Origin of the sequence: Moorella sp. E308F (assembly GCF_006538365.1) — a bacterium.
GTDB lineage: Bacteria > Bacillota > DSM-521 > Neomoorellales > Neomoorellaceae > Neomoorella.
On record NZ_BJKN01000002.1, the window covers coordinates 877,787 to 993,129 of the forward strand.

At 53.7% G+C, this 115,343-nt stretch carries 120 protein-coding genes, 3 pseudogenes and 1 riboswitch (1 of these 124 cut by a window edge); of the genes and pseudogenes, 6 read left to right on the plus strand and 117 right to left on the minus strand.

What is annotated here, in order from left to right; all coding sequences use genetic code 11:
• Positions 1 to 71: 71 nt before the first annotated feature.
• From E308F_RS10890 to E308F_RS10910, 5 genes are all read right to left on the minus strand, one after another.
• Positions 72 to 467 (minus strand): secondary thiamine-phosphate synthase enzyme YjbQ, encoded by a 396-nt coding sequence (locus E308F_RS10890; protein ID WP_141264920.1) that lies wholly within the window; start codon positions 465 to 467, stop codon positions 72 to 74.
• A 91-nt stretch (positions 468 to 558) separates the two neighbouring features.
• Positions 559 to 1,239: a helix-turn-helix transcriptional regulator gene (locus E308F_RS10895; RefSeq protein ID WP_141264921.1), complete on the minus strand. Its 681-nt coding sequence runs from the start codon at positions 1,237 to 1,239 to the stop codon at positions 559 to 561.
• 235 nt (positions 1,240 to 1,474) lie between these two features.
• On the minus strand, positions 1,475 to 2,689 hold the full coding sequence (locus E308F_RS10900; protein ID WP_141264922.1) for a dicarboxylate/amino acid:cation symporter: 1,215 nt from the start codon (positions 2,687 to 2,689) through the stop codon (positions 1,475 to 1,477).
• 311 nt (positions 2,690 to 3,000) lie between these two features.
• Positions 3,001 to 4,200: a threonine synthase gene (locus tag E308F_RS10905; protein WP_141264923.1), complete on the minus strand. Its 1,200-nt coding sequence runs from the start codon at positions 4,198 to 4,200 to the stop codon at positions 3,001 to 3,003.
• Between the two features lie 78 nt (positions 4,201 to 4,278).
• Positions 4,279 to 4,686: a RidA family protein gene (locus E308F_RS10910; protein WP_141264924.1), complete on the minus strand. Its 408-nt coding sequence runs from the start codon at positions 4,684 to 4,686 to the stop codon at positions 4,279 to 4,281.
• A gap of 257 nt (positions 4,687 to 4,943) precedes the next feature.
• Between E308F_RS10910 and E308F_RS10915 the strand changes: the two genes are divergently transcribed.
• Both E308F_RS10915 and E308F_RS10920 read left to right on the plus strand, forming a co-directional pair.
• Positions 4,944 to 5,222, plus strand: a complete 279-nt coding sequence (locus tag E308F_RS10915) for a UxaA family hydrolase (protein WP_253256478.1) — start codon at positions 4,944 to 4,946, stop codon at positions 5,220 to 5,222.
• A gap of 2 nt (positions 5,223 to 5,224) precedes the next feature.
• Positions 5,225 to 6,385, plus strand: coding sequence for a UxaA family hydrolase (locus tag E308F_RS10920; protein ID WP_141264926.1), 1,161 nt, complete (start codon positions 5,225 to 5,227; stop codon positions 6,383 to 6,385).
• A gap of 111 nt (positions 6,386 to 6,496) precedes the next feature.
• On the opposite strand, the gene sigF is transcribed toward E308F_RS10920, so the two are convergent.
• The 17 genes from sigF to E308F_RS11005 all read right to left on the minus strand — a co-directional run bounded on the left by sigF (position 6,497) and on the right by E308F_RS11005 (position 21,925).
• The gene (gene sigF / locus E308F_RS10925) at positions 6,497 to 7,288 is read right to left on the minus strand and encodes an RNA polymerase sporulation sigma factor SigF (protein ID WP_172613724.1); all 792 of its coding nucleotides are present in this window, start codon (positions 7,286 to 7,288) and stop codon (positions 6,497 to 6,499) included.
• 33 nt (positions 7,289 to 7,321) lie between these two features.
• Complete coding sequence (gene spoIIAB, locus E308F_RS10930) at positions 7,322 to 7,768, minus strand: anti-sigma F factor (RefSeq protein ID WP_141264928.1); 447 nt, start codon at positions 7,766 to 7,768, stop codon at positions 7,322 to 7,324.
• Complete coding sequence (locus tag E308F_RS10935) at positions 7,768 to 8,106, minus strand: STAS domain-containing protein (protein WP_141264929.1); 339 nt, start codon at positions 8,104 to 8,106, stop codon at positions 7,768 to 7,770. The genes spoIIAB and E308F_RS10935 overlap by 1 nt, the downstream gene beginning before the upstream one ends.
• A gap of 80 nt (positions 8,107 to 8,186) precedes the next feature.
• Complete coding sequence (locus tag E308F_RS10940) at positions 8,187 to 9,422, minus strand: D-alanyl-D-alanine carboxypeptidase family protein (protein WP_141264930.1); 1,236 nt, start codon at positions 9,420 to 9,422, stop codon at positions 8,187 to 8,189.
• 72 nt (positions 9,423 to 9,494) lie between these two features.
• The gene (locus E308F_RS10945; protein WP_172613723.1) at positions 9,495 to 10,655 is read right to left on the minus strand and encodes a phosphopentomutase; all 1,161 of its coding nucleotides are present in this window, start codon (positions 10,653 to 10,655) and stop codon (positions 9,495 to 9,497) included.
• Positions 10,656 to 10,687: 32 nt separating this feature from the next.
• The gene (gene xerD, locus E308F_RS10950; protein ID WP_141264932.1) at positions 10,688 to 11,575 is read right to left on the minus strand and encodes a site-specific tyrosine recombinase XerD; all 888 of its coding nucleotides are present in this window, start codon (positions 11,573 to 11,575) and stop codon (positions 10,688 to 10,690) included.
• A gap of 121 nt (positions 11,576 to 11,696) precedes the next feature.
• Complete coding sequence (locus E308F_RS10955; protein WP_141264933.1) at positions 11,697 to 11,939, minus strand: hypothetical protein; 243 nt, start codon at positions 11,937 to 11,939, stop codon at positions 11,697 to 11,699.
• 19 nt (positions 11,940 to 11,958) lie between these two features.
• Complete coding sequence (spoIIM, locus tag E308F_RS10960) at positions 11,959 to 12,573, minus strand: stage II sporulation protein M (protein WP_141264934.1); 615 nt, start codon at positions 12,571 to 12,573, stop codon at positions 11,959 to 11,961.
• Between the two features lie 65 nt (positions 12,574 to 12,638).
• Entirely contained in the window at positions 12,639 to 13,175 is a 537-nt protein-coding gene (locus tag E308F_RS10965) for an NUDIX domain-containing protein (RefSeq protein ID WP_141264935.1), read from the minus strand.
• Between the two features lie 67 nt (positions 13,176 to 13,242).
• Positions 13,243 to 14,016, minus strand: coding sequence for a sporulation transcription factor Spo0A (gene spo0A, locus E308F_RS10970; protein ID WP_141264936.1), 774 nt, complete (start codon positions 14,014 to 14,016; stop codon positions 13,243 to 13,245).
• Between the two features lie 106 nt (positions 14,017 to 14,122).
• Positions 14,123 to 15,442 (minus strand): SpoIVB peptidase, encoded by a 1,320-nt coding sequence (gene spoIVB / locus E308F_RS10975; RefSeq protein WP_141264937.1) that lies wholly within the window; start codon positions 15,440 to 15,442, stop codon positions 14,123 to 14,125.
• A gap of 158 nt (positions 15,443 to 15,600) precedes the next feature.
• On the minus strand, positions 15,601 to 17,301 hold the full coding sequence (gene recN, locus E308F_RS10980; RefSeq protein WP_216364518.1) for a DNA repair protein RecN: 1,701 nt from the start codon (positions 17,299 to 17,301) through the stop codon (positions 15,601 to 15,603).
• Positions 17,282 to 17,740 carry an arginine repressor gene (argR, locus tag E308F_RS10985; protein WP_141264939.1) on the minus strand — a complete coding sequence of 153 codons (459 nt, stop codon included), beginning with the start codon at positions 17,738 to 17,740 and terminating at the stop codon, positions 17,282 to 17,284. The genes recN and argR overlap by 20 nt, the downstream gene beginning before the upstream one ends.
• Positions 17,637 to 18,596, minus strand: a complete 960-nt coding sequence (locus tag E308F_RS10990) for an NAD(+)/NADH kinase (RefSeq protein ID WP_141264940.1) — start codon at positions 18,594 to 18,596, stop codon at positions 17,637 to 17,639. Before E308F_RS10990 ends, argR begins: the two co-directional genes overlap by 104 nt.
• A 20-nt stretch (positions 18,597 to 18,616) precedes the next feature.
• Positions 18,617 to 19,426, minus strand: coding sequence for a TlyA family RNA methyltransferase (locus tag E308F_RS10995; protein ID WP_141264941.1), 810 nt, complete (start codon positions 19,424 to 19,426; stop codon positions 18,617 to 18,619).
• Positions 19,419 to 21,341, minus strand: a complete 1,923-nt coding sequence (gene dxs, locus E308F_RS11000; protein ID WP_141264942.1) for a 1-deoxy-D-xylulose-5-phosphate synthase — start codon at positions 21,339 to 21,341, stop codon at positions 19,419 to 19,421. Before dxs ends, E308F_RS10995 begins: the two co-directional genes overlap by 8 nt.
• Positions 21,338 to 21,925 (minus strand): CNNM domain-containing protein, encoded by a 588-nt coding sequence (locus E308F_RS11005; RefSeq protein WP_141264943.1) that lies wholly within the window; start codon positions 21,923 to 21,925, stop codon positions 21,338 to 21,340. Before E308F_RS11005 ends, dxs begins: the two co-directional genes overlap by 4 nt.
• On the opposite strand from E308F_RS11005, the gene E308F_RS15895 reads away from it, so the two are divergent.
• Positions 21,913 to 22,065, plus strand: coding sequence for a hypothetical protein (locus E308F_RS15895; protein ID WP_172613903.1), 153 nt, complete (start codon positions 21,913 to 21,915; stop codon positions 22,063 to 22,065). The genes E308F_RS11005 and E308F_RS15895 overlap by 13 nt on opposite strands.
• 685 nt (positions 22,066 to 22,750) lie before the next feature.
• On the opposite strand, the gene E308F_RS11010 is transcribed toward E308F_RS15895, so the two are convergent.
• The 6 genes from E308F_RS11010 to E308F_RS11035 form a co-directional block, all read right to left on the minus strand.
• The gene (locus E308F_RS11010) at positions 22,751 to 23,599 is read right to left on the minus strand and encodes a polyprenyl synthetase family protein (RefSeq protein WP_172613595.1); all 849 of its coding nucleotides are present in this window, start codon (positions 23,597 to 23,599) and stop codon (positions 22,751 to 22,753) included.
• A 25-nt stretch (positions 23,600 to 23,624) separates the two neighbouring features.
• Positions 23,625 to 23,876 carry an exodeoxyribonuclease VII small subunit gene (xseB, locus tag E308F_RS11015; RefSeq protein ID WP_141264945.1) on the minus strand — a complete coding sequence of 84 codons (252 nt, stop codon included), beginning with the start codon at positions 23,874 to 23,876 and terminating at the stop codon, positions 23,625 to 23,627.
• 25 nt (positions 23,877 to 23,901) lie between these two features.
• Positions 23,902 to 25,113 (minus strand): exodeoxyribonuclease VII large subunit, encoded by a 1,212-nt coding sequence (xseA, locus tag E308F_RS11020; protein WP_141264946.1) that lies wholly within the window; start codon positions 25,111 to 25,113, stop codon positions 23,902 to 23,904.
• Positions 25,113 to 25,955, minus strand: coding sequence for a bifunctional methylenetetrahydrofolate dehydrogenase/methenyltetrahydrofolate cyclohydrolase FolD (folD, locus tag E308F_RS11025; protein WP_141264947.1), 843 nt, complete (start codon positions 25,953 to 25,955; stop codon positions 25,113 to 25,115). Before folD ends, xseA begins: the two co-directional genes overlap by 1 nt.
• Positions 25,956 to 26,315: 360 nt before the next feature.
• A complete protein-coding gene (gltA, locus tag E308F_RS11030; protein ID WP_141264948.1) occupies positions 26,316 to 27,707 on the minus strand; it encodes an NADPH-dependent glutamate synthase in 1,392 nt (463 codons plus the stop codon).
• Positions 27,698 to 28,537: a sulfide/dihydroorotate dehydrogenase-like FAD/NAD-binding protein gene (locus tag E308F_RS11035; RefSeq protein WP_141264949.1), complete on the minus strand. Its 840-nt coding sequence runs from the start codon at positions 28,535 to 28,537 to the stop codon at positions 27,698 to 27,700. Before E308F_RS11035 ends, gltA begins: the two co-directional genes overlap by 10 nt.
• A gap of 152 nt (positions 28,538 to 28,689) precedes the next feature.
• Between E308F_RS11035 and E308F_RS11040 the strand changes: the two genes are divergently transcribed.
• Positions 28,690 to 29,862 carry an MFS transporter gene (locus tag E308F_RS11040; RefSeq protein ID WP_141264950.1) on the plus strand — a complete coding sequence of 391 codons (1,173 nt, stop codon included), beginning with the start codon at positions 28,690 to 28,692 and terminating at the stop codon, positions 29,860 to 29,862.
• On the opposite strand, the gene E308F_RS11045 is transcribed toward E308F_RS11040, so the two are convergent.
• From E308F_RS11045 to E308F_RS11100, 12 genes are all read right to left on the minus strand, one after another.
• Positions 29,789 to 30,814: an O-sialoglycoprotein endopeptidase gene (locus E308F_RS11045; protein WP_141264951.1), complete on the minus strand. Its 1,026-nt coding sequence runs from the start codon at positions 30,812 to 30,814 to the stop codon at positions 29,789 to 29,791. The genes E308F_RS11040 and E308F_RS11045 overlap by 74 nt on opposite strands.
• A gap of 3 nt (positions 30,815 to 30,817) precedes the next feature.
• Positions 30,818 to 31,222, minus strand: coding sequence for a transcription antitermination factor NusB (gene nusB / locus E308F_RS11050; RefSeq protein WP_141264952.1), 405 nt, complete (start codon positions 31,220 to 31,222; stop codon positions 30,818 to 30,820).
• 16 nt (positions 31,223 to 31,238) lie between these two features.
• A complete protein-coding gene (locus E308F_RS11055) occupies positions 31,239 to 31,466 on the minus strand; it encodes a DUF2273 domain-containing protein (RefSeq protein ID WP_253256477.1) in 228 nt (75 codons plus the stop codon).
• A 13-nt stretch (positions 31,467 to 31,479) separates the two neighbouring features.
• Positions 31,480 to 32,016 carry an alkaline shock response membrane anchor protein AmaP gene (gene amaP, locus E308F_RS11060; protein WP_253260470.1) on the minus strand — a complete coding sequence of 179 codons (537 nt, stop codon included), beginning with the start codon at positions 32,014 to 32,016 and terminating at the stop codon, positions 31,480 to 31,482.
• Positions 32,017 to 32,034: 18 nt separating this feature from the next.
• Positions 32,035 to 32,448 carry an Asp23/Gls24 family envelope stress response protein gene (locus tag E308F_RS11065; RefSeq protein ID WP_141264954.1) on the minus strand — a complete coding sequence of 138 codons (414 nt, stop codon included), beginning with the start codon at positions 32,446 to 32,448 and terminating at the stop codon, positions 32,035 to 32,037.
• A 147-nt stretch (positions 32,449 to 32,595) separates the two neighbouring features.
• The gene (accC, locus tag E308F_RS11070) at positions 32,596 to 33,942 is read right to left on the minus strand and encodes an acetyl-CoA carboxylase biotin carboxylase subunit (protein WP_141264955.1); all 1,347 of its coding nucleotides are present in this window, start codon (positions 33,940 to 33,942) and stop codon (positions 32,596 to 32,598) included.
• Positions 33,943 to 34,013: 71 nt separating this feature from the next.
• Complete coding sequence (accB, locus tag E308F_RS11075) at positions 34,014 to 35,909, minus strand: acetyl-CoA carboxylase biotin carboxyl carrier protein (protein WP_141264956.1); 1,896 nt, start codon at positions 35,907 to 35,909, stop codon at positions 34,014 to 34,016.
• 396 nt (positions 35,910 to 36,305) lie between these two features.
• On the minus strand, positions 36,306 to 37,916 hold the full coding sequence (locus tag E308F_RS11080; protein ID WP_141264957.1) for a GGDEF domain-containing response regulator: 1,611 nt from the start codon (positions 37,914 to 37,916) through the stop codon (positions 36,306 to 36,308).
• 189 nt (positions 37,917 to 38,105) lie between these two features.
• Complete coding sequence (locus E308F_RS11085) at positions 38,106 to 40,358, minus strand: HD domain-containing phosphohydrolase (RefSeq protein WP_141264958.1); 2,253 nt, start codon at positions 40,356 to 40,358, stop codon at positions 38,106 to 38,108.
• 450 nt (positions 40,359 to 40,808) lie between these two features.
• Positions 40,809 to 40,949 carry a hypothetical protein gene (locus E308F_RS15900; protein WP_172613904.1) on the minus strand — a complete coding sequence of 47 codons (141 nt, stop codon included), beginning with the start codon at positions 40,947 to 40,949 and terminating at the stop codon, positions 40,809 to 40,811.
• A gap of 80 nt (positions 40,950 to 41,029) precedes the next feature.
• Positions 41,030 to 41,842 (minus strand): GGDEF domain-containing response regulator, encoded by an 813-nt coding sequence (locus tag E308F_RS11095; RefSeq protein ID WP_172613905.1) that lies wholly within the window; start codon positions 41,840 to 41,842, stop codon positions 41,030 to 41,032.
• A 382-nt stretch (positions 41,843 to 42,224) separates the two neighbouring features.
• Entirely contained in the window at positions 42,225 to 43,076 is an 852-nt protein-coding gene (locus E308F_RS11100; protein ID WP_172613906.1) for an NlpC/P60 family protein, read from the minus strand.
• Positions 43,077 to 43,294: 218 nt separating this feature from the next.
• Between E308F_RS11100 and E308F_RS11105 the strand changes: the two genes are divergently transcribed.
• A complete protein-coding gene (locus E308F_RS11105; protein WP_141264960.1) occupies positions 43,295 to 43,672 on the plus strand; it encodes a cyclophilin-like fold protein in 378 nt (125 codons plus the stop codon).
• Between the two features lie 412 nt (positions 43,673 to 44,084).
• On the opposite strand, the pseudogene E308F_RS11110 reads toward E308F_RS11105, so the two are convergent.
• From E308F_RS11110 to E308F_RS11435, 69 genes and pseudogenes are all read right to left on the minus strand, one after another.
• Positions 44,085 to 45,017 (minus strand): annotated as a pseudogene (locus E308F_RS11110) (UxaA family hydrolase); the annotation flags it as partial.
• An 18-nt stretch (positions 45,018 to 45,035) separates the two neighbouring features.
• The gene (locus tag E308F_RS11115; RefSeq protein ID WP_141264962.1) at positions 45,036 to 45,647 is read right to left on the minus strand and encodes a SpoIIIAH-like family protein; all 612 of its coding nucleotides are present in this window, start codon (positions 45,645 to 45,647) and stop codon (positions 45,036 to 45,038) included.
• A gap of 50 nt (positions 45,648 to 45,697) precedes the next feature.
• Positions 45,698 to 46,321 (minus strand): hypothetical protein, encoded by a 624-nt coding sequence (locus E308F_RS11120; RefSeq protein ID WP_141264963.1) that lies wholly within the window; start codon positions 46,319 to 46,321, stop codon positions 45,698 to 45,700.
• A 32-nt stretch (positions 46,322 to 46,353) separates the two neighbouring features.
• Complete coding sequence (locus E308F_RS11125) at positions 46,354 to 47,049, minus strand: stage III sporulation protein AF (RefSeq protein WP_141264964.1); 696 nt, start codon at positions 47,047 to 47,049, stop codon at positions 46,354 to 46,356.
• Positions 47,050 to 47,057: 8 nt separating this feature from the next.
• Complete coding sequence (gene spoIIIAE / locus E308F_RS11130; protein ID WP_141264965.1) at positions 47,058 to 48,299, minus strand: stage III sporulation protein AE; 1,242 nt, start codon at positions 48,297 to 48,299, stop codon at positions 47,058 to 47,060.
• A 78-nt stretch (positions 48,300 to 48,377) separates the two neighbouring features.
• Entirely contained in the window at positions 48,378 to 48,767 is a 390-nt protein-coding gene (gene spoIIIAD / locus E308F_RS11135) for a stage III sporulation protein AD (protein ID WP_141264966.1), read from the minus strand.
• 15 nt (positions 48,768 to 48,782) lie between these two features.
• Complete coding sequence (gene spoIIIAC, locus E308F_RS11140) at positions 48,783 to 48,989, minus strand: stage III sporulation protein AC (protein ID WP_141264967.1); 207 nt, start codon at positions 48,987 to 48,989, stop codon at positions 48,783 to 48,785.
• Between the two features lie 20 nt (positions 48,990 to 49,009).
• On the minus strand, positions 49,010 to 49,528 hold the full coding sequence (locus E308F_RS11145; protein ID WP_141264968.1) for a stage III sporulation protein AB: 519 nt from the start codon (positions 49,526 to 49,528) through the stop codon (positions 49,010 to 49,012).
• The gene (spoIIIAA, locus tag E308F_RS11150) at positions 49,522 to 50,574 is read right to left on the minus strand and encodes a stage III sporulation protein AA (RefSeq protein ID WP_141264969.1); all 1,053 of its coding nucleotides are present in this window, start codon (positions 50,572 to 50,574) and stop codon (positions 49,522 to 49,524) included. The genes E308F_RS11145 and spoIIIAA overlap by 7 nt, the downstream gene beginning before the upstream one ends.
• Before the next feature lie 117 nt (positions 50,575 to 50,691).
• Entirely contained in the window at positions 50,692 to 51,174 is a 483-nt protein-coding gene (locus E308F_RS11155) for a CD1247 N-terminal domain-containing protein (RefSeq protein ID WP_141264970.1), read from the minus strand.
• Positions 51,175 to 51,232: 58 nt separating this feature from the next.
• Positions 51,233 to 51,790 carry an elongation factor P gene (efp, locus tag E308F_RS11160; protein WP_141264971.1) on the minus strand — a complete coding sequence of 186 codons (558 nt, stop codon included), beginning with the start codon at positions 51,788 to 51,790 and terminating at the stop codon, positions 51,233 to 51,235.
• Between the two features lie 195 nt (positions 51,791 to 51,985).
• Positions 51,986 to 53,065 (minus strand): M24 family metallopeptidase, encoded by a 1,080-nt coding sequence (locus E308F_RS11165; RefSeq protein ID WP_141264972.1) that lies wholly within the window; start codon positions 53,063 to 53,065, stop codon positions 51,986 to 51,988.
• A gap of 14 nt (positions 53,066 to 53,079) precedes the next feature.
• Positions 53,080 to 53,538, minus strand: a complete 459-nt coding sequence (gene aroQ / locus E308F_RS11170; protein ID WP_141264973.1) for a type II 3-dehydroquinate dehydratase — start codon at positions 53,536 to 53,538, stop codon at positions 53,080 to 53,082.
• 44 nt (positions 53,539 to 53,582) lie between these two features.
• Positions 53,583 to 54,935 carry a TldD/PmbA family protein gene (locus E308F_RS11175; RefSeq protein WP_141264974.1) on the minus strand — a complete coding sequence of 451 codons (1,353 nt, stop codon included), beginning with the start codon at positions 54,933 to 54,935 and terminating at the stop codon, positions 53,583 to 53,585.
• Positions 54,935 to 56,338: a TldD/PmbA family protein gene (locus tag E308F_RS11180; protein WP_141264975.1), complete on the minus strand. Its 1,404-nt coding sequence runs from the start codon at positions 56,336 to 56,338 to the stop codon at positions 54,935 to 54,937. The genes E308F_RS11175 and E308F_RS11180 overlap by 1 nt, the downstream gene beginning before the upstream one ends.
• Before the next feature lie 62 nt (positions 56,339 to 56,400).
• On the minus strand, positions 56,401 to 57,741 hold the full coding sequence (locus tag E308F_RS11185) for an NPCBM/NEW2 domain-containing protein (RefSeq protein WP_141264976.1): 1,341 nt from the start codon (positions 57,739 to 57,741) through the stop codon (positions 56,401 to 56,403).
• Positions 57,738 to 58,367 (minus strand): PilN domain-containing protein, encoded by a 630-nt coding sequence (locus tag E308F_RS11190; protein WP_172613907.1) that lies wholly within the window; start codon positions 58,365 to 58,367, stop codon positions 57,738 to 57,740. Before E308F_RS11190 ends, E308F_RS11185 begins: the two co-directional genes overlap by 4 nt.
• Positions 58,368 to 58,369: 2 nt before the next feature.
• Entirely contained in the window at positions 58,370 to 59,275 is a 906-nt protein-coding gene (pilM, locus tag E308F_RS11195) for a type IV pilus biogenesis protein PilM (RefSeq protein WP_141264978.1), read from the minus strand.
• Between the two features lie 83 nt (positions 59,276 to 59,358).
• A complete protein-coding gene (locus E308F_RS11200; protein WP_141264979.1) occupies positions 59,359 to 60,789 on the minus strand; it encodes a hypothetical protein in 1,431 nt (476 codons plus the stop codon).
• 55 nt (positions 60,790 to 60,844) lie between these two features.
• Complete coding sequence (locus tag E308F_RS11205) at positions 60,845 to 61,351, minus strand: hypothetical protein (protein ID WP_141264980.1); 507 nt, start codon at positions 61,349 to 61,351, stop codon at positions 60,845 to 60,847.
• Entirely contained in the window at positions 61,348 to 61,746 is a 399-nt protein-coding gene (locus tag E308F_RS11210) for a prepilin-type N-terminal cleavage/methylation domain-containing protein (protein ID WP_141264981.1), read from the minus strand. Before E308F_RS11210 ends, E308F_RS11205 begins: the two co-directional genes overlap by 4 nt.
• Entirely contained in the window at positions 61,743 to 62,252 is a 510-nt protein-coding gene (locus tag E308F_RS11215; protein WP_172613908.1) for a type II secretion system protein, read from the minus strand. The genes E308F_RS11210 and E308F_RS11215 overlap by 4 nt, the downstream gene beginning before the upstream one ends.
• 31 nt (positions 62,253 to 62,283) lie before the next feature.
• A complete protein-coding gene (locus tag E308F_RS11220; RefSeq protein WP_172613909.1) occupies positions 62,284 to 63,036 on the minus strand; it encodes a prepilin peptidase in 753 nt (250 codons plus the stop codon).
• A gap of 79 nt (positions 63,037 to 63,115) precedes the next feature.
• Complete coding sequence (locus E308F_RS11225) at positions 63,116 to 63,703, minus strand: type II secretion system protein (protein ID WP_141265261.1); 588 nt, start codon at positions 63,701 to 63,703, stop codon at positions 63,116 to 63,118.
• Between the two features lie 169 nt (positions 63,704 to 63,872).
• Positions 63,873 to 64,397 (minus strand): prepilin-type N-terminal cleavage/methylation domain-containing protein, encoded by a 525-nt coding sequence (locus tag E308F_RS11230; RefSeq protein ID WP_141265262.1) that lies wholly within the window; start codon positions 64,395 to 64,397, stop codon positions 63,873 to 63,875.
• A 245-nt stretch (positions 64,398 to 64,642) separates the two neighbouring features.
• On the minus strand, positions 64,643 to 65,851 hold the full coding sequence (locus E308F_RS11235) for a type II secretion system F family protein (protein ID WP_141264982.1): 1,209 nt from the start codon (positions 65,849 to 65,851) through the stop codon (positions 64,643 to 64,645).
• A 55-nt stretch (positions 65,852 to 65,906) separates the two neighbouring features.
• Positions 65,907 to 65,989: riboswitch (cyclic di-GMP riboswitch) on the minus strand.
• 55 nt (positions 65,990 to 66,044) lie between these two features.
• Positions 66,045 to 67,064: a type IV pilus twitching motility protein PilT gene (locus E308F_RS11240; protein ID WP_141264983.1), complete on the minus strand. Its 1,020-nt coding sequence runs from the start codon at positions 67,062 to 67,064 to the stop codon at positions 66,045 to 66,047.
• Positions 67,065 to 67,231: 167 nt separating this feature from the next.
• Positions 67,232 to 68,887 carry a GspE/PulE family protein gene (locus E308F_RS11245; RefSeq protein WP_141264984.1) on the minus strand — a complete coding sequence of 552 codons (1,656 nt, stop codon included), beginning with the start codon at positions 68,885 to 68,887 and terminating at the stop codon, positions 67,232 to 67,234.
• A gap of 63 nt (positions 68,888 to 68,950) precedes the next feature.
• Positions 68,951 to 70,024, minus strand: coding sequence for a 3-dehydroquinate synthase (gene aroB, locus E308F_RS11250; RefSeq protein ID WP_141264985.1), 1,074 nt, complete (start codon positions 70,022 to 70,024; stop codon positions 68,951 to 68,953).
• Positions 70,003 to 70,524, minus strand: a complete 522-nt coding sequence (locus tag E308F_RS11255) for a shikimate kinase (RefSeq protein ID WP_141264986.1) — start codon at positions 70,522 to 70,524, stop codon at positions 70,003 to 70,005. Before E308F_RS11255 ends, aroB begins: the two co-directional genes overlap by 22 nt.
• A gap of 85 nt (positions 70,525 to 70,609) precedes the next feature.
• Positions 70,610 to 71,761, minus strand: coding sequence for a chorismate synthase (gene aroC / locus E308F_RS11260; protein ID WP_141264987.1), 1,152 nt, complete (start codon positions 71,759 to 71,761; stop codon positions 70,610 to 70,612).
• 182 nt (positions 71,762 to 71,943) lie between these two features.
• Complete coding sequence (locus E308F_RS11265; RefSeq protein ID WP_141264988.1) at positions 71,944 to 72,813, minus strand: shikimate dehydrogenase; 870 nt, start codon at positions 72,811 to 72,813, stop codon at positions 71,944 to 71,946.
• Positions 72,814 to 72,877: 64 nt separating this feature from the next.
• Positions 72,878 to 73,387 (minus strand): YqeG family HAD IIIA-type phosphatase, encoded by a 510-nt coding sequence (locus E308F_RS11270; RefSeq protein WP_141264989.1) that lies wholly within the window; start codon positions 73,385 to 73,387, stop codon positions 72,878 to 72,880.
• A 140-nt stretch (positions 73,388 to 73,527) separates the two neighbouring features.
• Positions 73,528 to 74,709 (minus strand): class I SAM-dependent rRNA methyltransferase, encoded by a 1,182-nt coding sequence (locus E308F_RS11275; protein WP_141264990.1) that lies wholly within the window; start codon positions 74,707 to 74,709, stop codon positions 73,528 to 73,530.
• A gap of 166 nt (positions 74,710 to 74,875) precedes the next feature.
• The gene (gene sigK / locus E308F_RS11280; RefSeq protein WP_141264991.1) at positions 74,876 to 75,583 is read right to left on the minus strand and encodes an RNA polymerase sporulation sigma factor SigK; all 708 of its coding nucleotides are present in this window, start codon (positions 75,581 to 75,583) and stop codon (positions 74,876 to 74,878) included.
• A gap of 89 nt (positions 75,584 to 75,672) precedes the next feature.
• Entirely contained in the window at positions 75,673 to 76,446 is a 774-nt protein-coding gene (locus E308F_RS11285; protein ID WP_141264992.1) for an IclR family transcriptional regulator, read from the minus strand.
• Positions 76,433 to 76,624, minus strand: coding sequence for a hypothetical protein (locus tag E308F_RS15905; RefSeq protein WP_172613910.1), 192 nt, complete (start codon positions 76,622 to 76,624; stop codon positions 76,433 to 76,435). Before E308F_RS15905 ends, E308F_RS11285 begins: the two co-directional genes overlap by 14 nt.
• 48 nt (positions 76,625 to 76,672) lie before the next feature.
• Entirely contained in the window at positions 76,673 to 77,341 is a 669-nt protein-coding gene (locus tag E308F_RS11290) for a sensor histidine kinase (RefSeq protein ID WP_172613911.1), read from the minus strand.
• Entirely contained in the window at positions 77,334 to 77,537 is a 204-nt protein-coding gene (locus E308F_RS15910; RefSeq protein ID WP_172613912.1) for a hypothetical protein, read from the minus strand. The genes E308F_RS11290 and E308F_RS15910 overlap by 8 nt, the downstream gene beginning before the upstream one ends.
• Before the next feature lie 130 nt (positions 77,538 to 77,667).
• Entirely contained in the window at positions 77,668 to 78,057 is a 390-nt protein-coding gene (locus tag E308F_RS11295) for a type II toxin-antitoxin system VapC family toxin (RefSeq protein WP_141264993.1), read from the minus strand.
• Positions 78,047 to 78,283, minus strand: coding sequence for a hypothetical protein (locus tag E308F_RS11300; RefSeq protein WP_172613913.1), 237 nt, complete (start codon positions 78,281 to 78,283; stop codon positions 78,047 to 78,049). The genes E308F_RS11295 and E308F_RS11300 overlap by 11 nt, the downstream gene beginning before the upstream one ends.
• A 207-nt stretch (positions 78,284 to 78,490) precedes the next feature.
• Positions 78,491 to 78,583 (minus strand): annotated as a pseudogene (locus tag E308F_RS16575) (transposase); the annotation flags it as partial.
• Positions 78,584 to 78,656: 73 nt separating this feature from the next.
• A pseudogene (locus tag E308F_RS17000) lies at positions 78,657 to 78,758 on the minus strand (IclR family transcriptional regulator); the annotation flags it as partial.
• Between the two features lie 257 nt (positions 78,759 to 79,015).
• Positions 79,016 to 80,104, minus strand: a complete 1,089-nt coding sequence (gene uxuA, locus E308F_RS11315) for a mannonate dehydratase (RefSeq protein WP_141264995.1) — start codon at positions 80,102 to 80,104, stop codon at positions 79,016 to 79,018.
• Positions 80,105 to 80,127: 23 nt separating this feature from the next.
• Complete coding sequence (locus tag E308F_RS11320) at positions 80,128 to 81,744, minus strand: mannitol dehydrogenase family protein (RefSeq protein WP_141264996.1); 1,617 nt, start codon at positions 81,742 to 81,744, stop codon at positions 80,128 to 80,130.
• 47 nt (positions 81,745 to 81,791) lie between these two features.
• Positions 81,792 to 83,042, minus strand: a complete 1,251-nt coding sequence (locus E308F_RS11325; protein WP_141264997.1) for a glucuronate isomerase — start codon at positions 83,040 to 83,042, stop codon at positions 81,792 to 81,794.
• 39 nt (positions 83,043 to 83,081) lie between these two features.
• Positions 83,082 to 83,429, minus strand: a complete 348-nt coding sequence (locus E308F_RS11330; RefSeq protein ID WP_307722590.1) for an SDR family NAD(P)-dependent oxidoreductase — start codon at positions 83,427 to 83,429, stop codon at positions 83,082 to 83,084.
• A 468-nt stretch (positions 83,430 to 83,897) separates the two neighbouring features.
• Positions 83,898 to 84,041, minus strand: coding sequence for a hypothetical protein (locus E308F_RS15915; protein WP_172613914.1), 144 nt, complete (start codon positions 84,039 to 84,041; stop codon positions 83,898 to 83,900).
• A gap of 112 nt (positions 84,042 to 84,153) precedes the next feature.
• Positions 84,154 to 85,161 carry a uroporphyrinogen decarboxylase family protein gene (locus tag E308F_RS11335; RefSeq protein WP_141264998.1) on the minus strand — a complete coding sequence of 336 codons (1,008 nt, stop codon included), beginning with the start codon at positions 85,159 to 85,161 and terminating at the stop codon, positions 84,154 to 84,156.
• 39 nt (positions 85,162 to 85,200) lie between these two features.
• Complete coding sequence (locus E308F_RS11340) at positions 85,201 to 86,871, minus strand: hypothetical protein (RefSeq protein ID WP_141264999.1); 1,671 nt, start codon at positions 86,869 to 86,871, stop codon at positions 85,201 to 85,203.
• A gap of 271 nt (positions 86,872 to 87,142) precedes the next feature.
• Positions 87,143 to 88,165, minus strand: a complete 1,023-nt coding sequence (locus E308F_RS11345; protein ID WP_253260473.1) for a Bug family tripartite tricarboxylate transporter substrate binding protein — start codon at positions 88,163 to 88,165, stop codon at positions 87,143 to 87,145.
• Between the two features lie 172 nt (positions 88,166 to 88,337).
• Positions 88,338 to 89,876 (minus strand): tripartite tricarboxylate transporter permease, encoded by a 1,539-nt coding sequence (locus E308F_RS11350; RefSeq protein ID WP_141265001.1) that lies wholly within the window; start codon positions 89,874 to 89,876, stop codon positions 88,338 to 88,340.
• Between the two features lie 30 nt (positions 89,877 to 89,906).
• Complete coding sequence (locus E308F_RS11355; RefSeq protein ID WP_141265002.1) at positions 89,907 to 90,347, minus strand: tripartite tricarboxylate transporter TctB family protein; 441 nt, start codon at positions 90,345 to 90,347, stop codon at positions 89,907 to 89,909.
• A 32-nt stretch (positions 90,348 to 90,379) separates the two neighbouring features.
• Positions 90,380 to 90,679 carry a transposase gene (locus tag E308F_RS11360; RefSeq protein WP_141265003.1) on the minus strand — a complete coding sequence of 100 codons (300 nt, stop codon included), beginning with the start codon at positions 90,677 to 90,679 and terminating at the stop codon, positions 90,380 to 90,382.
• Positions 90,680 to 90,857: 178 nt separating this feature from the next.
• A complete protein-coding gene (locus E308F_RS11365) occupies positions 90,858 to 92,093 on the minus strand; it encodes an ROK family transcriptional regulator (RefSeq protein WP_141265004.1) in 1,236 nt (411 codons plus the stop codon).
• 617 nt (positions 92,094 to 92,710) lie between these two features.
• A complete protein-coding gene (locus E308F_RS11370) occupies positions 92,711 to 94,060 on the minus strand; it encodes an NADH:flavin oxidoreductase (RefSeq protein ID WP_141265005.1) in 1,350 nt (449 codons plus the stop codon).
• Positions 94,061 to 94,232: 172 nt separating this feature from the next.
• Positions 94,233 to 96,056 (minus strand): FAD-binding protein, encoded by a 1,824-nt coding sequence (locus tag E308F_RS11375; RefSeq protein WP_141265006.1) that lies wholly within the window; start codon positions 96,054 to 96,056, stop codon positions 94,233 to 94,235.
• 32 nt (positions 96,057 to 96,088) lie between these two features.
• Complete coding sequence (locus tag E308F_RS11380) at positions 96,089 to 97,177, minus strand: zinc-binding dehydrogenase (RefSeq protein WP_141265007.1); 1,089 nt, start codon at positions 97,175 to 97,177, stop codon at positions 96,089 to 96,091.
• Entirely contained in the window at positions 97,174 to 98,187 is a 1,014-nt protein-coding gene (locus E308F_RS11385; RefSeq protein WP_172613584.1) for a uroporphyrinogen decarboxylase family protein, read from the minus strand. Before E308F_RS11385 ends, E308F_RS11380 begins: the two co-directional genes overlap by 4 nt.
• 15 nt (positions 98,188 to 98,202) lie before the next feature.
• Positions 98,203 to 98,937: an ABC transporter ATP-binding protein gene (locus E308F_RS11390; protein ID WP_141265009.1), complete on the minus strand. Its 735-nt coding sequence runs from the start codon at positions 98,935 to 98,937 to the stop codon at positions 98,203 to 98,205.
• 1 nt (position 98,938) lies between these two features.
• The gene (locus tag E308F_RS11395) at positions 98,939 to 99,703 is read right to left on the minus strand and encodes an ABC transporter ATP-binding protein (RefSeq protein WP_141265010.1); all 765 of its coding nucleotides are present in this window, start codon (positions 99,701 to 99,703) and stop codon (positions 98,939 to 98,941) included.
• Positions 99,700 to 100,569, minus strand: coding sequence for a branched-chain amino acid ABC transporter permease (locus E308F_RS11400; protein WP_172613915.1), 870 nt, complete (start codon positions 100,567 to 100,569; stop codon positions 99,700 to 99,702). The genes E308F_RS11395 and E308F_RS11400 overlap by 4 nt, the downstream gene beginning before the upstream one ends.
• A gap of 13 nt (positions 100,570 to 100,582) precedes the next feature.
• Positions 100,583 to 101,455, minus strand: a complete 873-nt coding sequence (locus tag E308F_RS11405; RefSeq protein WP_141265012.1) for a branched-chain amino acid ABC transporter permease — start codon at positions 101,453 to 101,455, stop codon at positions 100,583 to 100,585.
• Between the two features lie 81 nt (positions 101,456 to 101,536).
• Positions 101,537 to 102,745, minus strand: a complete 1,209-nt coding sequence (locus E308F_RS11410; RefSeq protein ID WP_172613582.1) for an ABC transporter substrate-binding protein — start codon at positions 102,743 to 102,745, stop codon at positions 101,537 to 101,539.
• 143 nt (positions 102,746 to 102,888) lie between these two features.
• The gene (locus E308F_RS11415) at positions 102,889 to 103,917 is read right to left on the minus strand and encodes a LacI family DNA-binding transcriptional regulator (protein ID WP_141265014.1); all 1,029 of its coding nucleotides are present in this window, start codon (positions 103,915 to 103,917) and stop codon (positions 102,889 to 102,891) included.
• Between the two features lie 167 nt (positions 103,918 to 104,084).
• Positions 104,085 to 104,459, minus strand: coding sequence for a DUF5615 family PIN-like protein (locus E308F_RS11420; protein ID WP_141265015.1), 375 nt, complete (start codon positions 104,457 to 104,459; stop codon positions 104,085 to 104,087).
• Positions 104,456 to 104,686, minus strand: coding sequence for a DUF433 domain-containing protein (locus E308F_RS11425; protein WP_141265016.1), 231 nt, complete (start codon positions 104,684 to 104,686; stop codon positions 104,456 to 104,458). Before E308F_RS11425 ends, E308F_RS11420 begins: the two co-directional genes overlap by 4 nt.
• Positions 104,687 to 104,809: 123 nt before the next feature.
• Positions 104,810 to 105,802 carry a PfkB family carbohydrate kinase gene (locus E308F_RS11430; RefSeq protein WP_373995621.1) on the minus strand — a complete coding sequence of 331 codons (993 nt, stop codon included), beginning with the start codon at positions 105,800 to 105,802 and terminating at the stop codon, positions 104,810 to 104,812.
• Positions 105,803 to 105,908: 106 nt separating this feature from the next.
• Entirely contained in the window at positions 105,909 to 106,553 is a 645-nt protein-coding gene (locus E308F_RS11435; RefSeq protein ID WP_141265018.1) for a bifunctional 4-hydroxy-2-oxoglutarate aldolase/2-dehydro-3-deoxy-phosphogluconate aldolase, read from the minus strand.
• Between the two features lie 164 nt (positions 106,554 to 106,717).
• Here E308F_RS11435 and E308F_RS11440 point away from each other — a divergent pair, with 164 nt between their 5' ends.
• Positions 106,718 to 107,536: a patatin-like phospholipase family protein gene (locus tag E308F_RS11440; protein WP_141265019.1), complete on the plus strand. Its 819-nt coding sequence runs from the start codon at positions 106,718 to 106,720 to the stop codon at positions 107,534 to 107,536.
• Positions 107,537 to 107,577: 41 nt separating this feature from the next.
• Here E308F_RS11440 and clcA read toward each other — a convergent pair whose 3' ends face one another.
• From clcA to E308F_RS11475, 8 genes are all read right to left on the minus strand, one after another.
• The gene (gene clcA, locus E308F_RS11445; RefSeq protein ID WP_141265020.1) at positions 107,578 to 109,185 is read right to left on the minus strand and encodes a H(+)/Cl(-) exchange transporter ClcA; all 1,608 of its coding nucleotides are present in this window, start codon (positions 109,183 to 109,185) and stop codon (positions 107,578 to 107,580) included.
• 89 nt (positions 109,186 to 109,274) lie between these two features.
• The gene (locus E308F_RS11450) at positions 109,275 to 110,216 is read right to left on the minus strand and encodes an NAD-dependent epimerase/dehydratase family protein (RefSeq protein WP_141265021.1); all 942 of its coding nucleotides are present in this window, start codon (positions 110,214 to 110,216) and stop codon (positions 109,275 to 109,277) included.
• Between the two features lie 91 nt (positions 110,217 to 110,307).
• Entirely contained in the window at positions 110,308 to 110,496 is a 189-nt protein-coding gene (locus tag E308F_RS11455) for a hypothetical protein (protein WP_141265022.1), read from the minus strand.
• 14 nt (positions 110,497 to 110,510) lie between these two features.
• On the minus strand, positions 110,511 to 112,115 hold the full coding sequence (locus tag E308F_RS11460) for an L-lactate permease (protein ID WP_141304990.1): 1,605 nt from the start codon (positions 112,113 to 112,115) through the stop codon (positions 110,511 to 110,513).
• Positions 112,116 to 112,182: 67 nt separating this feature from the next.
• Positions 112,183 to 112,386 carry a hypothetical protein gene (locus E308F_RS16225; protein WP_216364522.1) on the minus strand — a complete coding sequence of 68 codons (204 nt, stop codon included), beginning with the start codon at positions 112,384 to 112,386 and terminating at the stop codon, positions 112,183 to 112,185.
• 14 nt (positions 112,387 to 112,400) lie between these two features.
• Complete coding sequence (locus E308F_RS11465; RefSeq protein WP_141265024.1) at positions 112,401 to 113,345, minus strand: oxalate oxidoreductase subunit beta; 945 nt, start codon at positions 113,343 to 113,345, stop codon at positions 112,401 to 112,403.
• A gap of 29 nt (positions 113,346 to 113,374) precedes the next feature.
• Positions 113,375 to 114,562, minus strand: a complete 1,188-nt coding sequence (locus tag E308F_RS11470; protein ID WP_141265025.1) for an oxalate oxidoreductase subunit alpha — start codon at positions 114,560 to 114,562, stop codon at positions 113,375 to 113,377.
• A 21-nt stretch (positions 114,563 to 114,583) separates the two neighbouring features.
• Positions 114,584 to 115,343, minus strand: partial view of an oxalate oxidoreductase subunit delta gene (locus E308F_RS11475; RefSeq protein WP_141265026.1) — the 3' portion only. The gene runs 188 nt beyond the window's last position; 760 of the gene's 948 nt are visible here — the last part of the coding sequence; its start codon lies beyond the right edge, outside the window — the gene reads right to left on this strand; it ends in the stop codon at positions 114,584 to 114,586.

A 115,343-nucleotide genomic window follows, 5' to 3' on the forward strand; every position in this document is an offset into this window, starting at 1 on the left:
TTCCTACTATTATCTTGCGTTACAGGTATATTATACCATCGGCCTTCCGAAATGTCGAGCAGTCTTTATCGCTATCCCTGCCATACCTTGATATGCACCTTGCGCCGGCGGGGACCGTCGAATTCGCAGAAATAAATGCCCTGCCAGGTACCGAGCACCAGGTTGCCGTTATGGACAATCACCATCTGGCTGCTGCCCATGAGGGAGGTTTTGATGTGAGCCGGCGAGTTGCCTTCGCCGTGGCGGTAACCTCCCGCCGGAACAATTCTGGCCAGAGCCGCCAGGATATCGGCCGCCACATCCGGGTCGGCATTTTCATTTATAGTAACGCCTGCCGTCGTGTGGGGGACGTAGACCAGGCAAAGGCCTTCCTTTACACCCGCCTCCTGTACTGCTCTAGCTGCCAGGTGGGTAATATCAACCATGGCCTCTTTGCTTGGCGTCTGGAGATCAAAGGTAAAAAGCATCCTGTCCTGCCTCCCCAAAATTGCCGCCAACTTTGTCCGGCTTTTTCTTAAGGGCCAAGTTTCCAGCCTGCTCCCCTATCTTCTGATAACTCTATAGTACGGCCCTCCGGTTGCCTTTAAGGGCCCGGGCTTCCTCCAGGTAATTATAAATGGTATATTTTGAAACTGCCAGGGCCTGGGCTACCACATCCACCGCCCCCTTGACCAGGAAAATACCCCGGTCATCAAGCATTTCCACGGCCTTAACCTTTTCTTCCTTGGTCATGACCGGTACCGGTTTGCCCAGTTCCTGCAGGACGTTTTCCACTACGTTGTCAACCACTTCGTTAATGTCCCGGGCAAACTGCTCCTGGGTACGTTCAAAACCTGCTTCCGCCAGGTCCTTTAGCTGGCAAAAGTCTTCTAAAATATTTTTTGCCAGCTGGAACTCAGTAAGATCAAAGTTAATACACAGGCAACCAATGATCTTGCCGCTGTTATCACGGATAAAAATGGTGGAGGATTTCAAGACCTTACCGTCCTTGGTCCGGTTAAGATAGCCGATTAAATCCTCGGTGGCGTCACCGTAACGTTGCAGAGCTTCTAACACCAGATTGGTAACCGGGGCGCCGATTTCTCTATTAGTCACCGATCCGGCTTTGAAAATAAGGGAACTGGACGGCTCGCTGAGATCATGAAGAACAACTTCACAATTTTTACCGAAGGTTGCTGCTATGCCCCTGGCTACGGGCTTCATCGCCTCCAGGGCCGGGTGAATTTGGTCGCTTGCCATGGTTAACCCCCTTGTTAACCTTTATGGTTAGTATTATACAAAAAAATACCTTATTTGTTGAGCTGTTCAAGGAAAATGACTAAGAAACGATTTAAAGCAGGTGTATTAGTCCTTTACCCTTCAGAAAGCAGAATTAACAGTTCAACTAACCCGGTGTTTAAAAAGAAAGGCCAGCTTAGCCGGCCCTAACAAATAAAACAAATAAATTATTCGTGTAAAAATTATTTTACTATTTCTACATTGATACCTTTGTTTCCGGTTTTACCAGTTCTCCTTCGGATTGAGCTACTACTAAGGCACCGGTTGCATCCCCTAAAATATTTAATGGCGTCCTGGCCATGTCTAAAATACGGTCAACGCCTGCTACCAGGGCAATACCTTCAATAGGCAAACCTACAGACTGAAAGACCATGGTCATGACAATCAGAGCAGCGCCAGGCACTCCTACGGAACCAACGGAAGCTAGAATAGCCATGAGGATTATAGTTAGCTGCTGGTTGAGGCCCAGGTGCATGCCAAACACTTCTGAGATAAAGATGGAAGCAATTCCCAGGTAAATACTTGCTCCATCCATATTAATGGTATTTCCTAGCGGGATAGTAAAACTACTGATTGACTTAGGTACACCTAATCTTTCTACCGCTCGCATATTCAGAGGTAAAGCAGCAGCACTTGAACAGGTTGTAAATGCCACAAGAAGTGGTTCAGCTACACCCCGGAAGAAAGTCACTGGCCGCAATTTGCCGACTATAGTAATAAACGGTGTATAGACAATCACAATATGGAGCAGGGCTACCAGGTACATTACGATTATCAATTTTAGCAGTGGTAATAAGACGCCTATGCCGTGTACGCCAACGGTTACAGCAATCAAAGCAAAGACACCAAAAGGAGCATATTCCATAACATAGCCAGTTACTTTTATCATGGTGTTCATAACAATATCAAAGAAATTAAGTACTGGCTGGCCGACCTCACCAAGTGAACTTAAAGCGAAGCCAAATATAATGGCAAAAAAGATCATTGGAAGCAATTCACCTTTGGCCATGGCCTCAATGGGGTTAATCGGAACAATATTGAGCAAGGTTTGGACCATCGAAGGTGGAGTTACTTCTTTAACTTTTAATCCCTCTGTACTTAAGGTAACACCCAGGCCCGGGTGTACCACATTAGCCACGATTAAGCCAAGTGTTACAGCAACGGCAGTAGTAAAAAAATAATATCCTATGATTTTAATTGCCACCCGGCCAAATTTGGCGGCATCGCTCATCCCCGCTGCCCCGGCAATTAAAGATGATACTACCAGGGGGACAACAACCATCCGGATTAAACGAATAAAAAGGTCACCAAAGGGCTGTAACACCTTGGCATTCCACCCGGTAAACTGGAATATTAATCCGGCTACAATACCAAGGATAAAGCCAATAGCTAGCTTTTGCGGTAGTTTCACAACACTCTCCCCTTGTCTTTTTTTAATTTTTGCTGGTGTGGTTTTAAAAGCTTAACATGAGATAACAATCGCGTTTGTCTATAATTCACCACCTCTTCTCTCAATATTGCACCAGATTAAAGCTTGAAGGTTTTTAACCGCCAATATGTGAATACGATCACTATTAACGCTAGCAAGAGTTGTTTAGATAATTCTATCATAGCTTCAGGTCCCATACCGCCAAATATACCCAGGATTTTCGCCATGTTCAGACATCTTCCTGAAAAATTTAGTGTTGGATTCTATATAAATAGAATCCAACCACCCTTTACCTAAATTTCCGCCTCTTTCTCCAGTACCGGCAGGTCTAGCTCTACCATCTCCGGGTATTTCAGACCGCTACCGGTGTTTAGAACGACCACCTTTTCATCGGGCTTCAGGAAACCGCTTGTCAGCAATTTTTGCGCCCCGGCGACGGCAGCGGCGCCCTCGGGGCAAATAAACATGCCCTCTGTCCTGGCGACAAGTTTTACCGCTGCCAGAATCTCGTCGTCACTAACACTTACCGCCGTACCGCCGCTTTCGTAAACCGCCTCTAGTACCAAAAAATCACCTAAAGCCTTGGGCACCCGGATCCCGCCGGCAATAGTCTGCGCACCATGGAAAAACTCCGATTCTTTTTTGCCTTCCTGGAAAGCCTTAACAATGGGAGAACACCCTTCGGCCTGGACGGAAATCATCTTGGGTAAGGGCCCTTTAATCCAGCCAATATCCTGGAGTTCTTGCAGGGCTTTCCAGATGCCGATGATACCCACCCCGCCGCCGGTAGGATAGAGGACGGCATCGGGTAGCTCCCAGTTAAATTGCTCGGCAATTTCCAGGCCCATGGTCTTCTTGCCTTCAATGCGGTAGGGCTCTTTTAGAGTTGAAGCATCAAACCAGCCGTATTTTTTCACCCCCTGTGCGATGATTTTCCCGGCATCGGAGATTAAACCTTTAACCAAATAAGTCCGGGCACCGCTGACCACACACTCTTTTTTAGCCAGATCAGGAGCATCAACAGGCATGGCAATAATCATTTCCATCCCCGCCTTGGCCCCATAGGAAGACCAGGCACCACCGGCATTGCCGGCTGTAGGCATGGCAATGGCTTTAATTCCTAATTCCTTAGCTTTAGAAACGCCTAGGGCTGCACCCCGGGCCTTAAAAGTCCCGGTTGGATTTAAGCCCTCATCTTTGATATAAAGGTGCTTAAATCCAAGCTCCCTTCCCAGGTTGTTGGCAGTAAAGATAGGAGTAAAACCTTCTCCCAGGGAAACGATATTTTCTTCCCGCTCCAAAGGCAAAAACTCCCAGTAACGCCAGAGATCGGCCCGCCGGCTTTTTAAGTCCTCTTTTTTAACAGCCTGCCCCAGGCGTTCCAGATCATAACGCACCAGCAGTGGAGAACCACACTGGCAGAGATTATGAATCTCTGTTGCTGTATAAGTACTGTGGCACCTCGGACACTCCAAGCAACGGACAAAACTCATCCTCTCTTCCTCCTCGAACGTCGCCTTGAGCTAAATGTACCTATAGCTAAATAATATTCCTCCTAGCGCTATTCTTGTTTACTCTAGTGTTTGCTTATCTCCGGCAACAACCGCGACTGCCTCAATCTCCACAAGTACATTTTTGGGTAACCGAGCCACTTCCACGCAGGAACGCGCCGGGGGTTCTTTGGCAAAATAACGGCTGTAAACTTCATTGATGACACCAAAATCATTCATATCCTTAATGTACAGTGTTATTTTAACAACGTCATCCAGGCTGGCTCCTGCAGCAGACAGCACGGCCTGCAAATTGGCCATCACCCTGGCCGTCTGCTCGGCCACCCCACCTTCCACAACCTGGCCGTTGGCCGGGTCAATGGGAATTTGACCGGAAGTAAAAATAATATTGCCAACTTTAATAGCCTGGGAATAAGGACCAATAGCTGCCGGTGCCCCATCAGTTGCAATAACATTTTTGAGCGACAACTAAACATCATCCTTTCAAGTTTGCCTAATATATCCTTTGGTTGGTAATTATTATTCGCCATTACTATAAATTTTCCTGCTGCATCTTACAATTTTTTTGTAATACTTGCTTGTTTTTTATGGGGATCTACTATTAAATTTTGCCTTGACACTATTAACAGAAGGTTGTACAATAAATGTGGTCCTACCACAGACCTCATACTTTATGCCTTCCAGATGAGTCCTTTTCTTACATTTCCGGAGAGGGGGAACCTGAAGTGGAAAAATTTTTTGTCCATGACAAGCGGGATACCGTTGGTGTGGCCGTGGCCGATATCCAGGCCGGCGAGACGGTTAGCGGATGGGTGATGGAAGACAACTCCATCATTACCGTAAAGGCCTTGAGCGACATCAAACTCGGCCACAAGATTGCCCTTAAGGACATCGCCAATGGTGAAACGGTAATCAAGTACGGCGAACCAATCGGCAAAACCGTAGCCCCCATTGCCAAAGGCGAACATGTCCACGTCCATAATTTAAAAACTGCGAGGTGGTAAAAATGACCGGGACCAAATTCATGGGCTACCGCCGGGAAAACGGTAGCGTCGGCGTCCGCAACCGGGTAGTTATTCTTCCCTTAGATGACCTTTCCAATGCTGCCGCCGAAGGTGTAGCCAAACTCATTGACGGCACCATCGCCCTGCCCCACCCCTATGGCCGCCTCCAATTCGGCGAAGACCTGGAACTCTTCTTCCGCACCTTAATCGGCACCGGCTCCAACCCCAATGTGGCGGCCTGCATCGTCATCGGAATTGAACCCAACTGGACCAACCGCGTGGTGGAAGGCATCGCCAAAACCGGGAAACCCGTGGCCGGCTTTGCCATTGAGCGCTACGGCGACCTGAAGGTCATTGAAATGGCTTCCCGCAAGGCTATCGAATTTGTCCAGTATGCTACCGAATTGCAAAAAGAGGAATGCGATATCTCCGAACTGGTCGTCAGCATCAAGTGCGGCGAGTCCGACACCACCTCTGGATTAGCCTCCAATCCTTCCATAGGTAACGCTGTCGATCGCCTGATCGATATGGGTGCCACCGTCCTCTTCGGCGAGACTTCCGAGCTTACCGGTGGCGAGCACCTGGTAGCCGCCCGTTGCGCCACCCCGGAGATCCGGGAACAGTTCATGCAGAGCTTTAAATCCTACAGCGACTTTATTATTTCCCAGGGCGTCGATCTCTGCGGCTCCCAGCCTACAGAAGGCAATATCGCCGGCGGCCTGACTACCATCGAAGAAAAGGCCCTCGGTAACATCCAGAAAATCGGCAAGCGGGCCCTGATCCAGGGTGTCCTCCAGCCCGCCGAAGCCCCCAAAGGTAAGGGTTTGTGGTACATGGAGACCTCTTCTGCCGGCGCTGAAGCCGTGACCCTTTTTGCTGCCGGCGGCTCGGTCCTGCACTTCTTCACCACCGGCCAAGGCAACATTGTCGGCAATCCCATCATCCCGGTAATCAAGATATCGGCCAACCCGGTAACGGTCAGTACCATGAGCGAGCACATTGACGTCGACCTGACAGGCCTGCTGCGCCGGGAAATGGACCTGGACGGTGCCGGCACCGCCATCCTGGATATGTTTATCCGTACCCTGAACGGCCGTTATACCTGCGCCGAGGCCCTGAACCACAAGGAATTTATCCTCACCAAACTTTACCGCAGCGCTTAATATTATAGTATCCTTACCTGACGGCCGATGGCCGGCGGTATCATGGTAAAAATAATAATTGGGAGACGAAAAGCGATTGGCATTCGCTCCAGTCTCCCACTTTTTTATGTTTCACCCATTTTCTTTATCTGCCGGCGACGCCCCTTTGTTTCCCTCCGCCTGCAACAGTTCCCTGACTTTTTGCAAGGCCTGGCGCTCGATGCGGGAAATCTGCACTTGCGACAATCCCATACGGGCTGCCACTTCGGCCTGGGTTTTATCCTGGAAAAAACGCATGACCAGGACCCGCCGGTGTTTCTCCGGAATCTTTCGCAGCACTTCTTTTATAGCAATTTTATCCAGCCATGCTGTCTCTTCCCCTTCCTCTGTAGCCAGTTGGTCCAAAACGTAAATTGGATCGCCGTCATCCTGGTAAATGGTATCGTGGATGGACCCCGGCATCTGTACGGCTTCCAGGGCGGCTACTATTTCCTCCCGGGAAAGATCCATAGCTTCGGCTATTTCGCTAATAGATGGTTCCCGGCCCAGTTTTTTGGCCATTTCCTCACGGGTACGGTTGACCTTGAAAGCTGTCTCCTTTAGAGAACGACTTACTTTAACGGTGCTATCATCGCGCAAAAACCGTCTGATTTCCCCTAAAATCATAGGAACGGCATAGGTGGAAAACCGCACCTGGTAGCTCAGGTCGAATTTGTCAATGGCTTTGATCAGGCCAATGGTGCCGATCTGGAACAGGTCCTCCAGCTCATAGTTGCGATGTTCAAAGCGCTGGACCAGGTTGAAAACCAGCTTGAGGTTGCAATTAATCAACCGCTCCCGGGCTTCTTTATCCCCCGCCTTGGCCCGGCGTAACAGCTCTTCTGTTTCAGCCTCAGACAGGAGGGGAAAGCGGGGCAGGTTCATTTCCGACAAGCGCACTTTAAATCGCCACCCCGGTTACTTTCCAGCCTCTCCTTTGAAGGCTTTAAACATCTTCACCCGCGTCCCCCGGTTGACCTCCGAGGTCACTTCCAGGTCATCCATGAAGGATTGCATAAAGGCGAAGCCCAGCCCCATCCTTTCGGGATCAGTGGAGTAGGCCGGTTGCATGGCCGTGGCCACATCGGGAATACCGCAGCCTTTATCCTCCACGGTAATTACCAGCCCCGCTGCCGTGCGCTCCACGGCCACCCGTACTATACCCCGGGGTTCTCCTCGATAACCGTGGATGATGGCATTGGACACCGCTTCGGAAACCGCAACTTTAATCTCTTCCAGTTCATTCAAGGTCATATCTACCTGGGCGGCAAAGGTGGCAACCGCCACCCTGGCCAGCCCGACATTTTCCGGCAGGCTTAAAAACTCAAGGGCCATGCTGTTTTTAACTTGCGCCTCACCAGCCATCAGTCAACCCCTCCCGCAGTTTCTGGCCCATCGGGATGGATGGTCATAATTTTACTAAGGCCGGATATTTCCAGCAACCGCCTTACCTGGGGCTGGGGCCGGCAAATGACCACCCTGCCTCCCTGCTTCTTTAAATCCCGGTAACGGCCCAGGATTACCCCCAGCCCTGAACTATCCATAAAGGTAACTCCTTCCAGATCCAGCAGCAATACTTCTGGGCGGGCGTGATCCAGGCTGGCTTCCAGTTCCCGGCGCAAAGCGTCGGCGCTTTCCAGGTCAACTTCTCCCTTGACCCGCGCCCAGAGTTCTTTACCTTCCATGCTAAAAAATACCTGCAAAGGAAAAACCCCCTCGTTACGATCTCCGAAGGGGTTAATTCGCTCTTCACCGGCTTTCTTCCTGCTAAATAATGGTAAAATTATTGTCGAATGGTGAAAACGGCCCGGATTGCCCTGGTAATCTCCTGGCCCAGGGATGCCCTGGCTACCCCTTCGCCGGTCACCAGGTCGACGTGGTCGATCTCTTTACCATCCCTGAAGACCGTCACCTGGCCGACCTTCTGACCCTCATTAACGGGAGCATTTAAAAGCGGCGGTAAATCTACCCTGGCAGTTACCTTTTCGGCCTTGCCCCGGATGCGGCTAACCCGCGCCCCAACTTTAGCCGTGGTGACGGCTTTGACCTGTTCCACTCGGCCCTTGCCTACCGGTACGGTGGCTACTACCTGGCCGGGGCCATAGAGCTGCTGGAAGGCCCACTGTTTATAGGCCCAGTTATAAAGCTTCATGGAATCGGTGAAATTGCCCCGGGGGGTTTCCACGCCCATAACTACGGCGATTAAACGCAGGCCATCCCTTTCGACCGTTGATACCAGGTTCAAGCCGGCGGCATCGGTAAAGCCGGTTTTAAAGCCGTCGGTACCCGGGTACCAGTAAAGCATTTTATTTGTATTGTCCAGGATGGACAATGGTTCCCGGCGGAAGGTGTAACGTTTGATAGAGGTCCACTCCCTGATTTTGGGGTACTTCAAGGCATAACGGGCAATAACAGCCATATCGTAGGCGGAAGTATAGTTTTGCTCATCATGGAGGCCATGGCAGTTGGCAAAATGAGTATTTTTCAAGCCCAGTTCTTTGGCCTTAGCATTCATCATGGCCACAAAGGCTTCCTCCGAGCCGGCCAGGTGTTCGGCCACGGCCACTGCCGCGTCGTTGGCCGAAGCCACGGCGATGGCAATGAGCATCTGCTCAAGGGGGAAAGTCTCCCCCGCAGCCAGGAAGACTTCCGAACCGCCAAAACTTTCAGCCCGCTCGCTGGTCTGCACCGGTTCATCCAACCTGGCCTGGCCATTGGCCACCATGTCCATGGCTACTATCATAGTCATCAGCTTGGTCATGCTGGCCGGGTAGTAACGGGCATGGGCATTCTTCTCCCAGAGGACCTCCCCCGTCTGGGGGTCCATAAGGATGGCCCCTTTGGCGTTCAGGGTCAGGCTTGCTGCTGCTTGGTTGCCTGCAGCAGCCTGCGCCGGTTGTGCATCCGCCGGCAGGGCCCCGGCCGCGTCTGTTGGCCCCGAACTTGCAGCCAGCAGTAACCCTGGAAGCAAGCACAGTCCCAGGATGACCGCCAGTAGTAGAACTCCTGTTTTACGCACCCCACCGCCCTCCTCGCCAGGCTTGTTCTCTTTTAACTTATATTAGCGAGAGGGGGAAAATATGAGCATTTATTACATCAATATAGAAGCAAAACTCTCCCCGGCCAGGTTATAGGGGACATCCAAAAGATCGGCAACAGTAGCCCCCAGGTCGGCAAAGGTAGGGCGCACGCCAATATTTACTGGCCTGATTTGCCTCCCACAAACCAGAAGGGGGACATACTCCCGGGAGTGATCGGTGCTGGGGGTGGTGGGGTCGCAACCGTGGTCGGCGGTAAGCACCAGGACATCATTCTCGTTTAACGCCTCGAGCAACTCCGGCAGGCGCCGGTCAAAGGCCTCCAGGGCGGCAGCATAGCCGGCCACGTCGTTGCGGTGGCCATAGCGCATATCAAAATCCACCAGGTTGGTGAAGATAAGGCCGCGGCCGCCTTCTCGCATAAAGTTACACGTCTGATCGACGCCGTCCATATTATCATGGGTATGAATCCAGCGGCTGATGCCCCGGCCGGCAAAGATATCTTTTATTTTACCGACCGCCATGACCTGGAGGCCGGCGCTTATGACGGCATCCAGCAGTGTAGGCCGGGGCGGCTCCAGGGAAAAATCCTGGCGCCGGTCCGTACGAATGAAATGCCCCGGTTCCCCGACAAAGGGCCGGGCAATTACCCGGCCTACCGCGTGTTCACCCGTCAGCAGTTGCCGGGCAATTTTACAGTAACGGTAGAGTTCCTGGACGGGGATAACGTCTTCATGGGCTGCTATCTGGAAGACACTGTCGGCCGAGGTGTAAACAATGGGGTAACCGGTGCGCATATGTTCGACGCCCAATTCCTCAATAATAACCGTACCGGAGGCCGGTTTGTTGCCCAGGACCTTGCGGCCGATGGCCTTTTCAAAGGGCTCGATGATCTCTGGGGGGAAGCCGTGGGGATAAAGAGGGAAGGGACGCTCTAAAATCAGGCCGGCCAGCTCCCAGTGACCGCTGGTAGTATCCTTACCGGCCGTCCGGGAAGCCATTTTTCCATAGGCGGCTGCAGGTGCGGCTACCGGGGCAATGCCCTTGAGGGGAATAATATTGCCCAGTCCCAGCCGGGCCATATTCGGCAGGTGCAGGTCCACCGTAGCGGCGATATTCCCCAGGGTATTGCTGCCCTCGTCGCCAAATTTTCCGGCATCTGGCAGTTCACCTACACCAACGCTGTCGAGAACGATGATTATAACGCGATCGATGGCCATTGCAGCTATTGCCTCCATAAATGTTCTCACGCCCGCGGGTGGGTCCGGTCGTACACCTCGCGAATCTTTTTCCTGGTAAGATGGGTGTAAATCTGGGTTGTACCAATATCGGCATGGCCCAAAAGCTCCTGGACTGAACGCAGGTCAGCGCCATTTTCCAGCAGGTGGGTGGCAAAGGAATGGCGCAAGGTATGGGGCGTAATTTCCTTTTTCAAGTTGGCCGCCCGGGCATATCCTTTAAGAATTTTCCAGCAGCCCTGGCGGGAAAGGCGCCGACCGTGCTGGTTGACAAAAAGGGCCGGCTCCATCTTCTTTTTGATTAGTTTCCCCCGCCCGTTCTCCAAGTATGTCCGCACGTGAAAACAGGCCACCTGGCCCATGGGAACCACCCTTTCCCGCGACCCCTTGCCCAGGCAGCGGATAAATTCCCCCTCCAGGTTGACCTGGTCCACATTGAGGGCCACCAGTTCCGAGACCCGCAGGCCTGTGGCATAAAGCAATTCCAGCATGGCCTTATCCCTTAAACCCGCAGGCGTATCCGGGCGCGGCTGGCTGAGGAGCCTCTCAACTTCATCCACTGTCAATACCTGGGGTAGTTTTTTTATTTGCCGCGGGGATTCCAAGTTGGCCGTAGGATCGCTATCCACCAGGCGTTCCCTTAATAAAAAGTGGTAAAAGGATTTTAAGGCAGCCAGGTGCTGGGAAATCGTCGCCGGTGACCGGCCTTCCTGCTGCAATTTCACCAGGTAGGCTACCAGTAAGCCATGATTAACCTCGCGCAAAGATTTTACCTTGCTATTTTCCAGGTACTGCAAAAATTGTTGCAGGTCACTGTTATAGGAAGCCAGGGTATTTTCCGCCAGTCCCCTTTCTACCACCAGATAGTAAAGGAATTCATCCACCAGCTCACGCACGGCGCACCACCATTCCCCTTAAGTTTACCAGATTATTTCCACATGTACAGGTAAAAGTCCTCCATCGTCACCAAAAAAAGCCATAAAAAACCCGCCTGCTAAAGGCGGATCTTTCTACCACTTATTCACCCCGGTAAAAGCTCCTTAATTTCTCTAATAATCCCTCCAGGTGGGCTGCTTCCCCTGCCGCTGGGGCAGCAGCCGGCTGATCCTGCTGCCGGACGGCAGCCGGGGTGTTGCTTTGCCCTGCCAGGTTGGACCGGCCACTGCCTACCATCTGGCCCAGCAAGACAGCGGCCACCAGTATAGCTGCCAGCAGCCAGACAAGCTTTTGCCGCCATTTACTAATGGTAACAACAATCATCCCCTATCCCTCCAAACTTTTAAAAATAATTGAGTACCACCCTGACAAAAACCGGCGCGAGATATGCCTCCACCAGGCCCCCGCCCGCTACCAGCAGCGTGACCAGCAGCATAAAAATGGAATAGTTTAAAAATCGCGGTAAAATGCCCCTTTCATTAAAGCTTCGCCCGTGCATTAAACTGGTAGAAAAGGAAATGCCCAGCATAGCCGCCACAAATAAGGCCGGAATCTGGATAAGGTTAGGTGGCATGATGGCCATCAGCGACAGGGCCACACCATGGATGGCTTTCTGCTGCACCAAAAAACCGACAGTGAAACCAAGGATAAAGCCCTTTAAGAAGACAACGACAATAATCAAAGGTATGCCAATTACCGTTAAGCCCAAAAACCATACCAGACCGATCTCTTTAAGGGCATTGATAATGGCCTGTTGAACGACTTTATACCCGCTTATATCGCTGCTGTTAAATTGCTGCAAGAGGTTATCCAGGTAGGCGGCCAGCTGGAGCACCTGCTGTTCCTCGAGGAAGTAAAGGGTAACTGTTCCGGCAATAATTCCTCCCAGGAAAAAGAAAAATATGACCAGATATAAGCCCAGGTTGTCCCTGATGTGCCTGGCAAGGGCCCTTTCCACCTCATTCCCTCCCCGGCCGCTCAGTCAAATATCATCCCCTAGATAGTTATGCCGCCTGGGGATATTTATGCCTGCAAAGTACGGGCGGCGGCCAGCAAACCGGCAATACTCTTGGCATCCTGGATAGTACCCTTAAAGATCTCGGCCACGGCGGCAGCCAGAGGTAGCCGTACCACTTCCAGAAATTCATCGGCATCAGCTTCTTCCCGGTGAGGTTCGAGGCCGGTGGCCATAAAAAGGTACATGATTTCATTGGAAAAGCCCGGTGTTGAATAGAAGGTTAAAAGCAGCTGCCATTCGGCAGCTTGGAGGCCTACTTCCTCCGCCAGCTCTCTCCGGGCGCAATTTACCGGTTCTTCCCCGGCATCAAGTTTGCCGGCGGGGATCTCCAGTGTTATCCGGCCAATAGGGTAACGGTACTGGCGAACAAGATAAACGTTTTTTTCTTTATCGAGAGCGATAATTGCTACAGCGCCCGGGTGTTCAACAACTTCGCGGCTGGCTTCATTGCCATCGGGTAGCCGCACCCGGTCCCGGCGCAAATTCAATATACGTCCTTCATAAATGCGCTCAGAACTCAGCAGCACTTCGGTAAGATCCATATTTCGTTCTCCCTCCAAAAAAAGATAAGAAACTGGCATTACGCCAGTTCCCCTGACCTCCCGTATATCAGTTTGTCTTGGCGCCTATTCTTAGTTTATCTGCTATCATGGCAATAAATTCCGAGTTGGTCGGTTTGCCCCGTTCTACGTTAATAGTATAACCAAAGAACTTATTCATCATCTCCACGTTGCCTCGGTCCCAGGCCAGCTCGATGGCATGGCGGATGGCGCGTTCTACCCGGCTGGGCGTGGTCATAAATTTCCTCGCCACCAGGGGGTAAAGCTCTTTTGTCACCGCGCCCAAGAGGCTCACGTCGTCGATTACCATCAGGATGGCTTCACGTAAGTATTGATAACCCTTAATGTGAGCCGGGACCCCCATCTGATGGATAATCTTGGTTACTTCAACATCCATATTGCGACCGCTGCGATTTAACTGGGCCGGTGGCGCGGGCAAGGAGTATCCGTTGGCCAGTTGCCGTAAACGGTTGCCCAGCACTTCCAGGTCAAAGGGTTTAAGTATGTAATAATCAGCCCCCAGCTCCATGGAACGCAAGGTCGTGCTCTCCTGGCCCAAAGCCGTAAGGATTACTATTTTCGGCCGCGGTTCGTAGTTTAAATCATTGAGCCGTTCCAGGACACCGATACCGTCAAGATGCGGCATAATAATATCTAGAATTACAACGTCCGGCTCTTGCTCCTGGATAAGCTGCAGGGTTTCATGGCCATTATGGGCTATCCCTGACAAAACAAAATCCTGCTGCCTGTTAAAAAATTCCTCAAGTACTTCACAAAATTCCCGATTATCATCGGCGATTAATACCTTTATGGGGTCTTTCATTGTATTTCATCCCGCCTCCTAAAGACCCGTGTCATTTTAGTCGAGATAGTTTTCGACGCCGATAAGGGATAATCCTTCCAATCGCATAAAGAGGCAAAACTTTTGGTTATCCAACATCATTTTCCATTATATGTAATTTCCCAGGGGATTCGACGACAGTTCCCCTGGTCGGTGAGACAAGATCTGTTTCCTGCAGCATCCATTCGGCCAGCACTCCATACCCCCTGGTAGGATCGTTAATAAACACATGGGTCACAGCTCCCACCAGTTGCCCATCCTGGATAATGGGACTGCCGCTCATACCCTGGATAATTCCCCCTGTTAAGGCCAGTAGCCGGGGATCGGTTATCCGTAAAATAAGCCCTCTACCACTGGCTCGCTGGTGGAGCATTACCCGTTCAATTTCCACCTGAAACCTTTCTACCTTCTCTCCCTCAACTACTGTTAAGATTTCGGCGGGTCCCGGGCGCACCGTCTCCGCCAGGGCAACCGGCAAAGGTGAGGTAAAATAGCCCGGAATATTACCCGTTATTGTCCCAAATATGCCAACTGTGGTATTTTTCTTGATTATGCCGCTAAAACTGCTGTTTTCCAGAAAAACACCTATTTTTTCCCCGGGCTGGCCCCGTCTCCCCTGATGGATCCCCTGGATGGCGGCCGCGACAATCCGGCCACCGCTGATATTCATTCCCGTCTGGCCGTCACCGGTAACGATATGCCCTAAAGCGCCGAAGACACTCTTGTCCCGGTCATAAAAGGTTAACGTCCCCACACCGGCGGTACTGTCCCGGACAAAGATGCCGATCCGGTAACGCCCCGTCTCCCGGCAGTACAGGGGCTGGATATTTAAGCTAAACAAATGCTCATCCCTTCTGACCGTTAGCCTTAAAGAGCGCTTGGCACGGCCGGCAGCATCGATCAAGGATGCCACTTCCTGATCACTGCTAACCTTCTGGCCATCAATGGCTACGATGGTATCACCCGTTTCCAGGCCGGCCTGCCGCGCCGGGTAAAGCTTGTTGCCCTGGTTGTCCGTTACGGCTGCCTGGCCCACGACCATTACCCCTTCTGTTTTGAGCAGGACGCCAATGGCCTGGCCGCCTGGAAAAACACTGACCGGCTGGACCATCTGCACGGTAATATTTTTTAAGGGAATAAGACCAAATAATTTTAATTGGAGCTGCCACCAGCCCGGGCGACCCTGGCTGGCCGTACTGATTTCATCCAGGCTGTTAACCTGCACTTCTACCTGCCGGGCCAGGCCCGGCGGTAGTTCCCAGTTTAGCTTAAAAGGCGCCGCCGTTGACAGGCGCAGCATCTGGGGCAGACTAAAAAACCCGCGTACCGGCGGGAGCATTCCTCCATACAATAACAATGCCGCCAGCACCAGGCCGAAAACCTGGCGCCCCAGGCGTTTCAAGGGCACCACCCCCATTCAGGGATTTTATTTTTGCTTTCTAAACATAAAATAACCTCAGGCCGTCGCTTTTATGCTGTTAAAAACGTCCTGAGGAGGAGATATAGCCTGCATTAGGAAGCGTTCAGGTGCTAATTTATGATTTTTAAATGTCAATAACATAAATTTCAATTTTTGGCCTGCGACTGTTCTAAAAGGGCGGCCGCATGCTCCCTGGCAATCGGGCTTGTTTCCCCGGATAACAACCGGGCCAGTTCTTCCACCCTGGCCTCACCCGTTAATTTTTCAACTCTGGTAAAGGTACGCCCACCCTGGACAACCTTACTAACCCGGTAATGCTGCCCGGCAACACCGGCCAGTTGCGCCGAGTGAGTAATGCAGAGAACCTGGTGGCGCCGGCCAATGGCCGCCAAAGTTCTGGCCACCGCGCGGGCGGCAGCACCGCCCACCCCGGCATCAATTTCGTCAAAAATCAAAGTTGGCACTGCATCAACATCAGCTAAGATACTCTTGCAGGCCAGCATTACCCGCGCCATTTCCCCGCCTGAGGCAATCTGAGCCAGGGGACGGCTCCCTTCCCCGGGGTTGGGTTGGAAGAGAAAAGTTACCGTATCCATCCCTGCGGGTCCCGGCAGGGACGCTTCCGTGCAGGCTATTGTTACCCGGGCCGCAGGCATGGCCAGGTCATGCAATACAGCGGTTATCTCCGCAGCCAATTTTTGCGCTGCCTTCAAGCGCTGCCGGCGTAACCGCAGGGCTGCTTCCCGGTACTTGGTTTCAGCGGCAGCTATTTCTTTTTCCATGGCCGCCACTCTGGCTGCCCTTTGCTCCAGGCCCTCCAAAGCTGTTGCCGTCTCCGCCTGATAGCGCAGGATGGCCGGAATATCGTTCCCGTATTTACGCTTTAAGTTTTTAATCAATTCCAAGCGTTCCTCAATTTCTTTTAATCTTTGCGGGTTATAGTCCAGCTCTTCCCCGTAACGGCGGATACCGCGGGCTACCTCTTCCACCTGGGCGGCGGCAGCTTCCAGTAAATTTTGCCAGGGTTTAAGGCCAGCATCGATGCCAGCCATGGTATCCAGAATTGCCGCTGCCTGGCTGATGCGGTCATAGGCCGCCCTGCCTTCTTCCCCAAAAAGGGCAGCGTAAACTGCAACAGCCCCTTCAGCCAGCCTGGCCGCATTATTTAGGATCTCCCGTTCCCGGAGTAATTCTTCATCTTCACCCGGTCTTAAATTAGCGGCAGATATTTCCTTTAGCTGGTAAGTTAACAGGTCACGCTGCCGTTCCCTTGCCGCCGCGTCGCCACCGAGTTCTTCTAGCTCATTTTGTAAATTCTGCCATTTTGTGTAAAGTTCTTTAACTTGCGCCCTCAGTTCCATTAAACCCGCCACACCGTCAAGCAGGTCCGTCTGAGAGGCGGGCCTGAGAATTGACTGGTAAGCGTGCTGGCCGTGGATATCGACCAGCATCTGGCCAATTCTCTGGTACATACTTAAAGTGAGACTGCGGCCGTTAACGCGGCAGCTATGCCGGCCGCTGCGGCTGATTTCCCGGCTGAGCAAAAGGGTCCCGTCGGCCTCAACTGGGACACCAAATTCGGCCAGGACTTCTTCCAGTCCAGGTATGCCGGCGGTCTGAAAAAGCCCGCGCACCAGGGCCCGTTCGGCACCGGAACGGATATACTCCGCTGAAGCCCGCGCCCCCACCAGAAGCCCCACGGCATCGACAATGATGGACTTTCCGGCGCCGGTTTCGCCAGTGAGGACCGTTAGCCCGGGTTCCAGGTCCAGCTGCAGGGATTCGATCAGGGCAAAATTTTCGATTTGCAGTTCCTGGAGCATGGCCTCACCCTTCCCTGAGCTCATCAAAGCGCTTTAAAACCGCAGCCACGGCTTCTTTGGGTTTAACAATGACCAGGATGGTATCATCCCCGGCTACCGTTCCTATAATCTCCGGCCAGGCCACGTTATCCAGGCAGGAGGCAACGGCATGGGCCGTCCCCGGCAGGGTGCGGATTAAAATCAAGTTTTCACTGTCGTCTACCTTAACCACAGAATCTTGAAAGAGGCGCTGCAAGCGGCCATAGACGTTGACCGGGGGCTGTCCCGGCGGTGCGGCGTAGCGATAGAGATTCTCCCCCGCCGGCACTTTAACCAGGCCCAGTTCTTTAATATCTCTGGAAACGGTAGCCTGAGTCACCTTAAGCCCGTGCTTGTTGAGTTCCCGGGCCAGCTGTTCCTGGGTAGTTACCGGGGTCCTGGCTATGATTTCCAGAATCAGCTGCTGGCGCCTGGCTTTCGTCATACTGCCGGCTCCCCCCTTCCCGCAATTTCTCCCGTACCAGGCTGTAAAAGGTGTTATTTTTTAAACGTATCAGGCGCGTAGGTACTTCCGCTCGCGTCACGGTAACGACGTCCCCGTTCTCCAGGCGCCATCCCTGCTGGCCGTCAACAGTTAGCATGACTTCCGCTCCCTGGGCATGGACATGGACCCTGATCTGCTGTTCCGCCGGTACAACCAGGGGCCGGCTATAAAGGGTATGGGGACAGATGGGCGTTAATATCATCACCTGCAGCTGCGGTGATACCAGGGGGCCGCCGGCCGACAGGGAATAAGCCGTTGAACCCGTAGGTGAGGAGATAATGAGGCCGTCAGCCGGATAAGTGTCCAGGTAGGCCGGGCCGATATAAACCTCCAGGCGGAGCATGCGGGAAAAAGCGCCCTTGGTAATTACAACATCATTTAAGGCCTGGCAGTGGAGGGCCTGGTCCGGTCGCCTGACGGCACCCTGGAGCATCATCCGCTCTTCCAGGCGGTAACCACCGGCCAGGAGCTTATCAAGGGCGGGATAAAGTTCAGCCAGCTCAATTTCTGTTAAAAAACCCAGGTGACCCAGGTTGACGCCGAGAATGGGCGTAGCGGCACCGGCAACTATTCGCGCCGCCCGCAGGAGGGTGCCGTCACCACCTAGAGCTAAAAGGCAATCGGCACCTGCCAGCTCTTTTTCCGGCACGCCCTTTTCCGGGCAGCCCAGGGCGGCAGCTTTGCTGGTGGATACCAGTACCCTCACACCGCGGTCTTCCAGGTAGGCCATGATTTCCAGGGCTACTTCCTTTACCCTCGGCTTATCCAGGTTGGCCACCATACCAATCTGCTGCAATTGACTCCCTCACTTCAAACCTAATGCACTTCCTGATGGGCTGCAGCTACTACCTGTTCAATCAGGTGCTGCCAGTCTGCTGGTGCCAGGCCCTGGCCTTTTAAACCCAGCCAGAGGAGGAATTCCAGGTTACCTTCCGGGCCGCTGATGGGTGACCAGGTCAACCCATATATTTTTAAACCCAACCCGGTTACCGCGTTCATTACTTCTTTTAAAACCTCCATGTGGACGACTGGGTCGCGCACAACCCCTTTTTTACCGACCCGGCCCGGGCCGGCTTCAAACTGGGGCTTGACCAAGGCAATAATCTCCCCCTCCGGTTTAAGGCAGCGGCGGACGGCCGGCAGGACTTTCGCCAGGGAAATGAAGGCTACATCTATAGTGGCCACATCAACCGGCTCCCCCAGCTTATCCCGTTCCAGGTAACGGGCGTTGGTTCTTTCCAGGACAATTACCCGCGGATCCTGGCGTAGCGACCAGGCCAGCTGGCCGTAACCGACATCAACGGCATAGACCCGGGCGGCGCCGTGTTTAAGGGCACAGTCGGTAAAGCCTCCGGTGGACGCGCCCACGTCCAGGATTACTTTATGGTGCAAATCAATATTAAAAACCTTTAAGGCCTTCTCCAGCTTTAAGCCGCCGCGGCTGACGTAAGGCAGGGGCCGGCCGGTAAGGCGTATCGCCGCATCAACCGGGACCCTCTCCCCGGGCTTGTCTACCGGGATATTGTTGACCAGCACCTCACCAGCCATAATAGCTGCCCGTGCCTGCTGGCGGCTGCCAAACAGTCCCCGCTGTATCAGCAGGACGTCCAGTCGTTGCCTAGCCACCGGAAATCTCCCTGGTACCCAATTTACGCCTGGTAAACATCGACTCTCCCTCCAACACCTGCTGGACGGCCTTGACGATCCCCGCCGGCGTCAAACCTAAGTGTTCCCGTAACACGGCCGCTTTACCCTGGGGGACAAACTGGTCCTTGATCCCCAGGCATTGCACCCTCGTCCTCACCATATCTCTGGCAGCCAGCAATTCCAGGACGGCGCTGCCAAAACCGCCGGCCAGGACGTGTTCCTCAACCGTCACCAGGCAGCCGGTTTTACCGGCCCAGCTGAGAATTAAATCCGCATCCAGGGGTTTAACAAAGCGCGGGTTGATGACTGCCGCTTCAATACCCCGGGCGGCCAGTTCTTCCGCTGCGGCAAGGGCGGCGTAAACCAGGGGCCCGAGGGCCAGGATGGCTACATCCCTGCCCTGACGCAGGACCTCCCCCTTGCCGATAGGCAGGGGCTGGGCTACACCGGTTAACGGTACACCCACGCCGGCACCCCGTGGATAACGTAAGGCTGCCGGGCCGTGGTGCTGGATAGCTGTAACTAGCATGTGCCGCAGCTCCTGCTCGTCTTTGGGAGCCATGATTACCATACTCGGGATACTGCGTAGCAGGGCCAGGTCAAAGAGGCCCTGGTGAGTTTCTCCATCTTCGCCCACCAGACCGGCCCGGTCAATGGCCAGGACTACCGGTAGTTCCATTAAAGCAATGTCATGGATTACCTGGTCTATGGCCCGTTGCAAAAAGGTAGAGTAAATGGCCACTACCGGTTTTAATCCCGCAGCCGCCAGGCCGGCGGCCATGGTCAGGGCATGTTGCTCGGCAATGCCGACATCAAAAAAGCGTCTGGGGAAGCGCCGGGCAAAAGGAATGAGCCCGGTACCGTCGGGCATGGCCGCCGTTATGGCTACCAGGCGGTTGTTTTTCTCCCCCTGGCGTACCAGCTCAGCGCCAAAGACGGAGGTAAAAGTCGGCGGTCCCCCGGTAGTTACAGGTTCACCTGTTTCCGGGTCGAAGGGGCCAACGCCATGGAAGCGGCCGGGATGGGTCTCAGCAGGATGATAACCTTTGCCTTTGGTGGTAATCACATGGACCAGGACCGGCCCACGGGTAACCCGGGCGCGTTGCAGTACTTCTTTAAGCCGGGTTATGCTGTGGCCTTCGATGGGACCCAGGTACGTGAAGCCCAGTTCCTCAAAAAGCATTCCCGGAACAACCAGGTATTTAAAGCTATCTTTAATCCGGTCAATTATCTTTAAAACCCGGGGACCAAAATGGGGCAGGCGGTTGAGGAGGTTTTCCAGCTCTTCCTTGCCCCGGGAATACATGGGATCCGTCCGCAGGCGAGAAAGGTAGGCTGCCATGCCCCCTACAGGGCTGGAGATAGACATTTCATTATCATTCAGCACCACAATCAGGCTGGTTTTCAGATGACCGGCATGATTCATGGCCTCAAAGGCCATACCGCCCGTCAGGGCACCATCGCCAATAACCGCTACTACCTGGTAATCCTCACCCTTTAAATCCCTGGCCAGGGCAAAGCCTAAGGCAGCGGAAATAGAGGTGCTGCTATGACCAGTATCAAAAGCATCATAGGGGCTTTCGGCTCGCTTGGGAAAGCCGCTCAAGCCCCCGAACTGGCGTAAAGTGCTGAACTGGGAACGCCGGCCGGTAAGCATCTTGTGCACATAGCACTGGTGGCCCACGTCCCAGATGATTTTATCCCGGGGTAAGTCGAAAACGCTGTGCAGGGCTAGAGTCAGCTCTACTACCCCCAGGTTGGGCGCCAGGTGGCCGCCAGTGCGGGCCACCGTCCGGACCAGTTCCCTGCGTATTTCCGCGGCCAGCATCTCGAGTTCCACGTTATTCAACTTTTTCACATCAGCCGGTTCGTTAATTTTATCCAGCAGGTTCATGGCCGCCGTCCTTTCTGGGGTACATAGTTAAAGGGGCGCCACCCGGTTAATTTTTCCACGCCGTACAACAGCCGGCCTACAAAAAATATTATATCATTGGCCTGGCGCAGGGCAAATCCCTTGCCCAGGGCTTTACCCCCCACAGTCACAGCCGAAATAATGGCCGTCATAATAGTACTGACCAGCAGGTCTTCCGCTCCATGCTGTCCTGCCAGGCGCAAGATAATTACCGCCCCAACCGCACCGCTCAAGGTGCTGCAGACATCCCCCACCACGTCGGTGGCGAAGCTGGCCACCCGTTCGGCGTTGCGCAGTAAACCCAGGGCCTGGCGGGCGCCGGGGATCTTTTTGGCCGCCCGGGCATGCAGGGGTACTTCACTGGCCGCCGCCGTGGCTACGCCAACAATATCAAAGGCAATACCCGCCACGATAATTAACAGCAACAGGGTAAAGGTTAAAATTATTGAAGTTATTCTACCCAGAAACACCTGGGAACCATAGCCTACAGCCAGGGCTATAAAAAAAGTTCCTCCGCCCATAGTCAGGGCATTTTTCCAGGAGGAACGACCTTGTGATCTGGCCAAATGTGTTTTCTGCCTCCATGAAGGATAAGGATTATGTAATCCTGGTGGGTGGCAGCTGGCCGGATAAATGTTATGGCTTAGGTCCAGTAGGTTTTCCCGGCACCCTACCACGCGTCGCCGCAATGGCGGTTTCCCTTTAAAGGGTGCCCTGCGCCGTCGCCGGAGGCAGGACTGGATTACCACTTAGCGCATACTTTAATCCCCGGCCAGCCTTACCGGTGGTAAACAGTCTAGGAGTTTTCCTCGACAAGCCCCGCCATCTTCTAGCCTCTTTTGCAGTAGTGGTTTCCGCTATAGTCAAGAGGTCTTCGGCGAAGACCTTGACAGGCGCTTAACACCCGCATCCACCACTACCGCTCAAGGCAGGCTACGCTGCAGCCAGCACCCTCCGTACCGACTGCAGGTTTCTACCCCAGGCCATAGTAGTTGTTCCTGCCGCAGGAACTTTCCCACGCACCTGGGTCTCCACGGAGGGAGGGTCCACGCCTACATGCCATTGTAGATCGCCCCCCCTCCTTAACTCCCAGTACCAACCCCCGACTGGGCGTCGACAGCCAGCACCAGGAACTTCATCGGTGTGCCCTTGACGGATTTTTAGGCCCGTCTTCAAAGATGGTGGTCTTGACTAGAATACTGCGCCACCCACCAATAGGCTAAGCAAAAATTTTTCTGCTGGTAGGATGTATTATAAGGTATTTGTCCTTAAACAGCAAGCACCACGGCCAGAAGCCCCCGGTGGCCTTAAGCCGTCTATAGTGCTGGCCGGCAGCCAGCACCGGTATGCCTTTCCTCCCTTTCGCGGACACCTTTATGCTTGGCGTATGACTATCCCTGTCGGTTAAGAACGTAACCGGCGAGGAGGAATAAAGGTTCGGCAGCCGGCCCCAGCGAACGGGCTAAACTTTGCGCCTCGGTACAGAGTTCGCCGGCTATCTCCCGTGCCTTCTCTAGACCTAAGCAGGCCGGGTAGGTTGCCTTGCCCCGGGCTGCATCCATCCCGCCTTTTTTACCCATGCGAGTAAAATCGCCCTCAATATCGAGAATGTCGTCGGTTATCTGGAAGGCCAGTCCCAGGTTTTCGCCATAGCGCGTTAATATCGCCAGCTGCTCCTCTCCGGCGCCACTTAAAATGCCGCCCAGGCGCAGGCAGGCGCGGATGAGGCTACCAGTCTTGTGGGTGTGGATGTAATTAACTGTTTCCAAGGTCGCCGGCCGGCCCTCGGCCTCCATGTCCACCACCTGACCGCCAATCATCCCCTGGCTGCCGGCGGCGGCGGCCAGCTCGCCGATGGCCTGGAGAACTTTCACCGCCGGGATGCCGTCGGGCACCTGGCTCAAAACGGCAAAGGCCTGGGTGAGGAGGGCATCCCCGGCCAGCAAGGCAATGGCCTCACCGAAAACTTTATGGCAGGTGGGCCGGCCGCGGCGAAAATCGTCATTATCCATGGCCGGCAGGTCATCGTGGATGAGGGAATAGGTATGGATAAGCTCCACCGCGCAGGCGGCCGGCAGCAGTGGTTCCGGGGGGCCGCCTACAGCCTCACCCGCAGCCAAAACCAGGATAGGCCTTAGCCTCTTCCCCCCGGCGAAAAGACTGTAGCGCATGGCCTGGTGAACGGCCGGGGGATAATTATCTGCCGGCGGCAGGCTCTTTTCCAGGGCTTCCTGGACCATTTGTTGGCGGGAAGCTAGATAACTTTCAAGCTCCGTAACCCCCACCCCCGGATATAGAGATTTCCTTTAGTACAACTTCGCCTTCCTGGACCAGAAGGGCCTGGAGTTTACCCTCGACTTCCTGCAGGCGCTGCCGGCACAGGCGTACCAGCCTGATCCCTTCCTGGTAATAGGCCAGGGAATCTTCCAGGGTCAGGCCTTCTCCTTCCAGAGCCCGGACGATACCCTCCAGTTTCTGCAAAGCCTCTTCGAATTTAAGCTGTTCGCCTTCAGGCATGCTTTGGTTCCTCCCAAACGATACATTAGCCACCGTCCACATCCTCTACCTGGCACTGGAGGCGACCCTGGCTTAAGACTACTTCCACCCTTTCCCCAGGAGCCACCTCCAGGCTGTGCCGGATGGGGGGGCCACCGCCGGGACGACGGCAGATGGCATAGCCGCGGCTCAAGATGGTCAAGGGGCTGGCGGCCTCCAGGCGGGACGTTAACAGTTGCAGGGCCTGTTCCCTGGCCCCGGCATGGCGCTGCCAGGCAGCCAGCAGGCGCTGTTCCAGCCCGTCCAGGTATTGCTGGCGATAATACAGTTCCTGCTGGGGCCGGGCCATGCCCCGGCTTTTAACCAGGCGTTCAAGCCTTGCTTGCGCCATCTGCAGGCGGTGCTCCATTCCCCGCCGGGCACGGGTAGCCAGGATATTCAGGCGCTCTTCCAGCTCTTTTTTTACCGGGACGGCCAGCTCGGCGGCCGCCGAAGGGGTTGGTGCCCGTCGGTCGGCTACCCGGTCGGCCAGGGTGAGGTCCGTCTCGTGCCCAACGGCAGCAATAACCGGCACCGGGCAGCCATAGATGGCCCGAGCGACGATTTCGGTATTGAAGGCACTCAAGTCCTCCGCCGAGCCGCCGCCGCGGCCGATGATAATCACGTCTACCCCGCCCAGTTTGCCCAAAAGTTCCAGGGCCCGGGCCAATTCAAAGGGAGCAGTATCCCCCTGAACGGTAGCAGGGGCCAGCACCAGGTCAATACCGGGAAAGCGCCGCCGGCTGACGGTAACCATATCCCGCAGGGCGGCACCGCTCGGTGAGGTCACCAGGCCCACCCGGCGCGGCAGGAGGGGCAAGGGACGTTTGCGTTCGGCGGCAAAAAGGCCTTCCCTTTCCAGGCGGGCCGCCAGCTCCTGAAGGGCAAGAGTAGCCATACCCATTCCGGCCGGATAGATTTCGGCCACATAAAGCTGGTAGACGCCGTCCCGGGGATAAATGGCTATGTGACCCCTGGCTATTACCTCCAAACCGTCCTGGAGCGACAAACTCAAGCTCCGGCTGCGGCCTTGGAACATAACACAGCGCAAAGCAGCCACCTGGTCCTTCAAGGTAAAATAGAGGTGACCCGATACCGGGCGGCGCAAGTTGGAGATCTCCCCCTTGACCCAGACGTTGGCCAGGCGGCCGTCATTGCCTATCAGGCGCTGCAAATAGGCGGTGAGTTCCCTCACCGCCAGAACCCGCTGCCCGGACACTAGCGCCGGGCCGCCTCGACTGTATTTTTCAGCAGCATGGCAATGGTCATGGGACCAACTCCCCCGGGCACAGGGGTAATCCAGCTGGCTTTTTGCGCGGCGCTCTCAAAGTGGACATCCCCTACCAGCTTTTTCTCGCCTACGCGGTTGATGCCTACATCGATGACTACCGCGCCCTCCTTGATCATGTCGCCGGTGATCATCTCCGGCTTGCCTACGGCAGCCACCAGGATGTCGGCCTGGCGGCATTCCTCGGCCAGGTTTCTGGTGCGGGAGTGGCAGATGGTTACCGTGGCGTGACGGGCTAAAAGCATCATGGCCATGGGTTTGCCGACGATATTGCTGCGGCCAACGACGACTGCTTTTTTACCTTTGGGATCAATCCCGGCCTTATCCAGGAGGACCATGCAGCCATGGGGCGTGCAGGGATAAAAGCACTTGTCGCCAATAACCAGGTTGCCGACGTTGGCCGGGCTGAAACCGTCGACATCCTTTTCCAGGGCGATGGTGTCGATGACGGTTTTTTCGTCAATATGATCGGGCAGTGGAAGCTGAACCAGGATGCCGTGGAGGCGCGGATCATTATTGAGCTGTTTGATTAAGTCCAGGAGCTGGGGTTGGGTGGTTTCCGCCGGCAGGCGGTGGACTTCCGAGTAGATGCCGACTTCTTCGCAGGCGCGGTGCTTGTTGCGGACATACACCTGGGAAGCCGGGTCGTCGCCGACCAGGACGACGGCCAAACCGGGAGTAATCCCCTGCTCTTTCAACCTGGCTACTTCCTGCTTGACTTCTTCCCGTACTGCGGCGGCAATCTGCTTGCCGTCCAAGATTTGGGCTGGCATGGCACTAGACCTCCTTAAAATACTCACTCCCAGGCTGGCATTGTCGCGCTCGCTCCCTGGCCCTTGTGGAGCGCCCAGCACTCAATTCGTTTGTAATAGGTGTCTCTTCGCGAACAAAACCTTTGCGAGTTGAGTGCTGGGTCAGCCTCTAGCTCGGGCGGAGTTCCCGGCCTATTCGGCATCCTTGCCTTTAGAATCCGGCCGCAGGCCTCGCTGTCCTCGGCCCCGCTTATCATCCCTCGGCTTCGCCCGGGCCGCTTCGCCACTCGGTAAAAGCTCGCTCGCTTCCGACAAATGCCAGCCCGGCATTTTATGCCCTCTGGTGGCGGCTCACCACCATGGGTGCCTCCTCCGAAAAACTCATTTCTCCCGCAAATACTTGTCTATGGCCCGAGCGGCGGCTTTGCCGGCTCCCATGGCCAGGATTACCGTTGCCGCCCCGGTGACGATGTCGCCGCCGGCAAAGACGCCCTTCCTCGAAGTGGCGCCGGTAGCCTCGTCGGCGGCGATAGTACCTTTGCGGGTAAGTTCCAGGCCCGGCGTGGTCCTTAAGACCAGAGGGTTGGGGCCCTGGCCGATAGCCATAACCACTGTATCTACTTCCACGTCATACTCAGAACCCGGGATGGGCACCGGCCGCCGGCGGCCGGAGGCATCCGGCTCGCCCAGTTCAAAGCGCTGGCAGGTCATGCCCTTCACCACACCCCGGTCGTCACCGTAGATTTTCACCGGGCTGGTAAGAAGGTGGAACTTGACCCCTTCTTCTTCGGCGTGCTCTACTTCTTCCTTGCGGGCCGGCATTTCGGCTGCCGAGCGGCGGTAAACAATATAAGATTCTTCTGCTCCCAGCCGCAGGGCAGTACGGGCCGCATCCATGGCCACGTTGCCGGCGCCGATAACAGCCACTCGCCTGCCCACCTTGATGGGGGTGGCATAGCGGGGGAATAGATAGGCCTTCATCAGGTTGGTCCGGGTGAGGAATTCATTGGCCGAGTAAACGCCTAGAAGGTTTTCCCCGGGTATCCCCATGAAGTGGGGCAACCCGGCCCCAGTGCCGATAAAGACGGCATCGTAGCCGCTGGCGAGGAGTTCGTCCACGGTGGTAACCTTGCCGACCACGGCATTGGTCCGGATTTCTACTCCAAGCCGGCGGATGGAGTCGATTTCCTGCTGGACGATCTTTTTCGGCAGGCGGAATTCAGGAATGCCATACATCAGTACGCCCCCGGGCACATGGAGGGCTTCAAAGACCGTTACCTGGTGTCCCATCCGGGCCAGGTCGGCCGCGGCGGTCAAACCGGCGGGACCGGAACCGATTACTGCTACCTTAAAGCCAGTGGCCGGGGCCTTGCGTACGGCTGCTGCCTCGCCCTTAGCCATCTGGTAATCAGCGACAAAACGTTCCAGGCGGCCGATGGCTACCGGCTCATGCTTCTTGCCCACGGTACAGTATTTTTCGCACTGGTTTTCCTGGGGACAGACTCGCCCGCAAATGGCCGGCAGGTTGTTTTTTTCTTTGATTTTGGCAATAGCCCCGTCAAAATCTTTTTCCTTTATCAAGCTGATAAAAGCGGGTATGTCCACCTCGACCGGACATCCCTGGCGGCAGGGAGCCTTTTTACACTGGAGGCAGCGTTCTGCTTCGGCCAGGGCCATTTCTTCGGTATAGCCCAGAGCTACTTCATTGAAGTTGTGGATACGCTCCTGCGGGTCCTGAGAAGGCATGGGAGTTTTTCTGGGAATTAATGGCATCCGCAGCCACCCCCCTCGTGGAACTTGATAATCCTTTCCTCTTCTTCTCTATACATGTTCATCCGCCGCAGAGCCAGCTGCCAGTCCACCTGGTGCCCGTCAAATTCCGGCCCGTCGACGCAGGCAAATTTGGTCTCCCCGCCGACGCTGACCCGGCAGGCGCCGCACATACCGGTACCGTCCACCATAATGGGATTCATACTGACAATGGTGGGTACGCCAAAGGGCCTGGTAGTTTCCGCCACAGCCCGCATCATGACCACCGGGCCGATACCCCAGACCCGAGCTACATTGCCCCGTTCTTCCAATACCTGCTTTAAGAGGTCCGTTACAAAGCCGTGGTGGCCGTAGCTGCCGTCATCGGTGGCCACCAGCAGTTCGCTGGAAACGGCACGCATTTTCTCTTCCCAGATAAGCAGTTCCTTTGTCCGGGCGCCTATAATAGAAATTACTTCGTTGCCAGCTTCCTTTAAGGCGCGGGCTATGGGATAAACCGGGGCAACGCCGACGCCGCCGCCCACACAAACAACCCGGCCGTAATTTTCAATCTCCGAGGGCTGCCCCAGGGGACCGACAAAGTCAGCCAGGGCATCTCCTGCCTCCATGGTTCCCAGGCGCCTGGTTGTATAACCCACTTCCTGGAAGATAGTGGTAATGGTACCCCGGCTGCGATCAAAATCGGCGATCGTTAAAGGAATGCGTTCCCCCTCTTCGTCTATCCGGAGAATAATAAATTGTCCGGCCCGGGCTTTGGCAGCCACTTCCGGAGCTTCAATTTCCATCAGCTTGATAACCGGCGACATGACTTCTTTCCGTACAATACGGTACACGGGCATCCCCTACCCCCTATATGTTGAGCTATCAAAAACTAGTACAGAATAACCTTAATTATATTCGCTGTTAAAACCCATATTCCTGCTAATGATCCTTGACCACTTTCCTTGCAGGGTTTAAGATATGATGAGACTGGAGGTTTAAAGAAGTGCGAAAACGTATTCTTTACCTGCTAAGCCTGGGACACCTGGTTACCGATGTCAACCAGGGCCTGCTGCCCATCTTTCTGTCGGTATATAAAGAACAGGCTGCCCTGACCTTTACGGCCGCCAGCATCATTCCCGCCCTATCTACTATCAGTTCTTCCGTGATCCAGCCCCTTTTCGGTTACCTGTCGGACCGGTACCAGCTGCGCTGGCTCTTACCCGCCGGCTGCCTTTTAGCCGGCCTGGGTATGGCTGCCTTCGGCTTGGTACCCAACTACTACTTACTTACAGCCATAGTCTTTGTCAGCGGCCTTGGGGTAGCCGCCTACCACCCGGAAGCTTCCAAGTCGGCCCATTACATCAGCGGCCCCATGCAGGCTAGTTCCATGGCCGTCTTTTCCGTAGGCGGCAACCTGGGTTTCGGCCTGGGACCAATAATCGCCTCCCTAATCCTCAGCCACGGCGGTTTAAAATCCTCCTGGCTGGTTATCTTTCCTACGGCCCTTACCGTGGCTCTACTGGTCCATACCATGCCGGCTATTGGCCGCACCATGACCGCCGGCCAGCGGGTAGCTGCTGCCGGTCAGAAGGGAGAAAAGTATAGCAGGACTTCCCTGGCGGCCATTACTCTCCTGGTCCTGGTAGTCATCTTGCGTTCCTGGCTGCATACCGGCTTAACCTACTATATCCCCTTCTACTATCAGCATTACCTCCATGGCGATGCCGCCCTGGCCAGCACAATGCTTTCCATATTTCTTATAGCCGGCGCCGTGGGTACCCTGGTAGGTGGCCGCCTGGCCGACTACTGGGGGACCAAAAAAATGATCCTCGCCTCCATGCTGGCCCTTATACCCCTGGTCTTGGCCTTCCCTTACGTCAAGGGATACTGGGTGGCCATATTGCTGGCCTTAAGCGGCTTTTTTGTAGTTTCAACCTTCGCCCCGGCCATTGTCCTTGCTCAATCCTTGATGCCCCGGCACATTGGGATGGCCTCCGGACTGATGATGGGTTTTGCCATTGGTACCGGCGGCCTGGGCCTTATCCTGCTGGGCGGCATTGCCGACGCCCGAGGCGTCCCTTTTGTCATCCATCTCCTGGCCATTATTCCGGCCCTGGCTGCCGCCATGACCCTCCCTCTGCCGGATCGCCGTCGGCACCCGGCCCGCATGCACTAAAAACCCCATCCCGGCCCAGGAGGGCTACGCCGATGGCATTGTCGGTGCTGTGCTGAGAGTCGGCAAAATAAAGGCGTGCCCCTACGGCGCGGTGTTCCAGGCGGCGGCGCAGCCGACTGCGCAGGTAGGTATTGGCCGCCACCCCGCCGACGATTAAAATTTCTTTAATGCCGGTTTCACCAACAGCGGCCCGGAGAACTCGCTCCAGGGTATTGGCAATGCACTGTTCCACCGCCCGGGCCACGGCCGCCGGGGAAGCACCGGCGGCCAGCAGTCGTTCTGCCTGGCTGGCCGGCCCGGAAAAACTAAAATTATATCCCCGCACGGCTGAGGTCAGCCGGACCTTCTCACCCTTTTCCTCTCCGGCTTCGCGGGCCAGCAATTCTAGCTGCGGGCCGGCAGGAAACTTCAGGCCCATTAGCACCCCGACCCTGTCCACCAGCTGCCCGGCATGAAGATCCAGGGTGCCTCCAAGTTTGCTGATATTAAAACCGCCGCGTTTCCTGCTGACCTTGAGGATTTCGGAAGTCCCTCCCGACAGGTGGACGGCCAGGAAGGGACCGCCCGGCTGCCAGCCTGCCGACCACAGGCCAGCGGCTAGATGCCCTTCCTGGTGGGTTGTGGCCAGGAAGGGCACCTGCAATGCCGCTGCCAATACGCGGCCCTGCCCGGCGGCCACGGTAAAAACCGGCATATAGGAGCCTTCCACAGGCCGGGGTCTGGTAGCTGCTGCCACGCCTTTGAGCCTGGTTGCCGGCACGTCGGCAAAGGCTGATGCCAGCAGTTCCGGTAAGATCTGGACATGATGAAAAACCGCCGTTCCCTGCTGCAGTCCCCTTTCTCCCGCGGGTACCGGTAGCAGGCGGCGGTGGGCAGTAAGCACTTCGCCGTCAACGCTGACGATGGCTACTGAACAGGTATAGGCACTGGTATCGATGCCGAGAATGGCCATCAGCTATCTCCCTAACTCCTTGCGGGCGCTGTCCAGCAAGCCGTTGACAAACTTGCCGGCTTCTTCGTTATTAAAGGTTTTGGCCAGTTCAATGGCTTCATTTATTATAACGCTTACCGGCGTATCCGGGTAATATTTCATTTCATACAAAGCCATCCTAAGAATATTGCGGTCGACGGCCGCCAGGCGTTCCAGGCGCCAGCCCACGGCATACTTGCTAATGATAGCGTCAAGTTCCTGCCGGGCTGTGACCGTCCCCATTACCAGTTCCCGGACAAAGGCTGCTGCCTGGGGTGAAAGTTGCTCTTCAGCTAAAACTTCTTCCACCGCCCTTTCCGGGGCCATACGGCCCAGGTCAATGGCAAACAGAGCCTGCAGGGCTTTTGTCCTGGCTGCTCGTCTACTCAAAGTACGCTATTCCCCCTTACCAGCGACGACCAAAGAAACGTTGCCAGAGGTCCTCCCATCCCCGGCCCTGATCAAGGCGACGGCCGATAACATAGCCCAGCGCTACACAAAGGCCGATGAAAAAGGCCTTCCCAAAGCCCCAGATGGCAGTTAAAATCCCAAAAATAAGGCCCAGGGTGACGCCGATTAGCTTACCACGGTGTTCCCGCCAGAGATAGCCTAGCAAATCGAAAATATTTTCCACGCCTTCTTCTCCCCTATTCTACCCGGCGCAGGCCTTCCTGGTAAATACCGTTCACCCGCACCTGGACCTCCGGCACTTCCAGGCCGGCTGTAGCAACAATATATTCATAGACTTGTTGCTGGAGTGCTGCTGCTAATTCCGGTAGATTGCGGTCGGGGCTGACGGTAATATTGAGCTTCACTGCCAGCCCTTCCGGGAGGACTCTGAGGGTGGGCCGCACTTCTCGTACTCCTTTTACCTGGCGGGCGGCCCTGTTGACCAGGTTTTCCAGGGCCGGCAGGGCAATGCTGGCCGTACCAAGGTCGGTAGATTTAATAACCGCCTGCTCTTCCTTCGCTGCTGCCGGGCGCACACTGGCCAGAAAGAAACGCAAGGCCAGCAAGAAAAATACGGCGGCTATCAGACCGGCTATGAAGCGGTAGTCCGTACGTAATAGGCTTAGTTCAAAAAGGTCCAGGGGTACTGTCCAGCCGGCGATTACCGCCAGGGTAACCAGGGAAAGGGCCGCCACCAGTAAAGCAAAAAGGGCCAGTATGGCCCGGTCCAGCATTGACAAGTCACTACCCTCCTACCGGACCCGGGTGGTTTCTTCTTCTTTCTCTTCCTGGGGAAATACTACGCCCTGGACGTGAACATTTACTTCTACCACCCGTAAGCCTGTCATTGATTCAATAGCCCTTTTAACATTCTCCTGTACCCGGATGGCTACATCAGGAATACGAACGCCGAAGTTAACCACTATGTACAGGTCAACCGCAGCTTCCTTTTCTCCTACTTCTACCTTAACGCCCTTACTTAGATTCTTCCGGCCTAAAAGTTCGGCAATACCGCCGGCAATGCCGCCGCTCATGCCGGCTACTCCTTCGATTTCCGTGGCGGCCAGGCCGGCAATGATGGCTACCACTTCGTTGGTAATTTTTATAGTGCCGAGATCGGTTCGGGCCTGTTGTTCTAAAGCATTATCCACTGCATCCACCTCCACCTTTTTCTATATTATACCAGAGGCCGGCAGCCATCACAACTGCTTACGGCGAAAATTACTCGTTATCCCTGAAGCAAAGCCGGCCAGATTTTTATGGTTTGACCCGGCTGGCGCAGCAGCCCTGGCGAAGTAGAAACGCCAGTAACTTTACCCCGCCAGCAAGCGGCGCTGGATAAAGTTGGTGTAGATCTCGCCCCGCCGGAAAAAGGCGTTGGCCAGAATCTGCTGGTGGAAAGGAATAGTTGTCGGCACCCCTTCAATTACCATTTCTTTTAGAGCTCCAGCCATGCGGTTGATGGCCCCTTCCCGGTCCGGCGCCCAGGCAATGACCTTGGCAATCAAAGAATCATAAAAAGGGGGAATAAAGTAACCACTGTACACAGCGCTGTCCACCCGGATGCCAAAGCCTCCCGGTACATGGTAACGCTCAATGCGCCCCGGGGCCGGCCGGAAATTATGGTTGGGATCTTCGGCATTAATCCGGCACTCAATGGCATGCCCCCGTATCTGGACATCCTCCTGGCGGATGCTTAAAGGTTCCCCTGCTGCTATCCTGATCTGTTCCTGGACCAGGTCGATCCCGGTAACCGCCTCGGTCACCGGGTGTTCCACCTGAATGCGGGTATTCATTTCAATGAAATAATAGCGGCCATGCTTATCCAACAGGAATTCTACCGTACCGGTGCTGTAATAATCGACGGCCCTGGCGGCCTTTAAGGCGACTTCTCCCATTTCCCGCCGCAGTTCCGGTGTCAGGGCTACCGAAGGGGCTTCTTCCAGGATCTTCTGATTGCGCCGCTGCAGGGAACAGTCGCGCTCCCCAAGGTGAATGAGGTTCCCCTCGGTATCACCTAATATTTGGAATTCGATATGACGGGGTTCTTCAATATATTTCTCCAGGTAAACCTGGGAATCGCCGAAAGCAGCTTCGGCTTCCCGCTGGGCGGTCTGGATGGCCTGGCGCAACTCCCGGGGGCCCTGGGCCACCCGCATGCCGCGGCCACCGCCGCCGGCTGACGCTTTAATTAAAACAGGGTAACCAATTTCTTTGGCTATAGCCAGGGCGGCATCCAGATCCTTGACAACCCCTTCTGAACCTGGTACTACCGGCACCCCGGCAGCAATCATGGTGGCCCGGGCCGTGGCCTTGGCGCCCATGAGCTGCATGGAACGCGGTGAAGGGCCGATAAAGGTGATCCCTGCCGTGGCGCACATCTCGGCAAAATAGGGGTTTTCTGCCAGAAAGCCATAACCAGGATGAATGGCATCAGCACCGCTCATCTGGGCAGCAGCAATAATGCTGGGAATATGCAGGTAACTGCGGTTGGCCGGCGCCGGCCCGATACAGACGGCTTTGTCAGCCAGCCTGGTATGCAGGGCTCCCCGGTCGGCCTCAGAATAGACGGCTACTGTTTCGATATCCATTTCACGGCAGGCGCGGATAATCCGCACCGCAATCTCGCCGCGATTGGCAATGAGAACTCGTTTAAACATCTCCTATCCTCCGAAAAAAGCATACTTCTTAGCGGCAGTTTATGTTTCTACACCGCCCAGCATATTTGTTTCTACTCTTTCTTTAAATGGAACAGCACCTGGCCGTATTCCACCGGCTGGCCGTTCTCGGCCAGGATCTTGACAACCTGGCCGGCGGTTTCGGCCGTCAACTCGTTCATCAGCTTCATAGCTTCTATTATACACAGGGTCTGCCCCGGTTTAACCCTCGTACCGACTTCAACGAAAGGCGGCGCGTCCGGGGCCGGCGCCCGGTAAAAAGTACCTACCATGGGTGCCCGGACTTCGATAATATCCTCGGCTGGCTGGACTGGCGGTATGTCCACCCGGGCACGAGGCTCATCGTTCGGGGTTACCTGGACTACAGGGGCCGGGCCGGTGCTCCCCCCCCGGTCACTGCCACGGCGGATCATGATTTTGACCCCTTCGCTTTCCAGGTTAAGTTCGGTAATACCTGTTTCTTCTAAGGCTTTAATGAGCTGGGTGATGTCCTTGAGATCCATTCTCTTTGTACCTCCTGCCTCGGCCTTACCCCCGGCCTGGGGTTTTAAAGTGCGACGGCCCGGCTGCAACCGCCCGGCACGGCGATCCTCAAAAAATTTCCGGGCCACCTGGGGAAACAACGCGTAGCTGATGACATCTTCTTCACTCTGGGCCAGATCGCCGATTTCCTGCCGGGCTTCTTCCAGGCGCGGCGGCAGGACATCCGCCGGCCGCCCCTGGATGGGTTCTTCATCCCCGATGATCAACCGGCGAATTTCTTCACTTATAGGAACCGGCGGCCGGCCGTAGAGGCCGCGAACGTAGTTTTTAACTTCCCCGGGCACAATCTTGTAACGCTGGCCCAGCAGGACGTTGAGCACCGCCTGGGTGCCGACAATCTGGCTGGTAGGCGTTACCAGGGGCGGGTAACCCAGGTCGGCCCGTACCCGCGGGATTTCGGCCAGGACTTCATTGATGCGGTCAGCCGCCTTTTGCTCCTTTAGCTGGCTTACCAGATTGGAAATCATGCCGCCGGGGACCTGGTGCTGGAAGACCCACATATCGGTAATGCGGGTTACGCCGCGCTCATAACCCAGCTCCCGGCGCAGGTCGTCGAAATAACGGGCAATCTCAAAGAGGAGGTTCAAGTCCAGCCCGGTATCGTAAGGCGTCCCGGCCAGCGCCCGCACCACCGTCTCTACCGGTGGCTGGGAAGCACCGAAGGCCAGGGGGACCGAGGCCGTATCAACCACATCCACCCCCGCCCGGGCGGCCTCTAAGTAGGCACCTACGGCCAGGCCGCCGATATAGTGGCTGTGGAGCTGGACGGGGATGTGGAGCTTTTCTTTAAAGAGCTTTACTAGCTCATAGGCCTCAAAGGGAGCAAGAAGGCCGGCCATATCCTTGATGCAGATGGAGTCCACGCCCATGCTCTCCAGTTCCAGGGCTGTCTGCAAGTAGTGCTCGATGGTATGGACCGGGCTGATGGTGTAAACCACCGTCCCCTGGACGTGGGCGCCTTCCTTTTTGGCGGCTTCAATAGGAACTTCCATGTTGCGCAGATCATTCAGGGCATCGAAAATACGGATAATATCAATGCCGTTGGCCACCGCCCTGGCAATAAAGGCCCGCACCACATCGTCGGGGTACAGCTGGTAACCTACCAGGGACTGGGCCCTGAGAAGCATCTGCAGGGGTGTTTTCCGGGCATATTTTTTTAAGGTCCGCAGGCGTTCCCAGGGGTCTTCGTCCAGGAAGCGCATGCAGACATCAAAAGTGGCGCCGCCCCAGACCTCCAGGGAATGGTAACCGACGCTGTCAATTTTTTCAATGATGGGCAGCATGTCAGCCGTGGTCATGCGCGTGGCCCAGAGGCTCTGGTGACCGTCACGCAGGGTGGTGTCGGTGATCTTTAGCTGGCTCAAAACGGCTCTCCTCCATATAGGGAAGCTAGGCTCCCTAAACATATTTATCTCTTGGCCGGCGGCGTTTACGACCACTATGGGTGGTCCTTGCGGCTATAGAAAAGCTCTGGTGTAATAACCAGAGCGGTGCTTGTCTTTTTATTCAACCGCCTTGCCTTATTATATAAACACGAGCCGGGCGGTGCAATATTTCTTAATGCAAGTATACAATATATTTGCCTTAAACCATTGAGCCCTTAATTTTCACGGCTTACGGGAATCATTTCTTTAAGAGTTGCAAACATTTGCAAACCCACCTGCTGAAAATGCTTCAACCCCTTCCTTAGCAGGAAAGCAGCCCACTCCCTGCCCCTAAAAGCCGGAGCCCCGGGGAGAGCTTTTATGCTCCTCCCGGGGGCCAACAATGATTTTGCGCTGGCCATTTGCTGCCGGATTACTTTACTGGCAGGCGCATACACAGTTCCGGCCGTTTTCTTTGGCTCTGTATAGCATACTGTCTACTCTCTGGATGATGGTCTCCACAGTGTCACCAGAACAATATCCGGTCACTCCGAAGCTGGCCGTCACGTGCCCCACACCCGGGATCTCCATCTGACTCAACCGGTGGCGAAGTTCTTCCGCCAGACTGGCGGCCCCTGCCGCGGTCGTGTCGGGCAAAAGGATCACAAATTCTTCCCCGCCCCAGCGGGCAAGGCAATCTGTCTTGCGCAACCTCTCCTTAAAGGCGGTCACCAGGCTCTTAAGAACCCGATCGCCGGCGGCGTGTCCGAAACGGTCGTTAATACTCTTAAAGTGATCCAGATCAAACATGATCAGGGCTAAGGAATGCTCCGTCCGCTGCTTACGCTCAATTTCTCTTTCCAGCATTTCTAAAAAATAACGGCGGTTGTAAGCGCCGGTCAGGGGGTCGGTGATGGAGAGGCGGTAAAGCTCTTCCTCCAGGTATTTGCGTTCGGAAATGTCTATAAAGGTTTCCACCAGTTTCTCCCCGCTGTCCGTCCGCAAGCGTTTTACCGTCTTAAGCACGAGGATCTCCCTCCCGTCCTTCCGGCGCAAAAGCCGTTCGGAGCGATCGATCTCTTCATTCGACGTAGTAATAGGGCATTTCCCTGCGGATTGCGGGAAAAATTCCCAGCAGGATCTGCCTGCGATCTCTTCGGGTGCGGCTCCGATCATGGCCGCCGCTTCCAGATTGGCCTCCTCGATGCGGTGGGATGCGGGGTCGATGATAAAGATCCCGACAGGCAGGGCGGCCAGGAGCGATTGCAGAAACTCTCCCTGCTGCCTCAGCTTTTCTTCCATTTTCCTGTGTTCTGTCAAATCCAATATAAAGGCCACGCCTATGCCGTCTTTCCCATGGCCGAAGAGCTGCAGGTGCGCTTCCACCGGGTAGAGGGAACCGTCTTTCCGGCGGTGTATAGTGTCAAATACGATCTTTTCTTTTTCACCCTGCTGTAAAGGAGCCAGAAGGGCTCTGAAGCTCTCCCCGTCAAATTCCGGCATTAGATGCAGGATGTTCATGTCCAGGAGTTCTTCTTCGGTATAGCCAAGGTTCTCCCTGGCCCCCCGGTTGACTGCCAGGAACTTTAACGTGCCGGGATGAAAGATATAGACCTCCGTCAAGGACCCCTCGACTATCCTGCGGTACATTTGCGCCAGAGAGAGGGCTTCATGGAGCTTCAGGGCCATCTCTACGGTGGACACCAGCACGTGTTCCGGGGCGCCCTTCAGAACATACCCGTAGCGCGTGACCGAACGGACTTGCTCTACAGCCTCCCGGGTAGAGATGGCGGTGAGAAATACTATGGGGATGTCTTTAACCTGCTGAATCCGTCTGGAGAGCGTCGTTCCGTCCATCCCTTCTCCCAGGTCAATGTCCATCAGAATGAGGTCGGGACATTCCGGACCGGATGCTTTTTTCAGGGTCTCTTCTGCGGTGAGGGCAATTTCAATCATATACCCGTGCCTGCTGAGGATATCCGCTGCTATCTGGGCCTGAAGCCTGCTGTCCTCCACTATGAGTATTTTCTTCCCTGGAACCGTGTCCATCAGTCTACCTCCAAGTAAAAAGCCGCTTGCTGCTCGATTATTAACAGGAAGGGCCACCTTCAACCTTGCGGCTTGGGGCCCAAATGGAGTGCCCCTTAGTTGCTCTATACTCATTATACAGTTGCCCTCGCATCTTTCTATATGCTGATCAATTTGGCAACGCTCCAAGAACACAGCTCATTGGGGGGACTATTGTTTGTTACCGCCGCGGTTGCACGTGGCGTTGTCCAGTATATGCCATCCCGCCTGCTTATCCAGAACGGTCGTTGCCCTCCCCGCCATGTATGACCCGGCTCTGGTCAGAGCGGCCGCCTCAGTAAAAAAAGTATTTCGCCAAGCAAAGCTATCAGGGTGCCCCCCCCCCCCCGTTATAGCAATATTTTCCATTTCCTCTTGCGGAATCCGTAAAAATGCCTCTACCACCCGGGGGTCAAACTGCCGGCCTGCACACCGTTTCAATTCCTCATATGCCTCCTGCGGGGTAAATGCTTCCCTGTATGGCCTGGCAGAGGTCATGGCGTCGTAGGCATCGGCCACACGAATAATGCGCGCCAGAAGCGGGATCTCCTCTCTTGATAGGCCAGCCGGATAACCCCCGCCCCCATAGTCTTCGTGATGGTGCCGTACGGCTGCAATGACCGCCGCTGGGAACCGGGCCGGTTCCAGGATCCTGGCTCCTACTTCAGGATGACCCTGCATCTCTTTTCTTTCTTCCGGGGTGAGGGGGCCCGGTTTAAGAAGAATGTCCTCTTGTATGCCAATTTTGCCCAGGTCGTGTAACAGGCCGGCCATATAAACATGTTCCTCCTCTTCAGCACCAAGTCCCAGCATACGGGCGCAGGAGCGTGCCCATTTAGCTACCCGGATGGAATGCCCCCTCGTGTATACGTCCTTGGCCTCCAATGCCGCTGCCAGCGCCTGTACGGTACTCAGGTAGTACTCCCGCAGCGAGGAGTAAAGGCGGGCGTTTTCCAGCGCCAGCCCGACTTGAGCTGCAACGGTACCCAGGTACTCAACTTCTTCTTCCGACCAGCGGCGCGGTACAGGAGAATAAACCTTCAATGTACCCAGTATCTTTCCGCCTGCTTTCACCGGCACCACAATCAGGGCTCGCATCTCAAGCGCGTAGTAGGGCAGGTACCTGCCAGACCCGTCAGCGGCCAGGTCCTCCACTACCACGGCTTCCCCTTTTTGGAGCACTTCACCCAGCAAGTTATCCTCCGGCCGAACGCGGGCGACCCTCGCCTGCAACTTCTGGTTCATACCCAGGCTGGCCCTCAGCACCAGCTCGCCGGTATTTTCGTCAAGCACCCGCAGAGCACACCACCGTGCACCCAGCACGTCCCTTACACTTGCCAGGGCTGATTCAAGCACTAGATCGACATCAAGGTGGCTCGATAACACCTGCCCTACTTCGATCAGCCGTTCCAGCATTGCTGCCCTTTCCTGCACCTTCCGGAAAAGCCGGGCATTTTCCAGGGCCAGCCCCAGAATGGTGCCCAGGGTGGTCAAAAAGACGGCTTCCTCTTCGGTGAAGCGTTGCCCCCCTGGCTTGCCTGCTAAGGTGAGTACTCCCATCACCTTGCCGCCAGCTTTAAGAGGTATTGCAACTGCCGGCAGCTTTTCTTCGGGCGTGCTTTCTCGGGGACGGCTGTCAAAGTGCGCGGCGATAGCTTCCCGCCCAACCGCGGCTATTATTTCCCCTGCAGGAATAACCCTTAATTTGTTGTCCGGCTCCATGGTAGCTGCTACCTCAAGAGCTGCCGCCCCTGGTTCCGCTTCGCCCAGCATCACCACCGACCCGCTGGTGGCACCGGTCAATTCCAGCACCGCCTGAAGTCCCTTCCGGGCGGCTTCGGCCACCTGCAGGCTGCCGGAAACTGTTTTGCTGAATTCAAAGAGAGCACTGAGTTCGTCTGCCTTTTTCTGCTGTTCCTGCTTGGTGTATATCAGCTGGGCCAAAGTTTCCGTTACTGCCCGTATCATCTCCGCCGCTTTCCGCAGCCGTTCTTCAGACCACAAAGGTACCCCTTGGGCCGCTACCCAGAGCTCTTCCCGGTCTATGCCTGTCTCCCGGGCAAGTTCGGCTACTTCCTCTTCTGTGAGCGGCTTAAGCGCTACGCTGCCGCCCACCAGTACCGCTACTGTTTTTCCTGCTACCCGGAGGGGTACTGCCACATGTACCAGCCCGGCATGGCAGGTGTCGAGGACTGCTCTTCCTGCGTCCACGGCAGCCCTGGCAAAGATTACACGTGAAGCCCCACACTTGGTTCTTCCTTCTGGATTAGCATTAAGGAGGGCGCAGAAAGAGCATAGGTTGGAGGTTTTGGTGAGGAGTTGTCCGTCCGGATAGGTGACCGAAGCTGCCAGCCCCAGGGCCTGGCTCATGCTCTCTTGCAGTCTTTGTAAGCCGATGTGTTTCAGTTCTTCGTAGTACTGCATTAATTTTCCTCTCTCCATGAAAGGAACCCCATACCTCCTGCTGGGAGTGCTTGCCAAAAAAGGCCTGCTTGCCGGACCGGTAGTTCAGCAGGACTGTTAAATGCCGGCTCTTCGGCGGCCTTTCTTTCCCTCCTTGTCCGCGTACATCCCTGGCGTCGGCCACTGCGAGCAGGGCATCTACGTCTTTCCCGTCTGCAGGAAACCGCGCCAGCCCCACCGACAGGCTCAAGGGTATCTCCGCACCAGAAAACCGTATCGCTTGCAGATGCTTCTCAAGCCGGGCCCGGAGTGTCTCCAGGCGCGGCCCTTGGGCTGCGCTTCCCTTCCTGGGCCTCTTTAGCACGCTCGCCGCTGAGGTAAAAAAGGCCCGCTGGTTGTATAACTGGTAAGCGGGTCGCTTTCGGCCTCGCGCTGGTAACGGCATGAAGCCCGGGCCATTTCCATCATCGACTATAGGACTAAAGAGGTGCCGGTGTTGGAAAGAATAAGTTCGCTCACTATTCTTTTGAGCAAAGGAGAGAAGCGGAAAAACTCTCCCAGTAGGTCCAGGGAAATACCGGCCAGCACCAAGGGCAGGCCGATAAAAAGCACTAGTATAACTTCCCCTTAAGCATAACACTGCCCGTTGACCGGAGGGCTGAGAGCCTGGACTGCGGCATAAGTCCTGGGATCTACGTGTCAGATGCTTGCTGCTGGGCTGGCGCACCCGGCTCTTTTTTCTCCCAGCTCTCTTTAAGGGCAACTTCGGCGTAGGCGAAAAGCTCTTCCCCATCCTTCCCGTTGTCGGGATATACCGCAATCCCGTAGCTCCACGTACCAGGCAGGAAACCCTCCAGTTTCGTTGTCACCACCTGCGCGCCTTCTTTCCCCGTATGAGGGAGAATCAACGCCAGCGTACTCTTGCTGAGCTCTATGACGGTGTCTATCTCGCGCAGGCGCCGCCGCGCCTGCCTGGCGCATTCCCCAATCTTTCCCTTGCCCAACCTTTCAGACCGGGCCAGAACCAGGGCTACATTTAGCCCGCCCCTGCTCGCCCGGTTGATCTCATTCCTGAGTACTTTATGCAGCAGCTCCGCAGGGGCTACTTCTCCCCTGGCGCCAGGTCCTATCAGTTTCTCTACGCGGCGCACCAGCTCCTCGACCGAGTAGGGCTTGCAGAGGTACTCTACCGCCCCCAGATCTATCGCCTTCTTGACCACGGTGACGTTGCTCTCGACCGTTACCACCATGACCGGAACGTACCGATACTCCGGCAGGCGTTTGAGGTTCTCCAGCACAGCCAGGCCGTCCATTCCCGGGAGGTGGATGTCGAGAATCACCAGGTCGTACGGTTCTACTTTTCCCCTGGCCTTAACCAGCGCTTCCTGGCCGCTGGCGGCTTCGTCCACCAGGTAGCCCTTCTCCTCCAGTGTTCTCCTGGAGGAAAACCTGGTGAGGGTAGAGTCTTCCACCAGCAGGATGCTCTTTTCCGGCAAGGCTAGCAAGATTTTCAGCCCTCCTTTCGAGACCGTTTCCGGTCCCGGAATCTATTCTAAATTTATCAAGGGGGTTTTCTCCCTTTTTATCACCAGGGACAAAGGCCGGACCGAAATATTTACCCCGGCTTCATCGTCTCAAAGCTATCATATTGCTATGTTTCCGTTCCCGCTAATAAAGTTAGAAATTCGACGCAAACTACCATTTTCCTCCAAGGTTATCCTATCTTCGCAAAAAAGTTCCTCCGGTCCTGGTAAAGGTTGAAGGCGGCTTTCCGAAAAGTATCCCCTTGTTCCAGAAGTATGCTATAATCTGCTATTATCAGTGCGTCCTAGCGGCAATAAAAAAGCGGCCCCATCATGGCCGCTCCTCGCTCTCGAATACCCGTTCTTACTGCAGGTAACGCCGCGCTCCCAGGTATCCCCTGGCAAATAACGGTTCATCCAGGCGGCTGGATATGACGCCCCGGCCGGAACGGGAATTGATGAACTCTCCGTTGCCGGTATAAATACCGACATGGGTGGGCAGGCTCCCCGAACCTTCCGTATTGAAAAAGACCAGGTCGCCCGGTTGCAGTTCCTCCCGGGCCACCTGCCGGCCCACCTGGAACTGCATATCAGCATCCCGGGGCAGCCGGACGCCGTTTAAATAATAGGCAATGAAAGTCAGCCCGGAACAGTCGATGCCGTAAAGGCTGACCCCGCCCCAGAGATAAGGTGCTCCCTGTAAGCGTTCAGCTGTCTTAATTACATCCTCGCCGCTGCGCTTACCTTTCACCTTTCCCCCGGGCCAGACCTCAACCTCGTTTGCCGGTAGCCAGGCCGTTCCCCGGCCGGGGAGCCAGACCTCCATCCAGCCTTCTCTTTGCCGCAGCAGCGGTAAGTCAGTAGCCAATAAGGCTTCACCGGTGGCGTCCGCACCTTCCGGCTGCCGGTACAGTAAGGCGCGGGGAACGGTCACAACTGCCAGGTCCCGGGCCGGCGGGGGAGTGTCCAGGACCACATCCGCTGTTTTCAACCACCCGATATAGCCGTCAGGTACCTGGCCCTGTAACCAATCCCCTTCCTGCTTTAATACCTTTACCTCATCCCCCAGCAGGGCCTGGGTAACCAATTCCGCCTCCCGGCCGGGGTTGGCCCGGACGTCGGCCACAGGTGTTCGGACATAATAGGAAGTCTGCCGGGCCGGTGTCGGCGCTGAAGGTTCCCCCGGCAGCGGTAAGCGTACGGCCTTTTTATTCAACGTTATCACCCCTATCATTATTAAAGCTAGAAACAGGAGCAAGAAAAGAAATAATTGGCGTCGCAATCTAAACCTTCAACTCCCCAACCCGGATTTCTTGCCGGGATTTGTAATGTCTCCGGTTTTTTATCTTGCCACAAAATAAAATATATTATTGAAGTCCTATCCGTATGTATGCTAAAATATGCCTGGAATTTCATTACCGGGGGTTTTTTACCATGCAAATTGCCATTAAATTTGGTGATCTGACCGTACTGGCCGAGCTCAACGACAGCGAAACCGCCCGGAAAATTGAGGCGGCCCTGCCCATAAGCAGCCGGGTGAATACCTGGGGCGATGAAATTTATTTCCCGATTCCCGTAAAGGCCGGGTTGGAAGAAGGAGCCACGGCAGATATGGAAGTAGGTGACATCGCTTACTGGCCGCCGGGCCACGCCTTCTGCCTGTTCTTCGGGCCTACGCCCGCCAGCATTGATGACAAGCCCCGCGCCGCCAGCCCAGTAAATAAAATCGGACGCATCTTAAGCGATCCCGGGCTGTTAAAAAAAGTACCCGACGGTGCTAAAGTAGAAATCCGGGCTGCTGGTGCAAGGTAGTGAGTTTACAGAAAGGGTTTTTGCGTGCATGCCGCTAACAAAATAAAAGCCCTGCAGGGGTATTGCCGCAGGGCATTTTTATGTCAAACCATCGCGGGTATAACAGCTCTTAGTACCTTGAGTACTTACCTAAATCACTTTAGAAGCCATTTTCACTTCCTGTACAGCTGCACTAACAATCTCTAATGCCCTGTAAAATTCCTGAAGATACATACTCCTGTCCCCCGTCAGAACCTATCCCTATTAACAGTTTACACCAAAAAACAAGACGCCACAAGGCTCAAAGATCAGGGAGAGGAACTAGCCACCCCCCACCATCCACCTACCCTCTCCGTACCCACTCCGTTTTACGGACGTTTGGATCATAAAATAAAATTTAACTTGAGAGTAAAGGAGTTCTTTCAAAAGACTTTTAGAGGGTGACCCCGGACTTGAATATAGCGATCTCCCTTATACCCAGGGTTTCCGCTTTTGTCGGTTCTCCGGAGGCTACCCGCAAAACCTGCTCCAGTAATTCTCCTGCCAGTTCCGCCATATTCTCACCCTCCAGGACCCGGCCGGCGTTAAAATCAAACCACCGGGATTTTTTATAGTAAATGCCAGTGTTGCTGGCGATTTTTATCGTGGGCACGCAGGTGCCCAGGGGTGTACCCCGGCCGGTGGTGAAAAGGATGATCTGGCAGCCGGCCGCCGCCAGGGCCGTGGAGGATACCAGGTCGTTGCCGGGCGCGCTTAAGAGGTTGAGCCCCTGCTTCTGGCACCTCTCGCCGTAATCCAGGACGTCTACCACTGCTGCCGTGCCGCCTTTCTGCACGCAGCCGAGGGACTTTTCTTCCAGGGTGGTTATGCCGCCTTCTTTGTTGCCGGGTGAGGGGTTCTCGTAAACCGGCTGGCCGTGGTCGAGGTAGTATTGCTTCCAGGTGTTGATCAGCTTTACTATCTTTTGAAACACCTCTTCATCCACGGCCCGGTCCATGAGGATGGTTTCGGCGCCGAACATTTCCGGTACTTCGGTGAGTACCGCCGTGCCGCCCCCTGCTATTATCCGGTCGGCTACCAGGCCTGCCAGGGGATTGGCGGTTATGCCGGAAAAGGCGTCGGAACCGCCGCATTTTAACCCTATTTTTAGTTCGGATATTGAGCAGGGCTCGCGTTTGGAGGTGGCAACATGTTCTGCCAGTTCTTTAAGGAGCCTTAAACCAGCGGTCATTTCGTCTTCTACTTCCTGGGCTACCAGGAATTTAATCCTCCCGGGGTCTACCTCTCCCAGCACCTGGCGGAAGGCCGGGATATTGTTGTTCTCGCAACCTAAACCCAGGACCAGTACCCCGCCGGCGTTGGGGTGTTATTTAATTAGCGTTATCTACTTCTTATGAATCATACTGATCTGCTCCCGGGGGCGGCCGGTGGAGCGGGAGACCAGGTCGCCGATCTTGTTGGCGTCCTCGTCGCCGAATTTGTCGGCCATGACAATGACGTTTACGGCATTGGGCTGGATGAACACCGCCGCATCCTTATAACCTTTGGCGACGATGAGCTTTTCCAGCTGCATCTCCAGGTCCATCTGCTGGGTCAGTTCCACCAGCCGCTTCTGGGCTTCCTGCTTGCCCTCGCCGCCCGCGTTGGGGTTATCGATAATCTGCTTGAGCAGGGCGATCTGCTGGCTGCGCTGACGGTCCCTTTCCAGGCGGTACTCGATAAAGAAGGCGGCTCCTCCTTCAGCTTTAGAACTTGCTTCCTTGAGTATATCCTCTGCCTTAGGTCCACTAACCGTTGCCTGGTCCTTGATTGGCGCCGCCACCTTAGTAGCTCCACCGGTATCCGGCTGGCTGGCCTGCTGGACCGGTCGCTCCAGGGGTAGATCTATGCCGGCCGGCTTTGTTCCCTGCTGGTCACCCTGGACCAGGTAAGCCAGGACGCCAAAGGTCAGCACCAGGGCAATTATTACTCGTCCTTTATCACCTATCTTAATCATCTTTTTCACCCTCCCCAATTTTGGCATCTTGATCAAAAGCACAGTCATAGTTACTTACTGCTCCCTCCGGTTTCCATCGGCAGCACCTGCACCTGGTGTGGTGCCAGGCCCCACAGGGTTTGCACCGCCTGGATGAAACGCGCCCGCACCTGAGGATCATTCGCTCCATCGGCCACTACCACTACTCCCAGAACCTCCGGCTGGGTTTCACGAGCTACTACCGGCGCTTCACCGCCATTCATCTGGCCGTTCCTGGCCATGACCAGCTGCGCATCTTCGTTGCTGTCGGTAGTTACCCTGGTCCCGCCGCTTTGATCCTTCTCTTCCACGCTGTGTTTGCTAGTCCTGGTATTGGTAGCAAACTCCTTTAAGGGGCTGGTCTTTAAAGATACCCGCACCGCCACCCTGCCGGCACCAGCGATTTGCTCTAATATCTCCTGGAGCTGGACTTCCAGTTCCCTGGCGGTGACCATTAGTTCCGTCTGCTGCCGGTCCAGTCCGGGTTGGCTGGCTGTTTGCCCTGTCGCCTGTACCCCCTGGTGCTGGATAGAGCTGTTAAGATTACCAATGCTGATAAAGATGGTCCCCAAAATAAGGGCGCCAGCAGCCAGCCAGAGGTACCAGGGTGGTTTCTGGGGCAAGAAGCGCCAGTCCGGCCACTTATTTTTGTCCAATGGGCAACACCTCCCTGAAAATAAAACCCTTCTCACTTCCCATATAGCAGCCGTACTTCGACCTGGCCGGGTTCCAGTCCATAAAAGTGGGTAATCATGGTGACAATACGGGATTGAATCTCCTGGACTTCAGCAGCGGTAATTTGGGGCGCAGTTGACGGTAGTCCTTCCTCTTGTCCCGCGATCTGTTCCGGCCTCCCTGGTAATTGGGTTTCAGGAGGCGCGAGCCATTGAGTGCCAGGCAGGTTGCCGGCAGGCGAAGGTGGTGCATCCCCGCCCCCTTTTGCCGTCTCCGCTCCAGCCAGGGTGGCCGTGACTACCACCCGGCGAATGGCCCCCAGCCGTTCCTTTTCGCCGGATACGTCCACCAGTACTTCGGCTTGCTTTACGCCAGGTACCAGGGTGACCAGGGCCTTGATCTGCCCGGCCAGGCGGTTGCGGTAAATTTCCAGGGCTGCCTCGTCATTGGCCCGGGCCATTTCCCGGCCCTGCTGCACCGGGGCGGCGGCCGCAGGGTCCAGGCGCAGGTCCCAGGCAGCCAGCTCCAGCTCCGGCCCGAAACGCAACCCTTCCGCCAGGGGCGTCAAAATAGCGACCACCACAAAGAGCCCTAAAACAAGCCGGACGTAACGGGTAATCTTTTTTTCCGGCAAGAGCATTTCCAGGAAGGCCGCCAGCAAGGCAATCAGAGCTACCTGGCGGACTATCTCGCCGATTTTAGCTAGCAATTCCCTGCCTACCCCCTTAAAGCTACCGTGATGTTGCCCAGGACGACGATTACGGCTATGGCCAGGAAAAAAATCAATCCCGTGACCGCCACACAGGCAAAGACCATGGTTAAAGCCCCGCCGATGCCGTCCAGGGCGTCGGCCAGCTGGTCCTCACCGAAGGGCTGGACCACGGCCGCCGCCACTTTGTAAACAACCACCAGGGAGAGAATTTTTAACATGGGAAAGGCGGCCAGGAAAAAAATAATGATTACTCCTACCAGGCTGACAGCGCTTTTCAAAAGCAGGGTTGTCCCGGCAACGGTTTCGACGGCATCGGACAGCATGCCGCCGACCACAGGTAAAAAGGCATCAGTGGCAAATTCAATGGCCCGCAGGCCAACTCCGTCGGCAACTGAACTGGCGATCCCGTAAATTGATAACACACCGGTGAAAACGGTCATCATCAGCCCCAGGGCGGCCATGGCTGCCTGTTTAAGGAGCCCGGCCATTTTGGACACCTGGAAGCGATCGGCGATCCGGCCGATTACCGTGAGGCAGGCCGTGAGGTACAAGAGAGGAAAGAGAACGTTGTGCATGAGGGTACCGGTAATGGTTACGGCATAGATCAAAACCGGTTGCAATAGAGTAGAGGCGGTTATACCCCCGGTTGCTGCCAGCAGGGTAATCAAGGCCGGTAGCAGGGACTGAAAAAAGGATACCATCCGGTCGATGGCTTCCCCGCCGGTACGGACAGCCAGGGTAAAGGAAGTCAGGGCCAGGGTAATCAGGGCCAGGAAGGCCACTCCCCGGGCCACGGTGCTGATACTTCCCGCACTGAAAGCTGCCTGTAAATTTTGCAGCACAGCGCAGGCTACGGCAAGGATTAAGAGCTGGCCCAGCAGGGCCCCGCTGGCCAGGAGCTCATGGAAAAGATACTTTAGCAGCCCCCGCCCGACGGCCGCCGGATCCAGGGGCAATTTTCCCTGGCGAAGATTGGCCAGGATTTCCTGAAAGCCCAAGCGGGGCAGGTACTGGCCCACTTCCCGGTCCAGCTGGTTAAGGAAAGTATCGATGCCCCCCAGGTTGAGTTTGGCCATCTGGCGTTCCAGCTGCTCGTCCAGGGTCATGGCAGCCGCCGCTTCTGTTCCTGTGGCCGGTTCCGGATAATAGGCCAGGGCCGAGGGGGCAGTAAGCCCTGTATATAATCCGTAAAGCCCAATATAAATTAAGACTACCAGCAACTTCCACGCAGTGGTTGCCTGACACATGAAATCACAACCTTGCTGCTTCTTTCTATATAAGCCGCCTTGCAACAGGCGCGGCAGGAGCAGGAACCTTTGTCTGCCTTACGGCAAGAGGCGAATAATGCTTTCCAGGATCGCAACAATTATGGGGATGGCCAGGACCATAATCAATACCTTGGCGGCCAGCTCCACCTTGCCGGCAATGGCATTTTCGCCGGCGTCCCGGCAGACCTGGCTGCCAAACTCGGCCACATAGGCGATGCCAATGATCTTTAAGATGGTATCCAGGTAAAACTGGTTGATACCGGCCCTGGCCGAGAGGTCGGCCAGGACCTTGACCACCGTACCAATGCGGTCCAGGAGGAGGAGAAAAATAATTGCTCCTGTCACCAGGCTGATGAGGAGGGCCGTATCGGCGCCCCGGGCCTGGCGCACCATGACAATAATCAGGGTAGCCGTCAGGGCCAGGCCGACGATCTGGAAAATCTCCATCCCGGGGCCACCCCTTTAATACAGCTGGAAGACAGCCCGTACGGCTTTGAAGAGATCCATAATCAAGGGAATGACCCAGAGTAAGGCTATAGCCAGGCCGGCCAGCAGGGTCATGTAGGCATATTCGTCCCGCCCGGCCTGTTTCAGGAAAGTATAAAAAATAGTGATGATAATGGCCAGGGCCGCCAGTTTAAAAATCAGGCTCACATCTACGCCCAGCATCTTTTCTCCCTCCCGAAGCTTTAATATAGCAACAGCACCAGGGTTATCCCCAGCAGGAAACCCAGGGTACGCCACATCTTGCCCTGGCGATTGTTTTCTTCGTGGGCTGCCAGCTGCTGCTGCCCCAGGAGCTGGCGGGTCAGCTCCAGGTTTTTAATCTGGTCGCCGGCACCGGAGTTACCCAGCATAGGACCCAGGGCCTTTAGTATCTCCAGATCCCCGGGCTGCAGGGCCCCTTTCCGCCCCAGTTCCTCCAGGCCCCTCTGCCAGGCTGCCAGGGCACCGGCGGCAGCGTTTTCTTGCAGCGCCCGGGCCACAGTCTGGAAAAATAAAGCCACTGGCCCGGCCAGCTGGTTCCCAACCCGGGTGAGAGCCAAGGGGAGGGGGGTAGCCCCATAGATTATTTCCGTCTCTAGCAATTTCAGGCCGGCATTTAACTGGCGCAGCTGTTCAATCCGGGCGCTAAAACCGCGGGCCTTCTCCAGGCCCAGCAAACCGCAGGTGAGGATTATCAACCCGCCTCCCACCATTTTTAACATGCCTTGCCCTCCCCCCGCCAGGGACCGCGGCGCAAGGTCCGGCCGTCCCCGCTAAGGAGGAATTCGATGGTCCCCGGTCCCAGGGTACGGCCAAGGATTATCAAGCGTTGCCAGAAACCCCGCTCCAGGAGCGGCCTCCAGCCCGGCCGGTGTTTCAACTCTTCCAGGCTGCCGGCATGGACGCTGGCCAGAATTGTCACCCCGGCATTTAAAATATCCTGTAAAGCCGCCAGTTCCTCCGGGCGGCCAATCTCGTCGGTGGCAATGACCTCCGGCCCCATGGACCGGAGGAGCATCAACATCCCGGCCGCCTTGGGGCAACGATCCAGGACGTCCGTCCGGGGGCCGACATCCAGCTGGGGCACCCCCAGCCAGCAGCCGGCAATTTCGGAACGCTCGTCCACCACGCCTACATTGACCCCGGGAAACTTAAGTTCCCCTATGCCGTTACTGAAAAGACGGATAATATCGCGCAGTAAAGTAGTCTTGCCGCAACGCGGCGGTGAAAGAATAAGGGTGTTGAGGGGGCGCCCCTGCTCCAGGAGGTAGGGCATTAACTCCCGGGCACAACCGGGGATACTCCTGGCCAGGCGCAAATTAAGGCCGGCAAAATTCTTTAAGGTTTGAACTTCTCCCTGGCGTACCACTGCTTCGCCCACCAGCCCCACCCGGTGGCCGCCCCTCACGGTGATATACCCGGAGCGCAATTCTTCCTCCAGGGCATAAAGGGAACTGCGGGTGAGGGCCTGGATGGTCTGGCTGAGATCGTTTTCGCTTACGATATAGGCCAGGTTGGGTACAGCTGTCAAAGTGCCGCCAGCCTGCACCCAGCCTTCACCGGCACCCCAGCGCACCTGGAGGGGCCGCTCCCGCCGCAGGCGGATTTCTTCCAGGGCAGCTTTTACCTCCAGGGGCAGGGCAGCCAGGGAAGTAGCGACCGCTGCCGGCAAAAAGGCCAACAACCCGGAGAGCCCCCCTCCCCTGCCTTCCCCGGCCTGTCCTAAAGGTGGTTTTCCGTCACCCTTGACCAGCCGTACGCTGCCCATTTTTCTCCCTCCTGCCATTATGCTTATTATGATCCTGGCAATTTTATGCAAGAGAAAATTCGGGGCAAAAAAAATAAGACCCCATCACGGGGTCTGATGCTATGATCTTTTTCAGAACTAGATGTCATCGGTGTCGGGAGAGTTTTTCTTTTCTTCCTCTCGAGCCGTAAGGGAGCTGGTTTCGCCTTCTTCATTGACAAAGACGACCGTCTCACAATTGGGGCAGGTAACTTCCACTACATCCTCATCATCCAGGACATCGGCATCAAAGCAAACTATCTCGTGGCATTTCGGGCATTCTACTTCAATGTAGTCGCCCTCTTCCTCGTCTTCGTCGTCCTCGTCATCCTCGTCGTCATAGTCATCTTCGTCTTCGTCATCATAAACCTCATCTTCTAAATCATAAAGGTCCTCATCGATGCTTTCCAGGTAGTCTTCTAGTTCTTCATAGTCCTCATGCAGGTCGTGGAGAGCCTCGGCCATTTGCTCCAGGACTTCGACTATTTCCTTAAGGAGGCGGGTTTCCTTGCTCTCGGGGTTTAACTCCATGCCGTCCACTAACCCCTTCAGGTAGGCAACCTTCTTGCGGACGTCATTCATTGACTACACTCCTTTCCCTTTCTACCTTTTATTATTACCGGCCCTGGCCGGACTTAAACTAGGCCCGCTCAATATAGGCACCGGTACGGGTATCGATGCGGACGACATCTCCCACCTCGATAAAGAGGGGCACCTGGATTACGGCACCGGTTTCTAAAACGGCGTTCTTGGAACCGCCGGTGGCTGTATCGCCCTTGATGCCGGGCTCTGTTTCCACAACCTTTAGCTCAACGAAGTTCGGCAACTCGATGCCAATGGTTTCCCCCTGATAAAGGAGGACATAAATGTTCATATTGTCTTTTAGATATTTTATCGCGTCATCAAGCTGATCTTTGTGCAGGGATAACTGTTCGTAGGTTTCTGTATCCATGAAGTAATAGTTTTCGCCGTCATTGTAGAGGTACTGCATCTCGCGCCGGTCAATATGGGCGCGGTTGACTTTTTCCCCGGCCCGGAAGGTCCGCTCAATTACCGCCCCGGTACGCCTGTTCTTCAGCTTGGTACGGACGAAGGCCGAACCCTTGCCTGGTTTGACATGCATGAATTCAATTACCTGGTAAACTTCACCGTCAACCTCAATGGTAAGACCAGTACGGAAATCGTTGGTGGATATCAAGCGGGATACCTCCTAGATTGGATGTGGGAATTGAGAAGTGGGAGGTGGGAGGTGGGATTCGCGCTTACAATTTATTAAGCCGGTCTCTGGATGAAAAACCGATGCCCACCTTTTCAAACCTCTCACTAAAAACTAGCAACCGTTTTGCCCTTTGTCTTCACTGCGCTGTGCCGTAAAATAAACGTATGAGAACCTTTATAGCTCAATAAATTCTCTGGGGGCATGGGACAGGATGCGAGCACTGTTTTCCTGGACCAGGACCACGTCCTCAATGCGGATGCCGCCCCGTCCGGGCAGGTAAATTCCCGGTTCTACCGTGACCACCATCCCCGGAGATAGTTTAACCTCGCTCCGGCTGGAAAGGGTGGGACCTTCATGAACAGCCAGTCCCACACCGTGGCCCAGGCCATGGCTGAAATAGGGCCCGTATCCGGCCGCGGCAATATGTTCCCGGGCTATCGCGTCCACCTCGCGGCCCGTCATCCCGGGACGGATGGCGGCGATAGCCCTCTCCTGGGCTTCCAGGACGACGTGGTAGAGGTGACGCCATTCCGGGGCCACCGGCGCCAGGGCTACCGTGCGGGTAAGATCGGAGTGGTAGCCCTCATAGACGGCGCCAAAATCCATCACCACCAGGTCACCCGGCTGCAGTACCCGGCCGGAAGCCACCCCGTGGGGAAGGGCCGCCCGGTGACCGCTGGCGATGATGGTGGTGAAGGATGGCCCGCTGGAGCCCTGTTTACCCAGGAAATATTCTAACTCCAGGGCTATGTCCCGCTCGCTGACACCTGGACGTAAGATCTGGAGCAGGTGGCGGAAACCGGCATCGGCCAGGTCAATGGCTTTTTGCAGAAGTTGCACTTCGGCCTCTTCTTTTACCTGCCGCAACCTTTCTACCAGGCCCTTTACGGGTTTCAGCTTGACCGGGCGCGGCCAGTCTTTGGCCTGCTCCAAAAACTCTTCATAGGTGGCATAGCTGAGGTGCTCTGCTTCAAAGTGGAGTTCTGCTACACCGGCAGCAGCCAGGGTGGCACCCAGCTGTTCCCACGGCTTATTGCCCAGGTCCACTACCTCAAAATCCGGCGCTTCCTCCCTGGCCTGTTCAGTAAAGCGGCCGTCGGTTAATATATATTGCGATGTTGTAGTAATGAGAAGCTGGCCGCTGTCGCCGGTAAAACCGCTCAGGTAGCGGCGGTTTTCTTCCTGGCGTACCCACAGGGCCTTGATACCTTCCGCCGTCATAAGCCGGCGCAGACGGTCTAACCTTGTGGTCAAAAAAAGCCCGCCCTTCATTTTTCAGGTTTACCCTCACGCTGCGAGCGCACCAGCTCTATGGCAGCTTCCAGTCCCAGGCGGTAGCTTAAAGGCCCAAAACCGCTAATCTGGCCGTCTACCACCGCTGCCGTTACCGTCTGGTGGCGAAATTCCTCGCGGCGGTAAATGTTGGAGAGGTGAACTTCTACCATCGGGCAATCCAGGGCCGCCAGGGCATCCCGCAGGGCAATGCTGTAATGTCCCAGGGCCCCTGGATTGATGACCACGGCGTCTACCCGCCCCCGGGCTTCATGAAGACGGTCAATCAGGGCCCCTTCATGGTTGGACTGGAAAAACTCTATTTCCACCCCGGCGCCGGCAGCCTGCTCCCTTAAGCCGGCTTCGATATCGGCCAGGGTAGTCCGGCCATAGATTTCCGGCTCCCGGCTGCCCAGGAGGTTTAAATTGGGCCCATTTAACACTAAAATCTTCATGGCTGCTATTTTACCATAATATTGCTCTCTTGGGTAGAGTGTACTTACCCGCTGATGGTCATGCTGGCAATACGCACCGTCGGGGCACCGGTGGCGCCAAAAAAGGTGAGGTCGTTGCCTACGGCGTCAATGCCCTCCAGGAGGCCGATGATGTTGCCGGCAATGGCCACGCCCCGGACCGGCCTGGTCAGCTCGCCATTTTCAATCCAGAGGCCGCTGGCGCCGACGGAAAAATCGCCGGAGATGGGATTGGCCGTATGCATGCCCATGACTTCGGTGACGTAAAGTCCCCTGGGGATCTCTTTAATAATATCTTCCGGGGTGCGGGAGCCGGCCGCGATATAAAAATTGGTCGTCCCGACTTCCGGTGTTGTCTTGAATGAACCCCGGGCACCGTTGCCGGTGGATTTTACCCCGTCCCGGGCGGCTGTATAGGTGTTGTGCAGGTAGCATTTAAGGACCCCTTTTTCCACCAGCACCGTGTGCTGGGTGGGTACTCCCTCGCCGTCAAAGGGGCTGGAGGCAATGCCGTCCGGCCGGCGGCCGTCGTCGATAATATTCACAACCGGTGCCGCCACCTGCTGGCCCACCCGGCCCCGGAAAAGGGATTTGCCCTTCTGGACGGCATCGGCAGCAAGGGCCGGGGCGATGACCCCCAGGAAGTTGGTGGCTACATAGGGGTCAAAAACAACGGCCGCCCGCTGGGTATCAACCCTTTTGGCTCCCAGCATGCGCACGGCCCTGGCCGCCCCTTCCCGGCCGATCTTCGCCGGATCGATATTTTTATACCGCAAGCTATAGGCCAGGCCGAAACCTGTCTGGCTCTCTTCGTTTTCCACCGCCACCACAAAGGTGCTGGCGCCGCAGTAGGCGGCAAGGTAAGCGGCTGTTATCCCCTGGGAGTTTACCAGGACAACCAGGTAGCGGGAATCGTTATAGGAACAGCTTTCCGTGATCTTCACCCGCGGGTCATAAGCCCTGGCCTGGCGTTCAATCTCCCGCACCAGCTCGATCTTTTTTTCCACCGGGGTTGTGGTAATTTCCGGGTCAAAGAGGTCCAGCTGGGGGTAGCCGGGATAGCGGGCCGGCAGGCAGTTATGCTCATCTGGGGTAGCCATCCGGGCGTTGGCCAGGGCCTGCTCTACGCAAAGCTCAAGGGCCGTGGGGCTGAAATCGGTGGTAAAGGCAAAACCCACCCGCTGGTCGGCTATGACCCTTAAACCCAGGCCCTGATCCCGGGCCGTAGTCAGGGCCTCGACTTCCTGGTTGCGCACCTCGATGCTTAAATTTTCACCGGCACTTATGTAGGCTTCGGCAATAGCCCCTTTTTCGGCCGCCATCTCTACCACCCGCGCCGCCAGGTCAAGGTAGTGTTTTTGTAAAACCTGGTAATCCATCAGCCTTTATCCTCCTCGTCCAGGATGCCGCCAACTACCATCTCAGGAATGCGAATCGTGGGCTGCGCATCTCCAACCGGTACTCCCTGGCCGTCTTTGCCGCAGGTACCTAAGGAGAAGCCCAGGTCGCTGCCCACCCGGTCGATTATCTTCAGTACCTCGGGGCCGTTGCCGGTGAGGGTGGCCCCCCTGACGGCCGGGCCAATCTTGCCGTCCTGGATGAGATACCCTTCGGCCACATCAAAAACAAAGTCGCCGTTGGTGGTGTTGACCTGTCCGCCGCCCATGCGCTTGACCAGCAGGCCGTGCTTGGTTTCCCGCAAAATAGCTTCCGGGTCGTCTTTGCCGGGAGCGATAAAGGTATTGGTCATGCGGGGTATGGGGCGGTCCTGGTAAGATTCCCGGCGACCGTTGCCGGTAGAACGGCGGTTCTCCTTACGGGCTGTCAGGTAATCATACATATAATCCTTCAGGATGCCGTTTTCGATGAGCACGGTTTTCTGTCCCGGCATACCTTCGTCGTCAAAACGGTACGAACCGTACTTGCCGGGAATGGTGGGATCGTCAATAACGGTTATCAGGTCGGAAGCTACTTTCTGCCCCTTCTTGCCGGCGTAAACGGAAAGCTGCTTTTGGACCAGGTCGGCTTCCAGGCCGTGACCGCAGGCTTCGTGAATCATGGTGCCGCCGGCCTCGCCCGCCATAACCACCGGCATCTTGCCCGCCGGTGCCGGCCTGGCCTCCAGCATCATGACGGCCCGCCGGGCAGCCTGTTGCGCCTTCTCTTCTGGGTTAACGCTTTCAAAAAGTTCCCACCCCTGGTGCCCGCCGGCCGATTCAAAACCTGTCTGGATAATTTTGCCGTCGGTGGCCACGGCATTGACGACAAAACGGCAGCGTACCCGCTCGTCATCTACCAGGATGCCGTCGCTGTTGGCAATGGTTACCTCCTGAATAACGTCGCCGTAACCCACCGTAACCTGGGTAATGCGCTTATCGACGGCCCGGGCGGCCTCATTGGCCCTTTGCACCAGGGCTACTTTTTCGGCTACCGGCACCTGGTCGGGCCGCTTTTTAATGGTAAATTCCACTTGTGCTTGCGGCCGTTTAAAGCTAATTTCCCTGGGCTGGGGCCGGCTTTGCAGGGCTTTACCAACCAGGGTTGCCGTCTGGATGAGGCTCTCCCGGCCCAGGTCATTGCTGTAACCATAGGCGGTGTTCTCCCCGGCAATGACCCGTATGCCGGCTCCCTGGTCAAGGCCGGATATAACCCGTTCAATCTTATTATCCTCGCAGCTGATGCTGGTCGTCCGGCGCCGTTCCAGGAAAATTTCTGCAAAATCGCCACCTTCAGCCAGAGCGGCCTCCAGGATGGCCTTCAGATCGGCTTCACTTAAAAGCATTTACCCACCCTTTCTATATAACTTCTTACTAGTATAATTCAAGGGGCGGGAAAATATTCCTGCTAATCCTTACGTGAAAAATGGAGGCTGGCCAGGGTGGCCAGTAATTGATCGTAGTCACCAATACCGCCGGCCTGCCATTCCAGGCTGAAGGTCAGTTGCTGGACGAGGAAGAGGGGTAAATCCAGGTATTGGGGGTAATCACCCGGCCTGATTTCTCCCTGGTAAAGCTGCCGGCCGTCGGCAAAAATGGTGACTTTAACTTTACCGCTGCTGTTGGCAAAGCTGTCATCGATACCGATGTATCCCTGGAGGCGTGTGTATTGTTTCTGGAGATCGACCTTTAACTCGGCTTGATTGTGCTCCTTGCTTAGATTTACACCGACGCTGCGGGCTAGTTGCATGCCGGCCAGGGCCGCCGGCCGCTCCAGAACATAGAAGGGCCCTACATTGCGCAGCACCCGCAGTTCTTCCAGCCAGACATCCCTGTTGCCAGCGGGGGGGTCCTTGAAGGCCGGTCCCGCCTCCAGCCGGCCCTTTACCTGGCGGGGGAAGGTATATTGAGGCGCCTGTCCGGCGCCTGCCGGGGCCGGGAAGACAGGCTCCGGTGGGTTTGTTCCCGGGTTACCCGCAGGTGCCGGGGAGGCAGGAGGAGCAGGTGACAGCTTTACTGGTACCGAACCAGGAGTTGCAGCCGTAGAGGGGCTGGCCGGACTGCTCCCGGCAGCCTCTCCCTGGCCAGGAGAAGCCCCCGTACCTTTAGCTCTATCCCCGGCAGCAACCGCCCCCGCCGGGGGCGTGAAACCATCGGCCCGCCCGGCCGGAAAAAGGGCAATAGCTCCAGGGACTGGATTGTCTTCTCCCAGATCGTACAGGTCTATAATAAAGCTCCCTTCGACTGTTCCAGCGTTTCCCTGGCGCGCAAGGATCTTCAAATTACGGATGGCCGTCAGGGCCGGCAAGGATTCCAGCTGATTTATGTAATCCTGCAGCGCCGGGTAGGGGCCGCTGACGGTAACTTCATAGGGATAGACCCGGAAGGGGTCTCTCTTTTCCACCGGCAGGGGACGGAAGGCCAGTACCTGGAGGGACCGGTCCCGGGGCTGGGCCGCCTCCAGGAAGGGTGCTGTACCCCGGAGGGTAAAACCCAGGTGGAGCCTGGTAGCCTCCCATGCGGCCCGGGCCTGGTCGGCTTTTTGGGCCAGCTCGGCTGCAGATGCTGCCGCCTGCCTGGCGGCAGCCAGGCGCTCCTGGCCTGCCTTGAGCCTTCCCCTGAGCTCCCGGTAGGCCGGCAACTGCTGCCCTAAAACTACATTATTGAAGAAAATAATCCCTACGACAACGGCCAGCAAAACCAGCAATATTTTTTCCCGGCGGCTGAACTGGTAGGTACCAAATTTCATTTACTGTTGCCTTCCCTGCCTGCGTTTATAGAATCCGGGTTTGCTTTTGTTGCATCGCCGGGTGCGGGAACTGCTCTTGCAGTCTCTGTTTTACCTGTCTCCGCCCGGGCACCTTTAAAGACTGCCTGTATGGTAAAAGCAAGGCTACTGCCATTACCCTTAACTTCCTGGAGATTGACGGCCTCCCAGAGACCGCTTGCCTGCAGGTTATTTAAATAATTACCGATGGCCTGGAGGGAAGTACTCCCCCCGGCTAGGATTAGTTCTCCTTTGGCTTCGTTTGCTTCCAGGCGGGTCAGCCAGATCTCCCGCGGCAGGGCATCGTTTATTGCAGCCAGAACCGGCTGCCAGCGCCGCCTTTCCTTTACCAAACGCTGCAGTTCCCTTTCCTTCTGCTGCCATTCACTAATGGCGCTTTTACTGGCTGTTGCTTGCTGCGCCTGGGGTTCATACTGGGCCAGCTGCGCCTCCACCCCGGCAACGCGCCTGGCCATCAGCCCCCATTGGATCAGGAATAAAAGATAAAGCGTTAAGAGTAATCCTCCTAAAGCCAGGGCGATAATGGCTCCCTTTGGTAACGACCGCCTCTGCGGCAGGTACTCCGGGGGCAGTAAATTAATAGCCATACTCATATTTCCCTCTCCCGTAAAGCCAGGCCCATGGCTACGGCCAGGGCCGGGTCTGGGGACCCATTAAAGCCTGTCCCCGGGCGGCCGATAATTACCGTTACTCCCAGTTCCTCCCGATAGTAATCGACCAGGCCCTCCACCTGCGCTCCCCCTCCGGTAAGGATGATGCGCTCCGGGTTAAAGATCGTCCCGGCCTGGGAACGGTAAAACTCCAGGGAGCGCCGGATCTCCTGGGCCATTTCGGCCATACGGCTGCTACCGGTTATACCGGGCTGGCTGAGTTCTCCTGCGCCAATGGCTACTACCCGGCTGAAAAGGGGCCGTCCCTCCCGGGCCAGGACCAGGTTGCTCCAGCGGCCGCCAATGTCAATGATGACCGTGGCGCCAGCGGCCTCTCCGGCCAGGGCGCGGCAGAGGGCCAGGGGCACAAGGTCGATGGCCACCAGGTCCAGGCCGGCGGCATGGAAAAGCTGGTATAAGCCCGTCACCTGTTCCCGTGGCGCCGCAGCAAGGAGAACCGGCATCTGGTCGCCGGCCGCATCATTACCGGCATCCAGGATGGCCCAGTCCACTACCATGTCCCGGGCCCCGGTGGGCAGGTAATTTTCGATTTCATAGGCCATGCCACTTTTGAGTTCCTCGGGGGTCATCCGCGGCAGGCGTAGGTAGCGGACGATCACCCTTTCCCCGCTGACGGCCGTCACGGCCCGACGACCGCGCCAGCCGGTCCGGGAGGCCGCCTCGGCAACGGCCGCCACCATGGCCTGAGTATCAGCCAGGCCACCCTGGGGAGTCGGGACGCTGGCCGTCAGCCACTGCCTGCCCTGGTATACGGCCGCCTTGACGGCAGTTGTACCGAGGTCGATGCCCAGATAGTGGCGACGTTTCAGGAACGAACAGAACATAAAAATAACTCCTATCTACCTTGCTACAACTGGTGTTATCTTCCTTAGGAACAGGTTCATCTTTTCTCGCGGGAGGCCTGGATTTATTGCTCCAAAGCTGCCACCCGCCAGGAAAGGATCTGCCAGTTACCCTGATTCAAATAGGGAGCCAGGGAACCAACAAGGTTCTGATCATAGGTTATGCGGATCTTACCCTTAATTTTATGGTCATTATCTTTATCCTCACCATTACCATTCCCCTGCCCGTTTCCGTTATTATTATCATTACCCCTTATTTCCTGATTGCTGCCGGAAGTATCATAGCTACCTTCGTCGATTGCACCGACGTACCTGGTTACCAGGCTCCCGTTAATGGTACTCTCCTGGCCGCGATCATTCTTACTAAAGGTGCCCCCGTCAATAAACATTCCTCCCAGTCTGGTACCACCGGAAATATTTAAATCCCCGCCGGCAATGAAGGCCCAGGCATTTCCAACGGAAGCAGGTAACAGGCTGGTCTCCAGGGTGATGCTGCCCGAAGCGGCAATAATGGCGATACCATTATAATAATACAAGGTGCTATGGTCGTTGCCATTGCTATTGCTATTGTTATTACCATTGTTATTGTTATTGCCATGATCATTGTCATGGCCAGCCGTTATGGTCAGGTCTCCCTGCCGATAAAGAATCGCCGGAGTCATGCCGGTATTATTAACCATGGCCTGGATTTCCTCAATGGTATATGTATCTTTCCCCAGTGTTAAACCGTTTGTAAAAGGAGCATCGAGGTTGTCGGGAAAGGATGGGAAAGTTAAGCTGACACCTTCAAACTTGTTGCCGTAGATTTTATCTTTATTATAAATAACTCCACCGGCGGTGGCGTCGCCTTTGATGGTTCCCTTAACATAAAGATTCCTGCCAGCTACAGCGTTCCCCTGGAGAGTACCATTCACCGCTAAATTGCCACCAGCAGCCACATTGATGATATTATCTTCGCCGAAAACAACTTTCAAATTGTTGATATCCCCCAGGGCAAGGATATCCCCTCCGCTAATAATCAATTTGTCTTGCTTATCCAGGTCACCGGCAGTAGCCAGGGCAAAGGTATACAGGGGTCGGGCCAGGTCAACCTCTACGGCCCGCTGGACACCACCAACCTGGGCCAGGGAGCGCAGGCGGTAGCTCAATACCTGCTGGCTGATATCTACTCTCTGGATATATCCCTGGACGCCAGTTAAAGATGTTTCCCCCAGCCCCTCCCGCCAGCCGGGATCTTGGCGTAATCTTGCCAGGGCCAGGTTGATGCCAGCTTCGGACAAATAAGTGGCCTGGATAATCTTAACATCATTCGCCGCGCCCTGGCGCTCCACCAGGGAGAGAGAAAGAAGCCCGGCCCCCAGGAGGGAAAGGACCAAGATGGCCAGCAGCACTCCCGGCAGGGCGCTGCCGCGCCGGTGCCAGCACCTCCCCGGCAACCCCACCCCATCAATTCTTCCCTTGCCTGTAGCTATACTCCGCCGCCAGTTGCCGGCCAAAGAATATCACCTGCAATAAAAATCTTTACCAGAATCTTTACCAGCAAGTTAAATGCTAACCTCCGGGGTTCATCACCTTGAGCCGCAGGGCCGCCGCGGTAGTTACGTCAAAGTCCCGTCCTTCGGCGTCCCGGGTAACCAGGTGGATGGTTACGGTTTTACTGTTTTCCGGCGCCTCTGGACGGTCATAAAAAAATTCCAGGGTCTGCACCCCATAGGCCAGGAGATTATAGCCGCTGAAGCTTAAAGATCCTTTATTTTTAACAGCCCGCCGGAGATCGCTACCGCTCAGCTCATATTTAAGCTGGTTTCCGGCCGCGTCGGCAATTATAAGGGTATATCTCCCCGAACCGCTAACCACCTGGCCGGCCGCCTGGATCTCCCTGGTCATCTGCATCAGGGCCACGCGGGCATTCTGCTGGGCATCCATGCGGTCCCAGCCGCGCTGCCACCATTTTAAACCCGCCTGGAGGATGCTCAAGGAAGCCATAAGGACCAGGACCATCAGGGTGGCGGCAATTACAGTTTCAATTAAAGTAAGGCCGGCCCGCCGCCACTTCACGGCCACCTGGCAACCAGGGTTGCCAGTTCCACCTGCCCCGCCGGGTCATTCACCGGGCGCACCCGCACCATCACTTCCTTCACCTGTAGGACGAGGTCATAATCTGTTATAGTTATCTGGTACTCATATCCCGGCCGACCGGGGTAAGCCTGCCAGGTGCCGCCAGCTCCAGGCAGGGAGGCCAGGCCATTATAACCAGCTGCCAGGCAGGTTTCCATACGTTCCCGGGCCAGATTCAAAACGATGGTTTCCTGGCCGCCCCTGGTATAACCCTGGGCGGCGGTGATAAACATACCCAGCATAGGCGCCAGCACAGCCGCCAGCAAGGCTGCTGCCACCAGGACTTCAATCAGGGTTAGACCACGGTTGTTACCCGGCCTGCAACACTTTTTCACGTCGTTTTCCCCGCCTTGACCCGGCCGGTAACCGGCATAATGGTTATATAATACTCCCGGCCATAACGGTCCTTCAGCACTATATCTCCGCTATTTACCGGTTCCCCCTCGATCGTAAAGGATATTTCACTACCCAGCCTGGAACCGGCATGCTGTAAACGTAATTCCATAGTTATGCCCGCGGGAAGTTTGGTTTCCCGGATAATCTCCGTATTTTTTTTCAAGAAATACAGTTCGTTGACGTCGTCAAGGAGGAGCTTCCACTGGCGGTCCTCGCCGCCCATGGCCCTCTGCTGTACTTCCCGGATATCGCTGACCAGCTGCCAGGCCGCCGTCTGTACCTGCCACCATGCCAGGCTCTTAGCCACTACCGGCAGGACCACCGTAGCCAGGAGCCCAGTGATGGCCATGACAGCTACCATTTCTACCAGGGTAAAACCGCCATTTCCCTTTACCGGCCGCCTGGAGCCAGCCTTTACTCCCCCTGCCATGATGACTACTCTCATATTAACAGCTCGCACTTTGCTTGGCCTAATATTATATAAACCTGCCAAGATACCAGTGCAACATTTCCTCGCCAAAAAACAACGCCAGCAGCCCCCCCATGGCGATAAAAGGCGCGAAAGGAAGAGGGTCCTGCCGCTTTTTCCGGCCGGTGACCAGCAAGCAAACGCCCGCCAAGCCGCCTGTGACCAGGGAAAGGAAAAGAGCCAGAGATGCCAGGGGCCAGCCGAGGAAAAGCCCTACCATACCTGCAAGCTTGACATCCCCGCCGCCCATGCCACCTTTACTTATTACGGCAACCAGCAGCAAAAATCCTGCTGCCGCAACTGCTCCCCATAAAGAAGACCAAAACCCCACATCCCGCGCCAGCAGGCTTAAAAGAATACCGCCGCAGGCACCGGTCACCACGAGGCGGTCAGGGATCAGGTAGTGCTCCAGATCGATGAAGCTGGCGGCTACCAACACGGCGCTTAGAAAAAGGTATTTTACCAGGATCCAGGAGAGGCCGAAATTATAAAAAAGGGTGGTAAATACCACGCCTGTGACAAGCTCTACTAAAGGGTATCGAGGGGAAATCGGCAGGCGGCAGTAACGGCACCTGCCCCGCAAGAGCAGGTAGCTCAATACGGGTATAAGGTCGTACCAGGCCAGCGCCCGCCCGCAAGCCGGGCAGTGCGAACGACCCCAGACCACCGTTTCCCCGCGCGGCAGGCGGTAAATGACCACGTTGAGGAAACTACCGATAAAAAGACCCGCTAGGAAGAAAAAAACTTCAATCCAAAACATACTTTTCCCTTCTACCACATTTATGGCAAGCCCAACTACACGACAGACGCCTATTACCCAAACGACAAGCGCGCCGGCGCTATAACCCCTCCATCCAGATGATCACCGAGATGTAGTACGTGCCGTTTTCCTCTCCCACATAGGAGTAACCAACACTCTCCCTGATGCGCCAGTCTACGGCGTCGCGGATACCCTGGTCAGGGAAGCCGCCGATAGTAACTACAGCGCATTTGGTGTTGTTAACTGGAATCTGGTTGCCCGCGGCGTCATAGACACTACCGCTGGGTATTACACTCTTCCAGTAGCGATAATGGCCGCCCCAGGGCGTGGTGCCGGGCGGCTTCTCCAGGTACGGCCCGTTCCAGCCGGTGCTGCCGTCAGACTTTACGAAGTAAAGGAAGCCATATTCGTCTCCTTGGTCGTAGGGGCGATCGTAGGAATCCTGCCCCGCCTTCGGCCAATCACCGGTATCGGCGTAATAGGCATAACCGGCCGCCTTTATGGCCCGCACATCGGCGACCACCCGCGATATCTTCGCCTTTTCCACCGCCCTGAAGGCGCTGGGAGCAACGACGGTCGCCAGCACCCCGATGATGGCGATGACCACCAAAAGCTCTACCAGGGTGAAGCCGCGGCTGTCCCGGCGCACGTCCGGCAAACAGAACATCAATGGTTCACATCCTTAACCGGGAAAAGATGATCCGGTTTCACTACTTCACCCCCGTCGCAACAGGGCGCACAGCTTCCGGCCGGGGCTGTTCGCTGCCGGCGCCGGAGGGCGCCGGCAGCACTTAAAAAGCAATACATCTTAAAACTTTAGTGTACTGAGGAGACACTTAGTCTCTGGAAATTAAAATGTGTACTCCATTGTTATCCTGGAGAACCACACTATCGCCCAGGTCAGCTAGCAATTTGTCGGAAGCGCTGTCCGGTACACTATCAAGTGTCAAATACCTAGCAGCATCTTCGTTGCCATCTCCGTCCCAATCTTTATCTTCGTCATTATTATAGACATAACTTCCGCCCCACGGGTTCTTGCTCGGCCAGCGCTCCAGATAGGGGCCGTTCCAGCCAGTTACGCTTACGCTAGAACTTGGGCCTACAAAATGGACTATATTATTGTTACTACTTCCTCCAATACCATCTACTGGCCAAACGCCTGTATCGGTATAATAATTCAGCGCTGCCGCCTTAATCGCCTTGTAGTCCGCTTCGGCGGCCGCCACCTTGCCCTTTTCGATGGCCTTGAAGGCGTTGGGGGCGACGATGGCGGCCAAAATGCCGATAATGGCAATAACAACAAGAAGCTCCACCAGGGTGAAACCCCGCTGGTCCCGCGCCTTTTTCAGTCTCTGCCACATCAATCAATCAACCTCCCTGATTTTTTTGCCTGCGCTTTTTACTTTCCTGCTGCCAGCCCGCCGGGGAAACCTACAAGTAAATCACCCCCCTCTTACCCGCATTATTATCCCCGATCTCAAACGCGGCAGTACGCAGAGTTATCCTTGCACTCCTCGACATGGAACCGCCGGCCAGGGCATTGTCATGAGGGCAGGCTGCTAGGATAGCCACCGGCAAAATGAGAAAAAAGATACCCCGCGCGCCTCTACCTTATGCCGCCCAGCATCTGAAAGTAGGGAAGAAAGACCGAAATTACGATAAGCCCTACTATGCTGCCGAGGCCGACGATGAGGACGGGTTCTATCAGTGAAGCCAGGCGGGCCACGACCGCCTCCACCTCCTGCTCATAAAGACCCGCCACTCGTTCGAGCATGGCATCCAGGGCCCCAGTTTCCTCGCCTACCGTAATCATCTCCACCACCATGGGAGGGAAGACGCCGCTCGCTTCCAGTGGAGTCGCCAGGCTCTGCCCGTCGCGAACGCTTTCTGCCGCCCGCTCCACCGCGCCGGCCACCACAGCATTGCCCACCGTACGCCGAACTATTTCCAGGGCCAGCAGGACCGGTACACCGCTGTGCAGGAGGGTACCCAGGGTGCGGCTGAAACGAGATAGAACCGCCTTATGATGCAGGGGACCGAAAATTGGTAAACGAAGGAATAAACGGTCGACCTGGTAGCGCCCCGCTGGCCTTTGCTGCCAGCGGTAAAACCCGTAACCGGCGCCGGCCAGGAAAAAGACCAGAAAAGGCCACAAGCGCCGTAACCATTCACTTAGCCCCAGAACCAGGCGCGTCGGCCAGGGCAGGGGCACCTGCAGGCTGTTCAACATGACCTGGAAGGAAGGCAGGACATAAGTCAGGAGAAAAATAACTACCAGGAGGGCAACCATGCTGACTATCGCCGGGTAGGTCAGGGCCGACTTGACCTTTTCCTCTACTTCATGTTCCCGTTCCAGGTGCCCGGCCAGGCGCTCCAGGGTCTCGTCCAGGGCCCCGCCCAGCTCCCCGGCCTCGACGGTATGGATGAAGATAGGCGGGAAGACCCGGGGCTGCCGTTCCAGCGCCCGGTAAAAGGCCTCCCCGGACTCCAGGTCCTGGAGAAGCATACCGATACTTTCTCGCAGGGAAGGATTTTCTGCCTGTCGCTGTAAAATATGCAAGGCCGTCACAATCGGCAGGCCAGCCCCCAGCATGGTCGCCAGCTGGCGGCTGAAGAGGGCCAGGTCGCGACGGGATACCGGCCGCCGGAAAAGGCGCCGCCATTCCCGGGCTGGGGTTACAACCGCCGGCCGGCAGTAAGTAATAAAAATCCCCTGCCGGCGCAGTTCCCGGATGGCCAGTTCCTGGCTTTCCGCTTCAATTGTCCCGCTAACTGCATTCCCCCTGGCATCCCTTCCCCGGTAGGCAAAATTCATGCTTTCCCTCCAAAATATAAATAGCCACCGGCAACAGGGAAAGATAGAACTCTTCCCCGGCAGCCCGGCGGCCATGACAGCGTCTACAGGCCCGTAGCTTTGCGCCCCCGGCTTTCGCCGGGTTTGCCTTGAACGAGGATATATGGACATTTATTCGTCATAAAAAGGCAAATTCCTGCTAATCCTGGCGCCGTTAACCATTATTTAATTCTCTATCCGCTATCATACCCCTGGTGACCAGCTGCCGCAGAGCCATGTCCATGGTCTGCATGCCGTAGCGGGCTCCCGTCTGCATGCTGGAAACAATCTGGTGGGTTTTACCCTCGCGGATGAGATTCTTAACAGCCGGGGTAGCAATCAGCACTTCCACGGCTGCCACCCGGCCCTTCCTGTCGGCCCGCGGTAAAAGCTGCTGGGTGATAACCCCTTCCAGGGTGTCGGCCAGCTGGATGCGGACCTGCCCCTGCTGGTGGGGCGGGAAAACGTCAATGATCCGGTCAATGCTCTGGATGGCACTGCTGGTATGTAAAGTCGCCAGGACCAGGTGACCCGTTTCCGCGGCCGTGATGGCCGTGGCAATAGTCTCCAAATCCCGCATCTCGCCGACCAGGATAACATCAGGGTCCTGGCGCAGGGCGGCCCGCAGGGCACTGGCAAAGGAACGGGTATCTGAACCCACTTCCCGCTGGTTGACGATGCTACGGCGGTGCTGGTGCAGGTATTCAATGGGGTCTTCCAGGGTAATAATATGGCAGCTGCGTTCCCGGTTGATTTTATCCACCATGGCCGCCAGAGTGGTGGACTTGCCGCTACCCGTCGGCCCCGTCACCAGGACCAGGCCGTGCTGTCGTTCCGCCAGCTCGGCCACCACCGGCGGTAATCCCAGGGTTTCCAGGCTGGGTATCTCCCTGGGTATAAGGCGGATGGCTGCGCTAACGCTTCCCCGCTGGTGAAAGACATTCACCCGGAAACGGCTTACGCCGGGCAGGGAGTAAGCCAGGTCTATTTCTCCCCGCTCTTGCAATACCTCCCACCTCTCGCCCACCATAGGCCGTACCAGGCTGGCTGTCATTCCGGAATCCAGGGGCTCCCACTGGCGCTGGACTTGGAGTTCGCCGTGGACCCGGAAAACCGGCGGCAGGCCGACAGAGAGATGGACATCGGAGGCCCCGGCGGCAGCCGCCGCCCGCAGGATGGTTTCAATGTCGAACATTTTAATCCTCCCGGATAAAGCCAGGATAACAAACGCAAGGATTTTTAATAGCCAACTGCTACCAATGTTAATAAACAACGTATAGTGCCGGGCTAACTGCAAAGGGCAGAACTATGAATTCAAGATCAATGGAAGTATATGCCACCCGGGACAGTACAGTCTGGTCTTTACAAACCGCCCAGGGAAACACGCAGGACTTCACTCACCGTGGTAATCCCCTGGCGGACTTTTTCCAAACCGTCCTCGATCAAAGGCACCATACCGGCAGCTACGGCCGCCTCTTTCAGGGCCGTGGCCGGTGCCTTGGCGGTCACCAGGCCGCGGAGTTCTTCATTCATCACCAGCACCTCCTGGATGGCCGTCCGGCCGGCATAACCGGTAAAGCTGCAGCGCTGGCAACCCCGTCCCCGCCAGAGTTCTTCTACTGCGGGCAGCCAGGTCTTTTCCAAAGACCCCGGCTCGGGTCGGTAAATCTCCCGGCAGTGGGGGCAGAGCCGGCGCACCAGCCGCTGGGCCACTACGCCGATAAGGGAAGAGTTGACCAGGTAAGGTTCAACGCCCATATCTAAGAGGCGGGTGACGGCCCCGGCGGCGTCATTGGTATGGAGGGTGCTGAACACCAAATGGCCGGTGGTCGCCGCCCGGACGGCGATATCCGCCGTTTCCCGGTCGCGAATTTCTCCTACCATAATTATGTCGGGGTCCTGGCGCAAGATAGATCGCAAACCTGAGGCAAAGGTTAGACCGGCCTTGGGATTGACCCGTACCTGGTTGATGCCGGGCAGCAGGTATTCTACGGGGTCTTCAATAGTAATGATGTTTTTTTCCGGTGAGCATAAAATGTTAAGGGTGGCATAGAGGGTTGTCGTCTTACCGCTGCCCGTGGGACCGGTAATGAGGAGCATACCGTAGGAACTGTGGATGAGGCTCGCAAAGCGCTCTTTTATGGCTGGCAAAAATCCCAGGTCGTCCAGGGACAGGAGCATGGCCTCCTGGTCCAGCAGGCGCAGGACGATCTTTTCCCCGTAAACCGTGGGCAGGCTGGAAACACGCAGGTCGACGTTGCGTTTACCCAGGGTAAATTGAAAACGGCCGTCCTGGGGCAGGCGCTTTTCGGCAATATCCATGCCCGCCATGATCTTGATCCTGGAGATCAGGCTGCTTAGAACCCCCAGGGGCAGGCGGGTTAACTCCCGCAGCAGGCCATCCACCCGCAGGCGTACGCGTACTTCCCCTTCCTGGGGTTCGATGTGGATATCGCTGGCCCGCATCTGGATCGCCTGCTGGATAAAGCTGTTAACCAGCCGTACAGCCGGTGCCCCTTCGGTACCGCCGGGACCGGGAGCTTCCAGGGCAGCGGCGGCCGCCGCCTCGCTCATGCTGGCAGCAGTTTCCTTCTGCCAGAACCTGCTCAAAGCCTCTTCAATTTCCCTTTCAGCAGCTATAGCCGGCATGATCTCCTTGCCGGTAGCCAGGCGCAGGTCGTCCAGGGCCAGCAGGTTCAGGGGGTCGGCCATGGCTACCAGGAGACGGTTGCCGTCCAGGCGAATGGGGATGGCCTGGTAGCGCCGCGCCAGGCCCTCCGGCACCAGACGCACCACCTCCGGGTCCAGGTGGTAGTCGGCCAGGACGACTTTGGGAATGCCCAACTGGAATTCCAGGACTTCCAGAATACTGGCTTCAGTAATGAATCCCAGGCGGATCAAAACCTTACCCAGGCGTTCCCCGGTGCGCTTTTGTTCCTGCAGGGCCTGCTCCAGCTGGGCCGGGGTGATCATCCCGGCCGCAATTAAAAGGTCCCCCAGCCGCCGCCGGGTGTCCATTTTGCTCCCCTCCGCAACATTTTCATCTTTAGCAGGCGAGGGTGGCTAACCCCCGGGAATTCCTCAGCAAATAACCGCCATAATCTCCTCTAAACTAACCGGGGTAACCTGCACCCGGCCCAACCGTTCCGGCAGGACCATCCGCAGCCGGCCCTGGCGGATTTTTTTATCATGGCCCAGGGCCGCCTGGAAAGCAGCAGGTTCGACGGCCGGCAAATCAACAGGCAGACCCGCCCGCTGCAGCAATCGCACCAGGCGGCCGGTTTCCGCTTCCGAAAACATTCCCCGCCGGACGGCCAGGCGGGCGGCGGCGGCCATCCCCATAGCAACGGCCTCACCGTGGCGGTAGGCGGCAAAATCTGTTACGGCTTCCACGGCATGGCCGATAGTGTGGCCAAAATTTAAAATGGCCCGCAAGCCGCTTTCCCGCTCATCCCGGGCAACTATTTCTGCTTTCAAGGCGCAGGAGCGCAAAACGATGGTTTCCAGGACCCCTTCTTCTCCATTTAGGGCGCCTTCCAGGTGATCTTCCAGGTAAGTAAAAAAGCCGGCATCCATGATCACGCCATACTTGATGACTTCCGCCAGGCCGGCCCGGACTTCCCGCGGCGGCAGGGTGGCCAGGGTTGCCAGGTCGACTATGACGGCCGCCGGCTGGTAAAAGGCGCCGATGAGGTTCTTGCCCCGGGGATGGTTGACAGCCACCTTGCCCCCCACGCTGGCGTCGACCTGGGCTAGAAGTGTAGTCGGGAGTTGAATAAAAGGAACGCCCCGGAGCCAGGTGGCGGCCACAAACCCGGCCACATCCCCCACCACGCCGCCCCCCAAGGCGATAATGGCTGACCCGCGCTCAATATCGGCTGCCAGGGCAGCATCATATAGTTCAGCCGCAACTTTAAGGGTTTTGGCCTCCTCCCCGTCGGGAACCAGGGCAAGGTGGGGCTGAAAACCGGCTGCCTTGAGGCTTTGCTCCAGGGTGGGCCAGTAATGTCCAGCAATGGTAGCATTGCTTACTACCAGGCAGGGGGCTGCCAGGTCCAGGTTTTTAAGCAGGAAGCCGGTTTCCTTTAACAACCCTGAACCGCAAAAAATCTTATAAGTACGCTCACCCAAGTTTACTTTAAGCTCGCCAGCCATAATTTTAAAGCCTCCTTTATTTCTCCGGCCACGGCGTCTGCATCTTTACCGTCAGTGTCGATATATACATCGGCAAAGGTATAATAGGGCTCGCGGCGCTTGAAGAGCCCGGCCACCTCTTCCCGGCGCCGTCCCTGGAGGAGGGGGCGGTCCCCCTTCACCCCGGCACGCTGCAGGGCCGTTTCCAGCCGTACCTGGAGCCAGACAACTTTGTTGCCTTCCCGCAAGCGCCGGACATTGTCTCCGGAAAGGACGGCCCCCCCGCCGGTGGCAATAACTGCCCCCCGGGCAGCAGCTGCCCGGGCAACTGCCGCCTGCTCAAGTTTCCGGAAATATTGCTCTCCGTAGCGGGCAAAAATTTCTTTAATAGACAAACCGGCGTCCTCTTCAATCATGGCATCGGTATCCAGGAAAGACCAGCCCAGGCTGGCTGCCAGGATCTTCCCTGCTGTCGTTTTGCCGCTGCCCATAAAGCCGATCAAAACAATATTGTCCGGCATCCGTCTTCGTCTTCCTCTTTCTCTATCTTCCTCAAGGGTGGCATTGTTTTGCTCGCTCCCCGGCAGGATCATAGACCCTTACCTGTTAAATACCGCTTAAGTACTGCCGGTAAGCGGCCATTCGCTCCTGGATTTCTGGTAAATAATCGCCGCCAAATTTCTCCATCACTGCCCCGGCCAGGACCCAGGCCACCGCCGCCCAGGCAACGACCGCTACTGCCGGGACGGCGCAGACGTCAGAACGTTCCACAGCAGCCGTAACAGGTTTTTTTGTCAGGAAATCAACGCTGGGCAGGGGCTGCATCAGGGTGGGGATTGGTTTCATGGCCGCCCGCAGGACAAGGATTTCTCCATTGGTCATACCACCCTCCAGGCCGCCGGCGCGGTTGGTGGGATGGTAAAAGCCCTGTCCTTCCCGGTAGGCGATGGCATCATGGGACAGGCTTCCCGGAATACTTGCGAGCTCAAAACCGGCTCCGATTTCTACCCCTTTGATGGCCGGAATGCTCATTAAAGCCTGGGCCAGGCGCCCGTCCAGGCGCCGGTCCCAGTGAACATGGCTGCCCAGCCCGGCTGGTACGCCGGCCGCCAGTACTTCCACCACTCCTCCCAGGGTATCCCCCTTTTGCCGGGCTTCTTCAATAACTGCTACCATTGCCCGGCTGACTTCCGGGTCGGCACAGTAGACGGGCGACTCCCAGGCCTGCCGGGCAGCACTCAATTCTACCGCCCCTTTAACTGCAACCGGTCCAATCCGGACCACATGGGCCGCCAGTTCAATCCCCAGTTCTTTGAGCAAAGCAGCAGCCGCAGCCCCGGCCGCCACCCTGGCCGCCGTTTCTCGGGCACTGGCCCGTTCCAGGATATTGCGCAGGTCCGCCTGGTGGTATTTCAAACCTCCCGCCAGGTCGGCATGCCCCGGCCGCGGCCGGGTAACTACCCGCTCGGCCCGGGCCTCGGGGCCGGGAGCCATAATCTCCTGCCAGTTGGCCCAGTCCCGGTTGGCTATAAAAAGGGCGACGGGGCTACCCAGGGTATAGCCGCCTCTTACCCCGGCCAGGATCTCCACCCGGTCCCGTTCAATGCTCATGCGCCCGCCGCGGCCGTAACCGCCCTGGCGGCGGGCCAGCCAGGTATTAATATCTTCAGCCGTGAGGGGTACCCCGGCCGGCATACCCTCAACAATCACACTTAAACCCCGCCCGTGGGATTCCCCCGCGGTAAGATAACGCAGCAAAGTATCTCCTGCCTCTCCTAATTATCCAGCCTTCCGCCAGAACTCCAGGTTGGTATCGTCTTACTCGCTCTCTGGTCCGCGCGGAACAGCCTACGTCTCAGCCTCGGGCTGCTTTACTGCTCGGACCAAGTCGCTCGCTCTGAACAAAAGCCGGCCTGTTATTTTCATCCTTCTGATGGTGCCTACTTAGCGGCATGAGAATCTTGTATTGCTTTCCGGAGGGCTTCTCCCATGACCTCCACCGGTGCCGGCTTCCCCGTCCACAGGGTAAAGGCCGCGGCCCCCTGGTACAGGAGCATCCCCAAACCGGATATAGCCCGGCAACCCCGCTGCCGGGCATCCCGCAGGAACCTGGTTTCCAGGGGATTGTAGACCAGGTCGTAGACCCATTGCCCGGCGTGGAGCCAGGCCGCCGGCAGGGGTACGGCTCCTTCCATAGGAGCCATGCCGGCACTGGTGGCGTTTACCACCAGATCGGCCTCTTCTACCCTGGGACGCAGCTCTTCCTCTTCCAGGGCGCAGGCCTTTACCAGGACGCTTAAACCGGCCAGGGCGGCTGCCAGGTGTCCGGCCCGCTCCAATGTGCGGTTGGCAATGGTCAACCCGGTGCAACCCGCCCCGGCCAGGGCAAAGGCCACCGCCCGGGCCGCCCCCCCGGCCCCGAGGATGACCGCTTTCTTGCCGGCCGGATTAAAACCTGCTTCCTGGAGGGAACGCAAAAAACCGCTGGCGTCAGTATTGTAGCCTGTCAGGCGTCCGTCATTAACAATTGTATTCACGGCTCCGATGCGGGCCGCCGCGGGATCGATTGCATCCAAGTATTTGATAATTGCTTCTTTATGGGGTACCGTAACATTGGCGCCCCGGAAACCCAGGGCTTTAAGCCCGGCCAGGGCAGCCGGCAGGCCGGAAGGGGTAACGGCAAAGGCCAGGTAAACCAGGTCCAGCCCGGTGGCGGCAAAGGCCGCATTTTGCATTAAAGGCGATAAAGAATGTTCTACCGGGCATCCCATGAGGGCCACCAGCCCGGTTGAGGCTTTTACCTGCAGCATTGCCTACCCTGCCATTTCTTTTTAATAATCGGGTTATGTAAAGCCAATTTTTTTACTCACTCTATTATAAGTCCTTTAAATCGTTGATTACCAGGCGTTTGGTTATCAATTTTTCTATCTGACGGATCACCCTGGTGCCAATGAACTCGCGCTTATTTATAGGCATCACCAGAATTGTGTACAGCCCCAGGCGGTTTCCTCCCAGGACATCGGTAAAAACCTGGTCGCCGATCACGGCAGTATTACCAACTGCCGTTTCCATGACGGCCATGGCCTGGTAAAAGGCCCGCCGCCTGGGTTTACCGGCCCTGGAAATTCCGGGAATACCCAGGTAAGCAGCTATTTTTTGCACCCGGACATCCCGGTTGTTGGATACAAGGCAGGCCCTTAAGTCTTGCTTCTTTAATTCCGTAAACCACCGGTAAATTTCCCGGTCCAGGGTCGCCCGTCCCCATTCGGTCACCGTATTATCCAGGTCAATAATCAAACCGCGGATACCCCGCGCCTTTAAAGCTGCCAGGGGTATATCCCGCAGGGAACGCACATAGAGGTCCGGTTGCAGTAGCTTGAGCATGTTTCACTCCTAATAGAGGCACTTACAGGTTATTATACCACAAAAAGACTGCCGGGGAGTAACCATTATTTTCAATGGGAGGGGACGGCGGTAGTTTTAGTCCCTTCCCGAGGTAAGCTGTAAGCAGGTAATATTGTCTTTTATATTACCTGAAGCATTAGGCACTTGAGGTAACGCGACTCGTCGTAGCCAAGGAGTACCGGGTGGTCAGGAGCCTGGCCGCGCCTGGCCAGCAGGCGCAGGCGGCGACGGGCATCAAAGGCTGCATCCTGGATAACTTCTAAAAAGAGTTCCTCGGGCATGTGGTAGGAACAGGAACAGGTCACCAGAAAGCCGCCAGGAGATAAAATCTTCATCGCCCGCAAATTTATCTCTTTATAGCCCCGGATGGCTCCCTCCAAAGCCTTCCTGGCCTTGACAAATGCCGGCGGATCCAGGATAACTACATCAAACCTTTCTTCCTGGCGCTCCAGCTCTCGCAAGGCGTCAAAAGCATTGGCTTCCTCAAAAGAACACAGGTCCCCATAACCATTGAGCACCGCATTGCGCCGTGCCATAGCAATGGCTTCTGCCGAGATATCCAGGCCCACTACTTCCCGGGCACCATAATGGGCGGCATGGACGCTGAACCCCCCGGTATGACAAAAGCAATCCAGCACCCGCGCCCCTTTCACAAACGGCTGGAGGGCGGCTCGGTTTTCCCTCTGGTCCAGGAAGTAACCCGTCTTCTGTCCTGCGGCCAGATCCACATAAAATTTAAGGCCGTTCTCTTGTATGACAACCTGCGGGTCAAAGGGACCCTTGAGGAATCCCGACCGCAGCTCCAAGCCCTCCAGTTTCCGCACTGGCGCATCGTTGCGCTCAAAGATCCCCGTTGGCTGGATTAACTCATCCAGGATTTCCACTAGATTATCTTTAAAACGATCAATCCCTAAGGCTAGGGTCTGGACCACCAGGTAGGGGCCAAACTTGTCGACAATCAACCCTGGCAGGAAATCTGCTTCGCCAAAGACAACGCGATAAGCGTCCGTCCCAGCACCCGCCAGAACCCTCCGGCGGTAATCCCAGGCAGCCGCCAGGCGCCGCCGCCAGAAAGCCGCATCGATTTCTTCATCACGACTATAAGTAAGGATGCGGACAGTAATCATGGAGGCCGGGTTGATATACCCCCGGCCAATAAACCTGCCACGGCGATCCTCTACGGTAACTATGTCTCCCGGTTCAAAGGCGCCATAGATGGTCTCAATCTCCGTCCAGTAAACCCAGGGGTGGCCTCTTTTAATGCGTCCTTCTTCGCCTCGCCTCAGCTGCACCCTTGCCATATTAAACGTCACCAGCTAAATAGTTTACACCAGCGGCCCTTCATCTAATGCCGGGTTCCTAATAACAGCTGGCAAAATTATACCACACAAAGCCTCCACTTCACACGTGGCCCCGCAAAATAAAAAAGCCGGCCTTCTTTCACGGCCAGAGAAAAATTTTTTATGTTTACTTGCTGCACCCTTCGGCAGACAGCTCCTTCAAAAGTTTCTGGATGGCCTTTTTCTCGATCCTAGAAACATAGGAGCGAGAAATGCCCATTTTACGAGCTATATCCCGCTGGGTACGCCGCAGGCCCTGGAATAGCCCGAAACGCATGGCCAGGACTTTCTTCTCCCTTGGTGTTAATACATTTACCTTTTGCATAACCCGTTGACGTTCGTAAGAAGTTTCCACAATCTCCGCGATATCCTGATCTGAACCCAAAACATCAATCAAAGCGATTTCATTTCCTTCTTTATCAGTACCGATGGGGTCATAAAGGGAAACTTCGCTGCGGGTCTTTTTCGTGGCGCGCAAGTGCATGAGAATTTCATTTTCAATGCAGCGGGCGGCATAGGTGGCTAGCTTGGTACCTTTATTCATATTATAAGTATTTATTGCTTTGATGAGGCCAACGGTACCAATGGAAATCAAGTCGTCGTTATCCTCACCAGTATTCTCAAATTTTTTCGTTATGTGGGCCACCAGACGCAGGTTATGCTCAATTAAAATATTGCGGGCCTTCTGATCCCCCTGCTGCCACAGTTCCAGGTACTTTTGCTCTTCTTCCTCACTTAATGGCTGGGGAAAGGCATTATTGGTAATGTAGGACAGGAGGAGGCTAATGCCCTTCAAAACAGAAAGGGCAACCAAAGCAATAAAGCCGGCTTCCATACTCCATACCTCCCGGGCAGGATAGCGTTACCCTTTATATATATGGAAGCGCGGCCTAATAGGTGCTTGTCCTGGAGAAAAAAGTAGTACTACTCCTGCCTGTAACCGAGCCGACGCGATATTTCCCCGCCAGCCTGACGTACAAGCCTGCCAAGCTCGGGTACTCGCTCCAGGGTAACGTGCAGGGTCGGGCCGGAAATACTAAGTGCTGCTACTACCTGCCCTCGGTAATCAAAAATGGGCGCGCCGACGCAGCGAATACCTTCTTCATTTTCGCCATCATCTATAGAGTAACCGCGTTCCCGTACCCGGGCCAGTTCTGCCTGCAAAGCTGCCATGGTGGTAATCGTCCGGGAGGTAAACCGGGGCAAATCCCTGCGGGCAATTATCTTTTCTACTTCCTCAGGCGGGAGGAAAGCCAGTATAGCCTTACCTACAGCCGTCGAATGGAGAGCCACCCGGCGGCCAATCTGGGAATACATACGGATGGTACGATTGCCTTCTACCTTATCAATATAGACGGCTTCATCACCATCCTTTACAACCATATGCGCCACTTCCTGGCTCCTGGCCGCCAGTTCCTTGAGATACGGATGGGCAACGGCCCGGACATCGAGCCGGTCCAGCAGGCTGCCACTAAGTTCCAAGATTTTTAATCCAAGGATGTATTTCCCTGTCGTCGGTTCCTGATCAACATAGCCATAAGCCTTAAGGGTAGTTAACATGCGATAGACGGTACTTTTATTAAGGCCCAGCCGACGGCTGAGGTCGCTCAAACCTATACCTTCACCGGCCGCTGCCAGTGCTGCTAATATTTTAAGACCCTTCTCCAGGGACAGGACGTAACCTTCATTTTGGGGCAAAGCCATCCACTCCAGAAACAAAACTTCCTACAATATATTGTAGCACCATTTTGCGTGGTGGAGTATCTATCTTATTCTGGGAGAATTTTTGGCCATACTGGAAAAAGGTAGTACCATACGTAACGCAGATGGCAATCGCCTTGATGGCGGTATAATTTACCCCGTCGTTGGACAACATGGTGATAGCCACCATTGCGGATCAGAAGAAACAGCAGAGTTCCGATGATCAATTTCTAGGCTCCATAGGAGTTTTTGGCAATCTGACCGTAAATACTGTCATTATATCATCATCACGTGAATCAAAGGAAATAGTTCCACCGCATTCCCTCACCAGATTTTTAACAATAAATAAACCCATCCCCGTTCCTTCCTGTCCCTTGGTGGTAAATCCCGGTTCAAAAATCCTTTCTCGGATCTCAGGTGCAATAGTACCAGGGTTGGTTATTTCAAAAACAAACCAATTATCTTCCTGATCGATTCTTATCTTAATCCATTTATCTTTATAGAAGCTCGTCTCATAAATAGCATTATCAAGCAAATTGCCAAGAATACTTACCAGCTTATCTGCAGAGATAGACAATTCAGCCAAAGAAGTATTCACATCTAACGACGCCTGCAAATAACTCAAACTTGCCAGCTTGCTGCTAATAAGGGCGGCAACTTCTGGCCTTTTTAAGGAAACAAGTTTTTCTATTTGAATAAGATCTTTTGATAGACCTTTGATATAATCGGCAGCATCATTATCCATCTTCAATTGAATAAGCCCCAGGATTACCTGTAAATGGTTAACAAAATCATGATGTTTAGACCTCAAGGTGGTAATTAATTTTTCGGCTTCCTCTAACCTTACCATTACCTTCTCGGCTTCACTTTCCCTTTCAACCAGTCTAAGCATCTCCCGGACTACCCATAAACTCGAAATCATCACAGCAATAATAGCACTGCTTGCACCTGCTGCTAGCTTCCAACACTTTTTTAGCCAGGAGACGGTAGGCCTCCCGGAGTCCTGAAGCACTCTCGGACGAATAAACTACCTTCACGTTTACGGCGAATGGCGTTTTTCCTTGAAATTCCGGCATTTTGCCCTTCACCGGTCGCCCCCCCCTTCCCTATATTCTACGAAAAAAGAAGATTATCCTACCACAGGAAAAGGGCTCCAATGAAGGAGCCCTTTTATTCCCGGATCGTTAACCCAGCTTGCATTTCCACCCATGCAATAACCTACCAGGTTTCCATGGTTAAATCATCAATTTCCTTGAAATGAGTATCGCGACTAACTAAAATTAAATTGTGTTGTAAAGCCACCGCTGCAATCCAAATGTCGTTCTCAGGAATGGGTTTCCCTTTTTTCTTCAAATTATTCTTAATTCTACCGTAATACTTGGCAGTATTCTTATCACAAGCAAGGATCATACTCTCAGCGGCAAGGGAATCTATAAGCAAAATGTTATTTTCAACCTTTCTGGATTTTAAAGCGCCAAAATAAAGTTCACCTAACACTATAGCAGGAATGAATACCTTATTTTCCATATCCAGCTTTTCTATAATTGAAGGTTCACCAGCAAAAAGGGCGATAACTATATTAGTGTCCAATAGATAATTACCACTCACCAAGATCAATCCTCTCGCAGGATTCTTCAATCTCTCGTTCCATAATTTTTAAGTCGTCTTTCTCAATAGTGCCTGCGAATCGGATAAGGTCATTTCCTTTCGTCTGCTGATCAAGCTCTGTAAGAGAAAGGATAAATTTTAAGACCCTTTTTTGTTTTTCATAAGGTAAAACTGAAAGGCTTTTTATAATTTCATCTCTTATACTGGGGTCAATCATGATACTCACGCCCTTCACCTATGTTATTGCTTATATTTTACATGGTTTCAAAGGAAATCACTATTTATCTCCTTCCTGCCACCATTTTATCCCAGGGCTACCAAAATATCAATATTGCTATAGCTTGGCTCGTGGGTCAAGTCCAAATTGAAGTGTAAAATTACCTCTGGTAGATGATGCTGGTTTGTTTTAAGCTGCCTGCAAACGCGTGTCAATTGTTAATGCTTTTGTCATATGGCCATTGCGATAACCCTGCCGTTCTTCAGTGCGCTCGTAAGGTTTGGCTTTCAACCGCTCCGTGGCCTGAGCGAGGAAGAAAAACTCCGACTATACCAACCTGTTCGGCGGCTCGTTCATCGCCGTAACTTCTTCGACGGCTGAGGTCGCTCAAACCTATACCTTCACCGGCCGCTGCCAGTGCTGCTAATATTTTAAGACCCTTCTCCAGGGACAGGACGTAACCTTCATTTTGGGGCAAAGCCATCCACTCCAGAAACAAAACTTCCTACAATATATTGTAGCACCATTTTGCGTGGGGGAGTATCTCTTGCGTTTGTCAAAATAAAAGTGATTCACTATGGCAAAGTAAATCTGTTCCAGTTGTGCTAATAAAAAAGTGATCCACTACTCAATGTGGAAGCGTTGAGGATGGAGAGATGGTGCCTATCCTTTCCCTGGGGAGGGGTAGGCAGCACGAACGACGAACAGTCGTCCTGGCTGCCCCTGGTCTATAAGAAAAATCTAATCAAAAGAACATCTCTTTTTCATTTTATCAATAGCTTCCCACAGCCCGTTCAGGTAGGCGATTCCTAGTGCCCTGTCATACAGGCCATAACCAGGTCTACCTACTTCTCCCCAGATCATCCTGCCGTGGTCCGGCCTGATATATCCCTGGAAATTAATATCATGGTATGCCTTCATAATCTCAAACATATCCAAAGAGCCGTCCGAAGATAAATGGGAAGTCTCGTCAAAGTTACGGGGCGAATGTATCTTTATATTCCTTACATGTCCGAAATGTATCCTTCCTTTAGCCCCGAAATAGCGTATAAGTGCCGGAATATCGTTGTCCGGATTCGCCCCGAGGCTGCCACTGCACAGGGTAATGCCGTTGTAGGGGCTATCCACAAGGTTCATGATCTTCTCTAAGGTTTCTTTGGATTTTACAATTCTGGGCAGGCCAAATATGGACCACGGCGGATCATCGGGATGAATAGCCATTTTTATATCGACCTCTTCAGCCACAGGAATAATTGCTCTTAAAAAATACCCCAGGTTTTCTAAAAGCTTTTCCTCATCCACATTCTTGTATTGTTCAAACAACACTTTTAATGTTTTAAGCCGTTCAGGCTCCCAGCCAGGGAGTTCAAAACCGTTGGAGTTAGCTTCCACCTCTTCCACTATCTTATCGGGATCCACCTTCTGTACCTTTTTCTCTTCGTAGGACAGGGCAGTGGAACCATCCGGCAAAACCTTCGCTAAATCTGACCGCGTCCAGTCAAATACAGGCATAAAGTTGTAGCACACGACCTTAATACCGAATTTCGCCAGATTTCTCAAGGTCTGCATGTAATTCTCAATATAACGGTCCCTGCTGGGAAGCCCAAGCTTGATATCCTCATGGACATTAACGCTTTCTATGACCTCTAATTCCAGTCCCGCATTCTCTACTGTGTCCTTTAATTTCTTTATTTTTTCAACTGGCCATACTTCACCTACTGGTACATCGTAAATGGCGCTTACAATCCCGGGCTTTCCCGGTATCTGCCTGATTTTTTCCAGAGAAATACTGTCATAACCTTCTCCGAACCATCTGAATGTCATTTTCATATCTCTCACGTCCTCTCTCAATATTACCCTAAATACTTTTGTAATATATTCCTTACAGCATTAGGTCCGGACACCATTTCCTTGAAATAACCCTCAATTTTTTCTCCCAACCCTACTTCATAAAGGTTTAAACCAAAAATGTTTTTATTTACCAAAATAGGCTTCAAGCTATCGCCTACAGTTCCTGTATTACCCAGTCTAACTCTTGATAGGTGCGACTTTAGTACATTTAGCATAGGGTCGGGGCTCAGCGGCATTTCTTGACCCTTATCATCCAGGCCCAAAAGATACCTGCACCAACCCGCAATTGTCAGAGGAATATAGGTAAGACTTGCTGGATCCAGATCCTCTCTATCACGATAGGCTTTGATGGTTTCACCGAATCTTATACCAATCTTTTGGGAAGTATCTGTAACTATTCTTTGCGGTGTATCAGGTATAAAGGGATTGGGCAACCTTTGTTCTATGACTTCTCGTATAAAAGCCTCGGGACTTAATATACCCGGATTTATAACAACAGGGAGACCTTCTTCATACCCTATCTTCTCTACCAGCTTCTTTAATTGGCTGTCCTTCATTTCGTCCGCTATAAGATTATATCCCAGTAGACATCCAAATACCGCCAGTGCCGTATGCAGAGGATTCAGGCATGTACAGACCTTCATTTTTTCGGCCCTATCTACCGTCTGCCTATCGGTAAACAGCACCCCCGCTAATTCAAGAGGCAGGCGCCCATTGGGGAAGTTATCCTCAATAACCAGGTACTGGGGTCTTTCGGCATTAACGAAAGGCGCAATATAGGTATTTTTCTTGGTACACATGATTTCCATGCCTTCAAAACCTGTGGCAAGCAATGAGGCCTTAACAGCCTCAGAAGGTCTGGGCACAATCTTGTCAATCATGGTCCAGGGGAAGCTTACTTTGCTTTCATCGTTGATATATGTTAAAAAACCACTCTCTACCAGCCCATTTTCCACCCATTTTTTGACAATTGTTTCAACGGATTCATGAAGCTTTTCCCCGTTATGGGCATAGTTATCCATACTTACAAAAGCAATGGGCAGTTCGCCGCTTTTGTATCTTGTATAGGCCAGTGAAGCAACTTTAGATATGATATGCCTGGGTTGTCCAGGCCCGTCATGCATATCCTTTAATACTTCATCAAAGTATTCTCCTGACATATTTTTTAGGCTATATCCCTTTTCCGTAATGGTAAAACTAACCATCTGCAGAGAAGGTTTTGTAAAAAATTCTTTTAACCGTTCCCAATCATGTTCTCGTGAAACATCTCCGACCATCCCTTCGCTTATACTGCCAACGACTTTTTTATCCAGGTTTCCGTCGGGGTTCATGATCACAAGCAAGCTCAAGTTATCATACGGGATATAAATCTTATCGATGATTTCGAAATCAAATGCTTCCACTGCCACAATTCCCGTTTGGGCCTTTCCCATATTGAGAAGCCTTTGCTGCAGCATGGCAATAAATCCTCTAAATATATTACCGGCACCAAAGTGTATCCATACCGGGTTTTCCCTGGTAACCGCCGCAACTTTGTCGTAATCGAATTCCGGTAGTTCAATTCCTGCATTTTGCCAGGCTTTTTTATTTTTTATACCCTCTCTGCTCAAGTTAGGCAACTTCGTTTATCCCCCCTGAACATACCTTAAACTCCAATTGCTCTTCCTTAAATATTTCGCCCGATAAAATTCCAGAAATTATTGCTGAAAAGATCCTCTATATCCCTTTTGATTTCTTCTTCAGTAATCCGCCAACCGTTTTCCAAAAGAAGCTGGTATTTTTTAGTCAGGATATCGGCTATAATTTTCCTGAAATGTACCCATTTATAGATTAGATGTTCCAGTACACGAGCGTCTGAGTGCTGGGGAATAAAAGACAGTCCAAGGGTGTCCAACCGCATGCTGGTAATCTCTTTAACCATGTCAGGATTATTTAAAAACCACCAGCATCCAAATACCATTAAATTCCTGAACTTCCTTGCAGTCACTACAAGCTCGTGCTGGTTTTCTTTGGAAAGCATGGTTACTAAAAATTTATTTTTAGGATAAGTCCTGCACAGGTATTCAATTGACCTAATATCCGCTTTGCCCACGGAATCCGCTGCCAGGCCCAAATAAGGATTTACCAATCTTTTTACCCCGATCATCAAAGCCAGGGGTATTTTTACTTCCCTGCAGATTGGGAGAACACATTTTTCCAGTATTCTCGAGCGGTAAGAATCCTCCGGAACCGTAAAATCTGGCGGTAAGGAAACTGCCATATAGACAGCGTTAATTTTTTTCACCCAATCTTTGAGGAAAAGTTTAATTTCGTTTATCGTATTCTCATCCAGGCACCTGTCTACCCGGTAACCCAACTTGATTAATTCCCTGTGATTTTTTTCATAGTCATTAAGCAGCGGATCGAGCCTTAAAGCGGCTTTAAATCTGGGATCCTTATTACCGACCTTTTCCCACCATTGTCTTTCAGTAGCATCGAAAGGGTCATTAGTCATGATTACTTCTTTTACTCCGGCCAACGCAAAAATTCTGTTCACATATTCAGTTACCGGAATTATACTGCTCTGCTCCCTGAAGGCCTGTAAATCCCTTTTGTTTACATCCAGCCCCAGTCCCTTCAAAACCGTTAATACGCCCCGCTGGGCCTCGCTTATGGGCGAGTGTTTAATAAATAAGGTTTGAAAAATCAGTTCAGCTTGCTGCATCTTGGGCAGGCTAAAGAATTCTTCATAATCCATCGTGGTATAGCGGAAAAACTCGGCAATTAAGTAGTGATACGTTAACAGCTCATCTATGCCATATAAGAACATATCTCCAAAATCAGGAGGATAAAGATGAGTATGAATGTCGGTTACTTGAACCCGCTCAACTTCCTTTGTAACTACTGCTGCTAAAGTATCTTGATTGACAACTACCATATTTTTCTCCTCCATTAACCTGCTATTCCCTATGGTTAGCTAGCTCATATACAATCCACCGTTAACATCTATGGTTGCTCCGGTAATATAATCGGCATAATCGGATGCCAAAAACATAGCAGCCCCAACTATATCTTCTGGAGTTCCCGCACGTTTCAACAAAATCTCTGACGCCATTTTTTCAAATACTTGCGGCGGAGTAATCTCAGGGTTATGAAACGGTGTACGGATCAGGCCAGGGGCAATGGCATTGACCAGTATATTATATTCCGCCAGTTCCCGGGCCAGAGAGCGGTACCGTAGTGATCGACAGACGTTGAGACAAAATCGGCTGATTTTATAAGAGGACCATATTTTGTATATAGACCATTCATATCGCCACCCGATCTATTTTGGGGTCAGTCAGGCTGTCCGGCAAGGGCGGGACTTCACTATGGTTTACCAATCGCCTCTTGACTGTCAACCTGACTGGCCCGTCGTCCCTCGGTTAGTCGCGGCGCTAAGGGCTAATGTAAGCCTTCACCTCAGACTTACCATTCTCTGAACCCATTCTTTTGGGTAATATATGCTCTGTACTGCTACATTCCTTGAGCTATACGGTTTCTTCTTTCAGGTTCCGAAACCGTCTCTCAATGTACCCGTTGGCATCTATAACGCTAATCTTATAGAATATTATAGCCTTCTGTGTGAAGATGGCTTACCAAGGTCTTATTATTAATCTCCGGTCTTAGCTGGTCTTTTTGAAGGATATCAACTTTAATTGCCAGCTCACCGATCTTGGCCTGGCCTCCATGAGTTTCGTTCGAGTTCTCTTCACGGTTGGAAGGCCCCTTCTGTAAGGCCGCCATTCCACCCTTATTGAAAGGCATACAACCACTTATAGAACAGCGACTGAAATACCTGGTGTTTATAGCAAATGGCGGCAATATTGGCTTCAGGAGCAAAGCCGGCCATTATACTCCCTAGCTTTTCATCTGTTGTCCAGCGCTTCTTCGGCACGATATAAACCTCCTCTCCTCACTTCCTATTTCTACTATACCGTTTATTAGAGCCTCTATGGAGTCAGCATACATGATTGTCGAGGTTGCAATTGTATTTTAGGAACTAACTACTAGTACCATCCATACCTAAGTATTGCTCCATTCAACGCCAAGATGTTTTCGACCTTACAATATTCTGTCAGTCCATTGGAGCTTGCAATAATGTATCCTCCTCCCTTGCCAACCCTTTCTATCTTTTCCTTGGTCTCCAAAACCGTTTCCTCCGGAGTACCCTCGGGTAATGTATAATGCAGATCAATATTACCTATCAGACATATTTTGTTGCCATATTCCTCCTTCACCTTAAAAATGTCTACTGCACCATGCTCCAAATTCGCAAGCGCATTAATATTTAGTGTGAGTAGATCGGGCAACAAGAGTAAGGGATTACCGTCTGTATGATAAATCTTCGGTAAGGCTATATAATCAGCTACCTTTTTCTCGTGAGGAAGCATGTACTTTCTAAATTGCTCCGGTGAAAACATTGGGCCCCATTTAAAGGCAATGTCTTCCGAAATCCAGATAGCGTCGAACCCCATCTCATTAACGTGAGTAATTACTTTAATACACCACTCGCCATATATTTCCATGCTTTCGAGTATAAATTCGGGATCATCATATAAGGCGTAGCAGAAATTATCGTAGCCCATACTGTTGTACGTATTGCTTACTCCCAACCGAACTGCAGCGATTGCAGCCAGATCCCTTTGACGAGCAAAGGCTAATAATTCGCTCGCACTAGTATAGAACTCAGGCTTATCGGGGTCAGGAAGAAATTCCTTCAAGGCTTTAAGATCGTCTTTACTCTTAAGTAAAGGCTCTTTTACTTGTAGTACGTCTCCATGACGCTCCATAGTTGCGAAAATAGGGGGCAGGAAATCATAAACTATTGCGTCAAGGCAAAGAATATCATATACATCCGGTGAAATGCACCAACCTTGAGGTAGGATTGTCCTGCGACCAACAATTCTATCAGCCAGACTTTGATGAATATAGCCTTCTAACCATGGTACTCGATCAGGCTGCCCCCTATGTAACGCAGTTAGAAAGCGCTCCCTAGATGACATCTGCTGTTTCATTACTGTAATACCTCCTCCTTAATCCCTTGAAACTGACCTTTATAAACTTTCAATGCTCTTTAAGATAGCCTCAGCATCGCTAATTAGGCTTTCAATTCTCTTTACATCCATCAGCCAATAAACATAGTGTGGGTAAAGATCTAAGAACAGCTCTTTGGTGAGTTTGTCCCTGTACGAAGACAACTGAACCAAGGACTCTCTAGCAATTTCTACATTGCTCTTATTTCGTGTTGAAATCGCTTTCTTGACTAAGAAGCATGTGCGAGTACAATGATTGAAGCCTTCTATATAGAGCTCAAAAAGTTCTAATATAGTTTTTATCTCCTTTGCAAACTCATCAGGTAGTCCCAAGTTTTCCACATTAAAACTTGCTCGAAGCCTTCTAACTTCTGTTAGCGCCTTTTCTTTTTCTCGAAAGATAATTTCAATGTTCTCGTCTGTAGGCTCCACTAACTTTGATGCTCCAAAGTTCCAATCGTCTTGCTGATGAAAATCCAACATCATTGTGAAGGCAGTATCAACTCTATCTGGGAATTGGCAACACTCATGAAAGACATGGCCCCGTACATATATACCTTTTTCAATTATTTCCCATGAAAGCCTAAGAAGATCTCGGAGCTTCTTATAAGCTTCCACACCACTAGGAACTACAGGCTTTTGTAATGTGGACGTGGGTTTTAGGGGGGACAGTAGACCATAGTTGGTCCATTTACGATAAATTTCATCTAGTTCTTCATCTATGTTTTTTGCCAGTATTGCTCCACCAATCAGATTTACTAAAGTAAAGCTATTAAAATTGCTTGCCTCGTTAATTACCTCCCAATCGGTACGGAACATAACGCCTCTGGCACCTTTTTCCCAACAATGTTTCATTCTCTTTTTCATATCTTCTACTACGCTTACAGGAAAGAAACCCAAACCATAAAACTGTCCCCATGTATCGAATTCAATCCATTGGGGATGATTTCCCACAGTGCCTATCACTGGGTTGTCAGGAAATGTAGGATAAAAGTCATGAGGGGTATTTTTTAAGGCAATACAAATTTCCTCACTGCATCTGGTGGCAGCCTTGACCGCTAAACTCTGTTGGTCGGCCCTGTAGGCGAAGTCTCGTATTACCAATATCTTCCCTTTCTTTGAAAGCGGACGATACATTGATTCAATCAACTTGAAATACCAATCTTCCGGATTATAATTACGGCACCGTTCGCACTTACATCTATTCGCCGATATAGACACTAAGCTTTCCCGACTTGCCGGACTTACAATTATCCCAGCAATCTCCGGAACCACCTCTAGTAGTTCACTAACTTTAGCCTCCATAAATTCCCACCAGAACGGATGCGTTGCACATACTGATCCGTCCGGATTCCTCAATTCCGGTACCAATTCTAAGATACCTTCAGGGTACCAGATCTCCTTGACTTCCGCGAAAAAGTCAATTTCAATCTGCCGTGCTCTCTTGATCACGGTGTTTATATAGTACCTATTATTGCTAATTTTGGCATCTCTTGTAGGCCACCGTTCCCACATTATACCCTGGGAAAAGTACCCTTGCGGATATACCAGCTGGTCAATCAGATCGTTTTGGTGAAATACTAGCGCATTCATCCCCATCTCACGCATGAAATCTAGTACCCTCTCCACGTACTGTAACTGCCACATCATGGGCCCGTGGATTTCCAAAGCTCTTACTTCAAACCCTCGCATAACTCACTCGAACCTCCCCAAAATAGCTCTCCCGTCCAAAGGTATTTATAATATTTTCACGCGTTATAGACTTTGGTTTGATGCACCCTGGGCCCTGCCCAAACATAACTCTGCTAGCTACTATGAGCCATTCCAAGCCCTGCAACTACCGCTAGGAATCTGTGTTTCGCAAGGGTCTTGCACCGTCCACGACCCAGGGTGCATGTGTCGCACTCATTCCGAGGTATTCAGGAGTTATGGAGCAATGTAACTAATCACACTTGTTTACCCGCTACTTCTTTTCAGATTTATACTCCTGTTTAAGCTGCTCCAGAATGCCTGTTTCCTCTAAGACTCTTTTGTACTCTTCCTGTTCGGCAACCCACTTCTTCTTGAAGTCGTCTGGTCCCAAGTAGTCAATCTGCATGCCAATTTTACTCATCTCTTCCTTCGTACTCGGATCAATTATCATATCCTTAAAGGCCCGAACCAGCACATCTTTTACATCTTGAGACAGACCGAGCGGAGCGCCTACTCCTTGCCAGACCACGCTAACGATATTGTAACCCGCCTCCTTGAACGTAGGAACGTCTTTAAATACAGGGTCATACTCGATTCGCTTATCACTAAATACCCCTAAGGCTCTTAGCCTTCCCGCTTGCACATGCTGCTTGCAGTCGGCCGGCGCCAAAACTGCAGCATGTATGTGCCCCCCCAGCAGGGCCGGGATAATTTCCCCCGCCCCGGACATAGGTACAGCTTCTATCCGGGTCCCGACATCCCTAGCAAGTTTTTGCAATTCCCAATGCGTACTACTGCCTCTAGCACCCGTACCGTACTTTATCTCACCTGGGTGTTCCTTCGCGTACTTGGCAAAATCCTCAATACTCTTCCACGGTAAATCAGGCCTTACCACTAAGACAAACGGAGCAGAAGCAACCTGTGCTATCGGTTCTAGAGCGGTTACAAAATTATATTTTAGCTCCTGAGTTACTGGGAACTGGACCAGTCCGTTATTCGCTGTACCAACTGTGTACCCATCAGGTTTAGACTCTACAATTTCATTCAAGCCTGGGATGGTACTTCCGCCGGGCTTGTTAACAATTACCAAAGGGTGTCCTAAGTACTTTTGTGCAACCTTTTCGAGCGCTCGGGCTGTTAAATCCGAACTTCCACCAGGAGGATAGGGTACGATAAAGGTTATCGGCTTAGTGGGAAATTTTGCTTCCGCGCCTTTACCAGACGCGCATCCACCTAATAAAGTCGCCGCACTCACAACGATAGCTAGCATTGCAGCAATAACCTGCTTCTTCATTCTCACTTAGCTCAGCCTCCCATTGTAAGCAAATTTTGGCCTTATGGGCATTTATTTGGAGCAAATTAGGCATCACACCTCTGCAATAGGTCAATGTCACCAGCCCACACTTACCCTCATATATCCATCCCCCCCAGTACCTTTTTCGCTTCGGTTTCATTGGGTTTTGTCATTAGCTTAACGTCACAGTGTCGGCAGGGTTTGTAGTGCTATTCTCCCTAGACGACCTGATTCGACGGATTGCCCATACTACTATACGTACTAGACATATTAAGATAGCGATGATAATCATCGTGCCCGCTAATGGGCGAGTGAAAATAAGCATGAAGTTGCCATTGAACATAACCATACTCTGGACTAAGCATCGCTCTACTAATGGCCCCAGGAATAATCCCACTGTGACTGGCGCCGCATCGTAATTCGCCAGCTTCATTAAGTAGCCTAGTATACCGAATATTACTAGTAACCACAGGTCGAAAATACTGTTATTCAACGCGAAGGCCCCCACATAAGTAACTACAGTTATAATAGCCATGAGAAACTCAGCCCTAACTTTCAGCATTGAAGCCCACAATGGTATAAGCGGCAAATTAAAAATGAGTAGCAAGACATTAGCTACGTACATACTCCCTATGAGACCCCAAAATACGTCTGGATGTAGCTTCATCATTAGGGGACCAGGTGTAACGCCGTGGATCATAAGAGCACTCAGCAGCAAGGCAAATGCAGGGGAAAAAGGTATGCCCAGTGCAAGTGCAGGCACTAGCTGTGCGTATATACCAGCATTATTGGCAGTTTCTGGGCCCGCAACACCCTCGATAGCACCCTTTCCAAACTCGTCTTTATACTTGCTGACCTTCTTCTCCACAGCATAAGATGCAAGGGTCGCAAGAAATGTAGAAGGCCCTGGAATAAGGCTTATCAAGAATCCCAACACTGAGCCCCGAAAGATGGACCCCTTTGAACGCTTCAGCTCCTGCCGGTTTGGATACACTTCGCGAAACTTGACTTTGGCAATCTCTTTTGCTGTCCATCCTTCGCTAACTGTCAACAACACTTCCGCGATGCCAAAAGCACCCATTGCAAACACTATAAAGTCTATACCTCTCTCCAAATCTGTAACACCAAAGGTAAATCGCTTGGCAGCGAATACCGGATCAAACCCTACTGTCCCTAGCATTATTCCTACCATAACCATGAGTCCTGACTTTAAAGGCGAGCCACCTGTGACATTGGCGAGTGTAACTAAGCCTAAAAGCGCCAAAGCAAAATACTCCGGAGATCCAAACCTTACTGCCAAGTCTGCTAATGGTGGTGCAAAAAAGGTGAGAGCAATTATGCCTAAAGTACCCCCGATAAAAGAGCCAATTGCTGCAATACCTAGTGCAGCACCCGCTCGTCCCTTCTTAGCCATAGCATGGCCTTCCATGCAAGTAATTAGAGACGTGGGTTCACCAGGTATATTAAGGAGGATGGAGGTAGTTGAACCACCGTACTGAGAACCATAGTAGATACCTCCAACCAGAATTACAGCCGTAAGAGGATCCATACCATATGATAGAGGCAACAAAAGGGCTATGGTGCCGGATATCCCAATACCAGGCAATACTCCGGCTAATGTTCCCAGCAATACCCCTACGGTGGCTGCTAGTATGTTGACAGGAGTGAGAGAATGGAGAAGACCTTGAAGAAGCATCTCAAAGATTGTCATACTCTCTGCCTACCTTTAACTTAGCATCTTTTACGGCAATATTACTCGTAATAAGTATTGGAAAATAGAATAAAACCCAACACTCACGCCTATTGCCACTATTATAGGTAATCTCCAACCTTTTCCGCCTGCTACTTTAATTAGGTATAAAGTGGCTAAAAATGTTGCTGTCAGAAAGCCTACAGTCTTAAGAAGCACCACGTAAATAACTAACCCAATGGAGTACAGGAAGATCTTATTTATTTGATAACGTGTTAAAAGAATTTCTTTTTCTTGTGTTTGTTTACGTCTGTATTGCGCCGCAGTCCCAAATAAATTAATCATTGCTAAAATAGTAGCCATTGTCCCTACTATAGTTGGCATGAACCCGGCCCTCGGGGCGTAGAAGGTTCCAAATGAATACTGTCTGGCAAATACCGTATAACTAACGCTCAATATTACAAAAAATATCGCCATGGCTATCTCTATCATAAGATTCCCTCCCTTCTATATTATTTAACACTCTAAAAGTGCTGTGAGAAACCCACCAAACTACAGTTAACCGTAGGCAAAAACACAGTGTAAAATAAAAGTTGACGTTTTATATTCTGAGCCACCGCCGTCATCTTTACCTGTTCATCTACCGCAGCCAGGCCATAGCTCCTGGCCCGGCCCAGGCCATGATGTTCTTTGGCTTCCGCAAAGGTGTGCTCGATACGGATCCGGTAACGATAGGTACGGCGGTATTCACTGCTTTGCTTTAACGTTCGGGCCAGGTTCCTGGCCCTCGCTATCCGGATACGTTCTTTCCGCTTGCTATACATTAAAAGGTGGTAAGTCCGCGTTTCCAGGTCGGTAACGGCCCCAACCGTACGTCTCCTATGGGTACCAGGGGATACCAGTTTTAAGTAAATACCTTCTCTCTGTTATGCTATACAGCCTTTTTGCTTTTATACACCTCTTCCCTCTCGCTTGGCACTTTTGTGCCTATAGCAGCCTATACTAATAAACATCCAACAATGCATCGACCCCTCCCTCAAAAAGAGCCCTAATGGTAACAGCACACGCACCGTAAAAACCTGTATCCTTTCGCATAGATGATAATTCAATTTTCACCTCCCGCACTAGCTCTGGAAAAGCATGTTTTTGCACACTTTCTCTCAATGGTTCTAGCAAAATGTTGCCCGCTTCAGCCAGTATACCGCCGATAAAAATTGCTTCTGGATTAAAAACATTGATAATGGCTGCTACACCTTTGCCAATATACCAGCCTGCCTGTTGTATTAGCTTCCAGGCATATGAATTAGCTTCATTAGCATGGGCAATAATATCCTCGATTGTAACGTAACCCTTTTCCTTCCATATTGCTTTTAAGGTATCTTTTGGGTTATATAATGCAAGTTCATTATTGGCCTTGTGTACCAATGCCGGTACCGCATACAAACTCTCGAGGCAGCCATTATTACCGCAGTTACAAAGAGGGCCGTTTTCAGCTATCACTAGGTGACCGATTTCGCCGGTATAACCTTTAAATCCATAAGCCAGCATACCATTAAGAATAATACCCGCACTGATACCCTCGCCCAAGTTAATGTAGGCCATATTTTTAGTCTCTTTGCCAAGGCCAAAACTATATTCAGCCAATGCTGCCGCATTGGAATTATTTTCAACAAAAACCCTTATCCCAATCATTTCCTGTAACCATTTTTCTATTGGAATATCACGCCATTTTTTACCCAGATTGGGCGAACGTTTCACTACTCTTGTACTAATATCAACTAATCCGGGGTATGCAACTCCCATACCGAAGATTTTTTTCTTATCAACGCCGCTTTCAATTATTATTTTTTTTACTTCATCGGCAAGTAGAGCTAGTCCCCGCTGGGGTTCTGTCATGTCGATGCTGTATTGTTTAATCATCAAAGGTTTAGCACCGAGGTTCACCATCCCCAGAGTGGTATTGTTTCTTGTTATTTCTGCTCCAAGAACATAACCGGAATCCTGGTTAAATTGTAATTTGACAGGACGCCTTCCACCGCTAGATTTTCCCAGGCCCATTTCAATAACGTAACCTAATGCTACCAAATCGCGTATAATACCTGTTATTGCTGCCGGCGTAAGACCAGTTAACCTAGCCAATTGCTGTCGAGAAATGGTATTATGCTCCCTGATAATATTGAGGATGCTGATCCTGTTTAGCTTTTTTACTAACTGCAAGTTGCTTACATCATTTGCCATATATTTATTGTTCTTCCTCTCAGTAAACACAACCTTAATTATTGGCAAAGCGTCTTTTTTAATTTATTTTATTTTTTGGGGCGCTCTTGGCTTTATCAAGAGCGTTGTTTATAAGTCTTATAGTAATTAAGTACCATACTTTTTTAACTGTGTTTATTTATTCGACGTCTATTATCATTTTCCTGCTGGTTACAAAAGCTTTTAAAAATATTTTTAAGACCAAAGATGACCGGGTCGAAACCCGAAACTTGCATCTGAAAATTGCGGTTCGGCTTACTCGGCAGGTCTCCCCGGGTAAGAACATTGACCTTCGCCCCGCGCCCGCCCCATATACTCTACCGTTCCTTGGCAGCCTGGGATTTCGCTATGTTTCGCCAGCTCATCTGGGCGGTTTAGCCTCGTATGGGGTTCTTGTTCATTGGGCCATGGTTTTGCCTCCGGCTTCCTCCGGATCCCACCTCGCGATGAGCACCCTTGCTTTGGGCTAACAGGCTGGTGTTGCCTCGCCTGTAGTGGACTTTCATCACCACGTCAGCGCCCATGCCGGGCACATTAAAAAGCGGAACTGGTAGCAGTTCCGCTTTAATAATAAATAGATGCTCTCGACCTATCTTTATTTATGAAGCAGAAGATAGTTCTTTATAAATCGACATATATACCTCCCTATCCCTTACGACGCAGCCGGTCCTGCCGCCGTCACGCATAATCTGGGTGCAGCGGCTGCAGGCAATGCAAACCCGGCGCTCATCCAGCTGACCATTGGTGAGCAGGTCCCGGGCGAAATCGGGATAGGCGAAGGCAAGCCTGCCGGCACCGGCCAGGGTTGCCGCGCCGCGGGCGATATTGGCGGCCGCCGCGTGGCCGAAAAACTGCCGCAGCCAGCTGTAGCCGCTGCCGACCACGGCCAGTCCCGGTTCGGCTTCCTGTATCTCCCGGGTAATCTTAAAAAGCCGGGCGACGCTCTCCAGGGGATGCTCCGCAGGAAGGCCCGCCCCCTTGGGCGGAGTATCAAAGGGGCGGGTAACTTCCGGGTTTGTATAATAAGGATTGCCGGCCGAAATGCTGACCAGCGTTACCCCCTTCTCCTTGAGGAGGCGCACAAGCCGGATGGGTTCGGAAAGGTCGGCGCGGGTATAATCTTCAGGATCAACGCCCCAGCCGTAGGGATAGGGATGGGCGTCGTAGGCGTTTAACCTAACGGCCAGGATAAAGTCATTGCCTGTTCTGGCCCGTACCTTTTCAATTGTTTCCAGGAGAAAACGCGTGCGGTTTTTAAAATCGCCGCCGTACCTGCCCGTGCGGGTATGAGCGGCCAGCAGTTCCGACAAAAGGTAACGGTGGCAGGCCTTGATATCCACCCCGTCAAAGCCCGCCTCCCGCGCCAGCAGGGCCGCTTCCACGTATTTATCTTGAAGCTTTTCCAGTTCGGCGTCGGTAACCGGTTCCTGCTCGGGAACAACCCCGGCCCGGGCGTCTAAATGAGGGTCATGGTAAGCGATTACCGGCTGCGGCTTGCCGTAAGGCTTGCTGTAGCGGCCGGAATGGGTTAACTGCAGGATGCACAGGGGACGGTGGCCGGCCCCCATGCTGTCTCCAGCTTCCCGCCGGGCCGTTTCCAGGAGCTCCTTAAAGGTATGGACGTTGCTGCGGTTGATATAAAGCTGCCGCGGGTTGGCACGGCCCTCTGGGACGACGGCGGTAGCCTCGAACCAGAGTAAACCCGCTCCCCCCCGGGCAAAGCGCCGGTAGCGGCGGAATGTCAGTTCGGACGGGCTGCCGTCTTCGCTGCCGTCACATCCTTCCATAGGATGGACGGCCAGGGAATTGGGCAACTCCCGGCCGCCGATCTTTGCCCGTCGGGCCAGGGGACGCAAATCTTCGGTGAGTTCTATATCCAGATTTAGTTCGGCTATCTTTTCTTTTAACTGCATAAGGTTTTTGAAGTTAAATTTACTGAAAGGAGCCATAAAGCCATCTCCTTATCATGAATCAGGTTCTTCGTGTTTCGTTTGATGGAACAGGATCGTGTTGCGACCGCCATTGATAATGAAGCGCTTCGCTCAGGCAATCCAAGCAAAAATGTCACATCCTGGTAATTATGAATCCCTGCCGGCAGGCAAAAGCAGGGTAAATTTTTTCCTAAGGCCGCACTGGCTCGCGCACTGTCAACACCATCTGCCCGTCCTTACGGCTGATGACCAGGTAGCGCTGCCATTCCGGGTCCCGGCGGGATACCGGGGTAACATCGGTTGCTTTAAGAAAACGCAGATGGGGGCCGCGGCTCTCATCCCGCTGCAGGGCCGTCCGCAGGATCATTTCCGCCACCAGCAGCATGTTTTCGTTCTCCAGGGCGTAGGCCAGGCCGTGCTCGTCGACCCGCTGCGCTATTTTCTGCAGCGCGGATAGCTTTTCCAGGCCCAGCCGCAGCCCCTCCTCTGTCCTCACTACGCTGGCCGCCCGGTTCATCAGATCCTGCAACCTCCGCCGCAACTCCCCGGCCGGTATGTCACCTTTATCAAGCATATGCTGCGTCCGGGCAAGAAATCCCTCAATCTCGGCCGCCGGCACTTCTACGGGGGGTACGCTGACGGCTTCTCTGGCAGCCTCTTCCCCGGCCAGGCGGCCGAAGACCTGGCCGTCCAGCAGGGCGTTGCCCCCCGGCCTGTTGGCCCCGTGTTGGCCGCCGGCCACCTCGCCGGCGGCATACAGGCCGGCAACAGCCGTCCTGCCGGCCTGACTGATTTTCACCCCGCCCTGGAAGTGCTGGATGCAGGGCGCCACCTCAATCATGGCGCCGGCTTCCAGGTCCAGCCCTCGCTCCTTTAGCCAGGCGATACTTTCGGGATTAATTTCCTTCAAGCGCTGTAAAGGGCTGGCCAGGCGCTTTTCTGTCCCCAGGTCGACCGTAATTTCGCTATAATAACGCCGGTGATTTTCTTCCACCAGTTCGTCCCATTGGAATCCGGCCGGGTTCCGGCTGTAGTCCAGGTAGACCTTACGCCCGGCAGCAATTTCCTGGTAGACGGCCACGTCAATGATGTGGGTGGGATGCTCATAGGTAACCGGCCAGCTTGCTCCCTTGCGGAATAGCAGGTTCATTACCACCCTGGACGGGGTACCCGGCGGGAAATAGCGTCCCAGGAATTCTTCGCCCCGGTCGTTAACCAGGCGGGGCAGGGCGCGCAACATGCTCCCCGAACAATTTAATTTCGTCTTCAGGGAGGCCAGGCCGATCTGGATAAATTCCATGTTGACGAGTTCGGCGCCGGCGGTGTAGGCCAGGGCGTAGCCGTCACCAGTCATGCCGCCGGGAAAAACATTGGTCCGGTAAACCTGGCCCGCACCTCCGGTGGCCAGGATGACCGTCCTTGCGGAGATAACTTTCAGGGCGGCAGCCGGGTCATGCCGCTGGCGGGTATCCAGGGCCAGGGCGCCGGTTACCCTTCCCTGGCTGGTAATTAACCGGGCGACCATGGTAAAATTCAGGACCTGTACCGGCAGCTGACGCAAACGCTCCACCAGGGCTTCTTCAATATGAATAGCCGTCTTGGGGCCGGTATAGCAGGCCCTGGGGAAGTCGGAGCCATCGGTCACAAACTGGCGGGCCTTTCCCCCTTCTTTCACGAAAGGGACACCCAGGGCATCAAGGTAGTTAAAGGCAGCTTCAGCTTCCCGGGCTAACGTTACGGCCAGATCCCAGTCGGAGACCAGGCCGCCGAGGCGGTAAATATCTTCGGCATGGTAGCGCCACGCGTCTGCACCCCCCGGCGGGGTATGGGGTAAGGTTGCGTGGAAGGCCATGCGATCGGAGCAGGCCGTGGCCGTCACCCCGCTCCTGCCCAGCCTCCCCTTTGTGGCCAGGACTACCTTTAAATCAGGGTTATACTCCTGGGCGGCGATGGCCGCCCGCAGGGCTGCCCCGCCGCCGCCGATAACCAGGACATCGCAATTATAATGTTCCATCTTATTCCTGCTCCTAATTACAAGGTCAATATTTATGGCATAAGTACTGCTTTCACGGCTTCTTTACAGGCCATCACCTCTAGTGCTTCATTAACCCGGGCCAGCGGGAAACGGTGGGTAATCATCCGGGCAAAAAGTTCAGGCTGCGCCAGGATCATGGCCATGGCCCGGTAAACATGGCGGGTGTCGCTGACCCACACCCCCTGTAAACGGATATTGCGCCGGGCCAGGTGCTGATAACCGTCAAAGGCGAAGGTCCCTCCCGGCTGGCCAAAACCCATGCTGAGGACCGCACCCCCAGGTCGCACCAGGGTAATGGCTTCCAGCAAAGCTGCAGCATTGCCCGCAGCCTCGACGACCAGATCGGCGCCGCGGCCGTGGGTCAGGTCCATGACTATCTGCCGCCGCTCCTCATCCTGAACTTCATGGCGGTCCAGGATAACAGTGGCCCCGAATTGCCGTCCCATTTCCAGGCGTGTTTTAGAGCCACCGCTCACAATGACTGTAGTTGCTCCATAAGCCCGGGCAAAGGCTACGGCAAACAGGCCTAAAGGCCCGGGGCCGATAACAACCACCGTGTCGCCAGGTTCTGGCCGCACCAGGTCGAAGCCGTGGGCCGCTGTAGCCCCTGAACAGGAGGCCGCCACCAGCACCGCGGGGTCAACCCCCGCCGGCACCCGGAATATGTCCGCGCCGGGCTGCAGAATGATATATTCGGCATAACATCCGTTTAAATACGGCGGTTCGGTAGTGGTAATATTAATTCCCTGGACGACCCGGTTGGGGCATAAAGACGGTTCCCGCAACACGGCGCAGTAATAGCAGTGGCCGCAGGAAACACCCCGGTTCCAGAAAATAAGGTCGCCCTCCTTCAGTTCTTCACCTTCTACCGTTAGCTTTTTTCCTTTAATGGCGGCCACCTCGCCAACGCCTTCGTGGCCCAAAATCATAGGTAACTTGACGCGCGGGTCCTCTCCCTGCCAGATGTGCAGGTCAGAGCCGCAGATACCGGCGGCTTTTATCTTTACCAGCACCTGCCCCGGCTCCAGGTTGGGAATGTTTATTTCCCGTGCCGTCAGAGGTTCATTAAACGCTTCTAAAACATAGGCTTGAGCTTTCATGCTATTCCCCCGTGTTCTGCCATGTATGCTGCCAGTACTTGTTTCAGGTAGAGCACGTTTTCCGGCGGGGCTCCGTAGGGAACAACGCCGCATCCCAGGATAAACCCGCCGCCAGGTGCCCCTTTGGCCAGGACTTCTCTGGCCTGAGCAGCAATCAGCTCTTTGGGACCTGTTTCCACTACCCGTGCCTGGATGCTGCCCCGCAGGACGATACCTGCCGCCCGGGCCTTTGCTTTATAGGCCACCAGGTCGGTACCGTAGTCAGCCATGAGAATGGAGGAACCTGTCTGCACCAGCCAGTCGACAATGGGGGTGGTATTGCCGCCGCTAATTAAACCGACGCTGGCGGCCCCGGCGGCCTTTAAGGCAACAATTAACCCTTTTTCCCGGGGAAAAGCAAATCGCTGGTAGAGTTCCGGCGAAAGCAAAGGCGGCGTTATCCAGGATTCGTTAATCGATATACTTAGACCCCGTTTAATCATGGCCGTGCCTACTGCCAGGCCTACTTCGGCGGCAAAATCCAGCAGGGCGCCGGCAAAGTCCGGTGCGGTCAACAAATCTAATATAAAGTTTTCATAACCCCGGAGCAGGGCGGCCAGGGTAAATGGTCCCACCATAGCGGCGCCTACGGCCACCTCACTGCCGATAACCTCCCTCACCCGGCTGGCGGCGTCCAGGAGTAAAGGCAGGCGACCGTCATGTTCCGGATCGGGTACCCTCAGGCGGGCCAGGTCGGCTGGACAGGAAACGATGGGGCCGGCAATGGCCGGAATGGCTTCGTCGTCGAAATACTGCACCGGGCAGCCCAGGGCTTCGGCTTCGACGTTATAGATATCGATGCCGACCGTAACCAGGTCATGGCCGTACAGCTCATAAGCCCTGAGCTGTCCTTTCACGATCAGTTCCGCGCTCCTGGCCATTTTTGAAGGCGTTACCCCGATTAAGGCGGCGGCATGTTCATACACCACAGGGACGAAAGGAATTTTATCCCTGTTAAAAAATCCACCCACAATTACTCCCTTCTTTCATCTGCTCCTCTTGCTGTCCACCCGGGGCTCTACCCGCTCGCCCAGATAAGCATTGCGAATACGGGGATCGGCCAGCAATTCCCTGCCCGGCCCGTTCATGGTAATCCTGCCGTTTTCTAAAACATAGGCGTGATCGCATAGAGCCAGGGCTTTGCGGGCATTTTGCTCCACCAGCAGGACGGTAACCCCTTCCTCCCGGATGCGGCTGATAATATTAAAAATGGTGTTGACCACCAGTGGGGCCAGGCCCAAGGAAGGTTCATCAAAAAGCATAACTTTGGGGTTGGACATCAAGCCCCGTCCTACGGCCAGCATCTGCTGTTCGCCGCCGCTTAAAGTGCCGGCGTACTGGTTTTGGCGTTCTTTGAGGACCGGGAACAAAGTAAATATATGTTCTAAATTCCTGGCCGCTTCCCGGCCGCTGAGCCGGTAACCGCCCATCAGCAGGTTTTCCTTCACCGTCAGGCCGGCGAAGACTTTTCTGCCTTCCGGCACCTGGACTATCCCCCGCCTGACCACCAGGTGGGGCTGCCGCGGCAACTCTTCCCCCATAAAAAGGATCGAACCCCGGCGCGGCCGCACCAGACCGGCAATGGTATTTAAAAGAGTGCTTTTGCCGGCGCCGTTGGCCCCGATTATACTGACAATCTGACCTTGCTTAACTTCAAGGTTGACCTCGTGCAGGGCCATAATCGCCCCGTAGCCGGCGCTCAAGTTTTTAATCGTCAACATCTCATTCCTCGTCCCCCAGGTAGGCCTTGATGACCTCTTCATTGCATTGAATGGCAGCCGGTGGCCCGCTGGCCAGGGTCTTACCGAAATTCTGGACATAAATGTACTGGCAGAGCTGCATTACTACCTCCATCCGGTGTTCAATCAGGAGGATGGCCAGGCCTAAATCCCTATTAAGCCTGGCGATGAGCTCAATCAGATCGATGACTTCTTTGGGATTCAATCCTGCCGCCGGCTCATCCAACAGCAATACTCTGGGACCGGTGGCCAGGGCCCGGGCAATCTCCAGGCGACGCTGGAGGCCGTAAGGTAGGTTCTCCGGCCGCCAGTCTTTATAAGCAATTAAGTCCACCAACTCCAGGTAGTGTAAGGCTTTTTCCCTGGCTTCCCGCTCGGCACGAAATTTCCCCGGCAGCGACAGGAGGGCGGAAAAAATATTATACTTCGTCAGGGGGTCGATAGCTGTCATGACGTTTTCCGCCACGCTCAGGCCCCGAAAGAGGCGGATGTTTTGAAAAGTGCGGCCCAGCCCGGCTTTGGCTATTCGATGCTGTTCCATATTGGTAATATCCCGGCCCGCCAGCAGCACCTGGCCGCTATCGGCTTTATAAACGCCGGAGATAACATTAAAAATCGTCGTCTTGCCGGCCCCGTTGGGCCCGATAATGCCTACGATACCCTTTTCCGGCAGGTCGAGGTAAAAATCCGCCACCGCCTGGACGCCGCCGAACCTTTTGTTAAGCCCTTTGACTTCTAAAATATTCACGACCCCTCACCCTCCCTTATCCTGTTTCCCCGGCGCCGCAGCAGGGACAGGAGGGAGATTTCATACTCACCGAATAAACCGGTAGGTTTAAAGTTCAGGATTAATAAGACAATCACGCAGTAGGCGACGATACGCCATTCGGCTGCGGCACGTAAGATTTCCGGCAAACCTGTAAGCAGGGCGCTGGCGACGACGGCCCCGGTCAGGCTGTTGATGCCGCCGAAAAACACCATAATAATCCACTCGGCAGATTTGGTCCAGCCGAACATTACCGGCTCGACATAGGTCGTATAAAATCCATAGAGGACGCCGGCATAGGTTGTAATAGCTGCCGATAAAAGGAAGGCCACCATTTTTACCTGGTTGACATTGATGCCCATGGACCTGGCCGCCAGTTCATCACTTCGTAAAGCCAGGCACTGGCGGCCGTAGCGCGAACATTTAAAACCCCAGACCAGCAACAGGCAGATCACGGCTGAAGTTACTGCTAAGAGAAGCGTGGTCTGCTTGGGTATGCCGGAGAGACCCATGGCGCCGCCGGTAATATTTACAGACTGGTTGAGGAGGGCAGCTATGGCTTCGCCAAAGCCCAAGGTTACCAGAGAGATGTAGTCCCGGCGTAACCTGATGGTTGGCAAGCCAACTATCACGGCTGCTATCAGGCCAACAACAACAGCTCCGCATGCCGCTAAAGGAAAGGAAAAATTATATTTAATGGCCATCAACCCGGCAACATAGGCGCCAATACCCATAAAAGCCCCCTGGCCCAAGGAAAAGAGGCCGGTTAACCCTGTAAGAATGAAGACGCCGGTCACGGCTACTACATTGATTGCTGTAAAGGTTAGCACCGAAGCTAAAAGTTCCATGGCCATACCCCTATCAAGCTTTTTCCTGGATATGGCTGCCAGCAATACCCCGCGGCCGCACCAGGAGAAAAAGTAACATAATGACGAAGATGAACACTGGTGATATACCCGAACCGACAAGCCGGATAAGTAAAATCTCAATTATTCCTAAAAGAAAGGCGCCGATAACCGCCCCGGACAGGCTGCCCAGGCCACCAATCACGGATGCGACAAAACCCTTGACCACCAATTGGCCGAGTTGGGGATAGAGGGTATAACTGATACCTAAAAAGACGCCGCTGATCCCGCCCAGGAATCCCGCCAGGAAAAAAGCCAGCTGGATAATCCTGAGGACATTGATACCCATCAAACCGGAGGTATCGACGTCATAGGAAACGGAACGCAGAGCGGTTCCCAGCTTGGTCCTGTAAATCAGCACCGCCAGAATTATCAAGGCCAAGGATGAGATGCAGAACATGATGAGTTCCGGGACACCCAGCAGTAGCTGGCCCACTTTCACTGTGGCTACAGGGAAGAAATTAGGATAAGCATAAAAGTTGGTGCTGAAAAAGATAGTCATCAGGTTCTCCAGCAGCATGCCAAGAGTGATAGAAGACACGAAATAGTAGATCACAGGACCTTTATTATTGCGAATACGGCGGAAGGCAACTAATTCTGCTATAATCCCCAGCATCCCCCCTGCCAGGGAAGCGATAAGCAGGGTCCAGAGCAGTGATGTATGCCAGAACCTTGTGGCCAGGAAACCCACGTAGGCCGTCACGGTCATAAAACCACCGTGGGCGAAATTGCTGAACTTCAATATATTGAATATTATGGCAAACCCCACGGCGATCAATGCATATACCGCACCCAGGGAAATGCCGTTAATTATCAATTGTGCCGTCATAATTTGCCGCCCCTTTAAGATCCTTCACGGGATGGCCGGGACGGCTCCGCAGACCTATACCCGTCCCGGCATCCCTCCATATTATTGCTGCTGCTGTTCCTTGGTAATATAACGCTCTTTGGTGATATACTGGCCCTTTTCAATTTTAATCATCACCATAGAAAGGCCATAGGGACGATGGGTATTGGGAGATATGCTGATATTGCCTGTTGTTCCCTTGACGTCCTTTGTCTGTTCCATAGCGTCACGTACCTTGATCGGGTCAGGCGCACCGGCCCGCTTAATGGCGTCGGCAATGACCAGGATGCTATCATAGCCGATGAAAACCTTATTCAGAGGCTCGTCATTATAGGCTGCCTTGTAAGCTTCTGCCACCTCCTTGATCTGCGGATCTTCCGCGGCGATATTGTTGGGGAAATAAATGTCATTGGCGGCCTCGCCGGCCAGGCTGGCAAACGGCGGGGCAAAATCCAGACCGCCGGTTATGGGGACGTTGATGCCTATCTGCCGCGCCTGCTGTACTGCCAGGACGTCTTCCTGGATATAGTTGGGAATATAAATTGTTTCGGCCCCGGCCGCTTGAATTGCCGCCAGCTGGGTTTTGAAATCTTTATCCCCTGTCTTGTACATCTGCTCGGATACTACCTGCCCGCCGTGGCTCTTCACATAATCGATAAAAGGCTTGGCCAGGGAAACAGAGTAGGCATTGGCCTGGTTGTACAGAACGCCGACCTTTTTTAAATTCAATTTTTCCAGTGTGTAGCTGGCGACGATCTCGGCCTGTTGCACGCTGCTCGGCTGGATCAGGAAGTTATAGGCCCACGGCTTGCCGTCGTTTTTCGTCGTCGCCCTCTCGTCAATAAAGCTCCCCAGGATAGCTACTTTAGTGTTTTCGGCAACGGGTGCGAGGGCGATGCCGATATTGCTGACCGGCGGGCCGATTATGGCCACGGCTTTATCCTGGGTAGCCAGGCGGTTGTAGGCGTTGATCGCCTCCTGGACGTCATTTTTGGTATCATAGGTAACCAGCTTCAGCTTCTTACCATTGATACCGCCCTCTTTATTGATCTTGTCGATGGCCAGCTGGGCACCATTGGTAACCATCTTGCCCCAGACCGAGGTGGTAGAACTTAAATCCTGCAGGTTGCCGATGACAATTACCTCACTGGAACTTGCCTGGTTTTCTCCGCCGTCTGCCTGGCTTTTGTCCTTGGCAGAATTGCCCTGGCCGCAGGCAGTCACCAAGAAAACCAGGACAAGAACCATGAATGACAAGACTAACTTTTTCATGCCTTCAGTACCTCCATTCTTTTCTTTTTGCTTTTGGTTTTCATGCATTATCTTAGAAAATACCTCAGATTGGCTGTTTCCCTACTTACACCCCCTTTCAAAGCCACACCTATACTCCAGCATGCACAGAGAGGGTGGCTGTGTTATTTGCCAGTAGCAATAACCTGGCCGGCGAGTCCATAATCTACCGAAGATCGCACCAGTAATTGGGCTGGTAGCCTTTCAACCACAGGTTTATTTTTCCGCTTGCTGTTAATCAACTTGATCAACCGCTCCGCCGCCCTCTGGCCAACCTCGTAAAAAGGCTGGGCCATCGTGGTCAGGGGAGGGTCCATTAGTTCTGACATGTCCAGGTTGTCATAACCCATGACGGCAACATCGTCCGGTACCCGCAGACCCTTTGCCTTTAGAGCTTTAATAACCCCCAGGGCCTTGGGATCGCTGGCGGCAAATACGGCATCCGGCCGCTGGCCCCGCTCCAGGATAGTGAGAATGGCTCGGTAACCATCTTCCCAGTCCCGGGTACCGTGAACAACCAGGTCCTCGTTATAGGCTATACCGGCCTCCGCAAGGGCCGCCTGGTATCCGGCAAAACGCTGGCGGTAGAGGTCCAGTTCTAAAGTGCCGTTGACAAAAGCGATACGCCGGTAACCTCGCTCGATGAGGAATTTAGTGGCTTCATAGCCACCCCGGAAGTTGTCGACTATAACGGCATCCACCTTGTCTTCCAGGTGGCGGATCATGAGTACTACCGGGAAACCCTGCTCTTTGAGTTCCAAAATGTGGGTGCTGGCGGCCGTGGCTGTGGAAAAAATCAGGCCGTCGACCAGCCTTTTGCGCAGGTTGTCGACATAGGCTTTCTCTGTTTCTATATCTTCGTCGGTATTGCACAGGATAACGGTATAGCCATACTTTTTGGCCACATCGGTTATCCCTTTGATGGCCGCCGGGAAAACCAAATTCCGCACATTGGGAATGATCAGGCCGATGGTCCTGGAGCGCCCTTCTTTCAAACCCTTGGCCAGGGCATTAGGCTGGTAGTTAAGCTCACGTACGGCGCGCATGACTTTTTCTTTCGTTTCCGGGCTGACCGCAACCCGGCCGCTTAAGGCCCGGGAAACGGTGCTGGGCGAAACCCCGGCCCTCTCGGCAACTTCTTTGATATTGACCATACTCTAGCTTCCTTTGCTGCAAACCTTTGTGCAATCCATTGTGCAATCGTTTGTAAAATATATTCGCTGCGGACCATCAAATTCCTGCCGAGGTAAGAAAAAATTTTGCGGCCTAAACAGGATGAAGCCCCTGCCATCAGGGGCTTCATCCTGTTCCTTGCAATCCATTATTTCCGCGGCAAAAAAGGTAACCGTCGCACCCGGATCCTCCGGCTTTGAAATACTACTACCGCACCTCGTTGGAGAACTTCAGATAGCCCTGGTAGATTAGCCCGGCATAAAGCCAATATAGTTGCCGGTCTTTTATCAGGCTGGCGAAAGATTACCACTGATGGGCTTGAGGCCTGGCGAGTTGCTAACAGGGTACCGAAATCAGTATCTGCCGTTAAAATAATACGATTATCTCTCGATGCCAGATCAAAGATAAGCTGATCGGGAACCTCGGCCATTCCTAAATCTCTCACGTGTATTGCATCATAGCCAGCTTTACATAGTTCCTGAGCTAAATAAGGTGACAAGGCGTTATCCACTAAAAACTTCATACTTCGCTGATAAGAGGTAACTCACGTTCGCGTACAGCTTCAGCAGCAAAACGTAAGGCCTCGGTAATATCTTCGGCTTCAAGGTCGGGGTAATACTTTAAGATTTCCTCCCGGCTTAGCCCGCTGGCAAAAAGATCAACCACCGTAGCAACAGGAATGCGTAGACCCCGGATACAGGGTACCCCCCCCATCTTTTCCGGTTCTATGGTTATACGTTGGAAACTCACAAGTATCACCTCTTAATTTTACTCAATTTATATATACATTTTACCATTTAGTAGACACCTTTAAAAGCCCGGCAAGAAATGAAGAAATTAAAAGCCCTGAAGCTGGCTTCAGGGCTTACTGGTTCACCTCTGCACTCTCCCGGAGGCATCGCCGCGCATGAGCGTCATTACTTCCTCTTTGGTGACATGGTTAAAGTCGCCGGGGATGGTGTGTTTCAGGCAGGAAGCGGCCACGGCAAATTCCAGGGCCTCGGCCGGGGCAAACCCTTCCGTCAGGGCGTAGATTAAGCCGCCGGCGAAGGCATCACCGCCGCCGACCCGGTCCACAATGTGGATCTGGTAGCGACGCGAGCGGTAAAACTCCCGGCCGTCATAGAGGAGGGCCGACCAGCCATTGTCAAAAGCGGAAAAACTCTCACGCAGGGTAATTGCTACTTTTTGCAGGTTAAAGCGGGTCAACAGCTCCCGGGCTACCTGACGGTAACCCTCTTCGCTAATTTCCCCTTTGGTAACATCGGAAGCAGCCGCTTTAATGCCGAAGACCTTCTCCGCGTCTTCTTCGTTGCCGATGGCTACGTCTACATAAGCCATTAATTCCGTCATGGTCGCCCGGGCCTGAGCCGGGGTCCAGAGGTTCTTGCGGTAATTGAGGTCGCAGCTAACGGTGAGGCCCATCTCTTTCGCCGTTCGGGCAGCTTCCAGGGTAACGGCGGCCACATTCTCGCCCAGGGCGGGAGTAATACCAGTAAAGTGGAACCAGGAAGCACCGGAAAAAATCCTGGCCCAGTCAAATTCACCCGGCTGTACCCCGGCGATGCTGGCGTACTTGCGGTCATAAACCACCTTTGAAGGCCGCTGGGACGCCCCGGTTTCCAGGAAATAGATCCCCAGGCGTTCACCGCCTTTCAGGATAAAACTGGTATCTACACCGTAGCGACGCAAATGATTGATAGCCGCCTGGCCCAGGGGATTGGCCGGGACTTTAGTGACGAAAGCGGCCTCGGCGCCGTAATTGGCCAGGGAACAGGCGACGTTGGCCTCCCCGCCTCCGTAAGTAACATCAAAGGAATCAGCCTGGATAAAGCGCTGGTAGCCTGGTGTGGACAGGCGCAGCATGATCTCGCCAAAAGTAACTACTTTAGCCACAGGAAAAACTCCCTTCTAGCAAAATTTAATGCCTGCGATGTCGAGAGAGCCACAAAGGGCATGTATGGTTAAAAAATTATTGCCCTCTGGCAGCCCGGATGGAGGCTACAAATTTGCGGGCTGTTTCCTCTACCTGCTGGTAATCGCCAGTTTTGGCCCCTTTGGTCAGTTCACCCCCAACCCCTACGGCCTCGCAGCCGGCCTTGATCCACTGGCCCACGTTCTCCAGGCTGACACCGCCGGTAGGTATAATCGGCGCCTGGGGCAAGGGCCCTTTAATGGCTTTCACCATTTCCGGACCGAAGGCGCTGCCCGGGAAGAGCTTGACGAAATCACTGCCTGCCTCCATCACTTCAACTATTTCTCTTATAGACATGGCCCCGGCCATACAGACTTTCTGGTAACGGTTACAGGTTTTAACCATCTCAAGATCCAGGGACGGGCTGACCAGGAACTCGGCCCCCGCCAGAATAGCCAGCCGTGCTGTGGTAGCATCCAGGACCGTACCGGCGCCAATGAGAATCTCTCCCTGGCGATATGTAGCCGCCAGTTCCCGGATAACTTCCAGGGCTCCCGGTACGGTAAGGGTGATCTCAATGGCCTCCACCCCGCCCGCTTTCACGGCTTCAGCAATTTTGAGCGCCTGGTCCGGATTCTCCGCCCGGACTACAGCCACGATCCCGCAGTCGATAATCCGCTGCATAATCTTTAACTTTTGCATACTCATCCACCTCCGGTTTATATTATGAAACACTGTTTTACTATGATAAATATTCGCTGTGTCGGGTTTAAAATCCTGCTTTTCCGATTAAATCTTTTTCCCTTGCACTAAATCCAGGCTCAAGGCATACAATATTTTGCAAGCTTTTGCGAGGAGGTTCTTTTATGCGTTTTGGCCTCGCCCTGGGAGGTGGGGGGTTAAAAGGAGCAGCCCACTTAGGAGTTTTACGCGTCCTGGAGGAAAACAATATTAAACCCGACGTCGTCGTCGGTACCAGCGCCGGTTCCATTGCCGCCGCCCTTTATGGGGCCGGCCTCCTGCCGGCCGTTAGTTCCATGGGCAGCCTCCCTTTTGCTAACATATTTAGACTGGAAAACTACCGCTTTACCGGTTTGCCCCTGGGGCTAATTCAAGGCGGTACCATTGAAAGCGCGCTGAAAAAGGTCCTGGGCAATCGCCTTCTTTCGGATCTCCAGCCCCTGACGGCAGCCGTGGCCTGTGATTTAAGTAGCGGTGAAACAGTTATCTTTACTGCCGCCAGGCCGGTTAAACCCTTGCCGCCGGATACGGTCTTGGGCGGTGATGTACCTGCCTGGCAGGCGGTACGGGCCAGTATCTCTATCCCGGCCCTCTTTGCACCCTATAAAATCGGCTCCCGTCTATTGGTCGACGGCGGCCTGACAGACAACGTACCGGCCGATATTGCCCGCTGCCTGGGGGCCGATATAGTCGTGGCTGTAGACCTGGACTGTGGTGTTCCTCAACGCAATTTCCGACATGCAGGCGAGGTCCTTCTCCAGAGCCTGGAGATTATCAGCCAGCGCAATACATCCCTTACCCTAAGGCTTTATGCCGATCTGGTCCTTAAGCCCATAAAAAAGCCCGTCAGTTCCTGGGATGTCAGCCAGTTTAGCAATTTAGTAAATGCCGGGATTGAAGAAACCCTGCGTAATCTGTCGCAAATACGCCGCCTGCTGGGGTAATAAAAAGCCGGCTCCCTGATATGGGGCCGGCTTTTTACAACTTACACTTTGAGATTACATCGAGTTACTTTAGCCAGTGCCTCGTTTAACGCCGCCGCTCTATTCTCGGGTACAATTACTGTTAAGTGATCACCTTCCAGAAGCCTGGTATTACCGCGGGGAATGATTTCCCTCGCTCCTCTGCGTATGGTAACCAACAAACAATCTACGGGTAAGGCCAGGTCTTTGACCCGGCAACCGCAGGCGCTCGCCCCGCTCTCAACTACAGCCTCGACAATCAGCATTTTATCTTTAATAGAGGGTTTCGAAATACCCTCACTCTTCGCCCTGGCTAAATCCCGTTCCAGCAGCATCTCATAAACTGGTAAACATCCCAGAGCCTCCGCTACTATAAAAGCAATCATACAGGTAAAAAGAAGCGGTAAAATGTGCTGGTAATTACCTGTCATTTCGATTATGAGCACAATCCCAGTAAGAGGGGAACGCACAATAGCCACGAAATAGGCAGCCATTCCAATTATCGCGAAAGATGGCCCCAGGCCCTGAAAACCAGGAACAAGCAGGCCACTAACCTGGCCAACAAAGGAGCCCAGTAAAGCCCCCAAAACTAGGAGCGGTAGAAAGATCCCCCCTGGAACCCCGGCACTGTAACTTAACATAGTTAAAAGAAACTTGACAGCAAAAAGAAGGGGGATAATACCTACTTGAACCCGGCCCCAGAGAACATCTTCTGCCAGCTGGTGCCCGCCGCCTAAAACGCGGGGTAAGAAATAGCCCAAAACCCCTGCCAGCGAGACTGCCAGCGACGCCCGCAACCAGCGGGGCAGTCCCTTTAACCTGTCTGCCAGTTCAAGGCTTCCTTGCAAGGTACGATTAAAAGCCACGCCTAAAATACCGGTTAATATTCCCAGAACTAAAAATGCCGGTAAGGTGGTCAGAGGTAAAGGTAATAATTCCTTAATGCGAAAGGTAGGAAGTGGCCCTAAAATCCTCTGGGATATCAGATCGGCAGTGACACTGGCTGCCAGGGCTCCTCCTAGTACATAGGGTGAAAAATTACGGCGCAGTTCTTCCAGGACAAAAACTACTCCCGCCAGGGGGGCGTTAAAGGCTGCTGCCAGCCCTGCTCCTGCACCACAGGCAATTAAGTGAAGTTGTTCTGTTTTGGACCGGCTAAGGCTTTTACTTACTACCTGGCCGGTGGCAGCGCCCATTTGTACCGTCGGCCCCTCCCGGCCCAGGGATAGACCGGCCCCAATAGCCAGGGCCCCGGCAATAAATTTTACCAGGATAACCCGCCACCAGATGAGCTTGCGCTGGTTAATCAGAACGGCTTCCACGTGGGGAATGCCGCTACCGGCTGTTTCCGGAGCAAAACTGGTCAACCAGCCGGCCAGGGCTCCGGCCAGGCCACCCAGGCAGGGTAACACCAGCCAGCCCCAGCCGGGTATACCCCGTGCCCACGTTAAAAGCTCATTACGCCATAAGTCCCCTTCCGTCAGGACAAGGCGAAAGGCTACACCAACTACCCCGGCGCCCGCACCCGCCAAGGCACCTTTTAGCAAGAAGCGTAGAAAATAATCATAACGGCTTAACAACAGGCTATCATGAATAGAATGTTTTTTAAGTAAAAGAGCTTCGTCCCGCACTTCTTTTCCTGCCTCCGAACAGGCACTTCCTGATGTCACTTTTCCATTGTACCACCCCTTTTCTTTCTTGTTAAGCCCATTCCTTTTTATTAACGTTTTTTCTCCGTTGCCCGAACTTTATTAATACATTTTACCAGGGCTTTAAAAAAGGCCTCCCGGCCATGATTACCGGTAAAAGCGGGTTGATAGTCCAGTTCCCGGGCCGCTTTCTCCCAGCTGAGATCCCACACCTCGTTTAAAAAGGTGGGCCCCGACCATTCGCTCGGAAGAATTACCTGTAATTTTGAAACGGATCCGGTTAGTTCGATAATCTGGCTGGCAATATCTTCCCATGTCAAATAAAGGCTCCCCAGGTTATAGGTCTGCCCGACGGCCTCAGGCCTACTTAAGGCCAGCCGGCAGGCCTGGGCTAAGTCGGCCATGCTGACAAACGCTCCTCCGGCAGCAGCCGGCACCTGGATAGGCTCATCACGGAGAACCGTCCGTATCAGATTACGTAAATGCCGGCCGCCGATTTCATCACCGAAGGCCCACCAGAAACGAAAAATAGTTACCGGTAAACCCTGTTCACGGTAATAGTGGCGGCACAGTTCCTCAGCCGCAAACTTACCCAAAGCATAAAGGGGCTTGCGGGCTTCATCAATAAGGCACGGGTGATCCTCGTAAACAGGCCGGGTGGTAGCCCGGCCATAAACTGTCGCCGTGCTGGTATAGATAAAACGATTGAGGCCAGCTCTGGCAGATGCTTCTAGTAAATTTATATGCCCGACCAAGTCGCCGTCGAAAATGTCCAGGGGGTCGTCGCTGAAGCTCCAGGCCAGGTGGATTACCGCCTCCGCGCCGTCTACGGCCCTGGCCACCAGTTCCTTATCTCCTAGATCACCTCCGAATAGATTGACCTGGCTGCTCCCGGGGCTGTCAAGAAAACTCAAGGCCCGATCCAGGATCCGCACCTGGTGGCCGTGATAACATAAATCCTGGACCAGGTAGCGGCCGACATCGCCCGCACCACCGGTTACCAGAACCTGCATCAGGAAGCACCTCTTTAACAAGATATTAAATTAACTACGGGGCAGGCCGGTAGCACCTCGCCTACCACCCACCCCGCCAGCCTATTTTAATTTAACTAAAATAATACGCTATACCACCAGCCACCAGCATAATAAGAAAACCTGCTCCCAATGTTGCGGAATTATGGGATACAACACCTTGATATAACAGCGGGAAGTCCAGCCACATCAAGATAAAAGCACCCAGCATGCCTTCAAACTTGTACCTTTTCCGTAAAGATTGTTTTTCAGCCGCTACCATGTGCTATCGACCTCCTATTCGATTCCCGGGAAAAATACATAGAGGATTAACCAGCCCAGGATTCCTACTACAAAAGTAAGAATAGCATTGTACAGGGCCGTACGGCGCAGGCACTCGCCTTCACGCCCGCCCTGGCCGGTTACGCCGGTACCCAAAGCCACATTCATAGGACAAAACATATTTCCAATTGCACCGCCAGAAGTCTGCAGGCCTAAAATTACAAAGGGACTTATCATCAGCAGTTTAGCCACGTCCCACTGGAGGCCGGTAAAAAGTACATTGGAATTAGTGTTGCTGCCGGTCATGAAAGCACCTAGAACACCAATCCAGGGAGAAAAGATAGGATAAAGTTTCCCCGTGTTGGCTAGACCCTCGGCTAAATAACGGGTAATGCCAACTTCCATCATGACTACGCCCATCATGGTCATGGTCGTAACCGTCATGGTAGCGCCCATGGCCTGCTTTATAATTCGGTTAAGCAGCATTTGGCCTCCTTTTTCCGGCCACAGGCCACGCGCTTTATAGAACAAATAGGATAAAAAGGCTGCTGTAAAAATCAATGTGCCGGGAGCAGTAAACACAGCAATAGACTGGTATTTCTTGACTGCTTTATTGGTAAAGCCAAGCAAAGTAGTTGTTTCCGGAAAAGGAAATCCTATATTTATCAAACCTGCTAGATACGCCTTCAATGGTCGGATTAAATATACAGTAAATACTATTATTATTAATGCGTAATAAGCGAAAAAGGCTACGTTAAAACTGTAAGGTTCAGTAGTAGCAGCAGCTATCTCGACGGTAGTATAATCAGCAACTTTCGGGCGGTACATGGGCAGTTTGGGAACAACCAGGCCGCCAACTATTAGACCCGCCGCTCCAGCTACAAAGGAAGCTACATAAGGAGCAACAAAATTGGCTACCAGGTTCAATACGGCACCCATGGTCACCCCAATTAGCAAAATAGCAGGGGTACCTTCACGTATACATTTCCAGCCACCGTACATATGAGCAATACTATAACCGCATAAAATACAGGCTATACCCAGGAAAAAGGCGGCAAACAGGGCTAATCGACCTGGATCGAGAGTGGTTAATCTTTCTAAAATTGAAAAGGAGGAACCAAGGGAACCGAAAGTCACTGCCCAGGAGTGGCCAATGAGCGCCGTAGCTGCAGCAAATATGGGATCAAATCCCAGGCCCACCAGTAATGGCGCCGCAACGGCCACCGGTGCCCCATAACCACATACCCCTTGCACAAACCCTGGGAAAGCCCAGCCCAAAACAAGCAATTGTAAAATCTTATTGCCTCCAGTTAAGCGGGTAAAAGTATCAGAAATAACTTTAAAGCCACCCACTAAATCGACAACATTGTAAACTGTCATGGCGCCCCAGATAATGTACAGCACCCATACGGTAGCCCATAAGCCTTTTAAAGTGCCTGCAGATAAAATATGAAGGTGGCCGCCGAACCAAGTATAGGCTACAATTAAAGTTAAAACCCAACCTACTATTCCCGAACGCCCACCGCTCCATCTAAAAACCATCATTAAAATTAATACGGCCAGAATAGGTACTAAACACAAAAACCACAACCAAACGCTCATTTGCGGTAGACCATGCATACTCAACTAATCCTCCTTTATATAATAAATTTGTCTAAAATTCACTTTATTTGTCTAATTAACCGACTTATAGAGCCGCGTTTGGATGTGGAATATCTATTTTTTGACTTATGTTATTTTGAAAAAAATAGCTGATACTGCAAACGTTGTTATAAATTTCAGTTGCTGGCATAGAAAAGTCATTGTAAATTTCACCTTGTATTCCCGGTAAAACAAATAGGGTTTGCTCCAGGTAACCATTCCAGGTTACCTGGAGCAAAACGTTACTCAACTTATAGTTGAGTATTAAGCTGATGTCGCCACCGCCGGTACCGTTATGCCCACTTCGGCGCACCTGGCGTCGACAAAGGCCTGCATTTTGGCGATATGCTCAGGTTGCAGGTGGGTAAAGCGGCCCTGCAGCTTCATATATTCGCTAACTGGTTTCCGCTTATCGATCTTTACCGACAGCTTGTATTCGCCGTTCTCGTATTCATAGAGCTGGAACATGCCAGTTTGTACTGCCAGTTTGGCCATTTCGATGGTCTTGTCGGCCGGGAACTGCCAGCCCTTGGGGCAGGGGGCATGGATGTGGATATAGGCCGGACCCTCCTGGTTCAGGCCCTTACGCACCTTGTTCATTAAATCCACCGGCCAGCCAATTGAGGCCGTAGCCACATACTTCAATTCCGGGTGGCCGTGGGCAATGACCTTGGGGTTGTCTTTGGGAAAGAGCTTTTTCCCTTCCGGTACTACCGGCCCGGGTGGGGTAAAGGTTGTATGGGCACCGTAGGGCGTGGACGGGGATGTTTGAATACCGGTGTTTGCGTAGGATTCATTATCATAGCAGATAAAGAGGACGTCATGGCCGCGGTAGAGCATGGCCGACAGAGCCTGGAGGCCAATGTCTACAGCGCCGCCGTCGCCGGCCATAACGATAATGTTGGGGAATTCGGCGTCCGTCTTTTTCTTACGGATCATGGCTTTAAAGGCAGCTTCAATACCGGAGGCCACGGCACCGCCATTAGTAATCTGGGCATGGATCCATGGTACCCGCCAGGGGCCGCAACCGTAGCTGGTATTGGCTACGTACATGCAGCCGGTAGGACCAATAAAGATGGTATTGGGACCGGCAGCCTTGGCCACCAGACGGTAAGTTAGGGCCGGGCCGCAACCGGCACAGGTCCGATGTCCAGGGACATAGTACTCTTCAACAGGAGCCTTTTTCAGGGAAGTAATTCGTTCCAGCATTATTACTTTTCCCTCCTTCCGGGTAAACGTTATAATTCAAAGGGGATCCAGTAAGCAGTCTGCTCAACTTTGCCGGTCCTGGCGATTTCCTTTAACTTCTGGTACATGCGGTAGAATTCGTCGTGGGTGACTACCTCGCCGCCCAGGCCGGCTACAAAACCGACAGTCTTGACTTTATCGCCGTAATCATAAAGGGCTGCCCGTAGTTCGGAGAGGAGGACGCCACCGTTGCAGGAAATGCCGAAGTTGGCTGAGACATCCAGGACGCCTATGGCCTTGAATTTAGACAGCCGCTCTTTTATCTGTTCTGTCGGGAAGGGACGGAAGGTCCTGAGCCTTGCCACACCAACCTTTTCTCCCAGATTGCGCAGGCGTCGGGCCACTGCTTTGGCCGTTTCCATGTGGGCACCCTGGCCGAACATGATGATCTCAGCGTCACTCGTCAGGTATTCTTCCATATAGGGATCATATTTGCGGCCAAAGATGCGGGCGAATTCATCGCAGGCTTCTTCTAAAACCTTGTGCACGTTTTTAACGGCCTGGTAGCGCTGGTACTGCAGGGGCGGTCCCATGGCCGGCTCAATCTGGGCACCAATAATCTGCGGGTTCCTGGGATCCAGGACATGGTGGTTTTTATAAGGCGGCAGGAATTCCTTGACCTGGGCCTCGTCGGGAATATCCACCCGTCCCAGGATATGGCTGACGAAGTAGCCATCCAGGCAGGCATACTGGGGCAGCAAAACCCGCGGGTCTTCCCCTACCCGGTAGTAAATAAGGGTATTATCCAGGGCTTCCTGGGGTGTAGAGGCCCAGCCCTGGATCCAGCCCTGGTCCCGACAGCACTCGGCATCGGTATGCTCTTCGCCAAAGTCACCAGGCGGGTCCAGGGTGCGGTCGGCTATGGCCATTTGCACCGGCAGGCGCTCACCGGAAATGGGGGAATAGACTTCGAAAGCATAGGTAACCCCCACGCCGGAACTGCCGGTGAAGACCCGCGCTCCGGCAGCTGAGGCCCCGTAGACAACGCTCAGCTGGGCGTGCTCGCCCTCGCCGTGAATGAACTCGGCATCGAGTTCACCGTCGGCCACCATACGGGCCAGTTCCGACATAATGCCGGTATAGGGGCGGATGGGATATGAACAGATCACATCAACATCTGCCAGGCGGACGCCGTGGGCTACTGCCACGCAACCAGAAATATTTCTTATTTTACCCATTTTTTTCACCTCCTGAAAGGATTAATTTTTAAAATCTAATTCTGGAACGCGGGATATGGCACCGCTCGGACAGACGGCGGTGCAGAGACCGCAACCTTTGCAATATTTGAGGTTAAAAGCAGGTCCATCGTCGGACATGGCAATGCAGGAATCCGGGCAGGAGATCCAGCAGGTCCAGCACTGGGTGCAGGCTTCCTGGTTGAGGACGGGTCGCTGAATGCGCCAGTTACCGGTAACCATGCCTTCATTTTCTACCTGCGGGGAAGGAACGGTACCGGCAAAGGGCATTTGCTTCAATAGCTCTTTCGCCGTTACGGCTACTTCTTCTACCACTTCATGGGCCGGTAGCTCCCTTATCTGGGCTTCCTCATAACCCCGGCGCATGGCGGCAGGATTTTTGACTACTGCTGCCAGGTTATCAATATCTACAATACCGGTTGCCTTGACAACAGCTCCGGCAATGGGTGCGGCTATACCAGCGCCAATACCGGTAGCGTCAGTCGCTCCTTCAGCCCCGGATAGGGTCATGACGGCCTGGGCCATGCTGTTGGCATCCACAGTGACAATCCGGGCCAGGTTTCCGGTATCGCCCAGGAATTCCAAAATGGTATCAATGCTACGCCTGGTATTAACCACCAGGGTGGCGCCCGGCTTGATACCCTTCAAGATAGGGACACCCTTGACCAGGGCTTCCTCAACGACAACGACAATATCGGGATTCTCATTTTCGTAAACGTATTTGCTTTCAATGGGATCGCTGCTGATGCGGGCGTAAGCCCGT

Excerpts from the sequence above, each read along its gene's own strand:
- E308F_RS10955 (WP_141264933.1), bottom strand. The coding sequence starts at position 11,939 with ATGATTGTTGTTACCATTAGTAAATGGCGGCAAAAGCTTGTCTGGCTG.
- aroQ (WP_141264973.1), bottom strand. The coding sequence starts at position 53,538 with ATGAAGATTTTAGTGTTAAATGGGCCCAATTTAAACCTCCTGGGCAGC.
- E308F_RS11375 (WP_141265006.1), bottom strand. The coding sequence starts at position 96,056 with ATGGAACATTATAATTGCGATGTCCTGGTTATCGGCGGCGGCGGGGCA.
- E308F_RS11045 (WP_141264951.1), bottom strand. The coding sequence starts at position 30,814 with ATGGCCATTCTCGGCATCGATACCAGTGCCTATACCTGTTCAGTAGCC.
- spoIIIAA (WP_141264969.1), bottom strand. The coding sequence starts at position 50,574 with ATGGGCAGCGTACGGCTGGTCAAGGGTGACGGAAAACCACCTTTAGGA.
- E308F_RS11410 (WP_172613582.1), bottom strand. The coding sequence starts at position 102,745 with ATGAAAAAGTTAGTCTTGTCATTCATGGTTCTTGTCCTGGTTTTCTTG.
- E308F_RS11365 (WP_141265004.1), bottom strand. The coding sequence starts at position 92,093 with ATGGCAAATGATGTAAGCAACTTGCAGTTAGTAAAAAAGCTAAACAGG.
- E308F_RS11390 (WP_141265009.1), bottom strand. The coding sequence starts at position 98,937 with ATGTTGACGATTAAAAACTTGAGCGCCGGCTACGGGGCGATTATGGCC.
- E308F_RS11430 (WP_373995621.1), bottom strand. The coding sequence starts at position 105,802 with ATGCTGCGCCTGTCCACACCAGGCTACCAGCGCTTTATCCAGGCTGAT.
- E308F_RS11010 (WP_172613595.1), bottom strand. The coding sequence starts at position 23,599 with ATGGTCCAGGAAGCCCTGGAAAAGAGCCTGCCGCCGGCAGATAATTAT.
- spoIIAB (WP_141264928.1), bottom strand. The coding sequence starts at position 7,768 with ATGGCTGGTGAGGCGCAAGTTAAAAACAGCATGGCCCTTGAGTTTTTA.
- E308F_RS11465 (WP_141265024.1), bottom strand. The coding sequence starts at position 113,345 with ATGCTGGAACGAATTACTTCCCTGAAAAAGGCTCCTGTTGAAGAGTAC.
- E308F_RS11380 (WP_141265007.1), bottom strand. The coding sequence starts at position 97,177 with ATGAAAGCTCAAGCCTATGTTTTAGAAGCGTTTAATGAACCTCTGACG.
- E308F_RS11350 (WP_141265001.1), bottom strand. The coding sequence starts at position 89,876 with ATGACAATCTTTGAGATGCTTCTTCAAGGTCTTCTCCATTCTCTCACT.
- E308F_RS11345 (WP_253260473.1), bottom strand. The coding sequence starts at position 88,165 with ATGAAGAAGCAGGTTATTGCTGCAATGCTAGCTATCGTTGTGAGTGCG.
- dxs (WP_141264942.1), bottom strand. The coding sequence starts at position 21,341 with ATGAACCTGCTGGATAAAATTAACGAACCGGCTGATGTGAAAAAGTTG.
- E308F_RS11240 (WP_141264983.1), bottom strand. The coding sequence starts at position 67,064 with ATGTTCGACATTGAAACCATCCTGCGGGCGGCGGCTGCCGCCGGGGCC.
- E308F_RS11440 (WP_141265019.1), top strand. The coding sequence starts at position 106,718 with ATGCGTTTTGGCCTCGCCCTGGGAGGTGGGGGGTTAAAAGGAGCAGCC.
- E308F_RS11175 (WP_141264974.1), bottom strand. The coding sequence starts at position 54,935 with ATGGATTACCAGGTTTTACAAAAACACTACCTTGACCTGGCGGCGCGG.
- E308F_RS11225 (WP_141265261.1), bottom strand. The coding sequence starts at position 63,703 with ATGTTCTGTTTGCCGGACGTGCGCCGGGACAGCCGCGGCTTCACCCTG.
- spoIIIAD (WP_141264966.1), bottom strand. The coding sequence starts at position 48,767 with ATGGAGATTTTCCAGATCGTCGGCCTGGCCCTGACGGCTACCCTGATT.
- E308F_RS11230 (WP_141265262.1), bottom strand. The coding sequence starts at position 64,397 with ATGTGGCAGAGACTGAAAAAGGCGCGGGACCAGCGGGGTTTCACCCTG.
- E308F_RS11335 (WP_141264998.1), bottom strand. The coding sequence starts at position 85,161 with ATGAAACAGCAGATGTCATCTAGGGAGCGCTTTCTAACTGCGTTACAT.
- E308F_RS11360 (WP_141265003.1), bottom strand. The coding sequence starts at position 90,679 with ATGTATAGCAAGCGGAAAGAACGTATCCGGATAGCGAGGGCCAGGAAC.
- E308F_RS11435 (WP_141265018.1), bottom strand. The coding sequence starts at position 106,553 with ATGCAAAAGTTAAAGATTATGCAGCGGATTATCGACTGCGGGATCGTG.
- sigK (WP_141264991.1), bottom strand. The coding sequence starts at position 75,583 with ATGGAAGCCGGCTTTATTGCTTTGGTTGCCCTTTCTGTTTTGAAGGGC.
- pilM (WP_141264978.1), bottom strand. The coding sequence starts at position 59,275 with ATGTTCTGTTCGTTCCTGAAACGTCGCCACTATCTGGGCATCGACCTC.
- accB (WP_141264956.1), bottom strand. The coding sequence starts at position 35,909 with ATGTTTAGGGAGCCTAGCTTCCCTATATGGAGGAGAGCCGTTTTGAGC.
- E308F_RS10920 (WP_141264926.1), top strand. The coding sequence starts at position 5,225 with ATGACCGGGACCAAATTCATGGGCTACCGCCGGGAAAACGGTAGCGTC.
- E308F_RS11455 (WP_141265022.1), bottom strand. The coding sequence starts at position 110,496 with ATGGTAGCGGCTGAAAAACAATCTTTACGGAAAAGGTACAAGTTTGAA.
- xseB (WP_141264945.1), bottom strand. The coding sequence starts at position 23,876 with ATGCCTGAAGGCGAACAGCTTAAATTCGAAGAGGCTTTGCAGAAACTG.
- argR (WP_141264939.1), bottom strand. The coding sequence starts at position 17,740 with ATGACGAAAGCCAGGCGCCAGCAGCTGATTCTGGAAATCATAGCCAGG.
- E308F_RS11155 (WP_141264970.1), bottom strand. The coding sequence starts at position 51,174 with ATGAATGACGTCCGCAAGAAGGTTGCCTACCTGAAGGGGTTAGTGGAC.
- E308F_RS11405 (WP_141265012.1), bottom strand. The coding sequence starts at position 101,455 with ATGACGGCACAATTGATAATTAACGGCATTTCCCTGGGTGCGGTATAT.
- E308F_RS11290 (WP_172613911.1), bottom strand. The coding sequence starts at position 77,341 with ATGCTTAGACTGGTTGAAAGGGAAAGTGAAGCCGAGAAGGTAATGGTA.
- amaP (WP_253260470.1), bottom strand. The coding sequence starts at position 32,016 with ATGCTGGACCGGGCCATACTGGCCCTTTTTGCTTTACTGGTGGCGGCC.
- E308F_RS11400 (WP_172613915.1), bottom strand. The coding sequence starts at position 100,569 with ATGGAACTTTTAGCTTCGGTGCTAACCTTTACAGCAATCAATGTAGTA.
- E308F_RS10905 (WP_141264923.1), bottom strand. The coding sequence starts at position 4,200 with ATGAGTTTTGTCCGTTGCTTGGAGTGTCCGAGGTGCCACAGTACTTAT.
- spo0A (WP_141264936.1), bottom strand. The coding sequence starts at position 14,016 with ATGAAAGACCCCATAAAGGTATTAATCGCCGATGATAATCGGGAATTT.
- E308F_RS11415 (WP_141265014.1), bottom strand. The coding sequence starts at position 103,917 with ATGGTCAATATCAAAGAAGTTGCCGAGAGGGCCGGGGTTTCGCCCAGC.
- spoIIIAC (WP_141264967.1), bottom strand. The coding sequence starts at position 48,989 with ATGCTGGGCGTAGATGTGAGCCTGATTTTTAAACTGGCGGCCCTGGCC.
- E308F_RS11235 (WP_141264982.1), bottom strand. The coding sequence starts at position 65,851 with ATGAATTTTGCCTACCGGGGAAGGGATGCCAGGGGGAATGCAGTTAGC.
- aroB (WP_141264985.1), bottom strand. The coding sequence starts at position 70,024 with ATGGCTGGCGAGCTTAAAGTAAACTTGGGTGAGCGTACTTATAAGATT.
- E308F_RS11185 (WP_141264976.1), bottom strand. The coding sequence starts at position 57,741 with ATGAAATTTGGTACCTACCAGTTCAGCCGCCGGGAAAAAATATTGCTG.
- E308F_RS11085 (WP_141264958.1), bottom strand. The coding sequence starts at position 40,358 with ATGCAGTACTACGAAGAACTGAAACACATCGGCTTACAAAGACTGCAA.
- E308F_RS11145 (WP_141264968.1), bottom strand. The coding sequence starts at position 49,528 with ATGTTAAAAATGGTGGGAGGCGGGTTGATAATCCTCACCTGCGGTTTG.
- E308F_RS11470 (WP_141265025.1), bottom strand. The coding sequence starts at position 114,562 with ATGGGTAAAATAAGAAATATTTCTGGTTGCGTGGCAGTAGCCCACGGC.
- E308F_RS11115 (WP_141264962.1), bottom strand. The coding sequence starts at position 45,647 with ATGATTAAGATAGGTGATAAAGGACGAGTAATAATTGCCCTGGTGCTG.
- E308F_RS11255 (WP_141264986.1), bottom strand. The coding sequence starts at position 70,524 with ATGCCGGACAATATTGTTTTGATCGGCTTTATGGGCAGCGGCAAAACG.
- E308F_RS11105 (WP_141264960.1), top strand. The coding sequence starts at position 43,295 with ATGCAAATTGCCATTAAATTTGGTGATCTGACCGTACTGGCCGAGCTC.
- E308F_RS11340 (WP_141264999.1), bottom strand. The coding sequence starts at position 86,871 with ATGCGAGGGTTTGAAGTAAGAGCTTTGGAAATCCACGGGCCCATGATG.
- E308F_RS11325 (WP_141264997.1), bottom strand. The coding sequence starts at position 83,042 with ATGGTAGTTGTCAATCAAGATACTTTAGCAGCAGTAGTTACAAAGGAA.
- E308F_RS11355 (WP_141265002.1), bottom strand. The coding sequence starts at position 90,347 with ATGATAGAGATAGCCATGGCGATATTTTTTGTAATATTGAGCGTTAGT.
- E308F_RS11370 (WP_141265005.1), bottom strand. The coding sequence starts at position 94,060 with ATGGCTCCTTTCAGTAAATTTAACTTCAAAAACCTTATGCAGTTAAAA.
- E308F_RS10895 (WP_141264921.1), bottom strand. The coding sequence starts at position 1,239 with ATGGCAAGCGACCAAATTCACCCGGCCCTGGAGGCGATGAAGCCCGTA.
- E308F_RS11245 (WP_141264984.1), bottom strand. The coding sequence starts at position 68,887 with ATGGACACCCGGCGGCGGCTGGGGGACCTTTTAATTGCGGCCGGGATG.
- E308F_RS11180 (WP_141264975.1), bottom strand. The coding sequence starts at position 56,338 with ATGCTTTTAAGTGAAGCCGATCTGAAGGCCATCCTGGAGGCCGCTCTG.
- sigF (WP_172613724.1), bottom strand. The coding sequence starts at position 7,288 with ATGAACCTGCCCCGCTTTCCCCTCCTGTCTGAGGCTGAAACAGAAGAG.
- E308F_RS11450 (WP_141265021.1), bottom strand. The coding sequence starts at position 110,216 with ATGCAGGTTCTGGTAACCGGTGGTGCGGGCGATGTCGGCCGCTACCTG.
- E308F_RS11080 (WP_141264957.1), bottom strand. The coding sequence starts at position 37,916 with ATGGACACGGTTCCAGGGAAGAAAATACTCATAGTGGAGGACAGCAGG.
- accC (WP_141264955.1), bottom strand. The coding sequence starts at position 33,942 with ATGTTTAAACGAGTTCTCATTGCCAATCGCGGCGAGATTGCGGTGCGG.
- folD (WP_141264947.1), bottom strand. The coding sequence starts at position 25,955 with ATGCCAGCCCAAATCTTGGACGGCAAGCAGATTGCCGCCGCAGTACGG.
- E308F_RS11275 (WP_141264990.1), bottom strand. The coding sequence starts at position 74,709 with ATGGCAAGGGTGCAGCTGAGGCGAGGCGAAGAAGGACGCATTAAAAGA.
- gltA (WP_141264948.1), bottom strand. The coding sequence starts at position 27,707 with ATGCCATTAATTCCCAGAAAAACTCCCATGCCTTCTCAGGACCCGCAG.
- uxuA (WP_141264995.1), bottom strand. The coding sequence starts at position 80,104 with ATGAAAATGACATTCAGATGGTTCGGAGAAGGTTATGACAGTATTTCT.
- E308F_RS15905 (WP_172613910.1), bottom strand. The coding sequence starts at position 76,624 with ATGTTGTCCAACGACGGGGTAAATTATACCGCCATCAAGGCGATTGCC.
- recN (WP_216364518.1), bottom strand. The coding sequence starts at position 17,301 with ATGAGCTCAGGGAAGGGTGAGGCCATGCTCCAGGAACTGCAAATCGAA.
- E308F_RS10890 (WP_141264920.1), bottom strand. The coding sequence starts at position 467 with ATGCTTTTTACCTTTGATCTCCAGACGCCAAGCAAAGAGGCCATGGTT.
- E308F_RS11215 (WP_172613908.1), bottom strand. The coding sequence starts at position 62,252 with ATGAGAGTAGTCATCATGGCAGGGGGAGTAAAGGCTGGCTCCAGGCGG.
- spoIIIAE (WP_141264965.1), bottom strand. The coding sequence starts at position 48,299 with ATGTGTCAGGCAACCACTGCGTGGAAGTTGCTGGTAGTCTTAATTTAT.
- E308F_RS11220 (WP_172613909.1), bottom strand. The coding sequence starts at position 63,036 with ATGTTTTGGATTGAAGTTTTTTTCTTCCTAGCGGGTCTTTTTATCGGT.
- E308F_RS11190 (WP_172613907.1), bottom strand. The coding sequence starts at position 58,367 with ATGGCTATTAATTTACTGCCCCCGGAGTACCTGCCGCAGAGGCGGTCG.
- E308F_RS11460 (WP_141304990.1), bottom strand. The coding sequence starts at position 112,115 with ATGCATGGTCTACCGCAAATGAGCGTTTGGTTGTGGTTTTTGTGTTTA.
- E308F_RS11270 (WP_141264989.1), bottom strand. The coding sequence starts at position 73,387 with ATGCTCAAGCTACTGCAACCGGACCTCTATGTGCGTTCCCTGCGGGAT.
- E308F_RS11420 (WP_141265015.1), bottom strand. The coding sequence starts at position 104,459 with ATGAAGTTTTTAGTGGATAACGCCTTGTCACCTTATTTAGCTCAGGAA.
- E308F_RS10965 (WP_141264935.1), bottom strand. The coding sequence starts at position 13,175 with ATGGATCTTACCGAAGTGCTGCTGAGTTCTGAGCGCATTTATGAAGGA.
- E308F_RS11265 (WP_141264988.1), bottom strand. The coding sequence starts at position 72,813 with ATGCTGCAGGTAAAAGCCTCAACCGGGCTGGTGGCCCTCATGGGATGC.